93 protein-coding genes and 1 riboswitch (1 of these 94 running past the window's edge) are annotated in these 94,489 nt (G+C 43.6%); of the genes, 45 read left to right on the top strand and 48 right to left on the bottom strand.

All coding sequences use genetic code 11. The features are described 5' to 3' along the window. Nucleotides 1-569 precede the first annotated feature (569 nt). Entirely contained in the window at nt 570-1,268 is a 699-nt protein-coding gene (locus KIH41_RS14845; RefSeq protein ID WP_213944206.1) for a hypothetical protein, read from the bottom strand. Nucleotides 1,269-1,515: 247 nt separating this feature from the next. Here KIH41_RS14845 and KIH41_RS14840 point away from each other — a divergent pair, with 247 nt between their 5' ends. After that, nucleotides 1,516-2,205, top strand: a complete 690-nt coding sequence (locus KIH41_RS14840) for a DUF6089 family protein (RefSeq protein WP_214162884.1) — start codon at nt 1,516-1,518, stop codon at nt 2,203-2,205. Nucleotides 2,206-2,513: 308 nt separating this feature from the next. Then, nucleotides 2,514-3,188, top strand: a complete 675-nt coding sequence (locus KIH41_RS14835) for a hypothetical protein (RefSeq protein ID WP_214162883.1) — start codon at nt 2,514-2,516, stop codon at nt 3,186-3,188. Here the strand turns inward: KIH41_RS14835 and KIH41_RS14830 are convergent. The 7 genes from KIH41_RS14830 to KIH41_RS14800 all read right to left on the bottom strand — a co-directional run bounded on the left by KIH41_RS14830 (nt 3,182) and on the right by KIH41_RS14800 (nt 9,802). Then, nucleotides 3,182-3,877, bottom strand: coding sequence for a hypothetical protein (locus KIH41_RS14830; protein ID WP_214162882.1), 696 nt, complete (start codon nt 3,875-3,877; stop codon nt 3,182-3,184). The two genes, KIH41_RS14835 and KIH41_RS14830, sit on opposite strands and share 7 nt — an antisense overlap. A 110-nt stretch (nt 3,878-3,987) precedes the next feature. After that, nucleotides 3,988-4,683 carry a sugar transferase gene (locus KIH41_RS14825; RefSeq protein WP_214162881.1) on the bottom strand — a complete coding sequence of 232 codons (696 nt, stop codon included), beginning with the start codon at nt 4,681-4,683 and terminating at the stop codon, nt 3,988-3,990. A gap of 4 nt (nt 4,684-4,687) precedes the next feature. Continuing rightward, nucleotides 4,688-5,893 carry a polysaccharide biosynthesis protein gene (locus KIH41_RS14820; RefSeq protein WP_214162880.1) on the bottom strand — a complete coding sequence of 402 codons (1,206 nt, stop codon included), beginning with the start codon at nt 5,891-5,893 and terminating at the stop codon, nt 4,688-4,690. 110 nt (nt 5,894-6,003) lie between these two features. Further along, nucleotides 6,004-7,161, bottom strand: a complete 1,158-nt coding sequence (locus tag KIH41_RS14815) for an aminotransferase class I/II-fold pyridoxal phosphate-dependent enzyme (RefSeq protein ID WP_214162879.1) — start codon at nt 7,159-7,161, stop codon at nt 6,004-6,006. A 261-nt stretch (nt 7,162-7,422) separates the two neighbouring features. Beyond that, nucleotides 7,423-8,562, bottom strand: a complete 1,140-nt coding sequence (locus tag KIH41_RS14810) for a BamA/TamA family outer membrane protein (protein WP_214162878.1) — start codon at nt 8,560-8,562, stop codon at nt 7,423-7,425. A 230-nt stretch (nt 8,563-8,792) separates the two neighbouring features. Then, the gene (locus tag KIH41_RS14805) at nt 8,793-9,098 is read right to left on the bottom strand and encodes a GxxExxY protein (protein ID WP_317194961.1); all 306 of its coding nucleotides are present in this window, start codon (nt 9,096-9,098) and stop codon (nt 8,793-8,795) included. A 221-nt stretch (nt 9,099-9,319) separates the two neighbouring features. Beyond that, nucleotides 9,320-9,802: a GNAT family N-acetyltransferase gene (locus KIH41_RS14800; RefSeq protein WP_214162877.1), complete on the bottom strand. Its 483-nt coding sequence runs from the start codon at nt 9,800-9,802 to the stop codon at nt 9,320-9,322. Between the two features lie 78 nt (nt 9,803-9,880). Here KIH41_RS14800 and KIH41_RS14795 point away from each other — a divergent pair, with 78 nt between their 5' ends. Continuing rightward, nucleotides 9,881-10,654, top strand: coding sequence for a type III pantothenate kinase (locus KIH41_RS14795; RefSeq protein WP_214162876.1), 774 nt, complete (start codon nt 9,881-9,883; stop codon nt 10,652-10,654). A 136-nt stretch (nt 10,655-10,790) separates the two neighbouring features. On the opposite strand, the gene KIH41_RS14790 is transcribed toward KIH41_RS14795, so the two are convergent. After that, entirely contained in the window at nt 10,791-11,093 is a 303-nt protein-coding gene (locus KIH41_RS14790) for a DUF4286 family protein (RefSeq protein WP_214162875.1), read from the bottom strand. A gap of 91 nt (nt 11,094-11,184) precedes the next feature. Between KIH41_RS14790 and KIH41_RS14785 the strand changes: the two genes are divergently transcribed. The 9 genes from KIH41_RS14785 (at nt 11,185) to KIH41_RS14745 (ending at nt 19,721) form a co-directional block, all read left to right on the top strand. After that, nucleotides 11,185-11,850, top strand: coding sequence for a carotenoid biosynthesis protein (locus KIH41_RS14785; RefSeq protein ID WP_214162874.1), 666 nt, complete (start codon nt 11,185-11,187; stop codon nt 11,848-11,850). A 286-nt stretch (nt 11,851-12,136) separates the two neighbouring features. Then, a complete protein-coding gene (locus KIH41_RS14780) occupies nt 12,137-13,033 on the top strand; it encodes a MerR family transcriptional regulator (RefSeq protein ID WP_213944219.1) in 897 nt (298 codons plus the stop codon). Between the two features lie 216 nt (nt 13,034-13,249). Further along, nucleotides 13,250-13,762 (top strand): RNA polymerase sigma factor, encoded by a 513-nt coding sequence (locus KIH41_RS14775; RefSeq protein ID WP_213944220.1) that lies wholly within the window; start codon nt 13,250-13,252, stop codon nt 13,760-13,762. A gap of 1 nt (nt 13,763) precedes the next feature. Further along, nucleotides 13,764-15,260: a phytoene desaturase family protein gene (locus tag KIH41_RS14770; protein WP_214162873.1), complete on the top strand. Its 1,497-nt coding sequence runs from the start codon at nt 13,764-13,766 to the stop codon at nt 15,258-15,260. A gap of 3 nt (nt 15,261-15,263) precedes the next feature. Next, entirely contained in the window at nt 15,264-16,106 is an 843-nt protein-coding gene (locus KIH41_RS14765; RefSeq protein ID WP_214162872.1) for a phytoene/squalene synthase family protein, read from the top strand. Beyond that, nucleotides 16,106-16,831, top strand: a complete 726-nt coding sequence (locus tag KIH41_RS14760; RefSeq protein ID WP_214162871.1) for a lycopene cyclase domain-containing protein — start codon at nt 16,106-16,108, stop codon at nt 16,829-16,831. Before KIH41_RS14765 ends, KIH41_RS14760 begins: the two co-directional genes overlap by 1 nt. After that, nucleotides 16,818-17,663, top strand: a complete 846-nt coding sequence (locus KIH41_RS14755; RefSeq protein ID WP_213944224.1) for a 4-hydroxy-3-methylbut-2-enyl diphosphate reductase — start codon at nt 16,818-16,820, stop codon at nt 17,661-17,663. Before KIH41_RS14760 ends, KIH41_RS14755 begins: the two co-directional genes overlap by 14 nt. A gap of 2 nt (nt 17,664-17,665) precedes the next feature. Next, nucleotides 17,666-18,388 carry a fatty acid desaturase gene (locus KIH41_RS14750; RefSeq protein WP_214162870.1) on the top strand — a complete coding sequence of 241 codons (723 nt, stop codon included), beginning with the start codon at nt 17,666-17,668 and terminating at the stop codon, nt 18,386-18,388. A gap of 253 nt (nt 18,389-18,641) precedes the next feature. Beyond that, nucleotides 18,642-19,721: an ATP-binding protein gene (locus tag KIH41_RS14745; RefSeq protein ID WP_317194960.1), complete on the top strand. Its 1,080-nt coding sequence runs from the start codon at nt 18,642-18,644 to the stop codon at nt 19,719-19,721. A 109-nt stretch (nt 19,722-19,830) separates the two neighbouring features. On the opposite strand, the gene KIH41_RS14740 is transcribed toward KIH41_RS14745, so the two are convergent. The 3 genes from KIH41_RS14740 to KIH41_RS14730 form a co-directional block, all read right to left on the bottom strand. Further along, the gene (locus KIH41_RS14740) at nt 19,831-21,402 is read right to left on the bottom strand and encodes an Rne/Rng family ribonuclease (RefSeq protein ID WP_214162868.1); all 1,572 of its coding nucleotides are present in this window, start codon (nt 21,400-21,402) and stop codon (nt 19,831-19,833) included. Nucleotides 21,403-21,582: 180 nt separating this feature from the next. Beyond that, nucleotides 21,583-22,401 carry a tetratricopeptide repeat protein gene (locus tag KIH41_RS14735; RefSeq protein WP_214162867.1) on the bottom strand — a complete coding sequence of 273 codons (819 nt, stop codon included), beginning with the start codon at nt 22,399-22,401 and terminating at the stop codon, nt 21,583-21,585. Nucleotides 22,402-22,465: 64 nt separating this feature from the next. Further along, nucleotides 22,466-22,774: an HU family DNA-binding protein gene (locus tag KIH41_RS14730; RefSeq protein WP_213944229.1), complete on the bottom strand. Its 309-nt coding sequence runs from the start codon at nt 22,772-22,774 to the stop codon at nt 22,466-22,468. A gap of 125 nt (nt 22,775-22,899) precedes the next feature. Here KIH41_RS14730 and mutY point away from each other — a divergent pair, with 125 nt between their 5' ends. The 5 genes from mutY to KIH41_RS14705 all read left to right on the top strand — a co-directional run bounded on the left by mutY (nt 22,900) and on the right by KIH41_RS14705 (nt 32,098). Further along, on the top strand, nt 22,900-24,015 hold the full coding sequence (gene mutY / locus KIH41_RS14725) for an A/G-specific adenine glycosylase (protein ID WP_317194959.1): 1,116 nt from the start codon (nt 22,900-22,902) through the stop codon (nt 24,013-24,015). Between the two features lie 47 nt (nt 24,016-24,062). Continuing rightward, nucleotides 24,063-24,524, top strand: coding sequence for a single-stranded DNA-binding protein (locus KIH41_RS14720; RefSeq protein ID WP_213944231.1), 462 nt, complete (start codon nt 24,063-24,065; stop codon nt 24,522-24,524). 56 nt (nt 24,525-24,580) lie between these two features. Then, nucleotides 24,581-25,939, top strand: a complete 1,359-nt coding sequence (gldE, locus tag KIH41_RS14715) for a gliding motility-associated protein GldE (protein WP_213944232.1) — start codon at nt 24,581-24,583, stop codon at nt 25,937-25,939. 209 nt (nt 25,940-26,148) lie between these two features. Next, entirely contained in the window at nt 26,149-30,633 is a 4,485-nt protein-coding gene (gene gltB / locus KIH41_RS14710; protein WP_214162865.1) for a glutamate synthase large subunit, read from the top strand. Nucleotide 30,634: 1 nt separating this feature from the next. Beyond that, nucleotides 30,635-32,098 carry a glutamate synthase subunit beta gene (locus KIH41_RS14705; protein WP_214162864.1) on the top strand — a complete coding sequence of 488 codons (1,464 nt, stop codon included), beginning with the start codon at nt 30,635-30,637 and terminating at the stop codon, nt 32,096-32,098. A 139-nt stretch (nt 32,099-32,237) separates the two neighbouring features. On the opposite strand, the gene KIH41_RS14700 is transcribed toward KIH41_RS14705, so the two are convergent. After that, nucleotides 32,238-32,693 carry a DUF4890 domain-containing protein gene (locus KIH41_RS14700; protein ID WP_214162863.1) on the bottom strand — a complete coding sequence of 152 codons (456 nt, stop codon included), beginning with the start codon at nt 32,691-32,693 and terminating at the stop codon, nt 32,238-32,240. Between the two features lie 133 nt (nt 32,694-32,826). On the opposite strand from KIH41_RS14700, the gene KIH41_RS14695 reads away from it, so the two are divergent. Then, nucleotides 32,827-33,273, top strand: coding sequence for a gamma-glutamylcyclotransferase family protein (locus KIH41_RS14695; RefSeq protein WP_214162862.1), 447 nt, complete (start codon nt 32,827-32,829; stop codon nt 33,271-33,273). Here KIH41_RS14695 and KIH41_RS14690 read toward each other — a convergent pair. Beyond that, nucleotides 33,270-34,604 carry an NAD(P)/FAD-dependent oxidoreductase gene (locus tag KIH41_RS14690; protein WP_213944237.1) on the bottom strand — a complete coding sequence of 445 codons (1,335 nt, stop codon included), beginning with the start codon at nt 34,602-34,604 and terminating at the stop codon, nt 33,270-33,272. The two genes, KIH41_RS14695 and KIH41_RS14690, sit on opposite strands and share 4 nt — an antisense overlap. A 189-nt stretch (nt 34,605-34,793) precedes the next feature. On the opposite strand from KIH41_RS14690, the gene KIH41_RS14685 reads away from it, so the two are divergent. The 4 genes from KIH41_RS14685 (at nt 34,794) to KIH41_RS14670 (ending at nt 36,833) form a co-directional block, all read left to right on the top strand. After that, complete coding sequence (locus KIH41_RS14685) at nt 34,794-35,501, top strand: YebC/PmpR family DNA-binding transcriptional regulator (protein ID WP_214162861.1); 708 nt, start codon at nt 34,794-34,796, stop codon at nt 35,499-35,501. A 108-nt stretch (nt 35,502-35,609) separates the two neighbouring features. After that, complete coding sequence (gene yjjX, locus KIH41_RS14680) at nt 35,610-36,179, top strand: inosine/xanthosine triphosphatase (protein ID WP_213944239.1); 570 nt, start codon at nt 35,610-35,612, stop codon at nt 36,177-36,179. Between the two features lie 101 nt (nt 36,180-36,280). Next, nucleotides 36,281-36,595 carry a thioredoxin family protein gene (locus tag KIH41_RS14675; protein ID WP_213944240.1) on the top strand — a complete coding sequence of 105 codons (315 nt, stop codon included), beginning with the start codon at nt 36,281-36,283 and terminating at the stop codon, nt 36,593-36,595. Beyond that, nucleotides 36,576-36,833, top strand: a complete 258-nt coding sequence (locus KIH41_RS14670; protein ID WP_213944241.1) for a DUF6952 family protein — start codon at nt 36,576-36,578, stop codon at nt 36,831-36,833. Before KIH41_RS14675 ends, KIH41_RS14670 begins: the two co-directional genes overlap by 20 nt. A 75-nt stretch (nt 36,834-36,908) precedes the next feature. On the opposite strand, the gene KIH41_RS14665 is transcribed toward KIH41_RS14670, so the two are convergent. Further along, nucleotides 36,909-37,880 (bottom strand): NTPase, encoded by a 972-nt coding sequence (locus KIH41_RS14665; RefSeq protein WP_214162860.1) that lies wholly within the window; start codon nt 37,878-37,880, stop codon nt 36,909-36,911. Nucleotides 37,881-38,023: 143 nt separating this feature from the next. Between KIH41_RS14665 and KIH41_RS14660 the strand changes: the two genes are divergently transcribed. Beyond that, a complete protein-coding gene (locus KIH41_RS14660; RefSeq protein WP_213944243.1) occupies nt 38,024-38,935 on the top strand; it encodes a M28 family peptidase in 912 nt (303 codons plus the stop codon). Between the two features lie 57 nt (nt 38,936-38,992). On the opposite strand, the gene KIH41_RS14655 is transcribed toward KIH41_RS14660, so the two are convergent. After that, complete coding sequence (locus tag KIH41_RS14655) at nt 38,993-39,415, bottom strand: VOC family protein (RefSeq protein ID WP_214162859.1); 423 nt, start codon at nt 39,413-39,415, stop codon at nt 38,993-38,995. A 111-nt stretch (nt 39,416-39,526) separates the two neighbouring features. Here KIH41_RS14655 and KIH41_RS14650 point away from each other — a divergent pair, with 111 nt between their 5' ends. From KIH41_RS14650 to KIH41_RS14640, 3 genes are all read left to right on the top strand, one after another. Next, nucleotides 39,527-40,417 carry a patatin-like phospholipase family protein gene (locus tag KIH41_RS14650; protein WP_214162858.1) on the top strand — a complete coding sequence of 297 codons (891 nt, stop codon included), beginning with the start codon at nt 39,527-39,529 and terminating at the stop codon, nt 40,415-40,417. Then, a complete protein-coding gene (locus tag KIH41_RS14645) occupies nt 40,414-41,034 on the top strand; it encodes a class I SAM-dependent methyltransferase (protein ID WP_214162857.1) in 621 nt (206 codons plus the stop codon). The genes KIH41_RS14650 and KIH41_RS14645 overlap by 4 nt, the downstream gene beginning before the upstream one ends. A gap of 85 nt (nt 41,035-41,119) precedes the next feature. After that, nucleotides 41,120-41,722, top strand: coding sequence for a trimeric intracellular cation channel family protein (locus KIH41_RS14640; RefSeq protein WP_213944247.1), 603 nt, complete (start codon nt 41,120-41,122; stop codon nt 41,720-41,722). Between the two features lie 214 nt (nt 41,723-41,936). Here the strand turns inward: KIH41_RS14640 and KIH41_RS14635 are convergent, their stop codons facing one another. Then, nucleotides 41,937-43,052, bottom strand: a complete 1,116-nt coding sequence (locus tag KIH41_RS14635) for a DUF4221 family protein (protein WP_213944248.1) — start codon at nt 43,050-43,052, stop codon at nt 41,937-41,939. A 1-nt stretch (nt 43,053) separates the two neighbouring features. Next, on the bottom strand, nt 43,054-44,175 hold the full coding sequence (locus KIH41_RS14630; RefSeq protein ID WP_214162856.1) for a DUF4221 family protein: 1,122 nt from the start codon (nt 44,173-44,175) through the stop codon (nt 43,054-43,056). A gap of 192 nt (nt 44,176-44,367) precedes the next feature. Between KIH41_RS14630 and recG the strand changes: the two genes are divergently transcribed. The 6 genes from recG (at nt 44,368) to tenA (ending at nt 50,231) form a co-directional block, all read left to right on the top strand. Beyond that, entirely contained in the window at nt 44,368-46,461 is a 2,094-nt protein-coding gene (recG, locus tag KIH41_RS14625; protein WP_214162855.1) for an ATP-dependent DNA helicase RecG, read from the top strand. A gap of 165 nt (nt 46,462-46,626) precedes the next feature. Beyond that, nucleotides 46,627-47,088, top strand: a complete 462-nt coding sequence (locus tag KIH41_RS14620) for a GlcG/HbpS family heme-binding protein (protein ID WP_214162854.1) — start codon at nt 46,627-46,629, stop codon at nt 47,086-47,088. Between the two features lie 40 nt (nt 47,089-47,128). After that, nucleotides 47,129-47,220, top strand: a riboswitch (TPP riboswitch). A gap of 35 nt (nt 47,221-47,255) precedes the next feature. Further along, nucleotides 47,256-48,047 carry a hydroxyethylthiazole kinase gene (gene thiM / locus KIH41_RS14615; RefSeq protein ID WP_213944252.1) on the top strand — a complete coding sequence of 264 codons (792 nt, stop codon included), beginning with the start codon at nt 47,256-47,258 and terminating at the stop codon, nt 48,045-48,047. Further along, nucleotides 48,048-48,689, top strand: a complete 642-nt coding sequence (thiE, locus tag KIH41_RS14610) for a thiamine phosphate synthase (RefSeq protein ID WP_214162853.1) — start codon at nt 48,048-48,050, stop codon at nt 48,687-48,689. A 59-nt stretch (nt 48,690-48,748) separates the two neighbouring features. Continuing rightward, nucleotides 48,749-49,588, top strand: coding sequence for a bifunctional hydroxymethylpyrimidine kinase/phosphomethylpyrimidine kinase (gene thiD, locus KIH41_RS14605; protein WP_213944254.1), 840 nt, complete (start codon nt 48,749-48,751; stop codon nt 49,586-49,588). After that, on the top strand, nt 49,578-50,231 hold the full coding sequence (tenA, locus tag KIH41_RS14600; RefSeq protein ID WP_213944255.1) for a thiaminase II: 654 nt from the start codon (nt 49,578-49,580) through the stop codon (nt 50,229-50,231). Before thiD ends, tenA begins: the two co-directional genes overlap by 11 nt. A 204-nt stretch (nt 50,232-50,435) precedes the next feature. On the opposite strand, the gene KIH41_RS14595 is transcribed toward tenA, so the two are convergent. Beyond that, nucleotides 50,436-52,028 (bottom strand): ATP-dependent DNA helicase, encoded by a 1,593-nt coding sequence (locus KIH41_RS14595; protein WP_213944256.1) that lies wholly within the window; start codon nt 52,026-52,028, stop codon nt 50,436-50,438. Between the two features lie 48 nt (nt 52,029-52,076). Further along, nucleotides 52,077-53,459: an MATE family efflux transporter gene (locus KIH41_RS14590; RefSeq protein ID WP_213944257.1), complete on the bottom strand. Its 1,383-nt coding sequence runs from the start codon at nt 53,457-53,459 to the stop codon at nt 52,077-52,079. Nucleotides 53,460-53,995: 536 nt separating this feature from the next. On the opposite strand from KIH41_RS14590, the gene KIH41_RS14585 reads away from it, so the two are divergent. Beyond that, nucleotides 53,996-54,352 carry a DUF3127 domain-containing protein gene (locus KIH41_RS14585; protein ID WP_213944258.1) on the top strand — a complete coding sequence of 119 codons (357 nt, stop codon included), beginning with the start codon at nt 53,996-53,998 and terminating at the stop codon, nt 54,350-54,352. 66 nt (nt 54,353-54,418) lie between these two features. Here KIH41_RS14585 and KIH41_RS14580 read toward each other — a convergent pair whose 3' ends face one another. Then, nucleotides 54,419-54,568, bottom strand: coding sequence for a hypothetical protein (locus KIH41_RS14580; protein WP_213944259.1), 150 nt, complete (start codon nt 54,566-54,568; stop codon nt 54,419-54,421). 129 nt (nt 54,569-54,697) lie between these two features. On the opposite strand from KIH41_RS14580, the gene KIH41_RS14575 reads away from it, so the two are divergent. Further along, nucleotides 54,698-54,898: a DUF5652 family protein gene (locus tag KIH41_RS14575; RefSeq protein WP_213944260.1), complete on the top strand. Its 201-nt coding sequence runs from the start codon at nt 54,698-54,700 to the stop codon at nt 54,896-54,898. Between the two features lie 22 nt (nt 54,899-54,920). On the opposite strand, the gene KIH41_RS14570 is transcribed toward KIH41_RS14575, so the two are convergent. From KIH41_RS14570 to KIH41_RS14555, 4 genes are all read right to left on the bottom strand, one after another. Further along, entirely contained in the window at nt 54,921-55,523 is a 603-nt protein-coding gene (locus KIH41_RS14570) for a nitroreductase family protein (protein ID WP_213944261.1), read from the bottom strand. Between the two features lie 60 nt (nt 55,524-55,583). After that, the gene (locus tag KIH41_RS14565; RefSeq protein ID WP_214162852.1) at nt 55,584-57,845 is read right to left on the bottom strand and encodes a TonB-dependent receptor plug domain-containing protein; all 2,262 of its coding nucleotides are present in this window, start codon (nt 57,843-57,845) and stop codon (nt 55,584-55,586) included. Nucleotides 57,846-57,926: 81 nt separating this feature from the next. After that, the gene (locus tag KIH41_RS14560; RefSeq protein WP_214162851.1) at nt 57,927-58,439 is read right to left on the bottom strand and encodes an FKBP-type peptidyl-prolyl cis-trans isomerase; all 513 of its coding nucleotides are present in this window, start codon (nt 58,437-58,439) and stop codon (nt 57,927-57,929) included. Nucleotides 58,440-58,487: 48 nt separating this feature from the next. Beyond that, nucleotides 58,488-59,225, bottom strand: a complete 738-nt coding sequence (locus KIH41_RS14555) for a hypothetical protein (protein WP_213944264.1) — start codon at nt 59,223-59,225, stop codon at nt 58,488-58,490. 187 nt (nt 59,226-59,412) lie between these two features. Here KIH41_RS14555 and KIH41_RS14550 point away from each other — a divergent pair, with 187 nt between their 5' ends. Together KIH41_RS14550 and KIH41_RS14545 are read left to right on the top strand one after the other, a co-directional pair. Further along, nucleotides 59,413-60,015 (top strand): hypothetical protein, encoded by a 603-nt coding sequence (locus tag KIH41_RS14550; RefSeq protein ID WP_214162850.1) that lies wholly within the window; start codon nt 59,413-59,415, stop codon nt 60,013-60,015. Then, nucleotides 60,008-60,334 carry a Rieske (2Fe-2S) protein gene (locus tag KIH41_RS14545; protein WP_213944266.1) on the top strand — a complete coding sequence of 109 codons (327 nt, stop codon included), beginning with the start codon at nt 60,008-60,010 and terminating at the stop codon, nt 60,332-60,334. The genes KIH41_RS14550 and KIH41_RS14545 overlap by 8 nt, the downstream gene beginning before the upstream one ends. Here the strand turns inward: KIH41_RS14545 and KIH41_RS14540 are convergent. Continuing rightward, complete coding sequence (locus KIH41_RS14540) at nt 60,331-61,077, bottom strand: SDR family oxidoreductase (protein WP_214162849.1); 747 nt, start codon at nt 61,075-61,077, stop codon at nt 60,331-60,333. The two genes, KIH41_RS14545 and KIH41_RS14540, sit on opposite strands and share 4 nt — an antisense overlap. A gap of 144 nt (nt 61,078-61,221) precedes the next feature. On the opposite strand from KIH41_RS14540, the gene KIH41_RS14535 reads away from it, so the two are divergent. Together KIH41_RS14535 and KIH41_RS14530 are read left to right on the top strand one after the other, a co-directional pair. Further along, a complete protein-coding gene (locus KIH41_RS14535) occupies nt 61,222-61,740 on the top strand; it encodes a hypothetical protein (protein WP_214162848.1) in 519 nt (172 codons plus the stop codon). A gap of 67 nt (nt 61,741-61,807) precedes the next feature. Further along, nucleotides 61,808-62,410, top strand: coding sequence for a hypothetical protein (locus tag KIH41_RS14530; RefSeq protein ID WP_214162847.1), 603 nt, complete (start codon nt 61,808-61,810; stop codon nt 62,408-62,410). Nucleotides 62,411-62,428: 18 nt separating this feature from the next. On the opposite strand, the gene KIH41_RS14525 is transcribed toward KIH41_RS14530, so the two are convergent. From KIH41_RS14525 to KIH41_RS14510, 4 genes are all read right to left on the bottom strand, one after another. After that, nucleotides 62,429-63,268: a universal stress protein gene (locus KIH41_RS14525; RefSeq protein WP_214162846.1), complete on the bottom strand. Its 840-nt coding sequence runs from the start codon at nt 63,266-63,268 to the stop codon at nt 62,429-62,431. A gap of 138 nt (nt 63,269-63,406) precedes the next feature. Then, entirely contained in the window at nt 63,407-63,979 is a 573-nt protein-coding gene (locus KIH41_RS14520; RefSeq protein WP_214162845.1) for a hypothetical protein, read from the bottom strand. Continuing rightward, nucleotides 63,976-65,586: a hypothetical protein gene (locus KIH41_RS14515; RefSeq protein ID WP_214162844.1), complete on the bottom strand. Its 1,611-nt coding sequence runs from the start codon at nt 65,584-65,586 to the stop codon at nt 63,976-63,978. Before KIH41_RS14515 ends, KIH41_RS14520 begins: the two co-directional genes overlap by 4 nt. Before the next feature lie 86 nt (nt 65,587-65,672). Next, the gene (locus KIH41_RS14510) at nt 65,673-67,091 is read right to left on the bottom strand and encodes an SDR family oxidoreductase (RefSeq protein WP_214162843.1); all 1,419 of its coding nucleotides are present in this window, start codon (nt 67,089-67,091) and stop codon (nt 65,673-65,675) included. Nucleotides 67,092-67,170: 79 nt separating this feature from the next. Between KIH41_RS14510 and KIH41_RS14505 the strand changes: the two genes are divergently transcribed. After that, nucleotides 67,171-68,076 (top strand): mechanosensitive ion channel family protein, encoded by a 906-nt coding sequence (locus tag KIH41_RS14505; RefSeq protein ID WP_214162842.1) that lies wholly within the window; start codon nt 67,171-67,173, stop codon nt 68,074-68,076. Here KIH41_RS14505 and KIH41_RS14500 read toward each other — a convergent pair. Further along, a complete protein-coding gene (locus KIH41_RS14500) occupies nt 68,073-68,501 on the bottom strand; it encodes a GNAT family N-acetyltransferase (protein ID WP_214162841.1) in 429 nt (142 codons plus the stop codon). The two genes, KIH41_RS14505 and KIH41_RS14500, sit on opposite strands and share 4 nt — an antisense overlap. Nucleotides 68,502-68,684: 183 nt before the next feature. Here KIH41_RS14500 and sbnA point away from each other — a divergent pair, with 183 nt between their 5' ends. The 3 genes from sbnA to KIH41_RS14485 are packed head-to-tail and all read left to right on the top strand — an operon-like array spanning nt 68,685 to nt 72,952. Further along, a complete protein-coding gene (gene sbnA / locus KIH41_RS14495; RefSeq protein ID WP_214162840.1) occupies nt 68,685-69,668 on the top strand; it encodes a 2,3-diaminopropionate biosynthesis protein SbnA in 984 nt (327 codons plus the stop codon). 8 nt (nt 69,669-69,676) lie between these two features. Then, entirely contained in the window at nt 69,677-71,503 is a 1,827-nt protein-coding gene (locus KIH41_RS14490; protein WP_214162839.1) for an FAD/NAD(P)-binding protein, read from the top strand. Between the two features lie 33 nt (nt 71,504-71,536). Then, on the top strand, nt 71,537-72,952 hold the full coding sequence (locus tag KIH41_RS14485) for a type III PLP-dependent enzyme domain-containing protein (RefSeq protein WP_214162838.1): 1,416 nt from the start codon (nt 71,537-71,539) through the stop codon (nt 72,950-72,952). On the opposite strand, the gene KIH41_RS14480 is transcribed toward KIH41_RS14485, so the two are convergent. The 17 genes from KIH41_RS14480 to KIH41_RS14400 form a co-directional block, all read right to left on the bottom strand. Further along, entirely contained in the window at nt 72,949-73,527 is a 579-nt protein-coding gene (locus KIH41_RS14480) for a biliverdin-producing heme oxygenase (protein ID WP_213944279.1), read from the bottom strand. The genes KIH41_RS14485 and KIH41_RS14480 overlap by 4 nt on opposite strands. After that, nucleotides 73,517-73,882: a response regulator gene (locus tag KIH41_RS14475; RefSeq protein ID WP_213944280.1), complete on the bottom strand. Its 366-nt coding sequence runs from the start codon at nt 73,880-73,882 to the stop codon at nt 73,517-73,519. The genes KIH41_RS14480 and KIH41_RS14475 overlap by 11 nt, the downstream gene beginning before the upstream one ends. Nucleotides 73,883-73,904: 22 nt before the next feature. Beyond that, nucleotides 73,905-76,274, bottom strand: coding sequence for an ATP-binding protein (locus tag KIH41_RS14470; RefSeq protein WP_214162837.1), 2,370 nt, complete (start codon nt 76,272-76,274; stop codon nt 73,905-73,907). A 181-nt stretch (nt 76,275-76,455) separates the two neighbouring features. Then, nucleotides 76,456-78,252 (bottom strand): acyl-CoA dehydrogenase family protein, encoded by a 1,797-nt coding sequence (locus KIH41_RS14465; RefSeq protein WP_214162836.1) that lies wholly within the window; start codon nt 78,250-78,252, stop codon nt 76,456-76,458. Nucleotides 78,253-78,270: 18 nt separating this feature from the next. After that, on the bottom strand, nt 78,271-79,446 hold the full coding sequence (locus KIH41_RS14460) for a thiolase family protein (RefSeq protein WP_213944283.1): 1,176 nt from the start codon (nt 79,444-79,446) through the stop codon (nt 78,271-78,273). A gap of 69 nt (nt 79,447-79,515) precedes the next feature. After that, nucleotides 79,516-81,921 (bottom strand): 3-hydroxyacyl-CoA dehydrogenase/enoyl-CoA hydratase family protein, encoded by a 2,406-nt coding sequence (locus KIH41_RS14455; RefSeq protein WP_214162835.1) that lies wholly within the window; start codon nt 81,919-81,921, stop codon nt 79,516-79,518. 36 nt (nt 81,922-81,957) lie between these two features. After that, nucleotides 81,958-82,428: a MarR family winged helix-turn-helix transcriptional regulator gene (locus KIH41_RS14450; RefSeq protein WP_213944285.1), complete on the bottom strand. Its 471-nt coding sequence runs from the start codon at nt 82,426-82,428 to the stop codon at nt 81,958-81,960. 232 nt (nt 82,429-82,660) lie between these two features. Beyond that, nucleotides 82,661-83,371, bottom strand: coding sequence for a hypothetical protein (locus tag KIH41_RS14445; protein ID WP_214162834.1), 711 nt, complete (start codon nt 83,369-83,371; stop codon nt 82,661-82,663). Between the two features lie 32 nt (nt 83,372-83,403). Next, nucleotides 83,404-84,174, bottom strand: coding sequence for a hypothetical protein (locus tag KIH41_RS14440; RefSeq protein ID WP_213944287.1), 771 nt, complete (start codon nt 84,172-84,174; stop codon nt 83,404-83,406). A gap of 477 nt (nt 84,175-84,651) precedes the next feature. Continuing rightward, nucleotides 84,652-86,388: an Ig-like domain-containing protein gene (locus tag KIH41_RS14435; RefSeq protein ID WP_214162833.1), complete on the bottom strand. Its 1,737-nt coding sequence runs from the start codon at nt 86,386-86,388 to the stop codon at nt 84,652-84,654. Next, on the bottom strand, nt 86,385-87,287 hold the full coding sequence (locus tag KIH41_RS14430) for a class I SAM-dependent methyltransferase (RefSeq protein ID WP_317194958.1): 903 nt from the start codon (nt 87,285-87,287) through the stop codon (nt 86,385-86,387). Before KIH41_RS14430 ends, KIH41_RS14435 begins: the two co-directional genes overlap by 4 nt. Next, the gene (mnmG, locus tag KIH41_RS14425) at nt 87,277-89,142 is read right to left on the bottom strand and encodes a tRNA uridine-5-carboxymethylaminomethyl(34) synthesis enzyme MnmG (protein ID WP_214162832.1); all 1,866 of its coding nucleotides are present in this window, start codon (nt 89,140-89,142) and stop codon (nt 87,277-87,279) included. Before mnmG ends, KIH41_RS14430 begins: the two co-directional genes overlap by 11 nt. A 135-nt stretch (nt 89,143-89,277) precedes the next feature. Further along, nucleotides 89,278-89,694: an rRNA maturation RNase YbeY gene (gene ybeY / locus KIH41_RS14420; protein ID WP_214162831.1), complete on the bottom strand. Its 417-nt coding sequence runs from the start codon at nt 89,692-89,694 to the stop codon at nt 89,278-89,280. A 5-nt stretch (nt 89,695-89,699) separates the two neighbouring features. After that, nucleotides 89,700-90,101, bottom strand: a complete 402-nt coding sequence (locus KIH41_RS14415) for an ATP-binding protein (RefSeq protein WP_213944291.1) — start codon at nt 90,099-90,101, stop codon at nt 89,700-89,702. Nucleotides 90,102-90,163: 62 nt separating this feature from the next. Continuing rightward, nucleotides 90,164-90,925 (bottom strand): exodeoxyribonuclease III, encoded by a 762-nt coding sequence (locus KIH41_RS14410; protein ID WP_213944292.1) that lies wholly within the window; start codon nt 90,923-90,925, stop codon nt 90,164-90,166. Between the two features lie 18 nt (nt 90,926-90,943). Further along, nucleotides 90,944-91,306 carry a hypothetical protein gene (locus KIH41_RS14405; protein ID WP_213944293.1) on the bottom strand — a complete coding sequence of 121 codons (363 nt, stop codon included), beginning with the start codon at nt 91,304-91,306 and terminating at the stop codon, nt 90,944-90,946. Beyond that, a complete protein-coding gene (locus tag KIH41_RS14400; RefSeq protein WP_213944294.1) occupies nt 91,299-91,649 on the bottom strand; it encodes a carboxymuconolactone decarboxylase family protein in 351 nt (116 codons plus the stop codon). Before KIH41_RS14400 ends, KIH41_RS14405 begins: the two co-directional genes overlap by 8 nt. 77 nt (nt 91,650-91,726) lie before the next feature. On the opposite strand from KIH41_RS14400, the gene KIH41_RS14395 reads away from it, so the two are divergent. The 3 genes from KIH41_RS14395 to KIH41_RS14385 all read left to right on the top strand — a co-directional run. Next, nucleotides 91,727-92,422 carry a ComF family protein gene (locus tag KIH41_RS14395; RefSeq protein ID WP_317194957.1) on the top strand — a complete coding sequence of 232 codons (696 nt, stop codon included), beginning with the start codon at nt 91,727-91,729 and terminating at the stop codon, nt 92,420-92,422. 73 nt (nt 92,423-92,495) lie between these two features. Then, the gene (locus KIH41_RS14390; protein ID WP_214162830.1) at nt 92,496-93,254 is read left to right on the top strand and encodes an SDR family NAD(P)-dependent oxidoreductase; all 759 of its coding nucleotides are present in this window, start codon (nt 92,496-92,498) and stop codon (nt 93,252-93,254) included. A gap of 2 nt (nt 93,255-93,256) precedes the next feature. Beyond that, nucleotides 93,257-94,489, top strand: partial view of a pyridoxal phosphate-dependent decarboxylase family protein gene (locus KIH41_RS14385; RefSeq protein WP_214162829.1) — the 5' portion only. Its footprint extends 195 nt past the window's final position; the window shows 1,233 of its 1,428 coding nt (coding positions 1-1,233); its start codon is at nt 93,257-93,259; its stop codon lies beyond the right edge, outside the window.

The following is a 94,489-nucleotide window of genomic DNA, read 5'->3' as shown; positions in this document are numbered from 1 at the left end:
GTGCACTGAGCGCTGAGAGAGAATTCCGCAATTGATGTAGTGTTCACTTCAATGCTGCAATCCTGCCATCTTCCCACTACCCACTTTCATCCCGCGCAGTGCCCAGCGCTCAGAGCGCAGTTAACTAACTAGCGCTCAGTGCACTGAGCGCTGATAAAGGAATCCGCAATTGATGGACTGTTCACTTCAATGGTTTATTCCTGCCATCTTCCCACTACCCACTATCATCCCGCGCAGTGCCCAGCGCTCAGAGCGCAGTTAACTAACTAGCGCTCAGTGCACTGAGCGCTGATAAAGGAATCCGCAATTGATGGACTGTTCACTTCAATGGTTTATTCCTGCCATCTTCCCGTTACCCACTTTCATCCCGCGCAGTGCCCATCAGGAGGCTTAATAGTTTAACGTAAGATATTCAATCATTAATCCCATAATCAGTCCCAGAGGATATAGAGCGAAGCTATATCATCTGGGACATTCAACCCTTCAACCAATTTCCAATCTTGTCGTCGCATCGCGATTTCTAACCCCCTAACCTAGGCCGCAGGCCGGCTAACCTTCTAAACCACGAATTAATAATCAAACGAAAACATCTTCCTCACTTTGAACTGCACATTCATCGGATAATCATCAAAGCGGTTGTACCCGGTGTGTCCGTCAATATCATCCCTTAATGTAATCAAAACCGTGCCCTCTAAGGCAAAGTCTAACTGGGGACGGAAGCGGTAGGATATGCCTGCCCGGGCGGGGAAGGTGGCTATGACCATGTCGTTGTTGACATTTTGGGATTCACCGTTGACCATGATGTCATAATCTCCCATGATTCCCATCACACCCACACCAATACCACCATAGATATTCACCTGGCTACGGTTGATGTGGCGCGGTCCACCTACAAAATTGAAGACAGGCATGAAATCAAAGTAATAAATCTGCCCTTCAAAATGGTAGGCATTGCCCTGCTCTCCCATCCGGACTTTTCTGGCTTCATCAGCGTTGAAGTTCCCTTCCATCTGCTGAAAACCTATGGTCCCACGGAGGGATACAGCAGGGGAAATATTTCTAGCCAGAGAAACCGATGCAGCCGGATGTAGGGAAAATCCCGCTCTTCTAAAGGCACTGGAATTATCCGCATAGGTCCATCCAGGCCCCACGCCTACCTCCACAGCCCACGGCCTGTCAAGTGATTGGAAATTGAAGTTCTGGGCCAATACGGCCTGAAATCCCCCAATGAAAAATAGGAGGAATAGGGGTAAAAATCTTGCTTTCATATGATAATGGTCTAAAAGTAACTAGTAAAATGAATACAAAAAAAGAGCCATATTTGAATTGTTTAGAGGGTTATCTCCCGATAACCGCTTTGCGGATCGGGAGGGTTAGGATGTTAGAGAACCGTGGGAAGGTTGAACTTCTGATGGCGCTGGGTCCAAAAGGAAATTGGCAGCAGGCATCATTGCGGATAATTAAGAATTTATTATATTTACACCTATAACAATCAATAATTCAAACTTTTTGGTTATGAGAGCATTTTTTATAGTTTTTTTATGCTGCCTCTGCCACCTATCTTATGGACAGGCATTCAACAGGAATTTATCGTTAAGGGGCAACTCCACGGTTTCTATTGGTTCGGGACTCGGTGTGATGGCCGGTGACAATACCGGCGGGATCAGAAGGAATATCACCAATTTCCTTCCCCCAGTTTCGCTTTCTTATGCAAGACAGTTAAACTCCACCTTGGACCTCAGGGCCACCGTGGGCGGTCAAGTAATCGGTAGCAAACATGCTATTGTGTATGAAAACTTTTTCCCCAATTGGATAGAGAATGGCTATGCCCTTTCTTTCACCGGCAGGACATATTTTGCCGACATCATGCCAGTGGTATATCTATTTTCCAATTCCCCCTACGAAGCCATCAGGAGCGATATCAATGTGTATGCGGGAGCGGGATTTGGCTACCTTACCGTCTTCCGAAGCCAAAACATGGTAGGGGAAACCACAAGGGAAGATGTGCAAACCTCCACCCCATATATCCCTCTAAGGCTTGGAGTGAGCCGCCAGCTATCCCCATTTTGGAACATGAGCCTGGAAGGCAGTGCTTTTATAACCTTCTCCGACTACTTGGACGGCAATGCCGGTACCAACACCAGAAATGACCATTTTATCCAAGCCCAACTTATGCTTACCAGGTATTTATCCAGGTATAGATGAATTGGTTTAGAAGCCTGCCTGAGCAGACAGGTTTATGTCCGCTCTCGGCCTCCCCTGGGAGGTAAACTGCGCCTTGAGCGAGACGGTTTAGGGGCCTGCGGCAAAGGCAGGTTTAGTTGATGAAGACCTGCTAGATGGTACTATTAAGCCTCTTTCAGAATTACAAAGCTTTTCCCTTTAAGAGACACTTGCTGCTAACTATTGGAAAAGGGGAGCTCCAGTCTGTAGTAGCTATTGTCCCCTCGCGCTAAACCCCTAGACCAATTTGGTAGGAGGTTTGCAGAAGAAACAGTAAAAAAGAGATTCTGATGAAAAAAAATCTTTGGATATTGTTTTTTCTAACCTGCCTGAATTTGGATGGTTTAGCCCAGGGCTACAGCAATAAAACCCCTCGGCATAGCCTTTTTTTTGCCGCCGGCCCAGGCTTCATGTATGCGGATAACGGCGGAAGGCTCTCCATGCTGGACTTCAAAACAAGGCCGACCTTTGACGCGGGATACATTTATCATTTAACCCCAAAACTGGGCATACGGGCAACTCTCGGCACCCAATGGCTGCAGAGCAATACCCAAGTGCCGGATCGGACAATTGAGAAATGGGGGGAAAGAAACCAGGCTTTTGCCTTTTCCGGTAACGCTTACTATTTTGATATAATGCCTGAAATTACCATCGGAGACCCCTATAAAAAATCACCGAACCGCTTTTACGGGGGTGTCGGAATGGGAGTTTTGCAGGTGTATAGAACCCAGCAAACGCTCATCGCCGAAAATATCATAACAAAGGATGCCTTTACCCAAACGGCCTATTTCCCTATCAGGTTTGGTTACCTTAGGCAGCTCAACTTAAACTGGTCTGCTGGCGCCGAAGGGTCGTTTTTCTTCACACTTTCAGATGATTTGGACGGAAATGTGGGCTATAACACTTTTGGAAACGACTATCTGTTTCAATTCAAGCTCGCCATTCGAAGAACCCTTTATCAATAATCAAAGGAGAAAAGCTTTCTTAATTTAAATTTGAAGGTCAAAATATGGTCATCGATGCTGTTGTTATTGGTCCGCCCATCTATGTTGTTGGAAAAAGTGAATAACAGGCCGGCCTCCAGGGAGGCTTCATATAGTGGCAAAAACCTATACGACATCCCAGTTCGAAGTGGCAAAATTGGCGTCAAGAAATTGTTTTTGCGTTTTTGATTTCCTGAACCTGTCTGGATCTGATTGTCGGTCAACACCATCATGGCCCCAACCCCCAGACTTGTGTACATGTTGATATGGGATCGGCTATTGATGAAAGTGCGATTCAGGTATTTTATCTCAGGAGCAATATCCGCAAAAATCGTATACCCGTAAAATTGGTAAGCCTGATCGTTGAGCCCCATGGCCAGTCTTTCTTCCCTAGACACCAACGCCTCACCCAATACTTTTTGATAGCCTACTGTTCCCTTCAAACCCAGATTATTTCTGATGTTTCTGGTTAGACCAAGTGATCCCCCAAAGGTAGGTCTGAAAGTTAACTGGTCATCAAAAGGAAATGAATTGTCGGCCAGCACAAATGAGGCCCCTGCCCCAATTTCGGCAGCCCAAGGCCTATCGGGACTTTTGTAGTTGAAACTTTGTGCTTGAGCCTGGACAAGGCACAGACTGAAGAAAGACAGAAGAAGGAAAAAATGCTTCATAGTAATAATGGCTGGGTAATAAGTTCAGCGCAAAAAAAGTTAGCGCTCCTCTCATCTATTGCAAAAAACCTTCCAATAATTACTTTTTACCAGCAAAAAATTCCAATTATTTAGGCTGTTGCCATCATGTAAGCAGGCCGGGGAAGTGTCTTAAAGCTTTTATAAATCAGACTCTTATCCTCATTAAAAATAGAACACAGTGTCAGAAACAGAATCTTGTTGTCAGTTGAAAAAGAAACGTTTTTCTGATACCACATCTCCAATTCCCCTTTATAAGGATAAATCTGGTTGACATAAAATTCCCAAACATCCTCCCCCCGCTCCTTTACATCGGTAATGAGTTGCTCCTCATTGCTGAAAATGATCGAGCCGATCCCTGTCAAACCTGGAGGAAGATTGTAGATGACACTTTTTACTTCCTCAGGATATTGGTCAAAACTTTTCTTCATAACCGGTCTTGGGCCGACCAGACTCATTTGGCCTAATAGAATATTCAAAAGCTGGGGAATTTCATTGATTTTGGTAGACCTGAGAAAGGGCCCAAGGGGGGTCATGCGGGGATCTTTTGCTGTCGTAATGATGCCGCCTGCCATGTTTGGGCTGTCCTTCAGCATGGTAGCAAATTTGTAAATGAAAAATGGCCTGTTGAACTGCCCGATTCTTTCCTGTTTATAAAAAACATAGCCCTCGCCGGTGAGGCGTAGGGCAATGATGATCGGTACCAATAAGGGTAAAAACAAAAGGAGCGTCACCAGTGACACCGTGATATCAAAAGTTCTTTTCATAAACAGATCAAAGGATCCCATACAATTACATTTGCTGATCTAAGGATTTTCCGGTTTCCACATGGTTGAAATCCCCCATATGAAGGGCAAGAAGGTTTACCAAGTCCGCTTTCTCCGCATTGGTGCAGTCCAGAAGTTCGCGGATCTGGTTAAGAACATTGACGATTTTGCCCATTTCAACCTGGTTGTCATTTCTGATTATGCCCAGGCCTTTGAAAGCCGAATCGTTGATAATATCCAATGGCGAATAAAACTCCTCTACCAACTTTTCCCCCGTGGTGTGGGATGGAAAGAAGTAAACGGGATATTCGGAGCTTGAAGGCACATAATCTTTTGCTTCTGCCTCAGAATGACACGTTTTTATATTTAATCCAAGCTCTTTTATCAATGCTTCGGTGATGGATTTGAAGGAAACGAGCTGATTTTCGTTCAGTTTTGGGAAAAACACATCCCCGCTCTGTCCAAAAATTGTCGCCAAAAGACACAGCTGGCCACTTTCCTGCTGGGAAAGAAAATACCTTTTGATGTCTTCAGGACAGGACAAAGGCTGGTTGTTTTTAATTCTATAAATATAACCATCCAACAGGCTACCATTGCTGAAGGCAACATTGGCAAACCTTGCGGTGGTGATTTTAAATTCATGCTGGTAGGCCAACAGGATATTTTCCATCAGCTTTTTGCTGGCACCCATGATATTGATGGGGTTGGCGGCTTTGTCGGTGGACACGCAAAAGAAATGCTTTGGCGGTCTGAGGCTCAAGAGTTCCAAAAGTTTTTTGGTCTTAAACACATTGTTGTCCAGCATGGCCTCTATTGCAAAAATATCCTTTTCGCTTCTAACATGCTTGTGGGCGGCAAAATTGGCGATGATGTCAAACTTGCTTTCTCTCAGGTAAAGTTTCTGAAATGCCAAAGAGCCAAAGTCCATGGGGTAGGTCTTGTAGGCATCCGGCACATTCAAGCATGGCGTGCTGCGAAGATCCCGGGTGAGTTCGGTCAGCCCGTTTTCGTTGATGTCCACCACAAACAATCGGCTAGGGGAAAACTCCAATGCCGCCTTGATAAATGCTGAACCGATGGTACCTGCGCCACCGATGACTAGTATTGATTTGCCTTCAATTTCCTTACGGAGCAGCGGTCTCTTGCTTTCAAAATCCTCTGAGAAAAAACTCCGCTCTCTTTTTGTAATATGTTTGTCAATAAACTCCTCTACACGTAAAAATCCTACCATAACAATTCCATTGTATTAATAAATTCATTTGTGAGATAAAGAAGAATAAAAATTTAGATATTCAAAAGTAAAAGCGATTATTTTATTGAGAATTAAAATATAATTTCCAATCAGAAGTGATTCACTCCTAGAAATTCTTTTATTTTACCAATAACATGAATTATTTGACTCTCTGTAATGCCCACTGAACAGGGTAAACTCAGGGCTTTTTTATACAGAAGGTCGCTCTGATCTTTACCTGAAATATAATGCAGAGTGCTGTGCATAGGAAGCTGGTTCATCGGCACCCAAAGTTTCCGGGTTTGGATTCCCTGCTTCTGTAAAAAAGCCTGAAGGCCAGCAGGATTTTCTAATAGAATGGTAAAAAGCCAATCGTTGCTATCAACCTTTGGCGAGATTCTTTGGAAAGATATCTCTGTAACATCCTTCAAGCCAACCCTGTAGGCTTCCGCGATTTCTTTTTTCCTCGATAGGTGGGAGGAAAACTGTTCGGCCTGTGCCAGCCCAATGGCAGCAAGCACATTCACCATGCGGAAATTATAGCCTGTCTCATCATGGGTGTACTCTTCGGAATGGGACTTTGCTTGATTGATCAGATGCTTCAACTTTGCGGCATCTGCAGGGTTTTTGCAAACCACCATTCCCCCACCGCCGGTGCTGATTATTTTATTTCCGTTGAAACTAAAAACTCCAAAATCTCCAAATGTGCCTGCATGCTTTCCATCAAAAGTACTTCCCAAAGCCTCAGTACTGTCTTCCACTATTTTAAGATGGTGCTTTTTTGCAATCTGAAGCAACCTCTCCATATCCCCCATGTTACCCAGCACATGAACGGGCATGATGAAAGCAATTTTTCTCCTGGTTAGGTTGTAATAGATGCCAACCCCTGCTTCATCCTCAATTTTAAAGGTCTGAGTTTCCAAAAACTCTTCAAGAATATCCAAGTCAAGCTGCCAGCATTCTTGATCCACATCCATTAGAATGGGTTGTCCACCTGCATGGTGGACAGCATTGGCCGTAGCCACAAAAGTCAAATTGGGGATGATCACATGTTCTCTATCTTTCAGCCCGCCAACTTTCAATGCCAACTGCAGTCCTACTGTGCCGTTGACGCATGCGACCGTGTTGGGGTATCCTACAATTTGGCTAATCGCATTTTCAAATTTCCCTACAAAATCCCCAGCTGAAGATATCCAGCCAGTGTCCAGGCATTCCTTAACATATTCCAATTCATTGCCGGCAAGATATGGAGTTGAAAGTGGTATCATGGTTTAGGTTATTTAAACCACAGAGAACTAGAGGCTCAGAGCGTAGAAACGAATTCAAAATTAATTCTCTGCGTCCTGCGCGTCTCCGCGGTTATTTTAATTTTCTTTGTGTGTCTTAGCTTCTTTGCGGTTAATTTCAACACATTAGTTATGAACCCTCAAAGTACAAAATCCTTTCTCTGTAGTTCTCCGCGACTCCTCTGTGGTTTTATTATATTTATAATTTTTCTTTGCGAACCTTAGCTCTCTTTGCGGTTAATTCTAAATCACCTCATTCAATCCGAAATAGAAAGCTCTTTGGTCCCCATAGGCCAAGTCAAGCCGGATATTGAGGCCTTCGGAATTGAGGCGGTAGCGGAAGCCGACCCCGGCCCCGTAGCGCATTCGGGAAAAGCTATAGGTGGAAAACCTGTCGGCCACTTGCCCGGCACTGCCGAAAGCTACCATTCCTAGGTTTCTATACACTTTGAAGCGGTACTCGGCCTGCTGCACCATCGCCAAATTGTCCCGGTACCGCCCTTCAAAATACCCCCTCATCAGGTCACTGCCCCCTATCAAACTCACATGCTGAAAGGGAGGGCCTCCCGTAGTGAAACTCCACCAGCTCTGCAGGGCCAACACGTTTTGGTTTTTGAAGCCCACGTATTTTCTGAAATCTACATCAAATTGGTCAAATGTGAAATTACTTCCCAAAAATGGTTGAAAGGTCATGTAGGAAAACTGGTGAAAGCTGCCCCTAGTGGGCTGAAAGATATTGTTTCTGGAATCCCAGTTGACCTTCAAGCCCAATCCGGAAAGCCTTTGTCCAGCCGATCCGGGCACCAATCCCCGGTCCAAGATTCCCTCCTGCTCCTTTTCATAAATGTCGTCTGCCCTGAATTCATACCTTGGTCCAACATAAAGCCTAGGCAACACCTCCCTTTCGTAATTCAGATGCATGTAGAAATAGCGGGTAGCATAAAACTCCTCCTGTTCGGCAGGCAAGTCATTACCGATTCCATAAAACTTGAAGGGATAATCTGTTAGTTCTATTCGGGCATTCAGAAAGTCCCGGTTTTCGTTGAGCCAATAGTTAAGTTCTCCGGTGAGGATAATTTGGCGGTTAAGAGTATATAGAAAAGTAATGGGTAGCGTGCTGGGTCTTACAATCCCAGAAGTATCGCTTTGGTGCCGAAATACGCGGATGGCCCTTACGCCCAGTCCCAGGCTTGTTTCCGGGGAGTAGGTGACGGCCGGGATAAAGCTCCACTTTTCCCCGCTCACAAACCCCACCACGCCATCGGCCGCGTCAAAAAGCTTCTCAAACACCTTCCCCCTACTCTCCCTTCCCTCGACAGGTTCAGATTGGGCACAAACACTCAAAGGCACAAGAAAAAATGCCCACAACAAAAACTTCCTCATGCGCAAAAATAAAATTAATTACGTTGACGCAATAAGTTTTTCAATAAATCACAACGTCGCACAAAGTATTAAAAACAAGTCGCACAAAGTTTTATATATTATTCTTAACCCAAGAAGCGGTTTTAATAGAATGTCAAATGAATTTACAAATCCTCGAGATCTGTTTAAAGAACAAACCTTTTAATACCGTTTTTGAGGGACCTTTCATTGAAATTAATCAGCAGTCCAATTTAACACTGGATTAACCTTAAGTAGGTTAAAATCTGGGAGGTGTGGATATCTTTCAAGCTGTCTATAGATTTAATTTCTACAACAACTTTATTTTCAACTAGAAGGTCTAACCTGTAACCTGCTTTAATCTCTAAGTCAAAATAAAGAAAAGGCAAAATTTTCTGTTTTTCAACAGCTATACCCGCTTTTGAAAGCTCATAATACAAACATTCCTCGTATGCACTTTCAAATAACCCTGGCCCTAAATGCGTATGGACTTTATAAGCACAGTCTAATACTGCTTTGGCAACAATCTCTGTCTCCATAAAAAAATCAGTTGAGAAAAAACATCTATAATAAAAAAAACACCTACCTGAAGTGGTTGACTTCAACTAAATTAAGAAATTATTTTTTCATAATTATACATGCTTTTTAATATTTCCCAAAAGTTAAACTGTATGCGCCTTCATCGTAACTTTGTGCGACTTAGTGACCAACTTTGTGCGACTTAGTGGACAATTTACTAAAGTGCCCGTTGTGCCCCTTTCTAACTTTTCCTCAACAACTCTTCAATCTCCTCGGATTGCAGGTGGCAGTTGAACCAGCCGCCTTCCATGTAGGTGCTGTATTTTTCGTAGAAATTGATCGCGGGGGCGTTCCAGTCGAGGACCTGCCACATCATGCCGGTGCAGTTCTTCTCAAGGGATTTTTGGAGCACTGCTTCAAACAAGAGCTTGCCTGCGCCTTTTCCTCTTTCCTTTTCGGTCACAATGTAATCCTCAAGATAAAGTCTTTTGCCCTTCCAGGTGCTGTACCTATAATAATATATGGCCGTACCGATGATTTCGCTGGTCTCATCTTTGATGAGAACAAAAAACCCAAATACCGGGTTGTCACCAAAACCGTCCTTTTCCATCATTTCGACGGTGTTGGTCACTTGTTCAGGGGCCTTTTCGTAAAGGGCGAGTTCCTGAATAAGCTCAAACACCCTCGGCAAATCTTCTTTTTTTCCTTCTCTGATCGTATACATGGCGCTGAAGTTAATAAAAATGAAGAAAGATGCATGGGTTTTATATCTTTATGTCTTTGGATCTGAAAAATTAACTACATGTTTTTAGCAATTGATATAGGAAACTCGAACATCGTGTTCGGGTTTTACGATCAGGAAAATAGAAAATGGAAGGCTGAATTGAGGGTAGAAACCAGGCCCGGCCTTTTGGTTTCATCTCTACAGGAAAAAGTGCACCTCTATTTTTTAGAGAAAGATTTTCATGTAAGCGATATTGAGGAGATTGGTGTAAGTTCGGTGGTGCCGGAACTCAATGTCACCATCATAGAATTCTGCAAGTCTTTCTTGGGAAGGGAGCCCTATATCATTGCAGGAAAAAGTTACGACAACCTCAAGGTCAGCGTGGCCCGACCTGATGAAATCGGCACCGACCTCATGGCCAATGTCACCGCCGCATATGAAAAATACAAACAGGCCACTATCATTGTAGACTTTGGAACCGCCTTGACATTTACCATTGTTTCAGCTTCCGGCGAAGTGATGGGAGTCAACATTGTCCCAGGGATCAAAACAGCCATCAAGAGCCTTTTCAACAATACCGCAAAACTTCCCGAGGTCGACTTGGAGTGGCCGGAGTCGGTAATCGGAAAGGGAACCGTCCACTCCATTCAGGCCGGTATTTTATATGGATACACCGGTTTGGTAAAGGGAATGCTGGCTGATATTCAAAACGAACTCGCTGATATGGATTTCAAGATCGTCGCCACGGGAGGACTGTCGTCGATTTTGGTCAAACTTGAAAGTGAATTTGACGAGGTGGACAGGAATTTAACCTTGGAAGGGATCAGGTTGATTACAATGGGGAATAAGTAAAAATGGTACCAAGTACAAAGTACCAGGTACCAAATATTTGCGGCGGCAATGCTGGGCCACTGCGTGGGTTGTACCGGAAAGTAGTTCTAAAGCCTAGGTCCACAGATTTGAAGAACCGTAAGTTTTATGGGTATCCTTAAACAGATTCCAGCAAGGACCTAAATACTACATATTTGCCATCATATCTCTTCTTAACTTCTTCCTGAAGCTTTGTGGCAAATTCAGTTTGGTATTGCTGTATTCTGTCAATGCTTTCCGCAAAATATTGAACTGAATAATTAACACCACCATCCTCTGTTTCATGTAGCAGTCGGTAAAACTTATATTCCACAAACATTCCCGTGGCCATGACATCTGGAATGTGCTCACTTTTCATCCAGTCTAGCCATTCATTTTCAACATCCGTGTCAATATTTACAGTTACGCTATATAGTATCATAAATTATATATTTGATTCTAAATTTTAACTTTATAACAAAGATAGGGGAATTGGGTTATCCAATGAACCCTTTTTATCAGGTTTAAAAAATATGCCCCTTTCAGAAGTTAAGTTCACCAGCCGCCCAGTTTTGAAGAATTTGGGTCTTTGGAAAATCATTACCGTTTTACTTTATGGTGTTGGAATCATTGGAATGTCCATACCGGACCTTCGTCCGATATTCCAGTTCCTGACACCATTTCACCTGGCCATCAGCACATTTTCCCTCCTGCTTTTTCATGCCGGTTGGAACAAAAACTTTATCGTATTTGCTATCGGAACATTTTTGATCGGCTTTCTAGCAGAAGTGTTGGGCGTGCAGACAGGCATCCTGTTTGGCGAATATATTTACGGTCCGGTGCTGGGAATTCAACTCTGGGGAGTGCCCCTAATGATCGGGGTCAATTGGTTTTTATTGACCTATCTGACAGGAAATTTGGCTGAGCGCTACATTGCCAATGATTTTTTGGCAGCCTTAGGTGCAGCATTTATGATGGTGGGCTTGGATATTTTAATTGAGCCAGTGGCAGTGGCTTTGGATTTCTGGCAATGGGAAGGCGGTGTCATTCCTATCAGCAATTATCTTGGCTGGCTAGGTGTGGCATTTTTGTTACAGTTGTTTTACAAAAAGGCACAATTTCCTAAACAAAATCCCCTCGCTATGACTTTACTTTTAGCAATGACATTCTTTTTCGGAGTGTTAGCAATTATCCTGTAATGGAAACCTTACAGAATTTTACATGGTTTTATCATCGGACATAATAGCAATTTGGCCTAATAAAATAATATATCAGATGAAGCTTAGGTTAAGGCACTCAAACTTAAATACCTATAAGTGGTAATAAAAAAGTATTATTTCAAGTCTTGCTTAATAAAACAAGCAAGCTCAATAATTCTCATTTTTTTTTATAAAATTTATCTCTTCATTAATCTATTCTCTTCAAAGGTGAAGTCGGTAGTGGAAGGATCATAAAGGAAGGATCAATAATTTAATCAACATCATAGTGAGTACATATTCGATAAAAGATCTGGAACAGCTGTCGGGCATCAAAGCCCACACGCTCAGGATATGGGAGCAGCGGTACAACCTGCTTAGTCCTAAAAGGACGGACACCAATATTCGATTTTACGATGATGATGATCTAAAATTGATCCTCAATGTAGCCCTCCTCAATGAGAACGGCTATAAAATCAGCAAGATTGCCAAAATGAGCATGGAGGAAATGCGAGAGGAGGTATACAGCCTTACCAAACGTACCATCACCCATGAGGACCAGATCTACGCCCTTACCATCAGCATGGTGGAAATGGACGAGGAGCGGTTTGACAAAATTCTTTCGACCAATATTTTAAAGATCGGTTTTGAGCAAACCATGATCTACATCATCTACCCTTTTCTGGCCAAAATAGGCATCCTCTGGCAAACGGGGGCCATCAACCCCTCGCATGAGCATTTTATAAGCAATTTGGTCAGACAGAAACTAATCGTGGCGATAGATGGACAGATGTATAGGGACAGCGGAAAAAAATGGTTATTATTTCTGCCTGAGGGAGAACTACACGAAATTGGACTATTATTTGCGGCGTATATAATTAAGTCTAAGGGACACAAGGTCATTTACTTAGGCCAAAGTACACCAAATGATGATTTGTTGTCGGTTTATAACATTCATAAACCTGATTTTTTACTGACCATTGTCACCACATCACCGAGCAGTGAGTATGTCCAAGATTATGTTGAGGCATTGTGTGACAGGTTCCAAAAATCGCAAATCCTGCTTACTGGATTTCAAGTCTTGAATCAAGATTTAAAAATCCCGGAAAATGCCAAAGTGTTTAAGCACATCCGGCAGATTAAAGAGCTTTTAGAGGATCTTGAAACCGTCGGAGAGAATAAGTAACCGCTTACCATACACTTGACTTTGCAAGCAGGAATATTTCGTATTCCTGCTTTTTTTGTTTTATGCCCTAATGGCATTTATAAGGCATTTTTATTAGGAAACAACAGATTATCAAAAATTTTTCTGCAAATTTTCCTACTCACTATTGGATGTTTGTTTAAACTTTACTACCTTTACTTAAACAAAACCATTAAACACCACGTAAACTACTACACCATGACAACACTAGAATTCAGCTACTCACTACACAAGATGTCCAAATCACTGAAGCCTTTTGCCCTGAAGTTGACCAGAGATATGGATGATGCCAATGACCTGATGCAGGATACCATCGTCAAAGCGTTTACCAACAAGGATAAGTTTACGGATGGCACCAATCTGAAGGCATGGTTATATACCATCATGAAAAACACCTTCATCACCAATTACCAGCGCATGATCAGAAGGGGAACTTTCGTAGATACCACTGATAATCTTCATTACATCAACTCTGGGGACAGTCTGATTGAAAATGGGGCATATGGTGATTTTGCGATGGAGGACATTCAAAGCGCTATTGCTAAGCTAGATGATGTGTATAAAACACCATTTATGATGCATTTTAGAGGTTTTAAATACCACGAAATAGCAGATAAGTTATGTATACCAATTGGAACTGTTAAAAATAGAATCCATATTGCTAGGAAGATCCTAAAAGAAGAACTCAACGTATATAAGAATAAAAATTAGTATGGTAAAAAACCAAGTAGTAGTGATCGGAGCCGGTTTTGCCGGATTATCTGCCGCTACTCATTTAGCCCATCAGGGTTATCAGGTGACCTTGTTGGAAAAAAACGGAACCCCCGGCGGACGAGCTCGCAAGTTCGAGGCCGAGGGTTTTATTTTTGACATGGGGCCAAGCTGGTATTGGATGCCGGATGTGTTTGACAAGTATTTTTCATTCTTTGGAAAAAAAACGTCTGATTATTATGACCTCATCAGGTTAGACCCCTCTTATTCAGTTTTTTTCGGGGATAGGGACCGTATGGATGTACCTGCTTCTCTGGCTGAGCTAATGGAGATCTTCGAAAGCATAGAACCGGGAAGTGCCAAGCAACTTGAGCTATTTTTGGAGCAGGCTGCATACAAGTATCAGGTCGGCATACAGGACTTTGTCTACAGGCCTAGTAAGTCCATGATGGAATTTACCCAGGTATCTCTAGTTAAAGATCTAGTCAAACTGGACCTGTTCCAGTCCATGTCAAAACACCTCAGAAAATATTTCAAATCCCCCAGAATCCTCCAGTTGCTAGAGTTTCCAGTGCTTTTTCTTGGGCAAACTGCAGAAAAAATTCCAGCATTATATAGTTTGATGAACTATGCCGACATTAAGCTCGGCACATGGTATCCCATGGGTGGCATGCATGAAATCATCGCCGCCATGGTTTCACTTGCTGAGGAAAAGGGCGTAAACATCATTTATAACGCAGAAGTCGATTATATTGAAACCAAAAATGGTCAGGCAACTGCGGTAGTTTTAAAGGATGATTCCCGTCTTGAATTAGAGGTTCTCATTGGCGGAGCGGATTACCACCATGTGGATAGGCACCTTTTACCACCCAATTTAAGCAACTACCAGGCAAATTATTGGAATAAGCGCGTGATGGCGCCATCGAGTCTGATTTTCTATCTGGGAGTGGATAAAAAACTCAAAGGTCTGCACCACCACAACCTCTTCTTTGATGAGTCCCTGAGTGAGCACGCAGATGCTATCTATACCCGTCCACGTTGGCCAGAAAAGCCATTGTTTTATGTCTGTGCCCCGTCGGTCACGGACCCAAGCGTGGCACCGGAAGGCAAGGAAAACCTGTTTGTATTGATCCCATTAGCACCAGACCTTCAAGATGATGAGGAAACCAGGGAAAAATATTACCACATGGTAATGGAGAGGCTGGAAAAATATATTGATGAACCTGTTAGAAAACATATTGTCTATAAACGCAGTTATGCTCATACAGACTTCAGCAAGGACTATCACGCCTTTAAGGGCAATGCATATGGACTTGCTAACACACTGACCCAAACCGCCTTTTTAAAGCCTACTTTAAAGAACAAGAATTTAAACAACCTTTATTATACCGGACAGCTAACTGTTCCCGGCCCTGGGGTACCCCCTTCCTTGATATCAGGGGAAGTGGTGGCTAGGGAAGTAATGAAGGACTTTAAAAAAACACCAGTAACTATTTAGGCTATGGATGCGATCAAACTCTTTGACTCTACTTCTTTGGAGTGCAGCAAACTTATCACGCAGCGGTACAGTACTTCTTTTTCATTGGGCATCAAATCTCTGGACAAGATATTTCATGAGCCCATTTATGGCATATATGGTTTTGTCAGATTTGCTGATGAGATTGTGGACACCTTTCACGATAAAGATCGAAGAAAATTACTGGATACCTTTAAGGCTGAAACATACAAAGCAATTGAGGAAAAGATAAGCTTCAACCCAGTGCTGCATGCATTTCAGCTGGTCATCCACAAGTACGATATAGGGCTAGATTTGGTAGAGGCTTTCTTGAAGAGTATGGCCATGGACTTGGAAGATTTGGTGTATGACAAGGCCACCTACGAGGAATACATCTATGGCTCAGCAGAAGTTGTGGGTTTGATGTGCCTGAAGGTATTCTGCAAGGATGACCCGAAACAATACAAAGAACTAAAAGGCTATGCCTGCAAGTTGGGTGCAGCCTTCCAAAAGGTAAACTTCCTTCGGGACATGAAGAGCGATTTTGAGGAAAGAGGCCGCGTTTATTTTCCAGGTTTGGAATACAGCAAATTCAACGAACTCGCCAAAACCCAAATAGAAGAGGATATAGAAAAAGATTTTCAGGAAGCTTTGATCGGAATCAAAAAGCTACCTGAAGGAGCACGAACTGGGGTGTACCTGGCCTACAAATATTACCGCTCGCTCTTCAATAAAATCAGGGACTGCAGTCCGGAAACAATCTCCTCGATGCGGGTGAGAATTCCGAATTCCAGGAAATTGTCATTGTTAGTGGGAACCTACTTCGGTACAAAATTAGGCCTTGAGTGATGGAAAAGTATCTTTATCTTGCCATAAACCTTCTGACTATTTCGGTGCCTTTGATCCGCTCATTTGAGCCAAGGATTAATTATGCCAAAAAATGGAAAGCTTTATTTCCTGCCTTAATCCTGACTGGGGCAGTTTTCATCATATGGGATCATTTTTTCACTGAGATCGGGGTTTGGGGTTTCAATTCCACCTATTTGGTTGATTTGTTCGTCTTCTCTCTGCCAATAGAGGAATGGATGTTCTTTTTCACCGTTCCTTTTGCCTGCATATTTATATATGAAGTACTGAATTATTTTGTGCCTAAAGACTATTTCAAAAATTTCAGCCAGCCATTGACGCTGGTTTTGATTGCCGCATTTCTTATGATAGGATTGTGGAATTTGGACAAATGGTACACTAGCTTGAATTTTCTGTTTGCAGCTATGGTGCTGGGAGCACATTTGGCTTTCTTTGGAAACAAGCACTTGGGGAGATTTTATATGGCTTACCTTATCCATCTGATCCCTTTCTTAATAGTAAATAGCATATTGACCGGCACTTGGATAGAAAATCCGATAGTATGGTATAATAATGCCGAAAACCTGAGTATCCGACTGGGAACCATCCCCGTGGAGGACATCGTTTATTCTATGAGCCTTCTATTGATGAATATTTCCCTTTATGAGATGTTCTTAAAAAAAGTTGACCACCCTGTAATTACAGAGAAATTGTATGTTAAATCTTAAGGTAGACATAGACAAGCATTCAGGCTTTTGCTTTGGGGTGGTATACGCCATTGAAATGGCGGAGGCGATCTTGGAAGAGGAGGAGTATCTTTACTGCTTAGGTGACATTGTGCACAACGATGAAGAGGTACATAGGCTTGAAAAGAAGGGACTGAAGATCATCACCCATGAGCAACTCAAGGAGCTCCAAGGCGAAAAAGTTCTCATCAGAGCCCATGGGGAGCCACCCTCCACCTATCAACTTGCCCTTCACAACAATTTGACGTTGATAGACGCCAGCTGTCCAGTAGTGCTGAAGCTACAAAACAGGGTAAAAAATTCCTTCGACAAGTCTGAAAAGATTTACATCTATGGCAAGCCAGGCCATGCGGAGATTGAAGGGCTTTTGGGCCAGACCTCCAATGAGGCGGTTGTATTTCAGGATTTGGATGAGCTGGATATCGCCACACTTCCGAAAAGTATTACTTTATATAGCCAGACCACAAAAAGTACAGACAAGTTCTACGAGATCCACAAAATGCTGCAAGAGCGCGGCATTCAGGTCAATTTCAATGACACCATCTGCCGTCAGGTTTCCAACAGAGACAAAGAACTGCGTGAATATTCTAAAAAATTCGATCAGATCGTCTTCGTGAGTGGCACCAAATCTTCCAATGGTAAGGTCTTGTACCACGTCTGTAAAAACACCAACCCTAATACGCACTTTATTTCCAATATAGATCAACTCGACCCTTCATGGTTTTCAGACAACCAAAGTGTGGGTATCTGTGGGGCCACTTCTACGCCCATGTGGCTGATGGAAGATGTGAGGGAAAAGCTTCTTACCTTTTGATCATGAAAACTTATGAGCACAAAAGAGTTGACCCTACCGGTGTGATCATTGCCTTGTCCATAATCTTCTTATGGACCGGCTCTCTTGCGCTTTTGCTACAAGTCGAAATAAATTATGCTAACCCCTTAGTGTATTTGGCAATTTTGATTCAGATGCATTTATATACCGGGCTCTTTATTACTGCCCACGATGCCATGCATGGGGTGGTGAGCAGTAATAAAAAATTAAATCATGCCATCGGTTTCTTCTCTGCATTGCTTTTCAGCTTCAATTTTTACCACCGCCTTTACCCCAAACACCACGAACATCATAAGCATGTAGCCACTGATGATGATCCCGACTACCACCATTCTGGAAACTTTTGGCGCTGGTATTTATCATTTATCACGACCTATGTAAATATTTGGCAAATTCTGATGATGGCCATTACCTTCAATGTGCTCAAGCTGTTTTTTCCTGTTGAGAACCTGGTGTTATTCTGGATGCTTCCTGCCATCATTTCTACATTCCAATTATTCTACTTTGGAACCTACATTCCCCACAAGGGCGAGCACAACAACAAACACAAATCAGGCAGCATGAAGGGAAACCACGTGTGGGGTTTCTTGAGCTGCTATTTTTTTGGATACCACTACGAGCACCACGACAGCCCCGGCACCCCTTGGTGGAGGTTGTGGAGGTTGAAAGAAACCACAGAGGAGTCTCAGAGTCCTCAGAGAAATTGATTCAATTTTCTATTTTAATGTGAAGATTCTTCATCCCCTCGGAAAAGCAGGTTTATGACCTAATTCTAAAAATTAGGCCTAAATTTTAGAACGTAATCGAAATATTAGGCCTAATTTTTAGAACATAATCGAAATATTAGGCCTAAATTTAGGAATATGTGGTGAATGTTTTGTAAATTCACTTTTAAATCAATGAATTATGGTCCCTCGAAAGCTCAAAGAAAGAATAATCGCCTCTTGTTTTAAAAAGAAGGTGATTATATTATTAGGGGCAAGGCAAGTTGGTAAAACCACTTTGCTCCGAGAGGTAGTGAAGGAATTGGATGTACCTTACGCATGGTTAAATGCCGATGAGGCGGATGTTTTGGAAGCCTTTACTACTGCGGCAACCAGCTCACAGTTATTACAACTGATGGGTTCAACAAATAAACTGGTCATCATTGATGAGGCACAGCAGATTCCTGAAATCGGCAAAAAGCTCAAGCTGATTTTTGATACAAAACCTGACTTACAAATCATCGCAACGGGATCTTCAGCCTTCGAACTGCAGAATAACACGGCTGAACCTTTGACAGGGAGAAAAAAGACATTCCACTTGTTTCCCCTCAGTTACCAGGAAACCATAGAGGGTAGCTCCTTAATGGAAGCCAAAAGACTGCTGGATACACGACTGGTGTATGGGTTTTATCCGGACGTGGTCAATAATCCCGGAAGTGAAAAAGATATCCTCATTGAAATAGCCCAAAGCTATCTCTACAAAGATGTCTTGCAGCTTGAAAACATCAGAAAACCTAGCCACTTAGAGAAACTTTTGCGGGCCTTGGCTTTTCAGGTAGGCAGTGAGGTCAGTCATTATGAGTTGTCCCAAACTATAGGAAACATTGATACAGCCACTGTTGAAAAGTACTTGGACCTACTGGAAAAAGCCTTTGTAATCTACAAGCTTCCGGCATTCAGCAGAAATCTAAGAAATGAAATCAAGAAGGGCAGAAAATATTACTTCTATGATAATGGAATCAGGAATGTCTTGATCAGTAATTTTACTATACCAGAAATGAGGCAGGACAAAGGTGCGCTATGGGAGAATTTTCTGATTTCTGAGCGGTTAAAAAATAATTCCTACAATGGAAAGCATGTAAATTCTTACTTTTGGCGCACCCATGACAGGGCAGAAATTGACTACATCGAAGAGACGGATGGAGTCCTGAATGCATTTGAATTCAAATGGAAAGAGCAGAAGGCTAGATTCCCTGCCTCCTTTCTTCAAGCCTATCCCGACCATACAACTTCCCTAATAAACCGGGCGGGATTTGAAGATTTTATTGGGGTATGAAATTTAAAACGATGGATGCGGAAAAAATGCGCTCGATAAGAGCTCCGTTATTAAAAACTTCGCGCCTTCCCGCCTTTGTGGCTATTGAAAACATAAAAAAAGCGAGACCTTATTCGGCCTCGCTTTTTACTTGAAGTTCTATTGCATCTCCTGCTTCATCCAGGAATTTGTACTCCGTCACTGGTAGTGAGGAATCTTTGATCAATTTCACCCATTTGAAATACTTAAAAAACCACTTGACCCTCTTGGATACTATACCGTGGGTAAAGTATGCGTACAGATAAGGGTGCAAGCCTATTTTGATATCTGGATGGTTTTGGTTTGAAATCATGTAATCAAGGTCTTTTTCCAGTTTATCCGCCACCAAAATGGAGGCTTGGATTTTACCGGTGCCGTTACAAGATGGACAGGTTTCCTTGGTAACAATATTCATCTCAGGTCTCACCCGTTGTCGTGTGATCTGTAAAAGACCAAACTTGGTAAGGGGTAGGACGGTGTTTTTTGACCTGTCAGACTTCATTTCTTCCTTCATGGCTTCATAGATGGCCTTTTTGTGGTCGGCCCTTTTCATATCTATAAAGTCGATGACGATAATGCCTCCCATATCCCGGAGGCGAAGTTGTCTGGCAATTTCTTTGGCAGCTACCAGGTTGGTTTTAAATGCTGTTGTTTCCTGGTCACTTTCTTGATTGGACTTATTGCCACTATTGACGTCGATGACGTGCAGGGCCTCTGTATGTTCTATGATCACATAGCCCCCTTGGGGTAAACTTACAGATTGTCCGAAAAGACTTTTGATTTGCTTTTCAATTCCAAAACTTTCAAAGAGCTTAGCTTTTCCGTTGTAAAGCTTAACAATTTTTTCCTTTTCAGGGGCGATAGACTTAATATAAGATCTAATCTGATCATAAATTAACTCATCCTCCACCGTGATTGCGTCGAATGATTCGTTGAGCAGGTCCCTTATGATCGAGGATGCCATGCTCATTTCTCCTATTACCTTGTCCCTGGGCTTGGCTTTGGCCAGCTTGGCCATGCCTTCTTCCCAACTGGTGAGCAGGTTTCTCAAGTCCTTGTCCAATTCGGTAACCGATTGGCCTTCTGCCACAGTGCGGATGATTACTCCGAAATTGGCAGGTTTGATGGACGTGATCAATCTGGCTAGTCTTCTTCTTTCTTCTGCGCTTCGGATCTTTTTGGATACGTTGACGGAGTTGGAAAAAGGCACCAATACGAGATAGCGACCGGCTAAGGAGAGCTCACAGGATAGTCGCGGACCTTTCGTTGAGATCGGTTCCTTCACAACCTGAACTAAAATTTGATTGTTTTTAGAAAGGACTTGGGAAATTTTTCCCAGCTTTTCTATTTCAGGTTCTGGATCAAACCCTTTTAAATTGTAGCTGGTGTAATTATTATTCCGCACCATTTTGATGTACTTGCTCAGGCTCTTGACCTGTGGGCCAAGATCCTGGTAATGCAAGAAGGCATCTTTCTCGTATCCTACATCAATGAAGGCCGCATTTAGCCCACTGACGATTTTACGAACGGTGCCCAGATAAATATCACCAACCTTGAACTTGGAGTCGTCTTCTTCTGTGTGAAGCTCCACCAGGCTCTTGTTCTTTAAAAGAGCTATTCGACTACCGTTTTGAGCAGAATCGATTAATAATTCCGTACTCAAATCGTGTCTCCTTTCTTATGTTAATGAACGTTTGGTTTAAAAACTCAAAAAGAAGAAGTAGTTACTACTTCTTCTTATGTCTGTTTTTTCTAAGTCTTTTCTTACGCTTGTGCGTAGCGATCTTATGTCTCTTTCTTTTTTTACCGCAAGGCATAGTCTTGTTGATTTTAAGTGTAACAATTATATTCTATCCAAGTAGTTTTCCACACTGTTGAGGATCATAGAATCCTGGGTCATGCTTTTGACTAACTCAAATTGTTTTTTCGCTTTGTTTTTCTGCTTGGATTCAAAGTAGCTTACCCCTAAGTAAAACTGCCCCTGAATATGCTCAGGATGATAACTGACCAAATCCTCAAATCGTTCGGCTGCTCTTTTATACTGGCCCGACTGCATAGACAGCACGCCCATATTGAAGAGAGCAGATTCGTTTTGCGGATCCTGTTCCAAAATCTCCCTCAGCATGCCTATTGCCTGCATGGGGTTTTCCGATGTCACATAAGTCATCGCCACTTTGGTCTTCAGATCCAATCTTTCAGGATGTTGCTCCAATACCTTATTAAGGTAATCTTGCGTTTTGCCTGCAAGGGTGTTGATCTTCTCCTGGTTCATGGCAAAACCGTAGGCCTCATAATAGGCATTTCCGGCTTTTTCCCACCTAGCGGGTGCAGGAACTTTATCGGCAGCTTGGGCATAATAATATGCCGCACTATCGTATTTTCCCGAACTTGCATAAAGCGAGCCAATTGAATCTGCAAATATAGCAAAATTTTCTTTATTTTCCTCAACTTCCATTTTTGACCTCAATTCCGCTACCTGATCGTAATCTACGGCCTTGGCGTTGGGGTTGTGCATCTCTTCGGCAACTGGCGCTTCGGCGGCGGCGGTATTTTCTACCGACTGCCCTTCCTCGGCATTGTCTACCACTACTCTAGGCAGGGTATACAATCCGGCCACTAAGGCCACTCCGGCTGTCAAAACGATGATTTGCGATTTTTTCATGAATAGGGGGAGGATAAAGAATTGTGGCCATGGGTGAGATGGCCACAAGGCATTTTATGGCTTCCTACTCCTGAGGAGCCAATTCTTTTACTTTCTTGCTGTTTTTGATTTTGTCAATAAACACTTTAGATGGCTTGAAAGCCGGAACATAGTGCTCATCGATTACAATTGCCGTGTTTTTGGAGATATTACGGGCAATTTTTTTGGCTCTTTTCTTATTGATAAAGCTTCCAAAACCTCTGACATAAATGTTCTCTCCTTCTGACATGGAGTCTTTTACTACTTTGAAAAATGCCTCAATAGTTTGAGTCACATCGTCCTTCTGGATTCCGGTCTTATCCGAAATCTTTGTGATTACCTCTGCTTTAGTCACCTTCTGTTTAATTTAAATTAAGTATTATCTAATAAGCTAATAACCTATTAACCAACTCATTTTGGGATTGCAAATTTATACCAATGATTACAATATAAAAACAAATTCAGGAAAATTAGCGTCATTTGTTTAACGTAAAGTCATTCCCTAAATTTTCAAAAGTTTTGAATTTCAAGCATTTCACTAGGCAGCTTCTACATTGGTACCCCCAAAACATGCGCGATCTGCCTTGGCGCAACACCCAAAATCCATACATCATTTGGCTTTCCGAAATTATTCTTCAACAAACCCGTGTGGTTCAAGGCCTCCCCTATTTTGAAAGTTTTCTGGAAAAATACCCAACAGTTCAGGATTTGGCCAAGGCCCCACTCGACGATGTCCTACGCCTTTGGCAGGGATTGGGATACTATAGCCGCGCGCGAAACCTCCACCACTGTGCCATTCAGGTAAGTGATGAATTCAATGGCCAATTTCCCGATAATTATAAAGATCTGTTGAAACTCAAAGGTGTGGGAAGCTATACAGCCGCCGCCATCGCCTCTTTTGCCTACAGGGAAAAAGTCGCCGTGGTAGACGGGAATGTTTTCAGGGTACTGGCCCGCTACTTTGGAGTAAGCGAGGATATTTCTTCGCCCAAGGGCAAAAAAGAATTTGAACGCCTAGCCAATGAGCTGATTCCCGCAGACCAGCCTGATGAATTCAACCAGGCCATCATGGAATTTGGCGCCCTCCAATGCACCCCTAAAAACCCTGATTGCTCCAGTTGCCCTTTGCAGGAAAACTGCCTTGCATTCCAAAACGACCTGATTGGCGAGTTGCCCGTCAAAAAGGGGAAAGTGAAGGTACGAACCAGAAATTTTGTTTACTACGCCATATCCTGCGGGGAAAATCTGATGATGAAAAAAAGGGGCGGACAGGATATCTGGGAAGGACTCCACGATTTTCCTCTTGAGGAAATAGAGGAGCTGGATGATTTTGAACTGGCCAGCTCCAAATATTACCGGGAATTGGAAGCCATAAGCGCCTCAGTTCTCTACGAGCCCGAAATCAAATACCGTCATATTCTTTCCCATCAAAGAATTTTTTCAACCTTTGTGGAGATCAAAGTTCAAAAGGATTCCCTCTCCCAACTCGTAGAATTGGGGCAAAAACATGGCTGGAGGCTGCTTTCGGCCAAAGAGGTGGAGGAGCTGGGCAAACCCAAACTCATTGTAAACTATTTGAACGATCAGAATATTTGACTAAATTGAAGAAAAACTTTTTGTTCATCATTTAAACATACAAACTAATGGCAGGAGTAAACAAAGTCATCTTGGTAGGTAATTTGGGCGCAGACCCGGAGGTAAAGCACCTGGAAGGTGACAAGGTAGTCGCGAATCTGCGACTGGCCACTACCGAGTCTTATAAAGACAAAATGGGCAACCGAGTAGAGAACACCGAGTGGCATGACTTGGAGCTATGGGACGGGCAGGCAAAAATTGCCGAGCAATACTTAAGAAAGGGCAGCCAGATCTTTGTGGAAGGCAAAATCAAAAGCGATACCTGGCAGGATGACCAAGGGCAAAACCGAAAAAGAACCAAAATCCGGGTGCTGAGCTTTACCATGTTGGGAAGCAGGGGCGACAGCCAAGGCGGCGGTGCCCCAAGCCAAAATCCAAATACCATGCACCAACAACCAGCCCAATCGGCCTCCATGCCGAGCAATTCCGGTGGAATGGACGACAGTTCGGATGATGATCTACCATTCTAAGAATGGATTATTGATTTTTTAATCCTTAATTTTGTAAAAAAGATTAAAATAAATTAATGGACGACGACCCCTATCCGAGTATTTTATTGCTGGCTGAGGCCTTACAGGCTTCAGCCGGTTATATTGTGATAAACAGTTTCATTTTTATCCTTTTGCTGATTTTTTCCGCCCTCGTGTCGGGCTCTGAGGTGGCCTTCTTTTCCCTTTCCCACGATGATCTCAACCAGCTCAATGAGGAAAACGACGGCCAATCCCAGAAAGTGATCCAGTTGGTAGAGACCCCGCAAAAGCTTCTCAGCACCATCCTAATCCTAAATAACCTCATTAATATCGGTATAGTCATGCTGACTACCTTTATTACCTGGTCTATCATGGGTACTTCTGTGGCTTCAGCGGTGGTGATATTTGTGCAAACCGTAGGGGTGACTTTTGCGATCGTGTTCTTTGGGGAGATTGTACCTAAAGTGTATGCCAACAAGGCCAGAATCCCTTTCTCCAAAGCAATGGCCTCCACCATCGGCTTTTTCTCCACTTTACTAAAACCCCTTTCGGTAACGCTAATGGCCCTAAGCAATGTAATCGAAAACAGGATTGAAAAGAAGGGTTACACCCTCTCGGTGGATGAATTGCACAAAGCACTGGAGATTACCAGCCAAGACACCACCACGGAAGAAAAAGATTTTCTGAAAGGGATTGTAAATTTCAGTACCCTTTCCGTACGGCAGGTGATGCAGTCCAGAATGGACATCACGGCAGTGGATGTGGATATGGACTTCCACGAGCTCATGGACAAGATTAACAAAAGTGGGTATTCTAGGATCCCGGTTTATAAAGACACCATTGATAATATACAGGGCATCCTTTACATCAAGGACTTGCTGAATTTTATTGAAAAGGACGAGCATTTCAAATGGCAGGAATTGATCCGAAAGGGGATGTTTGTGCCGGAAAACAAAAAGGTGGATACCCTACTGAAAGACTTTCAGAAAAAGAGGGTTCACATGGCCATCGTGGTCGACGAATACGGGGGAACATCCGGTCTGGTGACTTTGGAAGACCTTATTGAGGAGATAATCGGGGAGATCAACGATGAATTTGACGACAAGGATGACATCTTTTTCCAGCAATTGGATGAGAATACTTTTGTTTTTGAGGGCAAAATCTCCCTCCACGATTTCTGTAAAAAACTAGACCTGGACGCTCAAATTTTTGACGAGGTAAAAGGCGACAGCGAATCCCTTGGCGGCCTTCTGCTGGAAATCAACTCCAAGCTTCCAAAAGGTGGAGCCAAAATCAAATATGACCGCTTCGTGTTCACCATCATGGCTGTAGACACCAAAAGGATCAAAAAAGTAAAAGTCCACATCCTTCCACAAAAAGAAGAAATAGACAACTACAATTCCCACGAAGACTAAAATACAAATCCGGTAGCCACAAGTTGCCGGATTTTTTTCACATCACTTTTTCAAACTTTACCCAAATTATTTTTCAAATTTTCAAATAAAACAATCTTTACATCAATTTTCTTTATATAAATAGCCTTTATATCATCTTAAATTTCAGAATATAGAATATATTTTGTAATTTTTATAATTCGATTCAAACCTATTTAGCTATTTTGACAATGAACCAAGGAATGTATGTGCCATCCATGGAGCACGATGCCTGTGGCATTGGCGCCGTGGTGAATATCCAGAATAAAAAAAGCCACGAAACCATCAGCGACGCCTTACTGATGCTATCAAACATGGAACACCGAGGCGGGCGGGGAAGCGATCCCAAAACAGGGGATGGGGCCGGAATCCTCATCCAGATCCCAGATGATTTTTTAAGGACTGTCTTACCCATTAGCCAAATCGAACTCCCTGAGGCTGGATATTATGGGTTGGGTATGGTCTTTTTTCCCAACAATCCACAGATCCACAAGAAGTCCAAAAGGCTGTTGAATAAAATCATCGGTGAGCTGGGCTTTGAGCTTCTGGGCTACCGTGAGGTACCGGTGGATATCACCGTGCCCGGTTCCGGGGCCCTAGAGGTGATGCCCACTATCGAACAGGTGTTTGTAAAGCATAAAGAAAACCTTCAAGGCATTGAGTTGGAAAGAAAACTTTATGTCCTTCGTAACTATGCCAGCCATCAAATCAACAAATTGGTCCCCGGGGTCAACAATGGTTTTTATATTGCCAGCTTCAGCTGCAGAACAGTAATATACAAAGGTCAGCTGAGAACCGACCAGGTACTTCCATTCTACAAGGACCTGCAGAATAAGAAAATCAGCTCGGCACTGGCGATAGTGCACTCCAGGTTTTCCACCAACACCTTCCCCAATTGGCGTTTGGCTCAGCCGTTCCGCTTTATTTCCCACAACGGTGAGATCAATACCATACGCGGAAACCTGAACAAGATGCGGTCCAAGGAATACCTGATGAAATCGGCCAATTTCACCGACCAGGAAATCAACATGCTCATGCCTGTGACTAGCAATTCCTACTCGGATTCAGCCAACTTAGATGCTATGGTGGAGCTGCTGACGCTTAGCGGGCGGGAACTCCCCCATGTTATGATGATGCTGGTACCTGAAGCCTGGCAGGACAATAAAACCATGGATAAGAAACGCAAGGACTTCTATAAATTCCACGCCTCACTGATGGAGCCTTGGGATGGTCCGGCGGCCTTGATCTTTTCTGATGGCAAATCCATGGGTGCCACCCTGGATCGTAATGGCCTTAGACCACTCCGGTATTTCATCACCGACGATTCCAGGATCATCTTTTCATCCGAAGCCGGCGCTTTGCCCATCCGCCCTTCCACAATCACCCAAACTGGCCGGGTAAGTCCAGGAAGGATGATTTGGGTGGACCTGGAGGAAAACAAGGTCAGGTTTGATGAAGAAATCAAAGGCCAAATAAGTTCGCAACAGCCTTACGGCAAATGGATCAGCAAGGAAAGGATCAAATTGCGCCTCCGCCCAAATCCGGAGCATTTGACATTTCCCTATAAGCTGGACAATCTCAAAACCCGTCAAAAGTTATTTGGCTATACCGAGGAGGATATCAAAATCCTGCTGGCCCCAATGGCTCAAAATGGCCAAGAGCCATTAGGCTCAATGGGCGCTGATACGCCTTTGGCAGTCCTATCCACCCAAAGCCAGCACATCAGCAATTATTTCAAGCAACTGTTTGCCCAAGTGAGCAACCCTCCTATTGACCCCATAAGGGAGAGATTGGTCATGTCACTTTTTACCCGCTTGGGAGAAAGTTATAACATCCTAGAAGAAAGTGCCGAACATACCAAACAGATCCATATCAGTCAGCCAGTGCTTCTCAATGAAGACCTGGAAAAAATCAAGAGCCTGGACGGATACAAAGCGGCCACTTTGCCTATTCTCTTTCCTGCCGACCACCAGCCAAACCGGCTTTTGAATGCTTTAGATGAAATCTGCAAAATGGCAGAAAAGGCCATCTTGGAAGACGGTTGCAACATTATCATCCTTTCAGACAGAGACGCCAACCCAACCGAAGCTCCGATTCCGTCTCTTATTGCCACAGGTGCCGTCCACCACTATTTGGTGGCCAAAAAAATCAGAACCAAAGCCGGTATTTTGGTAGAGGCAGCGGACATTTTGGAAACACACCACTTTGCCACCGTGATCGGCTACGGGGCCAGTGCGATCAACCCTTACTTGGCTCTGGAGTCCATCTTGGATCTACAAAACGCCGGTCTGGTGTCGCAGGACCTTTCCAGGGAAAAATTATTCGAAAATTACCAATACGCCATCGGCAAGGGCTTGCTTAAAATCCTTTCCAAAATGGGCATCAGCACCCTACAATCCTATCAGGGAGCGCAGATTTTTGAAGCTTTGGGACTTGGACCGGAAGTGATTGAGAAGTGTTTCAAAGGAACACTTAGCCGGATAAGTGGTATTTCCTTTGACCAGCTGGCTCAGGAGGTACTTATCAAGCATTCGGCCGCCTACCTCACCGATATGCCCGTGCTGGAAGCTGGCGGGGTCTATCAATGGAAAAGAAGGGGTGAAAAGCACCTTTTCAATCCTGAAACCATCCATTTGCTCCAAAAATCCACCCGTACAAACGACTACAAACTTTATAAAAAATTTGCCGAAAAAATCAACGACCAAAGTCGGGCAGCACTGACCTTACGAGGGCTATTTGAATTTAAGAAATGCCCCTCCATCCCCATTGAAGAGGTGGAGCCAGCTGAAAGCATATTCAAGCGTTTTGCCACCGGGGCCATGTCATTTGGCTCCATTAGCCATGAGGCACATTCTACTCTTTCCATTGCCATGAACCGCATCGGCGGCAAGAGCAACAGCGGCGAAGGCGGGGAAGATGAAATCAGGTTTGAGAGAAAAGAAAATGGGGACTGGGAGCGATCAGCCATCAAGCAGGTTGCTTCCGGCAGATTTGGCGTGACCAGTAATTATCTCACCAACGCCGAAGAATTGCAGATCAAAATGGCCCAAGGCGCCAAGCCGGGGGAAGGCGGACAGCTGCCTGGCCATAAAGTGGATGACTGGATTGGGCGTGTGAGGCATTCCACGCCCGGAGTGGGACTCATTTCCCCCCCACCCCATCACGATATTTATTCGATTGAGGATCTGGCACAACTAATCTATGACCTAAAAAATGCCAACCGAAAAGCCCGTATCAATGTCAAGCTGGTCGCACAAGCCGGTGTAGGCACCGTGGCGGCTGGGGTTTCCAAAGCCAATGCGGATGTGATCCTGATTTCCGGTGCTGATGGGGGAACAGGTGCTTCTCCACTCAGCTCCATTCGTCATGCAGGTTTGCCTTGGGAGCTTGGCTTGTCAGAAGCCCATCAAACTTTGGTAAAAAACAACCTTAGAAACCGAGTGGTGTTGCAAACAGATGGGCAAATCCGAACCGGCAGGGATTTGGCCATTGCCGCTCTGTTGGGTGCTGAAGAATGGGGGATTTCCACAGCAGCATTGGTAGTAGAAGGGTGCATCATGATGAGAAAATGCCACCTGAACACCTGCCCGGTAGGAATCGCCACCCAAAACCCAGAACTGAGAAAGCTCTTTACCGGCAACCCAGACCATGTGGTAAACTATTTCCGCTTTCTAGCCGAAGACCTAAGAGAGATCATGGCAGACTTGGGATTTAGAACGGTCGAGGAAATGGTTGGCCAAAGTAATATTTTGAAAGCTGCCCCAATTCACGGGCATTGGAAATGGGATACCGTGGATCTTAGCCCAATTTTCCACAAGGTGGTAGTTCCCGAACATGTGGGCATATTCAAGCAGATTGACCAAGATTTCAAGCTCAAAAAAGTGCTGGACCGAAAACTCATTGAGACTGCAAAATTGGCCTTGGAGCAGGGTGGCCGAGTTAAGGGGGAGTTTTCCATCAATAATATTGACCGGACTGTGGGTGCAATGCTGAGCAATGAGATTTCGAAAATCTATGGCAGCAAAGGCCTGGAGGAAGATACGATCGAGTTTGGATTCAGGGGTTCTGCAGGCCAGACTTTTGGTGGTTTTTTAACCAAAGGAGCTACATTCAAACTGGAAGGGGAGGCCAACGACTACTTTGGAAAAGGCCTTTCGGGAGGAAAACTCATCGTCTTCCCCGACCGTAACGCCACTTTTGCCCCGGAGGATAATATCATCATAGGTAATGTGGCATTTTATGGTGCCACTTCCGGCACCGCCTACATCAATGGCAAAGGTGGGGAGCGTTTCTGCGTGAGAAATTCGGGAGTTAAGGCCGTGGTGGAAGGCATTGGCGACCACGGTTGCGAATACATGACCGGAGGGCAAGTGCTTATCTTGGGAGAAATAGGACGAAATTTCGCCGCCGGTATGAGTGGAGGAGTTGCCTATATCTACAAGGATTTCAAAAAGCTGGTCAACCCTGAAATGGTGGACCTCGATCCCTTGGATGAGGATGACTGCCAAGAAATCCATCTCCAAATCACCAAACATGCTCAATTGACTGGCAGTGGTGTGGCCAATAAATTATTGGAGGATTGGGATGTGGTGAAAAGTCAATTTATCAAGGTGTTTCCAAGGGATTACAAGCGGGTACTTCAAAAACAGCGTGAAATCAAACAAACTGTAGCTTAAAATGGGAGAGAAAGAAGGATTTATCAAATATAAAAGAGAACTGCCGCAAACCAGACCGGTAGAAGAAAGGGTGGGCGATTATCAGGAAATCTACCAGCCTTTGGATGAAACGAAGCTTAACCAACAGGCTGCCAGATGCATGGATTGCGGGATTCCCTTTTGCCATCAAGGTTGCCCGCTGGGAAATGTGATTCCGGATTTTAACGAAGCGGTTTATCAGGAAAGGTGGGAAGAGGCTTTTGATATTTTAAAAAGCACCAACAATTTCCCCGAATTCACAGGCCGGATCTGTCCGGCGCCCTGCGAGTCCAGCTGTGTCCTAGGTATCAACAAAGATCCTGTGACCATAGAGTTGATCGAAAAGAGCATTGCCGAAAAAGCCTATGAATTGGGCTTGGCCAAACCCAACCCTCCTATCAAAAGAACAAGTAAGCACGTGGCGGTGATCGGTTCAGGACCAGCAGGATTGGCTGCTGCCGACCAGCTCAACAAAGCCGGCCATGAGGTAACTGTTTTTGAGAAAAACGCCAAGGTTGGTGGGCTATTGAGGTACGGCATTCCCGATTTTAAAATGGAAAAGTGGGTGATAGACCGCAGGATTTCCCTTATGCGTGAAGAAGGCATCACCTTTACCACCAATACTGAAGTAGGTTTTAACATTAAAGCAGAAAACATCCTCCAGAATTTCGACGCCGTGGTTTTATCCACCGGGGCCGAGGAGCCAAGAGTGTTGAAAATACCAGGTCATGAACTGGAAGGCGTGCATTTTGCCATGGATTTTTTGGGCAACCAAAATCGCGTGGTTGGCGGGGAAAGGGGAAATAATCCCATTTCTGCAAAAGGCAAACATGTGCTGGTGATTGGAGGGGGAGATACCGGTAGCGACTGCATAGGCACTTCCCGTAGGCATGGCGCAGCATCGGTGACCCAGCTGGAGCTTTTACCCAAGCCACCACAAAAGCGGACTGAAAGCAATCCTTGGCCTGAGTGGCCCATGACTTTGCGCACTTCAAGTTCACACGAAGAAGGGGCGGAAAGGGTATGGTCGGTGCTTACCAAGAGATTTTTGGAAGGAGAAAAAGGCAAAGTCAGCGGGCTCGAAGTGGTAGAGATTGAATGGAAGGAAAAGGGAGATGGCTCATTTGGTTTTGAAGAGGTGGAAGGCACCGATAAAGTGATTCCCTGTGATTTGGCTTTCATAGCTATTGGCTATTCAGGCCCCAAAAAGGATGGTTTGCTTGAATCTTTTGGGGTGGAATTTTTGGATAATGGCTTGCCTTATTCCAAAGATTACCAAAGCAGTGAGGAAAAAGTATTTTTGGCCGGTGACATGAGGAAAGGCCAATCCTTAGTAGTGTGGGCCATTTCGGAAGGACGAGAGGCAGCCTATCATGTGGATAAATTTCTTCAAGGAAAAAGCTCCCTACCCCAGAAAGATCACTCCTATTATGAATTTGGGAGTTAAATTAAAAGTCTTATGCGGAGTTTATCACTGAGCTTCATGGAGAAAAGTTGAAAAACTGGAAAAGTCAAGAAAAAAGGGATGGTTACCTAACCATCCCTTTTTAGTTTAACATAAACCTAATTTCACCCTACAAACACTATTATTTTCTCCAAGCGCCACCGCCTCTTTTGCCTCTTTGCTTTCTGACCTTTTCAGTATCATCATTGCCTCTGGCGTCACGGTATTTACGCATTTTCTCACGGTCTTCATTTCTGATTTCCTCCCACTTCTCTTTCTGCTCAGGAGTCAATACCTTCTCAATTTCAGCCTGCTGAGCTTTTCTTTCCTCCTGCATAGCTGCTCTTCTTTCTTCCTGTTGAGCTCTTCTGGTCTCCCGGGCTTCTTTTTGCTCTTCAGCCCTTTCCATATGAATTTGCTTCACCTGCTCTTTTTGCTCTTCAGTAAGTTCGAGCTGTTCAGCCATCCGATTGACTCTCATTTCTACCCTTTTTTCAGGGTCCATTCTTTCCTGTCCTCTACGCTCGCCTCTCTTTTGGGCATCAGCGGTAAATGACATTACAGTAAATATTGCGGCAAATAACATTAGCTTTTTCATATCCTTCTTTGTTTTGGTTTGTACTTCTTAGACCCAGACCATACCCCAAGGTTTAAGCGGGTTTATCCAATAAATTGTTAACAAATCTTAATGATGATTTGGGAGAGCCCACTGAAAGGCGTAAATTAATTGGATGAAAAAGATTCTATATTTTGCCTATGCGAGCAATTTGAAGCAGGAGCTCTTCGAAGAGAGGCTGGGTCGTACAGCCGAATACAAGGGCGTGGGAATTTTGCCCAAATATGGTTTTAGATTCAACCACCCCATGGAAGACGGCTCCGCCAGAGCAAACATTGTGAGCAGCCCCAATGAACATGTGTACGGCGCCATCTATGAAATCAGCGAAGAGGATTTGCAGCATTTTTTGAAAAGCGAGCCAGGGTATAAATATCAACAAGTGGACATTCATACCAACAAGGGAAAAATCCAAGCTGGCACCTTCCTCAGTCCCGAAAACCAGCCCAACATATTCCCTTCAGAAACCTATCTAGCCTCCATTATAGAGGGAGGAAAGCAATTTAAGCTCCCCAATGATTACCTTGAAAATATAGTCAACCGAAGTGGAGCCAGGATCTTTTAATCCTTATCCTCCACCAGTTCCTTGCTTTCATGGTCCTTGACCATCCTAGGCCTGATCAAAAGACGAAGGGACACATCAAAGGAAAAGTAATTCCACGCCCAATTGAGCAGAATAAACAGTTTGTTCCTGACGCCCAAAATGGCCATCAAATGGACAAAAAGCCAGGTCACCCAGGCAAAAAAGCCCTGGAATCTGATAAAAGGAAGGTCCACCACCGCCAGTTTTTTACCCACGGTAGCCATTGATCCTAGGTCTTTGTATTTGAAGGGCCGAAGGGGCTGATTTTTATGTAAGGAAACCAGATTTTTGGCCAAGTTGGTTGCCTGCTGAATGGCCACTTGGGCCACCTGGGGGTGACCGCGGGGATAATCTTCAGAGGCCATCAAACACTGGTCCCCCAAGGCAAAAATGTAATCCGCCCCAGCCAACTGGTTAAATTCATTGACCAGCAATCGGCCATTTCCTGCCACCTGATCAGCATGGATTCCGTCCACAGCGTTGGGTTTCACCCCGGCTGCCCACACCAGAGTGCGGCTATTGAAATTCGGGTAATTCTTCACCTTGACGGTAAGGCCGTCATAATCGGTCACGGCCGCCTTGAATATGACCTCCACCCCCAGGTTTTTCAGATATTTCAATGCGTGCGCACTGGCTTGAGGAGTCATCCCCGCAAGTAAGCTCTCTCCTGCCTCAGCCAGAATCACCTGCATCTGATGAAAATCCAGCTCTGGGTAGTCTTTAGGCAGAATCCTGTTTCTCAGTTCCGCCATCGCACCGGCAAGCTCCACCCCAGTAGGCCCACCGCCTACGATTACGATGTTCATCAAGGCCCTTTTCTCGTTTTCATCCTGCGTATTGATGGCCTTTTCATAATTGGCGATGATGCGATTTCGGATATAAAGGGCTTCCGAAACGGACTTCATGGGTGTGCTTTTCTGTTTGATGTTTTCGATCCCGAAATAATTGGTATCCGCCCCCATGGCCAAAACCAAATAATCAAAATCGACAAATCCCATTTTGGTAAAAACCCTTTTTTCATCGGGCGAGATGGACTCCACTTCTGTCATCCGGAAAGTCACATTTTTACTGTGATGGAAGATTTTCCTCAGGGGAAAAGAAATGGCACTGGGCTCCAAAGCGGAGGTGGCCACCTGGTAAAAGAGGGGTTGAAACTGATGGTAATTGTTTTTATCCAAAAGGACAACCTGATAGGGTTTGCCCGAAAGTTTTTTGGCAAGTTGGAGACCTGCAAAGCCTCCGCCCAGAATCACGACTCTTTTATGATTGCTCTGCGGGAGGTTGGGAAGTGGGTAAGCTGAGGAAAAAGTCATAAGGCTAGCGTTGATTCTTTAATAGTACGGTTTTAGGGGGTTTTCGTTCTTAAATCCCTGTACTATATTTCTTATAAGCCCAAGCATTAAAACTTCCTCGGGAGGAAATGAAAAGATTTGTTATTTTTACATTAAATTAAAGCTTAGAAACACAAACACAACCGAGGAAGACCCGAGAAATAAATCTATATGGGAAGAGCATTTGAGTTCAGGAAAGAGAGAAAATTCAAACGTTGGAACAAGATGTCCAAGGTCTTTACCCGATTGGGTAAAGAAATCGTGATGGCCGTGAAAATGGGCGGACCAGACCCGGACAACAATGCCAAGCTGCGTACGGTGATCCAAAACGCCAAAGGTGCATCCATGCCCAAGGACAGGATCGAAGCCGCCATCGCACGTGCAAGCAACAAAGATGAGAAGGATTACGAAGAAGTAGTATATGAAGGCTACGGACCTCACGGGATTGCCGTAATTGTGGAAACCTCCACAGACAATATCAACAGAACGGTGGCCAATGTGCGCCATTTCTTTTCCAAGGCAGGAGGCTCGTTGGGCACTTCTGGTTCGGTGAGCTTCATGTTTGAGCACAAAGCCGTTTTCCGTTTCCCAAAGGGAGACTGGGATTTGGAGGAATTAGAGCTTGAACTGATTGATTTTGGGCTTTCCGATATCGATGAGAATGAGGGTGAAATCTTCATTTATACCGAATTTGAGGACTTTGGCAACATGCAGAAAGCCCTTGAAGATAAGGGCATCGAAGTCACCAACGCTGATTTTCAAAGATTTCCAATGTCTACCAAAGAGCTCACTGAGGAGCAGGAAGAAGACATCCATAAGATGATCGAGCGCATGGAAGAAGACGACGATGTAAACAACGTTTATCATAACATGGCATAATTACTTCAGCCTTCGGGAACCAACCGAAGGCTGTTTATTTTTACCCCAGTGGGATACAATTGAACTGGACCTCTCCAAACATTTAGCGTCCAATCCTTTTAATTAAATATGAGCTTTCCAAAAAGAGAAAACCTTCAGAAAAAGAAAAGACAACTCCTGATTATCGTCGGAAGCCGAAATCCGGTCAAAATCAACAGCACCGATGCAGCCTTCCACCAGTGCTTTGAAGATAGTTTTATCGTACAGGGCATCAACGTGACCTCCGATGTGGCTGATCAGCCAGTGGGGGATGCTGAAACACTTCAGGGTGCATTGAATCGCGCGGAGAACGCCAAAAACGCCTTTCCGGAAGCAGACTTTTGGTTGGGCATTGAAGGCGGCGTGGATGAAGACAGGCATGGAATGAATGCTTTTGCCTGGGTGGTGGTGTTGGACAAAGCCGATAAAATCGGTAAGGCCAAAACGTCTACCTTTTATCTACCCGAAGTTATATCTAAATTAGTGAAAGGAGGAATGGAACTTGGAAAGGCCGATGACAGTTTTTTTAATCGGGAAAACTCTAAAGAGACGGATGGTGCTGTGGGCATTCTTACCAATGGGGCCGTCAATAGGAAGACCTATTACGAGCAGGCCATAATTCTAGCTTTAGTCCCATTTATGAATGCCAAGATATATTAATTGAGACACTCTATCTTGTATAGATATTTTCAATTGGACTTTTATTTTAATAGACAGTACCTTTGTGCTCAATTTTAGTCTTACAATCATAACTATTAGATATGCTACAAGAATTAGAAAACGACAACCTAAAGGAAATTATCACAGAAAAAAGTAAAGTTGTGGTACAATACGGTGCCAGCTGGTGCGGAAGTTGCAGAATTATGAAGCCAAAGATGAAAAGATTGGCCAAAGATTATGATTCGGTCACATTTTTGTACGTAGATGCAGAGAAACTTCCTGAATCAAGGAAACTAGCTGCGGTGACCAATCTTCCTACTTTTGCTACATTTAAGGACGGCTTATTAGTCAACCAAACACAGACAAACAAGGAAGAAAACCTAAAAGCACTTATAGATGAGATTGCCAATAATTAAGCATGTCCTGGGCTTCATTGAGGAAAACGATGAGGACTGGGTGAATGAAACCATTGAACTTTTGGAATCCATGACTGAAATTCCTTCGCTAAAAGATGAAGAAATAGAAGTTATGGGCGAATTGCTATCCAACTTATATGGTACTCTGGAGGTCCACAAGATGATCAAGGATGGCATGGATAAAAAAGAAGCCATGAATGCCTTTATGAAAAGGGTCATGGGCTCTATAGATAATTAATAGTAAGCTGAAAGTTGCATTGACCACCCAATTCGATAGCTTGAGGTGTACCTTCCTGGTACACCTTTTTGCTTTTTAGGGGTTGAGGTTTTGGAGAAAATTGGTCAAGGCCACCTGCCAGTTAGCATCCGCATCCCATTTGGGGCCAATGTAGAGCTCATCCCTCACCAAGAAGTGGATATAATATTTGACCACTACTTTTTCCGGGTTGGGACTCTGACCCGACACGCCCATGCTTTTCATCAAATCACCTTCTCTGCCTTCCACCCTTCTGAGGACAAACTGAACCCGGTCACGGATGAGCTCCTGGGAAGTTTTAGCCTCGGTCAGAAAGACCACTTGATGTGGATAGCTGGTTTCAAAGACCGCCTGAAGCTGCTCTTTTTCCCTTTCTTGGGATCGTGCCCTTTCCGCATCGCTTCTCCCTAGCAAGTCATAGCGAAAGGAAGTCAGGTGGCTGCCCTCCCCCCCTGCCCCGCTTAGGGGAATCCCCAATCTGAAAACATTCAAGTTTAAGGGATTGCGGCTAATGTAGCTACTCGAGCCGGATTGACTGCCTTGAGGAAACTCAGGTACCTCCAGCACCAACAGGTTTTTGGATTGGGTCACTTCACCGATTTTGATCAAAGATTCATTTAATTCTTTAATATTTGATCCCCTCATGCTCCAGGAAGATCCTGGGTTTACAATGTTTTTATTGTTGGAAAAAGGCGCCACGTTCATTTCAAAAGCACCATTGGGAAGGCGGGTTAGGATAACTATTCCGTTGATCAGCCTTTTGGCAAACAGGGAGGCGTATCCAGCTTGGATTTCTTCATTAAGCACTATCTCCTCAAGCTCAAAATACCCCACCGGATCCCCACCTGCCTCTACCAAGCCCTGGTGGACCTGGTGTGCGATTTCCTCAAATCCCATAACCGGTCGGGCCGATGGTGCGTTAGAAATTAGCACCACGGACTTGCCATCCAGAAAGAAATCAGGCACACCGCTTTGGGCAAATGAGTTTGAAATACAAAAAAAGATTAAAACGAGGAGTTTTGACTTCATAATACGTTATAATTGCCTCATAATAGACAAAGGAAAGAATTGTTCCTATTACCTACAAAACTTAAAAATAGGTCTCTTTATTGTGATAGACCAAATTGCTACAAATTTTGACAACTAGTATTAACACAATTTAATTATTTGAAGTGAAATACCAATTTAAATTTATTTGCCTCCTATTGATCCTGGGGGTAGCGCTGGATTTTGCGGCTGTTGCGCAAAACATTGATAAGGACAAGCTTATCGCGGATATTGAATACCTCTCTTCAGATGAGCTGGAAGGAAGAAAACCTCTTTCGGAAGGCAATATAAAAGCTCAAAAGCATATTAGGGAGAGGTTTGGAAGCTTGAATCTGACCAGCCAATATAGCGATTTTACCCAGTATTTTTCTTTCATGAATCCACGTGACAGCGTGCAATATGAGGGGGCTGCCAATATCGTGGGCTTCATTCCCGGCAGCGAGTCTGAATACCTGATCGTAATCACGGCCCACTTTGACCACCTTGGAGTGATCAACGGGCAAATTTTCAATGGGGCTGACGACAATGCCAGCGGTACCGCGGCACTTTTGGCCATGGCGGAATATTTCTCCGTCAACAGACCCAAACATTCCATCATGTTTGCCGCCGTGGATGCAGAGGAGATGGGCCATCAAGGAGCCAAAGCACTTGTGGCAGACTTCCCTTTTCCATTGGAACAGGTCAAACTCAACATCAACATGGACATGATTTCCAGAAATGAGAACAATGAGCTTTATGCTTCTGGCACTTTTCACAATCCCAAATTGAAGCCTGTATTGGAATCTCTGGAGCCTTTTGGGCAAGTCACCCTCAAGTTGGGCCATGATGATCCGGAAATGGGCAAGGATGATTGGACATTCAGCTCCGATCATGCGCAATTCCACTTGAAAGATATCCCGCATATCTATTTCGGCGTGGAAGACCATCCCGACTATCACAAACCAACCGACACCTTCGAAAACATCGATCAAGACTTCTACCACCAAGCCGCCGAAACGGTCCTGAGGGCCGTGAAAGCCTTTGACGAAAATTTGTAAAAGACGGAAGACGGAAGACGGAAACTGCGATCTCCGGTCTTCGGTCTTCTGTATCCACTACTTGGCGAAAATCTGTCCCCTATCTTGGAATGCCTTAAATTCAAGGGCATTTCCGCTGGGGTCTAGGAAGAACATGGTGGCCTGCTCCCCTACTTCACCCTTGAAGCGGATATAGGGTTCAATGATGAAGTCAATTTTATGAGCTTTCAGTTTGTCGGCTAATTCATGCCAGGCATCCCACTCCAAAATGGCTCCAAAATGCCTTACCGGTACATTCTTCCCGTCCACCTCATTGGATTTCGCTTGCTGCAGTTCTTCGGGTTTGACATGGGCAGAAAGCTGGTGGCCGAAGAAATTAAAGTCAATCCACTTGTCAGTGCTTCTTCCAATCTCGCAGCCAAGCAGCTCTTGATAAAATTTCCGGGTCTCCTCAATATCCCTGATCGGGAAAGCCAAATGAAAGGGGTTATACTGTGTCATTTTATTGTAAATTTAGGTTTCGGTTTAAAGCATTTGCTCAAATCGGAAAGAAAAACTTTGCGGACCTTCGCGTACTTTGTGGTTAATTAAAAACGAATTTAATTAAATACTATGGATCAAAAAACCGTTTCTTTAGTCCTTTCAAGCGGTGGCGCCAGGGGGTTGGCCCATATTGGCACCATTGAAGTGTTGGAGGAAAACGGTTTTCAGATCAGTTCCGTCGCCGGTTGCTCCATGGGGGCATTGATCGCCGGGGTATACGCCAAAGGCAACCTGCCCGAATTCAAGGAATGGATCAGCAATCTTGATAGGGTCGACGTGTTTTCCCTCATGGATTTCACGATTTCCACCTCCGGATTTATCAAGGGGGAAAAGGTCTTCCAAGTGATCCAGACCCTTTTGGGGGATTGCCTTATCGAAGATCTTCCTATTCCCTTCGCCTGCAATGCGGTAAATATTATCAGCGGACAGGAGAAAGTTTTCACCAAAGGCAGCCTTTTTTCTGCAATCAGGGCTTCGGCAGCCATCCCTACCGTAATCCAACCCGCCTTGATCGATAATATTTCCTACATTGACGGCGGTATCCTAAATCCAATTCCAGTTGAATTAATCAAAGACAACCAGGCTACATTGAGGATTGCCTCTGATGTAAACGGGCCACAACAATGTCTAGTAAGACAAAAAGTATTGGAAGAAGGTAGCAGCAGAATTGCCATCCCTGCCTGGGTCAATGAATACAAGGCAAAAGTCTCCAAATACCTGCCCAGAGAGAAAAAGGCACCTAAGGTCAAAACCCTGAGCTTTTTGGACCTGATGAACCTGTCCATGGACATGATGCAGGACAGAATATCCGATTACATCCTCGAGCAGCACCCTGTGGATGTACACGTGAAAATCAGCAGGAAACAATGCGGCACGTTTGAATTTTACCGAGCAAAGGAAATTATTGAAATCGGCCGGGAAATAACCACGGAGGCCTTGCGGGAAAAAAATCTAATATGAACATCGCCCAGCTCAACCAACTATTAGGCAATATTGACATCTACCTGCTGGATCAGATTTTGAAAGGCAGGTTTACCCCGGAAATGAAAATTCTGGACGCAGGATGCGGTGAAGGGAGAAACACCCATTATTTCATAAGGGAAGGATTCCAGATTTTTGGGGTGGACAACAATCCCATCGCCATCCAAATGGCCCGGATCTATGCCCAAACCATCCTACCGGAATATGATACCCAACGGTTTCAGACAGATTTGGTGGAGGACATGATCTTTCACAAAGGAGCCTTTGATGCGGTCATTTCCTCGGCTGTCATGCATTTTGCCAAAAATGAAGAGCACTTTGTCCAACTGTGGGATGAAATGATGCGTGTGTTGAAACCAGGAGGTATATTCTTTCTTCGATGCTGCACTGCCATGGGGGGAATAGTGGAGGAAAGCCAAAGAACCGAAGAAGGGCAGCATCTACTACCAGATGGCAATACACGGTTTCTGCTTTCTGAGAGCTTGCTGGACATACTAATGCACCGACACAATTTACAGCACCTGGAAGACCCAAAAACCGTATTGGTGCACCACAAGCGAACCATGGGGACTTTTGTAATGAAGAAATTAAAATAACCACAGAGGATCAGAGGGCCCAGAGAAACAAAAAAGCGAGAACATCCCGTCTCCGGTCCTCTTCCGTCTGCTAAATGATAAGCAAATGGACATTCAATACCCACTTGAATTAATCGGTACCTTCATGTTTGCCATATCCGGTGCCTTGGCCGTGCAGGATAGGGAGCATGATTTATTTGGGGCCGGCTTCACGGGCTTCATTACGGCAATCGGCGGTGGTAGCCTCAGGGATATTATACTAGGCAGTTACCCTTTGGTATGGGTGGGCGATGTCTGGTTCCTTTACGCCATATTCTTGGGTATCTTAACGGCTTTTCTTTTTCACCGGAGTTTGGGGAAGTTACGTCGAACTCTATTCCTGTTTGATACTTTTGGGATTGGGTTTTTCACTATTCTTGGAGTGGAAAAAGCATTGAGTCTAGGGGTACAGGTGGAAATAGCCGCCATCATGGGCATGTTTTCTGCCGTGATGGGAGGCGTGATCCGGGACACGCTGACCAATGAGGTCCCCATCCTCTTTAGAAGGGAAGTGTATGCCAGTGCCTGCCTAGCCGGTGCGATCATTTATTTGGTGCTCAACCATTTTGGCCTGGACAGAGATCCCAACATGCTCATTTCCATCGGCATCGTGATCATCATCAGGTTGGTAGCGGTTAAGTACAAGTTGAGCTTGCCGAGGTTGGAGTAGAGAAAAAAGGACACAGAGTTGCACCGAGTTTAAACAGGAGTTTCNGCATCGTGATCATCATCAGGTTGGTAGCGGTTAAGTACAAGTTGAGCTTGCCGAGGTTGGAGTAGAGAAAAAAGGACACAGAGTTGCACCGAGTTTAAACAGGAGTTTCGCAGAGTTTCTTTGCGGAGAAATCAAAATAAGTTTTTTTTTAGGGATTTCTTATATCTGATCAAACCTCAGTAATAGAAAGGACAATGAAGCCCAATTCATCGTTTATATTTTCATAAAGGTATAATTTGCCTTCCCTCACGAACGGCTTGAAATACTTTTTCTTCAAGGGTGTCACTCCCTCATACACCTGCTGAAATTCCTTGTCAAGAATGGTTAATACTGTTTTGAATTCTTTTTGTCCATCCACTTCCTTATCCAAAAGGTAGGTTAACCTGTAAAACCTTTCGGCGGTAGAATCAAATATCCATTGACTGAAAAATATATCATTTCGAAAAGAGTTGCCTATTTCCATTAATTCATCCTGCGTATCTACTTCTCTTCTCGCAAACTCCTTAGGCGTGTTGGCTGTCAGTTTAGCTTGGAAATCATGTTGAATAATACTATTCTCTTCAGGATCATATATTAAAAGCTGATTATCCACGGAATTGCTTATAAGTACTTTTTCCCCATATGAAGACAAATATTTACCTACCCAATTAATTTCTGTCTGCGTTTTATCATGAACTTTAACAGTAAACCTATCCAAGGCTGTTAATTGATCAACGGGTAACTTAATTGCTTCATTGGACTCCAAATCAAACTTTACAATTCCATCTGTTACTGCCCAACCTTTTGCATAAAAAGTTACATATGTTTTTCCATTTTTTAATAAAATACCCTCAGGTGAGACAATCTCACCCTTTTCCATGACCTCTTCTGATAGTGTAGAAAATTTATGGTATTCCTTTCTATGAGCTTTGTCTGTAAAAATACCTATTGAAGTAAAATTTGATATAAGATAATTCCCATTAGTCAAATCTTGAAATCTATATACTTGTCCGGTACCATGTGGCCCCTCCTTTTCAAAGGGGATTTTGTGAGAAAGCCTAAGATTATCCATATCAATCACCTCGAGCAGATTTTCATTGTCATTGAAATTATACAATGCTCTGCCATCAGAACTAAGCTCCGCACGATAGAGCCCACTTCTTAAATAAATAAAATCCTCCCCCGCATCCACCATCACGGTGTCCACTTCAAAAGTCAGGGTTAGTTGCTGAGCTCCTTCTTCGGAACCCTTGTCAGAGCAGGCGATGCCAAACATCAGAGATAGGGGCAATAAAAATCTTTTCATATTATGCTTCATTGATGGTAAGGACGATAAATGCAAGTTCGTCATTGATGTTTTCGAAGAGGTAAAGCTTTCCACCTCTTACAAACGGATTGAAGTAATTACTTTTCAATGGTGTGAGACCTTCATACAACTGCTGAAAATCCTTGTCAAAAACTGTCAGCACTACTTTATATTCCTCCTGGTCTTCCCCAACCTCCCTTTCAAATATATGGCTCAGTCTGTAAAATCTTTCAGATAGAGGATCAAAAAGCCATTTTCCAAAGTAGACCTCGTTACGGTAAGTCTCACCCACTTCTCCTATTTCTTCAAATGTATCAAAATCCCTCTTATTAGGCTCCTTAGAATAGTTAGGTGTCAATAGAGCTTCATAAGAATGTTGAGAAATGCTATTATGGTTAGGGTCAATAACCAAAAGTTGATTTTCTACTGAATTGCTGATGAGCAACTTTTCCTCATGCCACGAAAGATGGTTGGCCACCATACTTATTTCCATTTTATATTCATCATGGGATTTCATCGTATACCTATCCAAAGCTTTCAATTGATCTACAGGAAATCTTAAGATCTCACGGGTTTCAAGGTCTAGCTTGGCGATACCATGGGCACCTGCCCATCCTTTAGCATAAAATGACACAAAGTACTTTCCATCCTCTGATAAAATACCATCCGACGAAACGACTTCACCCTCTTCGAGAATACCTGAAGGAACCTTCGAAAAATCATATGAATCCTCCCTTTGGCCTTGCTCTGAAAAAATACCAATTGATGTAAAATTGGACAAAAGGTACCTCCCATCACTCAAATTTTGAACTCCATATACGTTTCCGGTACCATTTGGTCCTTCCTTCTCAAATGGGATTTTATGAGAGAGCCGAAGATTATCCAGATCAATGACCTCGAGAAGATTCTCATTGAAATCAAAATTATAAAATGTCGTTCCATCAGAACTCAAGTCCGATTGATGGAGTCCACCTGCCAAAAAAATAATATCATCCCCCGCATCCACCATCACGGTGTCAAGCTCAAAGTTGAGAGAAAGTGATTGGCTTTGGGAAAGATCCTTTGGGTTTTCTGAACAAGCAAAAAACAAAGCCGCTGCAAAAATTGGATAAAACTTTTTCATAACTTGGTTATAAATATGACTAAAAAATTAAAACTCTGCACTAATCATTAATAAATTTTAAGTTTTAAAAAGTCATAGATACGACAATTTATTAGTGCATTGAAGGCAAAGTAGGTTTTTGTACCTTCTTAGCCATCTTTTCCTGGATTTGTTTTAATTTGGGAAGTTTTTAAAACATACCCCTTTCAACCCGTGCCCGGCTACTTCGATACCAAAATAGAATTTCTGAAAGGCGTAGGCCCCCAAAAAGCTGAGTTGCTCAACAAAGAACTCAACATTTTTACTTTTGGGGAATTGCTGCAGCATTATCCTTTCCGGTATGAAGACCGCACCAAGTTTTACAAAATCCGACACCTCACCCCCGAACTTGATCACGTACAGATATTGGGCAGGTTGGTCAAAATAGAAACCATCGGTGACGGGAGAAGGAAGCGGCTGGTAGGCTACTTCAGAGACGAAACCGGGGAAATGGAACTGACCTGGTTTAAAGGGGTACAATGGGTGGTCAAAAAACTTACCGTTGGAGCGGTTTATATTGCTTTTGGAAAGCCCAATCAATACGGTCGCAAATTCAGCATCGCCCACCCCGAACTCGAAATCTATACAGCGGCAACAGAAAACCGAAATGCCTTTCAGCCGGTCTATTCCACTACCGAAAAACTACGGGCAAAATTTCTCGACAGCAAGGGCATTTCCAAAATCATGGAAATCCTGCTGCAAAATGCCCTACCTCAGATCCACGAAACTTTACCGACAAGCATTTTGGAGAGGTTCAACCTTCTGGCAAAAAAGCCTGCGATCAAAGAAATACACTTTCCCTCAAACCCTGAGGTTTTGAGAAAAGCCATTTATAGGCTAAAGTTTGAGGAGTTTTTTTATGTACAGCTCAGGTTGTTGAAACTTAAATTGACCCGAACGGAGAAATCCCAGGGGCAGATTCTTTCAGATACCAACCTGCTGACGGAATTTTATAAAAACCATATCCCGTTTGAACTTACCGGAGCGCAGAAAAGGGTGATCAAGGAGGCTTATAACGACATGCGATCGGGAAAGCAGATGAACCGGTTGATCCAAGGCGATGTAGGGAGCGGCAAAACCATGGTGGCTTTTATCTGCTGCCTGGTGGCCATAGGCTCATCGTCACAGGCTTGTCTGATGGCACCCACGGAGATTTTGGCCAACCAGCATCATGAGGGCTTGAAGGAATTTGCGGATATGATGGGGCTCAATATTGCCTTGCTGACAGGCAGCACCAAGAAGTCGGAACGGAAAAAGATCCATGCAGCTTTGTTGAGCGGAGAACTCCATATACTTATCGGCACCCATGCGCTTTTGGAAGATATCGTCCAGTTCAAGAATCTTGGCCTAGCCATCGTGGATGAGCAGCACAGATTCGGTGTGGCCCAGCGGGCAAAACTTTGGGCCAAAAACAAGCAGTTTGTTCCGCATGTACTGGTCATGACCGCCACGCCTATTCCCAGGACTTTGGCGATGACCCTTTACGGGGATCTCGACATTTCGGTCATTGATGAGCTACCGGCTGGCAGAAAACCTATCCAGACTGTACACCGCTATGACAAGGACAGGCTCAAGGTTTTTGGGTTTATCAAGAAAGAAATCGAATTGGGCAGGCAGGTTTATATAGTCTATCCGCTCATTGAGGAATCGGAAAAGATGGATTTAAAGAGCTTGATGGATGGATATGAAAGTATCGCCAGGGCCTTTCCGCAATATCCACTCAGCATCGTGCACGGAGCAATGAAGCCGGCTGACAAGGATTACGAGATGCAGCGGTTTGTCAAAGGAGAAACCAAGATCATGGTGGCCACCACCGTGATTGAGGTGGGTGTAAATGTGCCCAATGCCTCAGTCATGATCATTGAAAATGCAGAAAGGTTTGGCCTCTCCCAGCTCCACCAGCTCAGAGGGCGCGTGGGACGTGGCGCCGAGCAGTCCTATTGTGTGCTGATGAGCAAATATGAACTCTCAAAAGACAGCCGAATCCGCCTTAACACCATGGTCAGAACAAATAACGGTTTTGAGATTGCAGATGTAGATCTCAAACTGCGTGGCCCTGGTGACCTGATGGGCACACAGCAGAGTGGCATCATGGACCTGCTGATCGGTGACCTGAGCAAGGATGCCCCTATCTTGGCCATTGCAAGAGATGCCGCCCAGAATATCCTGGCCGAGGACCCTGATCTCAGCCACCCCAGCAATGCCCTGATCCTACGGCAGGTCCAAAGCCAAAGAAAACATCAGGTCAATTGGAGCCGGATAAGTTGAGGCGTAAAAGAAAAGGAAACAGAGTTTAAATGGGTTTTAAAAAAAAATAGTTTCACAGAGTTTTTTGCTGAAGCCTGACAAACACCTCCCCTTTAATAATTTTCAGCTTTTGGAAAATCTCAGCTAGGAAATCCGTAAATTTAATCTCCACTAATTTTCTTCACCATGGACATCAAAAAAAGACTTTTAATCGCTTTATTTTTCTTTTCCATCACCAACCTTGCCCTTTCCCAAACCCGTGCCCTTGACCTGGAGGCTGCACAGAAGATTTCAGATGCGGCTGAGGAGCGGGCCAGACAGGACAACTGGAACGTGGTCATTGCCATTTTGGATGAAGGTGGGCATTTGCTGGCCTTGAGGCGCATGGACGGCACCCAGGTGGGCAGCGTGGAAGTGGCCATTGCCAAAGCAAAAACTTCTGTCTATTTCAAGCGGTCTACCAAGGTTTTTGAAGATGGAGCCAAGAGCGGAAACAGCCATTTAATGAGTTTGCCGAATGTGGTAGCCGTGGAAGGTGGGTTGCCAATCAAAGATGGAGACCGCGTGATAGGAGCCATCGGAATCAGTGGGGTAACAAGCGAACAGGATGGAATCATCGCCGAAGCGGCTCTAAAAGCTTGGCCATAAATTGCCTTCGATGGCAGAATTTACTAACTTAGTTCCCATAATCAAACTTTAGGGGTGCCCAGTTGGGCTGAGATTATACCCTTTGAACCTGATGCAGTTCGCACTGCCGAAGGAAAAAGTTGCGTATTGACTTTTCAAAGGGACTCCTAACTAAACCCACAACTACCATGGAGTCTATTATCAAAAACCTACAGCTTGTAAGGCAAAAAAGCCCGCTGGTTCACAACATCACCAATTTTGTGGTGATGAACAATACGGCCAACGCCATATTGGCCATTGGGGCCTCCCCCATCATGGCACATGCCCACCCTGAGGTGGAAGATCTCATTGACTTGGTTGGCGCCTCGGTAATCAATATCGGCACATTGGACGAATATTGGGTAGACAGCATGATGCTCGCCGCCAAAAAGGCCAACTCCATTGGCAAACCCTGGATTTTGGATCCTGTAGGTGCTGGTGCCTCCAAATACCGCAATGATACCCTTGCCGAGCTTCTCCACCACAAACCGACCGTCATCCGAGGCAACGCCTCCGAGATCATGTCTTTGGCCAAAATCGACATCGCATCCAAAGGTGTGGACAGCGCCAACACCTCCGATGAGGCCGTTGAGGCTGGAAAAAACCTCTCCAATTCTACCGGTGCCGTGGTGTGCATTTCAGGGGAAAAGGACTATGTAATCCAAGGCGACAGGGTTTCGATGATAGAAAATGGCCACGAACTCATGGGCCAAATCACGGGAATGGGCTGCACAGCCTCGGCGTTGATAGGGGCATTTGCCGCTGTAATAGATGACCCATTTGATGCCACCGTATCGGCTATGGCGGTTTTGGGCATGGCAGGGCAGATGGCCTCTGAGATGGCATCCGGTCCTGGGACCATGCAACTCTATATTTACGACTGCCTCCACCAGATGGGCGACACCGATATCACCAACCTTGCCAAAATCAGCATGCTCTAAATGGATTTTGCAGATTTTCCATTCCGCCTGTATTTAGTAACTGACCAAAAAGCCTGTCTGGGAAGGGATTTCTTTTGGGTAATGGAAGAGGCAATCAAAGGCGGCGTGGAGATCATACAGCTACGTGAAAAGGATCTTGCCACACCTGCTTTCACCGAAAAAGCCCTTCGTCTAAAGGAAATTTGTTCGAAATACAACGTGCCGTTGATAATCAATGACAACGTGGAAGTGGCCAAATCAGTAGAGGCGACAGGACTTCATATCGGGCAGAAAGATGAAAGTCTGCAACAGGTAAAAAGCCTCTTGGGCAGCCACTACCCTGTGGGCCTTTCGCTGGAACAGGCCTCAGAATTGACAAAGGCAGGCAGCGAGTTTGCCTGGTATTATGGAGTAAGCCCAATTTTCACCACTCCCACCAAAGCTGACACCTACACGGAGTGGGGCTTGAATGGGCTGCAAAACCTGAGACAGATGACCAGCAAGCCCCTGGTGGCAATAGGCAATATCAAAGTGAGCAATGCGGAGTCGGTAATTCGGGCCGGAGCGGATTGCCTGGCGGTGGTCTCCGGCATCTGCAGTGACCCTAGCCCCGCCAAGGCTGCCGAGGAATTTCGAAATCAAATTGAAAAGAGTATAAGTTAAAACCTGCCAGATTGGATAAATTTCACGAATAACCTGGCAGGTTTTATAATAAGTCACCCATGAAAAACTATTTAAGAAATAAATATATTCCCGTCCTCACCATTGCCGGATCGGACAGTGGAGGGGGCGCGGGGATACAGGCCGACCTCAAGACCTTTTCCGCACTCGGTTGCTTTGGCACCTCTGCCATTACAGCAATCACGGTTCAAAACACCTTGGGTGTGACAGCAATTCACTCCATTCCTCCTGATATCATCAAAGGGCAAATTTTGGCCGTGATTGAGGACATCAAGCCCAAGGCCATCAAAATAGGCATGCTGGACAGGCCTGAAGTTGTGGATGTCATTGTAGAAACACTTAAGAGGTATCCGAAAATCCCGGTAGTGTTTGATCCCGTGATGGTGGCCACCAGCGGGGACAAGCTCATCCAGGATGAAACCGTGGAGGCACTCGCCAAAAAACTAATCCCCCTCTGCAAAGTAATTACCCCTAATCTGGATGAGGCGGAAATACTGACCGGGATGAAAATCACTGACAAGGACGAGATGGAGATTGCCGGGCTAAAACTGATTTCTAAAGGAGCAAAGGCGGTATTGCTCAAAGGAGGGCACTTGGCTGGGGAAACGGTATACGATGTGTTGGTAAAAGATGGCAATGCCCATTTGACCTTCGACAGCCCGAAGATCCACACCAGAAATGTACACGGCACAGGCTGCACGCTCTCCTCGGCGATTGCAGCAGAATTGGCCAAAGGCCATAACTTGGAGGATGCAGTGCACAATGCTCGTGAGTACATCTGGCAGGCCATAGATCAGGGCAAAGATGTGGTGACAGGATCCGGCAATGGACCTTTAAACCATTTTTATAATCCAAAAAAACAGATTAAGCATGAAATTTAGCCAACGCGCTTGGGAGCGGATCACGCCCCTGTATGAGAAAATTTTAGCCATGCCTTTCAATCAGGAGTTGATGGAAGGAACTTTGGAAATAGAAAAGTTTAAATTTTATATGGCCCAGGATGCCTACTATCTAGGTGAATTTGGCAAAACCCTCAGCACTTTGAGCGGTCGCCTGCATGACCTCAACCATGTGCTTGCCTTTTCGGAATTTGCCAGTGGCGCCATAGTGGTGGAAAGAGCCCTACATGAAAGTTATTTTAAAGAATTCGGCATACCGGATCTGGTTAACCCCTCCCCCACCTGCCTGCTTTATACCAATTACATTCTCAATCAAGCGGCCTATTCCAATGTGGAAGTGGGTGTGGCGGGTGTATTGCCCTGCTTTTGGATTTACAAAAAAGTGGGGGATTATATTTATGAAAACCATCACCACGAGGGCCATCGATACAAAAAATGGATCGAAACCTACGCAGGTGAGGAATTTGCACAATCGGTAAAACTCGCCATTGACATCACCGATGCCCTGGCCGAGAAAGCCAGCCCCGAAGCCCAGGAAAAGATGCTGGATGCCTTCGAAATGGCCAGCAAGCTGGAGTGGATGTTTTGGGATAGCGCTTATAAAATAGAGAAATGGGAGGTTTAATTTCAAAATTAACCGCTGAGGCCCAGAGGTACCAGAGATTAAAAATTAACTGCTGAGAAACGCAAAGTGAGTGAGAAGTAAAAAATGAAAGGTTTGAGGTTATTTCAAAAATCCACTTTTTACTTCTCACTTCTTACTAATTTTCTCCGAGCTCTCCGCGCCTCTGTGGTTTTTAAAAATTATTCCTATTTAAAGTCAAATTTTTCACTCGTTTTTCACGTAAGTCCGATTCTCGAGCCAGTCTTTTACTTGTAGGAATTGTTGCCATTTTAGGGTCTGGGTAATGTCGACTACCGATTGGATTTCGTCGAAAAGTTCTTGGGCAGCCCTGTAATTTCCCTCTTTAAAAGCTGCGAAAGCATACCTACAGGCCACAAATGCCCGTGCATATTCCAATTCCTGCTCAATGTAAATGGAGTCTGACTGTTGCTTGCTGAAATTTAGACTATCGGGACTGACTTTGACGCTATTTTCCCAAATTTTTCCTTTTAGCACCAAGCCCTCCAAATTGGTACATCTGCTCAATGCCACATATACCTGCCCCGCCTCAAAGCTTCTGCTGATATCCAGAATAGCCTTGTCAAAGGTTAGGCCTTGGCTTTTATGCACCGTGATTGCCCAGGCAAGTTTCAGGGGAAATTGGGACAGGGTACCTACTGTTTCTGAGTCCAAATGATCCTCTTTTTCATTGTACTTGTATTCGATATTTTCCCACAGCTCTCTTTTAACTTCATATATCCTCCCCCGGTCGTTCTGCACCTTGATTACATCCTGCTTCAACTCAAGCACTTTCCCGATCATACCATTGTAAAAGCCGGAATCCGGATTGTTTTTCATAAAAATCACTTGGGCACCAGCTTTTAAAACAAGTTCCAGGGGATCAAAGGGCTTTAGACTGGCTGGAAAATTTCCCGTTATCTCCGGAGAATATTTCCATTCCTTTCCCTTCAGCTCCTTTAATTTCATTTCATTTATCCCATTGATCGTATGATTATGGGTTCCCAAAAGGATATATCCCTCGTCTAGGAGTTTAAAGTCGTACTTGGAGGTGGTTTGGTTGAGAAGCTGTATGTCCTGATAGGTATGCTGGTTTTCCCTGACCCTATTCAACAGGTTTTTAAAATCTTCGTCTTTTTGCCTATATATTTTCTGGAGTTCTATATGAATGGGAGCGAGTTCCTGAAAGGCCCTTGAGCCAAAGAAAAAACGGGTTTGATAAAAAGGCTCCAAATGCTGCCACTCTTCATTTCTCACTACGGGCGGAAGCTGAAACGGATCCCCAATCAGGATCAGCTGCACCCCGCCAAAAGGCAAATGGTGTTTTTTTCTAAAAACCCTCAGAATTTTGTCAATTACATCCAGCATCTCCACTCTGACCATGGAAACCTCATCAATGACAAGCAAGTCCAGCTTTTTGAAAATATTGATCTTCTCTCTGGAATATTGGAATGTATTGTATATCGAAACTTTTTTATCGTGGGTTTTGGCGCTTAGCCTTGGATCGTCGGGCAAAAACAGCTGCCGAGGATCGATGCGGAAAAAGGAATGAAGGGTCTTTCCCTTGGCGTTAATCGCGGCCACGCCCGTTGGGGCCACCACGGCCATTCTCTTGTCTATGCCCAGGTGCTTGAGGGTATGCAAAAAGGTGGTCTTACCCGTTCCGGCTTTCCCTGTAAGGAAAAGCGACCTGTCCGAAAAAAGGGCAATCTCCATGGCCTGGATGAATTGATGGTTGTCAATATCCAGACCCTTTGAGACAAACTCCTTGTGAAAAAAGTCTTTAATACTAAATGCCATAGACCTTAAAGATACCCAAATTTAAGCTCATCCGGAAAAATTAAACGTTTAAACCGAATTGGAATGCCGGTAGCGGAAGACTCTCATTTTCCAGTATCCCATCTTGAAATACACGAATGCGACAATTGCAGCCACAAGATTGGAAGCAGGAAATGCCCACCAAATCCCCTCGTAGCCCAAGGGGGTTTTATAGGCCAAAACATAAGCCAATGGAAAACGGATCACCCAGAGGCTCAAAATGGAAATGAACATGGAGGCTTTGGTAAAGCCCGCCCCGTTGAACACCCCGTTCAATATTTGCTGCACACCCAATAGCCCAAAGCTTGGAGCCATGATTTTTATAAATAATGCACCGTCACGGATTACCGTGGGCTCATTGGGCACAAAAAAGGCCGTCAGGGGTTCTGCAAATATGAAAAGTAAGATCCCGATAAAGGTAAGTCCAAAAAAAGCGATGTTTGCACTGAGGTTTCCGACTTTCTCCGCTCTTTTGATTTTTCTTGCCCCTATATTTTGGCCTACCAGCGAGGTGGTGGCAATGGCGAATCCCAATGCCGGTATGATCACAAAACTGAGTATCCTGGCCCCGATTCCATAGGCAGCCACCACTTCACTCCCAAAACTAGTGACCAATATTATCATCATCACCATGGCCAAAGCGCGGGTAGATTGCTCCACACTGGAGGGTATCCCCAGATAAACCATTTTTTTGACCCAAGGAAAGTCAAAACGCATCATGGAAAGCTTGACCCTAATCCCAATTTTGCCTCTAAACAAGAGGTAAATTCCTGTGGCAGCCGAAAGCCCTTGGGTGATCACACTGGCCACCGCAGCTCCTGCCACACCGAAACCTGGAATGGGCCCAAAGCCAAATATGAATAACGGGTCAAGAACAAGATTTAGGAAAACCGTGACCAAGATGACATACACCGGCAACATGACATTTCCAATCCCACGCATGAGGGATTGAAAGACAAAAAACATGAACAGGAAAATAAAGCCGATGGAGGACACTTTGAAATAAGACACTGAGTCTTCCAAAATCTCCGGCCCCGCCCCTACCAAGGTCATCATGGGCCGAGCGGCAAAAAAACCGATTACCGATAGGACAAGTGAAACCCAGAAAATGACTATCACCGTTTGGCTGGAGCTATAATTCACCTGTTCTTGGTCTTCGGCTCCATGGTGTTGCGCCACCATCACGGTGCCAGCTAGGGTAAGCCCGCCACCGATTGCCAAGATGAGAAACAAGATCGGAAAGCTCAAACTCACGGCCGCCACAGCATTTGCACCCAACCTTCCCAGCCAAAAGGTGTCGATCAGTTGGTAAGCGGTCTGTAAAATATTTGCCAAAATGATGGGGCCAGCCAAGCTGACCAATGAACTCAGGATTTTCCCTTCAGTAAATTTTTTCCTTTTTCCTGATGCCATAAAAATTGTTTGAATCCATAAATAACCACCTGCCGGCCCGGATTAGTTTCTTCAAATCGAAATCTTATCCAAATCTGTTCCTCAAAGGATCTAATCGTTTAAAAAACGTAAATTGTATTTTGTAGATGGTAAAAAGTGAGTGTTAATTTTTTACATTTTTGCAGAAAACACAGTTGGAGTATCATTTCATCCAGTTAATTATTTATTACACCCATTTCACTAAGTAATTTGATTAATTGGTTGATAGAATGATTCGTTGGAAATGAAAAGCAAAAATGGCAATCTCAGAAACAAATTTCATAATATTTTGATATTGAAATAAATTAAAAAGGTTTTCCATATAAAATTTTTTCGCAAAATTGTGGCTTTTGAATTATCCTAAGTTGATACAGTTCAAATTCAATATTGACAATTGACAATTCATTTAAGCCATTTCATTAACTTTCCTTTAGGAAAAAGAGAATTGAAAGTGAAAAGGGTTAATCGCTCAAAAATGATTACCTTCGTGGTTCGGAAATAATTTAAAACAGATATATATGGAAATCAGCGGAAAAATTATTCAGGTACTTCCTGAGCAAGGCGGAACGGGTAGAAACGGTGCTTGGAGAAAGCAGGACTACATCCTTGAAACCACCGGACAGTATCCAAAGAAAGTTTGTATGACCGTGTGGGGAGACAAGATCGACCAGTTCGGCATGAAAGAAGGTATGGATGTGACGGCCGGGATCGAAGTGGAAAGCAGAGAATATAATGGCAGATGGTACACCGACGTGAAGGCTTGGAGAGTTGACGCTCAAGGCGGCCAAGGTGGCGGAAATGCAGCATCTCCAAACAAGATGCCTGAAGTAACCACATTCAACGAAGACAGCGGAGACGATGTACTCCCTTTCTAAAAATCTTAAAGCGGCTCTTAGCCGCTTTTTTTCTTGCTATTTCATGCAGACTTCCATCATTGATTTTTAAAACTGATTTTGCCCGAAGGTAAATCCCAGGTAGGCCCCACCAATCATCAGCAGCAACGTGATGCCACCAACGAGCAATAGCACACCCAAGGGCACCTCCCACAATTCGCCTCCTATTTTAAACCTTATGATTTTATTAAAGTCCATATTATTTCCTTTTCTGCAAAGTTAATTTTTTTAGATGAAAGTGCAGAACTCCAGAATTTCTGCGAAAGTTTAGTATATTCAGATTGACATTCATGGATCGCTTTACCAGTAATTTTTAACCCCTTTGTTATGACAGATTCTTCCTTGTTTGAACATACCTGGTTTATCATTTTTATACTCTTAGCGGCAGCGTGGGAACTGACATGGAAAGGAATCGCCATGTGGCGTGCTGCACAAGTCAGGCAAAAGGGCTGGTTTGTGGCCTTGCTGATTCTCAATACCGCAGGCATCTTGCCTATCATCTATCTATTGATAACCCCAAAAAAATAGCCGGCGTCAACCGGCTATTTTTCTATTTCACCCAATAGACTTTCTCTTCAATTGGTTTTCTTCTGGCGGCTGGCCAATGGTCTGAGGCAGGCTTTGCTATGTAGAAAAAACCCATTAGTCTGTCTTCCTCTTCAAGCCCTAGATGCTTTTTGGCTTCAGGGTAGAAAGTAACCCCACCTGTTCCCCAATAAGCCGCCAATCCATGTGCGGATGCCGTCAGATACATATTTTGAACGGCCATGGCTACTGCGGCAATCTCCTCCATCTCGGGCAGGTTGACTTTCAGGTCCCGCTTCATGCCAATCGCAATGATGTGGGAGGCCTTTAGCGGATTTTCCTGAAGCTTTTTGTAGGTAGCTTCATTAAATGTGCCTTCGCGATCGGCTTTTTCTTTATAAAGTTGGGATTGAAAATCGGCAAATTTCTGAAGTCCCTTACCAGCAAAAACCGTAAACCTCCACGGCTCGGTCAGTTTGTGGGTGGGCGCATAATTGGCATTTTCCAACATCTCCTCAATTATGCTCTCATCTACGGGGTCATTTTCCTTAAATTGAGCCACAAACATACTTCTCCTGTTCCGGATAATCTTATTTACTTCCTCAATATTAAAATCAGGTCTTTCCATAAAGTCATTATATTTTTCTATTCAGCAAAATATCAAATTTTCATTCGATCCAAAACTCTGTCAATATCTAAATCCAACTTTTAGACCGCCAAAATAATTCCTTCCCGGAGCAGGTTGGTAGTACCTGCCGGCAAAGGCATTCAAATCATTTCCCAAACTATACGATTCATCGAGCAAGTTTTCGCCACCAGCATAGACTTCCAGATCCCATCTATTGATGAAAGTTTTCCTCCATCCCAATCTGGCACTTACCAGATTGTAAGCCTCCTGAAAGACCGTGTTGCCATCATTCAATGGAATCTCATCCACGAAATGGTGGGTGAGATTCAAGTAGAATCCCAAACTGGTAGTCAAATCAAACTGGTTAACCAAACTATTTGGGGCAACCCCCGTCAGCTTATTTCCGGAAAAATCATTCCCCCCGCTTTCGTAGTTCCTGAATTCGAAATAATGACCAGTAAAGGCATGGGTAAATTTCAGGTTGGAAAGGAAAGCATTGGGATTTTGCACCAAGGTATAATCCAGCAGGGCCTCTATACCCCTTTGGTCAGTCGCACCGGCATTTCTAAACAACACCACCCCCTGCTCATTGGTAAAGGAAGTGATAGTCTGGTCCAGTCGGAAATAAAATAAGCTGGCATCCAGGTTTACCCTGCCTTGCCACCAACCGGCTCTATAACCTGCCTCATAATTTACCCCTCTTTCGGCATCGAGGTCCAAATTGATGGAGCCCTCGTTGGTCCGCACCTCGGCAATGGTAGGCGGGGAAAATCCTGAACTGACGCTGGCATGCACTGCAGCATTGTTTCCAATCCTCTTCACCACTGCAATTCTGGGAATGATCACCGGGTCAAATCTCCTTTCGGCACCCGATGGCACTCCGGTTTGTGCATCAATACTTCTGTTTATGTCATACCGGGAAAAATTTTCACTAAATGCCAACGTCAAAATCAAATCAGAGGGAAGCTCAAATTCCGCTTGCTGAAACAAGAAACCCTGTGTGGTAATCAGGTCATCAGCAAACCTCACCGTATCGGCCACCCCATCACGGTTGCCAAAGTTCTGGGCAGCTGTCTTGCCATATTGGTATTCCCCACCCGCTATCAACCTCAAGCCCACCGAGCCCAATTGGTCCTGAAAGACAAATTTGGTCCTTCCTCCGTAACTATGCTGCAATTCCCGCTTGTAATCCAATATGAAAGGGTTTTCAAATTCACTGGTCTGCACGTATGCACTGGTGACATTTTCCAGGTTTTCCAAAATCTGATAGGAATGCGTGACTCCTGCATAAAGGGATTTTTGGGCGATAGAGGAATTTTGCTCAACGGAACCCGGTCTGGCCATTTGCGGATTTTCCAAAAGCTGCCCCTCAGTCAGTGCACCAGGAATCTGATAATTTAGGTCACTGTAAAGAATGTTGGTAGAAATGGTTTGTTTGGCAGATGGGGAAAAATGCCCTCCCAATTGGAAAACCTTGCGGTCAACAGCACTGTGGTCTCGATAGCCATCAGATTGCTGGTGCACATAAGAAGCGCTGATCCCTCCATTTTCAGTGCGCTGATCTACGGCAAACCTATACCGAAGCATTCCAAAATCGCCAAAACCCAGCTCTGAGCTGATTTTGTTTTGATTGGGCTGTTGCAGGCTCTGTAGATTAATGACCCCACCATTTCCTGCTCCATAAATGCTTCCAGCTGGACCTTTGATGATTTCGGAATTTTGGATGTTCGAAAGATCCAGCAGATTCAGGGGCGTAGTGCCATCAGGAAAGGTAAAAGGCATGTCATTCCAATAGACCTTTACATTTCTTACTCCAAAAGGAGATCTCAAGGCACTCCCCCGGATAGAAATCCTATAACTTGCGGGCGCCCTTTCCTCTACTCTAATGCCTGGCTTGGTGTTGAAAGCCTGAACGATTGATCTTTCATTGAATCTATAAAGATCCGCTTCAGACACCCTGCTAATGGCCGCACCCTGTTCAAGCAGTGGCCTGTCTGTCTCAAATGCCGACACCACTACCTCACCTAAAGCGGTGCTTTTTCTTTCTAGCAGCACCTCCCTTGTCATCCCTGGCCTCAGCTGGAAGCTTTGGCTTTCGTAAGCCACATGACTCACCTTTACAAAGTAGTTCTGGGCGGGTGTAAAACTTATTAATCCATTATTATTCGAAACTTGGGTTTCCAGATTTTCGGCCTGCAAAGTTGCTCCGGGGAGTGTTTCACGTGTATCCTTATCTAAAATGACTAACTGGACTTCTTGGGCTAATAGCGTGATAGGCGCCAGAAAGAGCAAAAGGAAAAAAGTAATTTTGTAAAATTTCATATAATACTCAATATTAATTAAGCGAAAAGGTTTCGTGGGAGAAGCAAAAAAGACGGCCCTGAGCCGTCTTTTATAAATTTATCAATGTTGGTGACCTCCTGGGCCATGCACGTGTCCATGCTCGAGTTCCTCAGGTTCTGCATCACGGATAGCTACGATCTCACCTTTGAAATAAAGATCGTAACCCGCCAGCGGGGAATTAAAGTCCATATGGACACCTTTATAATCCACCTTTAAAATTTCCCCTCTCAGACGATTGCCCTTGTCATCTTTCATCGGGATCACATTTCCGACTTTCAGCAGGCCTTTATTTTTTTTGTTCTGTTCTTTAAAATTGGATTTCGGGATGATCACTTTTCTGGCCTCGTCATAGTCGCCATAGCCGTTTTCAAAATCAATAAAAACTTCAAAAGAATCTCCAACAGTTTTGCCGGAGATCGCTTCTTCAAGCTTTGGCAGAATATTGTCAGCTCCAAAAAGAAAAGGAAAAGGTTCTTCCTTAGTTACTTTTTCACGGAATTCTTTCCCGTTTTCGCCATCATCCACATGTAGCTCATAGGCCACACTCACTACTTTGTTGTTTTCAGCTATCATAAAGCAAATTTAAGCAGGCAGGTATCAAATAGTGAAACCCGGCAATACTTATTTTTTATACGCTTCTTTGTAGGGAGACCAGATTTCGTAAATAGGGTCACCTTTGGAGCTTTTGCCGCTGTGGTGCCATTCGCCATCTTTCACTTCATAATCAAACTCCAAACTGGCGCCCACTCGGCTATCATCTCTGGAGAAAAATTCAATGTTCTCCGTGTATTTGCCATTTTCAGCAGAATAAGTTCCTCCCCCTGTGCCCATAAACTGCTTGGTCTCTGAGTTGAAAGCAATCCATTGGAATCGACCCCCACCGAGGATTTTTACTGTTCTTCTAGCTCCAGGCGTAGATCGGCTCATTTCACCGTTGTTTTGACGGCCGGTGAAAACCCAGTTTCCGGTAAGGTCATCCCTGTCGTCACTGATTTTCTCCCAAATTTCAATTCTCTCCCTACCATCATCCTGGCCAGTGATCACCAACTTGCCTTCTACCCAGTCCACCTGATGGGAATTGGAGGTGCCAATGAGGCCTTCGTTGTCGGTATGGAAGTCAAAGGTTTCCGAATAGCTACTGCCATCAAGTTCAAACTCCCCGCCACCGGCACTGTGGAACTTGTCCCCTTCTTTTTCTTTTGCTCCAAAGGCAAAATACCCATCTTGGTAAATTTTGACGAATTCATGTTGAGGCATGTCCTGTCCATTTACATGAGTCAACCTCCACGCTCCTTCCAAATCCTGACCATATGCCAGTCCACTAATCATAAATAAAGCTATTAATAGTAATCTTGTCATGATATTAAAGGTTATTTGGTTAAAAATAATTGTTTCTTTGCAGCGTCAAATAAATCTTGGCAGGCTGACCTCTTATGGTGCGGAACTTGCACTTAGGCAAAATAGATTAAAAGCCTTACAGGCAACCTTATGCTAATTTACTTTGTTTCTCCAAGGATTAAAAATTGGAATTATTTTTAAAATGTTAATGGAACAGGAACTACGAGTTCATTCTCAAAAAGAGAAAAGAGCTTATTTAATTAAAAACATCATCAAAGGTCTCGCTATGTTTGCCCTGCTGATCGGGACATTCATCATCGCAGGCAAAACCATAGATGCCGAGCGCTTTGCTTGGTTACAGCCTTTTTTTGGAAGAGTCACTTTAATTATTTCTATTTTTATCGCCTCTGAAGGCTTATCCGGCCTGTTGCCACCAGAAATTTTCATAATTTGGGCATTGCAAGATGGTACATTTTTGCACTTTATGTTCAAGGTGCTATTTCTCTCCTTGATCTCCTATGCTGCAGGTTTTCTGCTTTACACGGTAGGTAGAAACTTGCGAAACAATCAGAAATTCAGAGCTATTAAGCTCAAATTTTTCTCCAAATACGACAAGCTATTCCGTGAATATGGAGGTTTTCTGATCATAGTGGCTGCCTTGAGCCCACTTCCTTTTGGGATAATCTGTCTAATGGGTGGTGCCTCAGCATATAACCGCAAAAAGTACCTGAGATACAGTCTATGGCGGGTGGCCAGATTTATAATTTACGGAGTGATCCTTTGGCACATAGACGAGCTCCGCTATGTCTAAGAAATTTACGTTGGGTACCGATAGGGCTTCCGCACTCAGCATGCTCCCCGAGCGGGCCATACGAAAAGTTCAACTGGGCAGTGATTTGGTTTGCCTGGCTAGAGTGGGGGAAAAAGTCTTTGCCTTTCAGCATTTGTGTCCCCATCAATCCGCATCTTTGGCTGATGGAAAGATTAACGGATTTGAGGAAGTCATTTGCCCCCTCCACCATTACCGCTTTGACCTGCATACAGGCGACCTCAGATCCGGGGGTAATTGCCCAGATCTGAAGGTCTTTTCTGCGGAATTGACAGACGAAGGAATAAATATTTTGATTTAAGCCTGATCTGTAGGTCTGACAATTATTTCATTTACATTGGCTCTCTTGCTGGCGCAAATGGCATATAAAACAGTGCCGGCCACATCTTCTGGGAGCAACATCCTCATCTCATCCATCCCGCTTATCTTTCGGTTTTCAATCACTTTAGGATCTTCTATCGTTGAGGAAATCTCGGAAATGGTCGCCCCTGGCATCACACAGGTTACCCTGATACCCTTGCTTGCCGATAGCTCGGCTCTTAGTCCTTCGGTAAATACATTTACAGCAGCTTTGGTGGCGGTGTACACCGACCCACCCGGAAAGGTTTTCAGGGCGGCATCTGAGGAAATGTTGATGATATGCCCATCACCTTGGTCCAAAAAAGCCGGCAGCACGGCGCCGCAGCCATAGATCACGCCTTTAAAATTGGTGTCCACCATGGCATCCCAGCCATCATGGTCCAAGCTTTCAAAATAGGATAATGGCATCACCCCGGCATTATTGATCATCACATCGATCCTACCGAACTTGTCCAGGGTGAATTTTACTATTCTTTCCAAATCTCCCCTAAAGGTCACATCGGTAGGAACATAGCAGGCATTGCCTCCACGCTGGTTGATTTTTTCACAGTTTTGCTCCAGTATATCTTCGCGCCTAGCACCCATCACCACAGTGGCACCTTCCTCGGCCAATTTGAAACAAATGGCCTCACCTATGCCGCTTGAGGCTCCCGTTACAATCACTACTTTCTTGTCCAATTTCATCCTAAAGAGGTTTTTCCAATAATTAAGGTTAGGCTTATTTACATATCAAAAAAGAATCCAAAAATATTTTTTCTCAGTTTTGGCATTTTGGATTGATTTTAAAGGATAATAAACTGTACATTGATATGAGATTACCATTGACGTATGAATAAGAATTTTATCACCGGGCTGATTTTGGCGGTCATGATTGGCTGCCAGGCCCCGCAAACCAGCTCTGAGGCTCCCATGCCGTCCAACGAACCAATGGATACGGTAACCAATGGCGGAGAGGAGCGCACGGTTTCAGAGATTAAGCCCAAGTTGGAACAGATGCTATCGGCCGCCCATTCGGCTTTGGATGCCAAGGAGCAGGAAAAACAGGATTCACTGGGACAGCAAGAATTATTGGTATTACGGTCAGACGGAGAAAGCTGGCCAGTAGTAATGGAGGTAGACCGGCCTGAAGGCAAGTTTGTCTATTATTTCCAAAATCAGCAGTTATTGGCCGTGGATAACCCTCGGGGCCATTTCATCATCGAGGATAACAAGATGAAGGTTTGGGCTGATAAAAATTGGAAACCTCTTACCGACAAAAGTACCGAAGAATGGATTGACCAAGAAAACCAAATTCTACTGGAAACGAAAAACTACTTGGCCTCCTTTGATATTAATTATGAATATTGAGCGTTGGGAAGTATAATTACATCATACTATGCGTATGTGTAGATAATTATAGGCTAACTTGATTTTTATGAAGTGGATTTGGGTGTTGATGGGTATATTTTTTTTCCAAGGAGCTGATACCTGGGCGCAGAGCTATGGCACATCTGCCGGCCTAAGGCTGGGAAGCAACAAAAACCACCGGACTATCGGCCTTAGTGTGCAGCAGCGGGTATTTGACAATTTCACCCTTGAAGGTATAGCCCAAACGGATTTTAACAACAACACTACCTTTCACGCTTTGGTACAAAAGCATTCCCGGATAATTTCCAGGAGGTTTAATTATTATTATGGCACCGGGGTAGGCTTTGGCTGGGAAGAAAGCACCCACCGGAATCCGGAAACACGGGAAATCGTAACCACCTATGGTAATAACACCCTGAATGCTGAATTAATCTTAGGAGTCGAAATGACCCTGCTGCGAACCAATATTAGCCTGGATTATAAGCCCAATGTTAACATCGTGGGGTCCAGAACACCTTGGTACAGCGGCCAAGTAGGCATTTCGGCCCGACATGTCATTGTGAAAAGTAAAGAGCAGAAAAAGAAGCAACGCCAGAGACAGCGGATGAAGAAACGCAACCAGAGAGGTAACGTTTGGGAAAACCTGAGGGAAAAAGTAAGGGGATATTAAATCCCCTTACTTTTTCCCTCATTGGATTTTACTTAAGTTAAGCGTCAATATCGGATTGTCAAGGTGGTTGATCAGGCTTTCTGTCAAGCTCGGTGAAAAAAGCTGTTTGATGCTCGACTTACCTTCTGTCGCAATCGCCAGCACATCCATCCCTTTGTTGGTCATAAAATTACTGATGCCCCGCTCTTCATTGAAGGCATTATAAATATGCTTTTGGAAATTGTTGTTGGGAAAGCCTTCAGCAAAGCTATTCAACATATACTCCATATCTTCCGTCTCCTTGAAGTAATAAGGGGTATTGATATAAAGAAGGTGTATGGGAGCGGCAAGATTTTCTCCTAGCTCAATGATCTTCTGAAAGCTAGCTATATGCCCATCTTGGTAGGTGGATGCAAAAACTATGTTTCTGAAAGTGTATTCATCCGGCGGGGTTTTCACTACCAGCACTGGCACGGCGCTGTTTCGGATTACCTTTTGCGCATTTGACCCAATCATGAATTCCCTGATGCCTCTTGCGCCATGCGAACCCATTACCACCAAGTCAAATTCACCCTTAATGATGTGCTCTTCGATGGCCTCCCGGCTTTTGTTGAATTGGAGGCTAGTCTCTACTGCCACCCCCTTAGCATGGGCATTATTTTCCAACTCTTGCAAAGCCCGTTTCGCATTGGCTATTTCCGCTTTTGTCTCGGGATAGAGTTTTTCTTTTTCAAGGGGCAGGTTGACCCAGTCTAGCGGGGTGACTACAATGTGGAGAAAAACGATGGAGGTGTTGCACATTTCGGCAATGGCCAAGGCATATTCCGTTGCGATTTTGGAACCTTGGGAGAAATCGGTGGGGACAAGGATTTTTTTCATAATACTCAGGAAAAGTGGATGTTAAAACTTGCTACATAAAAGTGCGCAGGAAAAAATTGGCACTTTACCGGACTGCACCAAAACACATGAATAAATATACTTAAATTCTGCCATAAGGTAAATTTTCACGGGTAAAAATTATTCTTTTATCATGACCCCAAACCCTTCTGGAGCAGAGAGTTGATTGAGGTCCAATTGTGGTGGGATGCCTGCCGGAAAACGGGAAAACTTCATAAAACTCAGCCTATCATCCTCAAAAGTATGGTAATTCTTAAACTCATTTTCAATCCCCATGGCGGGAAGCGCGCCAAGCATGTTAAATCCGGAGGCAACGAGCGTAAAAAGCAAGGGTGCCCCTCCATATTCGGCAATATGCACCAAGGGCAATAGTGTGGGGATGGAAGAATAAAGCCAAATATTTATAAAATTGTACGGCTGAAAATAAATAACCTTGCCACTCGCAATATTTTCCATGGGAAGTAGATGGAGCTGGCTGTTTATAATTACCAAAGTATCGTTTCTGCTACCAATCAACTCACCATAAAATACCTGGTTATCTCGGTCGTAAATTACAGTATACCCCCCATAGGGAGATTTATCAATTTTTGTCCTCATGGGCACACTGTTTTTGGGAGCCTTATTAAATTTATTGCTGCAGTTGGTAAAACCAAGCAGCAATAAAATCAGCAGGATACAGAAAAACAGTTTCATGGGTTGGTATATCTGCTGCTCCAAAACGCCTCTTCCATCTCAGGTTCTATTTCTTTAAAAACAGGGGCCATCGCTCTCAAATACCAAGAAGGCCACATGATTACCTTTTTTGCCATACGGATATTCGCATCCTTCATCCACTCCTCCCTCAGCCACTCCAAGTAGTAGCCCTTGCTTTCAATAAAATATTCCGTGTTTTCAGTGATTGTGGACGGATATAGCACGGTAAATTCATCTCCAGGAAATGTCACCACATATTCATCGGAGTGCAATTTGGCCAGCAGCTCATCTGCTGCCTTGCCATTTACCACTACATTGGCAGGATGCAGCTTTTCGGGCGTTATTTCCCCCACAATCGTCCCCAAACTTAATTCATTTATCCTCCAGAGCCCTTCAGTGAGCCTCAACCTGATTTGGATTTTATCTTGAGCAGGGCTACTTGGCAGGGGCACAAAGTGGGAGTCTGTCACAATTGGGCCTGCTTCGCGCAGGTTGGTACATTTCTCCCACTTCCCTCTATCATTCCGTATTTCCACCTCTATACCCCCCAATAACCCATACATTTTTTCGATCCGCTTTTTGAGGTAAGGTTTGTTTAATTCCATTTCCGAAATGTAATAGCCGGTCGTTTGCCCCATCAGGGATATTAAGTTATAGAATAAAAAAGTGGTCATCAGAGATTGCCGCTTGTCAATAATGAGTCCAACAGGCTCCCCAGTCTGCTCAAATTCCAAATAAATCTCCTCTTTGGTATTTAAATTCTTATCATTAGCCAGGCTAAACCATTCCAGCTCATCCTTTTCCTCCACATAGGACAAAATGGACTTGCCCTTGTTTGTAGCCAAAGAAGGTTGCCTAATTCCTGATACTTCATAAAACCTGCCTTCATTGCTATAATATATCTTGTTTCCCGCACTACTTTGAGCCTGATAGATATTCAGCTTCCTTATCATATGCGTCTCCAAGGCCTCATTTTTGACCGTCAGGGAAACCGGTGAACCCAATATCATTTTAGCATCGATTCTATCCACATCTGTATCTTCCAGAGACCTGCTTATGCTGGAGGAAAAACCTTCCCCCACAAGCTGAAGCCCATCTTCAGTGGGTACAAAGAATGTTGGGCAGGAGCCAAAGCAGGATTTGGGATTTACGAGGCAATTGACGGAAATAATCATGGTGGTCAGCCCGGTAATGGCCAAGGTTGCCACCCCGGCATTGAAGCCACGGGAATTTGTTTCCACCATCAAAATCTGATCATAGGGAATGAAAAAGGGAACTACACTGGATCTTCTACTCTCTTGGGATTCCTTGGGAAGCTTGCTTTGGATCAGCTGCCTGTTGGGATCGAGGTAGCGTCCATAGCCGGAGACATATTTGTGATCCAAATCATATCGCCAGTCCTGCAAGATATAGAGGTGCCCATCCAGAAGATGAACTTTCAAATATTGCCTTTGGGCTTCCTTATTAAGGTTTTGGATTTCTTCTACGTGTCGGAGTTCCCTTTTCACTTTGGTCGATGAGGCACATTGGAAAAAAAGCATTGCCAGGGGGATGAAAAGTAAATTGATCCCTCCAAATCTATTAGCCAATTGCATCAGGGTGCCCATAAAACAATGATAAAAGTATATAAATATACTAAAAATCAATGTTTTTTAAAAATATTATTTATGTAAATTAAAATATTATAAAATCATCATTTAGCCAATTCATTTATCATCCTTCTGAAAATTATCCCATGAAAAGGCAATACGGAATACCAATATGCCCTTCCGGCAACACCAAGTGGCCGGAAGGTGGCCGTCTGCACGATTTTGTTGTCTTTGATCTCAAATTCTAGCCATGCTTCCCCGGGAAGTTTCATTTCTGCATAAAGCAGAAGGCGTTTTTCTTCCCTATTGGCATATAGGACCCGCCAAAAATCAAGCGAATCTCCGGCAAATATCGCAGACTTATGCTTTCTCCCCCTACGCAGCCCTACTCCACCAAAAAGCTTGTCCAAAAAGCCCCTGAACCTCCAAAGCCAATCCGAGGTATACCAACCCGTATCCCCACCTATAGTCCAGATTTTCATCAGCGTATCCTCTACACTGCGGACTTCTTTTTCCCGTTTGTCTACAAAGCAACCGTAGGTGGGCACTTGGGATAGCTGGGATATCCCACCTGCCAGCACATTTCTGGCCTGGGCATCTATCCAGCTCGACACTACCTCCTCATTTTGGATCTTGTCAAAGGCCACCCTTATGGCCTCCTCATAGGTCAAAAGTTTAATATCCAGCCACTTTGCCAGATCATTTTCCTCCACCACCACTTCCACACTCATGCTGCTGACCAAATTGACGGCCAATGAATAGGAAACAGAGGTAACAAAATACAGCCAATAGGAACTCAGCTTCGGTGTCATGACCGGAACAGTAATGATTTTGCGTTTGAGGTTTCTCACTTGGGCAAAGCGAAGAAGCATTTCTTTATAGGTCAGGATTTCGGGGCCGCCAATGTCAAAATGCTGATTATAGGTTTTTTCCAATCCTACCACGCCTTTCAAAAATTGGATGACATTCCGAATGGCGATGGGCTGTGATTTGGTATTGAGCCATTTTGGCGCCACCATCACGGGCAATTTTTCGACTAAATCCCGGATAATCTCAAAAGAAGCGCTTCCGGACCCCAGAATAATCCCCGCCCTCAAAGTGGTCAAGGCAAACTTTCCCTTGCCCAAAGTATCCTCCACCAGCTTTCTGGAGCGGAGATGCTTGGAAAGTTGTTTGTCATTGACAATACCGCCTAGGTAAATTACCTGCATTACATGGGTTTTTTCCATGGCTTTCACAAAATTCTTAGCCGACTTTTCCTCCAGGGATTCAAAATCTCCTTTACTGCTTGACATGCTATGGATTAGGTAAAATGCCACATCAATATCCTCGGGTACAGAATCCAGAGTGTCCTCTTTCAGGAAGTCAATCTCAACTATGGATAGGTTTTTTTGCTCATACTTACTGGCGTCAAACCGCTGCTTGTCCCGTGTGCAACAGGCAACCTGATGGCCATCAGCTAACAGTGCTGGGAGCAGTCTTTGCCCAATATATCCGGTAGTTCCGGTAAGAAGGATCTTCATGCAGATTAGAATTTTGTGTGTAGTGACAACAATCACCTATTTGATTTGTTGAAATAGTGACCAAATCAATTTTTAGCAAATGGATATCAGAGACGCATCAGATTTAATATTTACCAAACTAGAAGATTGGGCAACTACGATAATAGCCATGTTGCCAAATTTTGTATTGGCGGTGATCGTGGTGTTCATCGGTGCGATCATTGCCAAGGTGGCCAGAAACCTAATTTATAAGGCCCTACGAAAAGTCACCAGGCATGAGTCTTTGCTATCTTTGATCACGACCACTATCCATGTAGCCATCATTTTGGTGGCCTGCTTCATCGCACTGGGTGTGCTGGATCTTACCAGGACGGTCACCACCCTTTTGGCTGGTGCCGGTATCATCGGTCTGGCCCTGGGCTTTGCTTTTCAGGATATCATGGCAAATTTCATGTCGGGGGTGATCATGGCTATCCGCAGGCCATTTGAAGAAGGTGACCTGATCGAAACGCAGGGCTCAAAAGGCATCGTGCAGCGGCTCAATCTCCGCTCCACCATCATCCGCTCCCTGCAGGGTCAAATTCACATTGTGCCAAACAAGGAAGTTTTTGAAAACACCATAATCAACTACAACACCCATGGCAAGCGGAGAATAGACTTGGAATGTGGCGTATCGTATGGAGACGATCTCCAAAAAGTAAAAGAGGTCACTTTAAAAGCGGTAAAGTCAGTGAACAACGTGCTTTCAAATGAAGACATTTCCCTTTATTTCACGGAGTTTGGCGACAGCTCCATAAATTATGTGGTGCGTTTTTGGGTAAAATTTAAAAAACAACCCGACTTTCTACAGGCTCGCAGTGAGGCAATCATGGCCATTAAGCAACAGTATGATGAAAATGACATCATGATCCCTTTCCCCATCAGAACCTTGGATTTTGGAATCAAGGGTGGGGAAAAGCTTCATGAGGTATGGCCAAAAGAAAACCACAACAACTCGGAAAATTAGTCAAAAACCATATGGACAAGTGGATAACCCAATCCCCAGTGGTCCTTTTCTATTTTGTTGACTATTCTGAATCCCTGATGCTCATAAAAGGCCAAAGCGGAGCGGTTTTGCTCGTTCACCTCCACCGCATCAATTTTTTCAAATTCCCGGGCATGTTGCAGCAAAGCCTTGCCGTAGCCCTGGCCAATATAATTGGGAAGCACATAGAGCATCTCGAGCTTGCTTGATCGGGTGCCATAAAACCCAATCAGCCCCCCCTTGTACAGGCCCACCAGGTTGAGGGACTGCAAGTAGGTGTTTATTAGCATGGGTTTCATAAGGGAAATATCTTCCTCTTTCAAAAAATCGTGAGAAAAGCGGACCGAGGCCTCCCAGAGTTGGATTACTTCAGGAAAATTTTCTGCAGTGAGTTTTTCAAATTCCATTACCATTCAGCTTTAATGAGGGTTTTGCCCATTGTTATGAATTATTGGCGCAGGCTTTGCACATTTTTATAGTAATACTATTTATTAAAATTATTCAGTTATAAATTCAAAATTATGATTTTGAATTGAGATTCCTAAAAAAATCACAAAAGAATAATTTTGTAAACTACTGACCACTACCATATGAACATTCAAACTGAAGCCTTGGCATCGGGAATTCTAGCCACCATAGGCCATACTCCGCTTGTTCCCCTCACTAAACTCTTTCCTGGAGAGCAGGTGTTTGGCAAACTTGAGGCATTCAATCCGGCAGGATCCATCAAGGACCGCACGGCTCTAAATATAATACAACGGGGCATAGCGGAGGGCAAAATAAACTCCACAACCAGAATTGTAGAAAGCACATCGGGCAATATGGGGATTGGGTTGGCACAAATCTGCCTTTGCCATAGCATTCCCCTGACTCTGGTAGTTGACCCTTACATCAATCCGCAAACGGTGAAGATCTTAAAAACCTACGGGGCCAAAGTGGAAAAAGTCACCCAACCCGATGACACTGGGGGTTATCTAAAGGCCCGGCTGAAAAAAGTAGAACAGCTGCTGGACAGCATCCCCAATTCCTTTTGGCCCAATCAATACGCCAATCCGGCTAACCCCGAGGCCCACCACCAAACTGTGGATGAGATATTGGACGAACTGTACGGGAACTTGGATTATCTATTTGTGGCCACCAGCACCTGTGGCACTATTATGGGCTGTGCGGACCGTATTCACATGAAAGGCGCCAAAACGAAAGTTGTCCCTGTGGATTCCAAAGGAAGCATCATTTTTGGCGACAGTCCTGCCAAAAGAGTTATTCCGGGTATTGGGGCTGGCCGAAAAAGCCAATTCCTCAATGAATCCCTGGTCGAACAGGCCATCCTTATGAGCGAGCAGGATAGCATAAGAGGGTGCCGGGAACTGTTAAAAAAGGAAGCCATCTTAGCTGGAGGGTCTTCTGGAGCCATCGTGAGTGCTATCCAATATGCTCTTCCCCATCTACCAAAAGGAAGTACGGTTGCCGGCATCATCTGCGACCGAGGGGAAAGGTATCTAGACACGGTGTATAACAACCGATGGGTGAAAGATCATTTTGGTGAGGAATTTGAAAAATCATTAAAATTTTAAACTTACGCATGATCTGGAAGACAAATCACATCTATACCAAACGAATTGAAGAAAACCATCAGGTCATTGATCAATTTATCCTTCCTGCCACTGGATTAGCTTTAACTCGGGATATCCCCAGGGTTGCTATTATTGGCGGCGGACCAAAGGGTTTTTATGCATTGGAGAGACTGGTGGCCTATATGCATGATGCTACGCATGCCCTTATAGTGGACTGGTTTAATGAAACCCCTCATTTTGCTGCTGGTAACAATTACCGTGTGGACCAGCCGGAATATTTGCTGATTAACTATAATATCGGCAACATCAATATTTGGATCGATGAACCGGATCAGATCTCCTGTGAAAAGTTGAGCCTGTGGCAATGGGTAGAAAGAATGAATCTCACCGACTGCCCAGCTAAGTTTACCGATTATGCCAGCAGATCGCTGGTGGGGGCATACTTGCAGGATGGGCTGAGGAAAGTCCTTGAAAACTTACCAGCAAACATGCAGGTAAATCTTATCGCTGCGCCTGTTCAAGATATAGAGATTGAAGCCGGAAATTACTACTTAACCACAAATTCAGAAACTCATTTGGGTGGTTATGAAAAAATCCTGATTGCATCTGGGCATTCCCAGAACTTTGATACAGAATTGGAAAAAAATCTTAAGGATTATGCTTCCAAACACGCCACATTTAAATTCATACCTAAAGCTTATCCTGTAGCCCCACAACTAACCGAGCTGCCAGCAAAAGAGGTAGTAGCCATCAAAGGTGTGGGGCTCACATTTATTGATGCTGCCTTGGCGCTTACGGAGGGCAGAGGTGGGACATTTATGCAGATAGAGGATAAATTGACGTATTTTCCATCGGGTAAAGAGCCGAATAAAATTTATTGTTTTTCCAGAAGCAGTCTACCCATGCTTCCTCGAGGACCAATTCCGGAGGGTAAGAAATATGAATTGAAACATCTCACAGAGCCATATTTTGATGATTTAATCAAGCATTCAGCTGAAAATCAAATTGACTTCCAAAAATCCATTTTTCCTTTGTTGAAAAAGGAGGTTGAGGAGGCCTATTATTCCACAGTGAAAAATACAGACAATGATGGTTTTATATTTGAAAGCTTTTTGGATCCCTTCCACAACAAAAAAATTGAATCACATGATGAGTTTCATTCATCAGTTCGGGATTATATCGCCCAATCCATAGAAGAAACCAAATTGGGAGAACTTGAAAGCCCACTTATGGCCGCAGTTGCGGTATGGCGGGAGGTAACGGTTCATTTGGGCAGGATCTATAATTTTGGCGGTTTTTCATCCGATTCACAAAGGGCTTTGGACAAATTGAACGGCAGCCTGTGTCGGGTCACCTATGGTCCCCCTGTGGCCAATATGGAGAAAATATTAGCCCTTGTGGATGCAGGGATCATATCTTTTGAATTGGGCCCTTCTCCAAATTTTGAAATTGATAAAACCCGACCAAAACCAATGCTTTCAGGTTCAAAATTTCCATTTTCGATTGAAGTGGATACGCTAATCGATGCGAGAATGGCCCGACCGGATTTCAGGCAGGGTCTTAACCCACTTATGAAAAAGCTATACACTGAAGGATTGCTCAAGCCATTTTACAACGGCGAGTATGCACCCGGGTGCTTCGAAATTTCCAAAGAAGGTGCGGCAATTGATTCCACTGGCATTCCTAATCCCAGCCTCCATCTGGCCGGCACCCCAACGGAGGGTATTACTTTTGACAATGACACCCTGTCTCGATACAGAAACAATCTAACGAGTAGTTGGGCGAAAAGCGTCATTTCTATCCTGCAAAACGAAAAAATAAAGCCGATTGCTTAATTTAATTGTAAAGTCAAATCATTTTACCTTCATATGAGCTTACCAAAATTGACTCCCATCATCCACGAATGGATATCTGAATTTTTGAAGAACAAAAAGAAGTTGGCCGAGCTGGTGGATAAACACCACTCCCCTATCAATGTGCACAATCCACAGCCGTTTAAAGAGAATTTTGAAGAGTTTAGCCAGGTTTTCAAAAAATACAATATCAAACATAGAATATACTTTGCCAGAAAGGCCAATAAAAGCCGGTCCATGGTAAAGGAAGCCAAAAAACTGGGGTTTGGGGTCGATACGGCCAGCTACAGGGAACTTGAACAGTGCATACATGAAGGGCTTGACCCAGAAAATATTGCCATTACCGCAGCTGTCAAAAATAGACGCTTGATAGATCTTGCCATTCAAAACCAAGTGCCAATTGTATTGGACAACCTGGATGAATGTGAACTTGCAAATGCGACAGCCATACAGTTGGGCAAAAAGATAAATATCGGGATAAGACTGGGAGGTTTTGAGCATGAAGGGGAAATCCTGTATACCCGTTTCGGATTCACCTTTTCCCAAGCCTTCCACCTTATTACAGAAGGTTTTAAAGATCAATTTCAAAACCTTAACTTTACCGGATTCCATTTCCACCTCAACGGTTATTCTCCAGAACAAAGGGCAAATGCCCTGTTTCAAACACTTAATATGGTGGACCTTTTGGCAGAGAAGGAAATTAAAACCCAATTTATCGATATCGGAGGTGGATTCCTGATGAATTATCTGCATGATAAAAATGAGTGGGAAGACTTCCATCAGTCATTAAAAAATGCCGTTTTAGGGAAAAGATCCCCTATCACTTTTGCCAACGATCCCTTGGGGATGACATTAGTGGATGGCAAGCTTCACGGAGAGCCCAAAGTTTATCCCTACTACAACACCACTCCCCGGGCGGTATTCTTAGAGCAAATTTTGACTTTCGAAAATGCGGAAGGTATTGCCCTTTATGAGGTTTTGAATAAGCATGCTGAGATAGAGATCAGAATTGAGCCGGGAAGGTCACTTTTGGATCAGGTGGGGATTACAGTAGCCCGGGTGGCATTTAGAAAGCAGGATATGAACGGTGATTGGCTAGTAGGTTTGGAAATGAACCGCACGCAGATGTTCAGCTCAAGTGCTGACTTTCTTTTAGATCCCATCATCATTTCAATGAAAACAAAACAGACTCAGCAACCGGTAGAGGGGTTTTTGGTTGGTGCGTATTGCCTTGAGCAGGAATTGATCCTGAAACGCAAACTGGCTTTTGAAAACCTGCCTGAGATCGGTGACCTCATCTGCTTCCCCAATACAGCGGGGTATATGATGCACTTTTATGAATCGCAGGCACACCTTTTCGAGCTGGCTACCAATTTGGTGGCTACAAAGGATAACGGAGAATTTAAAGTGGCCAAGGATGAGGAATATTAAGCTTTGGAAAATTCTTCACTTACTTCAATAAAAGTAGTAAAAGCTTTTTCGGCGCCTATTACCATTTGTTTTTCCTTATCGGGTGAAATAGGCAGGGCGTTGAGCTCTTGTGTAAAAAGCTTCCAGTTTTCCATCACCTCCTCATGCTCAAATCCATAAAACTCCAAGGAGGTTTTTTCCCAGTTTTGGGATACTTTATGTAGATGTTTGTAAATGAATTTTCCGCCCAATGTTGATCCTTTGAGCACATAGAGTGCACCCAAGGCCTGATTGGTGTTTTCCAAATCAAACACGACATTGGAATTTGAGGGAATATCAGCAGAAAGGTTTTGCAGATCCTTTTCAAGCAAACCTTTGCGCATCAGGTAATGCCTTTGCATTAAGTCTGCAAATTCGGGGTTTTCCTGCTCCATGAGCTTTTTTTCAATGAGCTCATGGGCAAGATAAAGATTTTTTAAAATGTGGATGTAGGCTTCTAAATCAAACGATTCCTGGAAAATCTGTTTGGAGTTTAGCGCTTTTTCGGTGAGAGAATGGTGTTTTTTGGTGGATTCCTTAAGGGTTTCAGTTACCATTATAATTTTCAAGAATGATGTTGGGATCCAAGGGCTTGTTGAAATAGCCATCGAAACCTGCCTCTATACACTTCTTTTCCCATTCATCGCCGGCATAAGAAGTCAAGGCAAATAGTTTTGAGGAGCTGCATTTTTGGCAATAGCCATTTTCCCTCAAGGATTTCAATACATCAAACCCGTCCATTTTGGGATCATTAAGGTTCAAATCGATGACAATCATTTCATAGCAGTCTTTGGCAGCCATCTCTAGGCCGGCGGGACCATTTTCTGCACAAGCAATGTCAGCTCTCGGAGACAGAAGCGTCTCGAATATCATCCTGTTAATATTATTATCCTCGATATACAGAATTTTCATATACTCTTGATTAAAACCTTTTTTAAGCTTTGACGACTGGTATCTGAACAAGAAACATGCTCCCTACCCCTTTTTCGCTTTCCACGCGGATTTTTCCGTTGAGATATTCGGAGTATTTCTTTACCAAGAACAAACCTAAACCAGAACTGTTATCCGAATGTTTGGTAATTTCTCCCTCTTTAAAGAATGGTTCGAAGATTCTTTCTAAATTTTCTTCCCAAATTCCTATACCGTTATCTTCAACCGCAATTTCTAAAATTTCTTTCAAATTTTTACTAACCAATTTGATATTTAATTGTATCACTCCCTTCTCGGGTGTAAACTTTATCGCATTGGTTATCAAATTAGAAATAATTTGTTCCAGCAAGATCTGATCGGATATTATGTGCATTTCCTCCTCATGGTTGATCAAAAGGAGCTTTTGCCTCTTTTTTGATGCCGTCTCTTTTAGGGGCTTCACAGTCTCGTTGAGAAAATTATTTAAATCAAATGCATCCAGGATAGGTTTAGTTCCATCGCTTTGAATTTTTGCCAGTTCCAAAACCCTATTCAAGGTTTTGGTCATCCTTTTGGTCGTCTCAATTTGCATGCTGGCAAATTCCTTCAGTTCCGGGGAAACAGATTTCTCCTGAATCATCAGCGATAGCCCCATGATTCCATTTAGAGGTGTCCGCATTTCGTGGCTCAAGGTGGATGGAAATTCCGTCTGCATTTTGTTCATTTGCTCAGCGGCTTCCTTGGCAATTCGAAGGTTGTTCTGTGATTTCGTTTTCTCCTCCAGTTCCTTTTTAAGCAATGAATTGAGCCTGTTCAGCTCCTTATTCCGCTCAAATAGAAGGTTTCTGTAGTGCTCTGTGGCTTCTTCCACTTCAGTGCCAGTGGAATAAACCTGCTTGAGGTGTTCTATCTCAAAAGTGATAAAGGCATCCCTAAGGATATTGGCATATTCTACATCCTGCGCACTCCAGTCTTCGGATTGCCCTTCTACCAGCTGTTCCCATTTGGAAAACGATTTGCGGGGGGTAAGGCCTTCTTGCCCATTTTCCTCTACCAGTACTGGCTTATTGGGGTTGCCCGCCCAATTTATTTTCTTTTTCTTCTCCTTTCGAAAAAGGTATACAAATTCTTTATTCTCCTCGCTAATTGTGAGCCTCAAAAATCCAGAATAAGGAAACAAACCCTCTGTATTGTTCATACCCTCGTTTGAAAGGGAATTACTGGTGTACACCAGATCTTGGTTATATTCCATGGCTGAGTCCAGCACTTCAATCTGCTTTTCACTGATTTGCTCACCTGACTGATAGGTGCCAAGCGGTGACTGGAGAAAATAACCGTCACATTTGATCAAATCGCCTATTTCCTGCCAATGCGTTTGGATAGCCACCCCAAGATCATCATGGGTGGTAAACTTCAGTGAATTTACGATGGTATTTAGCTTTTCGAACTCCTCATTCTTTTTGTTGGAATTAATTAAGGCTATCCTGTTGGACATCAAGTCCCCAAAGAATTGGGTAGTCAAGCGCTGCTCAATCGATAAAAATTTTGATTTGGTATGGTCGTGGCAAAGTAGCATACCCCACAGCTTTTTATTGATAATAAGTGAAACCCCATGGGTGGACTTTACTCCCATGTTGTTCAAATATTGAAGGTGAATTGGACTCACACTACGGAACACCGAATAACTAAGATCCAGCCTTTCTTCTGCATGGGACCCATCTAGGCTAAAAATGTCCTTTCCTTCATCCTCCACATCATAGATCGCACGCACTTTGTTTTTCAAATAGAGCAATCTTGCCTGCTTTGGAATGTCACTAGCGGGATAATGAAGCCCCAAAAAAGGTTCAAGGCCAAATTTTTTATCCTCGGCAATGACCTTTCCGTCACCATTATCATTGAATTTGTAAACCATCACTCTATCATAACCGGTATAGGTTCTCAAAAGAGAGGCGGCATTGATCGCCAATTTGGTTTCATCATTGATATTTTCAAAGACCTGACTGGCTTCGTCAATGAAACTCAGGCCTTCATTAGCATAGGCATTGTATTTTTGAAGATTGGTGACATCTTCCAGTTCAATCAAGAGGTATCCGTTGGATTTGGATAGAATTGCTTTAAAGAAAGAGTTCCCTTTTATAATCAGGTCTTTTACAATTTGATAATTCTTGGACGTGGTTGCGTACTTCTTCACTTCATCGAGAAACCACGGCCCAAAGGTGTTACCAATATCCATTTTAAAAATTTCCTCCACAGACATGTTGAGAGACTCATCTAAGCCCTCACTCACAAATGCGACTTTAAGAGAATCCACCTCCACTGCTATCAGATGCCCGTTACGCTGTAACTTGCCAAGAAGGTGAATTGGCTCTTTATCACAATTATTTAGATTTATCATATATCTGGGAATTTATATTGAACCTTAAAGTTATATAATAAGATTCATAAAAAAGAAATAAACGGCACTTATTTGTAAATGTAGAGTAAGTATCACCTAGAAGGAATCTTTTATCGATACTTATTGGGTATTTAATGAGGTAAAAAATAAAAGCCCTCATTTTGAGGGCTTTTATTTACTTTTAAGAGAAAGGATATTTCCCTTTTTCAATCATATAATCAGCAATTTCCCTCCGCAGGGTTTTGGTATCCACCAGATCCATCTTGGTAAATCGCTTCAGTCCCATGAGCATTACTTTCTGTTCATCACCTGAAGTAAAGGAACCGATTGCCTCCTTGGCTGCTGCGTTAATTTTATCGGCTGCCTGCGACATATATACCTTTGTCATGGCGATTTGATGTTTGCAGTTTTCCTCACCTTTTTGGCTTACCAATTTCTCGGTTCTCAAAATGGTGGATTCTACAGCGTAAATTTCAATCATCACATCCGCAAGATTCATCATGATCTCCTGTTCCGTCTCGATCTTATCCTGAAGCACCATGGCAGCTTTTCCGCCAACCATAAGAAAAACTTTTTTCAGTTTTTTCAATACTTCTTTCTCTGCCGCAAAAAGCTCGGAAGTATCCACTCTGTCAAATGATGGTACAGAGGTCAACTCTTTACTTACAGCCATTGCCGGCTCGTAAATATTAACCTCGCCTTTCATGGCCCTTTTAAGAACCATACCCACCATTAGCATACGGTTGATCTCATTGGTACCTTCATAGATTCTTGAGATTCTAGCATCACGGTAGGCTCTTTCCATGGGAGCATCCGCCGAATAGCCCATGCCACCGTACACCTGTACACCTTGGTCCACCACATAATCCAACACCTCAGATCCATGAACCTTCGAGATGGCGCATTCGATTGCAAATTGCTCCACACCTTTCAGCTTAGCCTGGCTATCTTCCATGCCTTCTGAGATCAAAGAGCTAATTCTATCCTCTATATCCTGTCCAACTCTGTAAGAAAGCGATTCACTGGCGTATGTTCTCACCGCCATTTCTGCCAATTTATGCTTTATGGCTCCAAACGTATTGATAGAGGTACCAAATTGCTTACGCTCAGTGGAATATTTAATGGATTGGGAAATAACAGTTCTACAACCGCCTAACACACCTGCTCCAAGTTTTACCCTACCGATGTTAAGAATGTTCACGGCGATCTTAAAGCCATTACCTCTTTCGGAAAGCATATTCTCAACCGGTACTTTGCAATCATTGAAGAAAACCTGACGGGTGGAAGATCCCTTGATACCCATCTTTTTCTCTTCCTCATTCATAGTGATGCCTCCAAAATCCTTTTCCACAATAAATGCGGTCAGGTTTTTATCGTCCTCAATCTTGGCAAACACAATGAATATATCCGCAAATCCTGCATTGGAAATCCACATCTTTTGTCCGTTCAGCAAGTAATGCTTTCCGTCTCCGGTCAGGTCCGCTTTGGTTTTACCGCTGTTGGCATCTGATCCAGCATCTGGTTCTGTCAAGCAATAGCACGCAGCCCATTCCCCACTTGCCAATTTTGGCAGATACTTCTGCTTTTGCTCCTCCGTACCGTAGTACAGTATCGGCAAGGTACCGATACCGGTATGTGCTCCATAAGTGGTGGAAAACGATCCCGCCGCACCTATGATATCAGCAATCAACATGGAGGTGTTAAAACTCATTCCCATACCTCCAAACTCCTCAGGTACCGAAATACCCAAAAGTCCAAGTTCTCCGGCTTTTCTAAAAATACTAGGAACAAGCTCAGGATCCTTCATGCTGTCGATTTCTTCGGCCTTTGGAGTAATCTCCGTTTCGATAAAATCCTGACAGGCCTGAGCCATCATCCTTTGCTCTTCGGTAAATTCCTCTGGTATAAAAATGTCCTGTGCAGGTGTGTCCTTAACCAAGAACTCTCCTCCATTAATAGATTTTTTTATGGTTTCCATGATAATATAGTTCAATTTTTATTTCAACAATTCAATAACACCGGCAACACCTTGTCCACCGCCCACACAGGCAGTTACCAAGCCGTATTTGCCATTTCGGCGGCGGAGCTCGTTAATGATCTGCACAGAAAGTTTCGCTCCTGTGCATCCCAGTGGGTGGCCCAAGGCCACAGCGCCACCATTCACATTTACGATATCCGGATTCATGTCCAGCGATTTGATCACTGCCAATGCCTGAGCGGCAAAAGCCTCATTTAGCTCTACCAAGTTGATATCATTCATGGTGATACCAGCTTGCTTCAAAGCTTTTGGAACAGCCTCCTTAGGACCTATACCCATGATTCTAGGCTCAACACCGGCCACGCTATAAGAAACAAGTCTGGCCACTGGCTCTAAATTCAGTTCTTTCACCATTCTCTCCGACATCACCATTACAAAGGCAGCCCCGTCTGAAGTCTGGGAGCTGTTCCCTGCCGTCACTTGGCCCCCTTGTTTGAAAGCGGGCTTCAGATTGCTCAGTACGTCCATGCTCGTACCCTTCCTAGGTCCCTCATCAGTATCTACGGTAAATTTGCGAGTTTTACGTTTGCCTTTTTCATCCACGTAAGTTTCCTCAACTTCCACAGGCACGATTTCATCTTTGAATTTACCGCTCTCAATAGCGGCTAGGGCCTTTTCGTGGGATTTGACCGAAAACTGATCCGAATCCTCACGCGTGATGTCATAATCCTTGGCAAGTTCCTCAGCTGTCAAACCCATGCTTAGGTAATAATCCGGGTTCTGGGAAGCAATTTTCCAGTTCAAAGCAGTCTTGTATCCCATCATTGGCAACAGGGACATGGATTCTGTCCCGCCAGCAATGATACAATCCGCCATTCCGGATTTGATTTTGGCAGTGGCCAAGGCTATAGCTTCTAATCCTGACCCGCAATAACGGTTGATAATAAATCCTGGTACCTCCTGAGGCAGAGCCAATAGGGAGATCATTCTTCCCATCTGCATGCCCTGCTCAGCCTCAGGAATGGCGTTTCCTACGATAAGGTCATCTACCCTTTTTGGGTCCAATCCCGGAATCTCACTGACTAAATGTGTGATTACATCCGCTGCGAGGTCATCAGGTCTATAAAACCTAAAACCTCCTTTTTTGGCCTTTCCTACGGCCGATCTATATCCATTTACAATATATGCTTCCATTATTTCTGATTATAAGTGATTGTTTTTTAATTAAATCGTATCAATTTTCTAGTCTTGATAGCTTTTCAATTAATTTCTAAGTGGTTTGCCCTTGAACAAGATGCTATGGATTCTCTCCAGAGTTTTCTTTTCACCCGTCAGGCTCAAAAAGGCTTCCCTTTCCAAATCCAACAGATAGCGTTCGCTTACCTCAGTTGGCTGCGAAAGGTCCCCACCACTCATCACATAGGCCAGTTTGCGGGCAATTTTTGCATCGTGCTCCGAGATATATTTTCCGTATCTCATGCCCGTAATACCAGCCTCAAACAAGGCTAAGGAGGTTTTTCCCAACACTCTTATATTGGTTTTCTGAACCGGTTGGGTATAACCTGCATGGTGCAAAGCCAAAACTTTCTGCTTGGCATCGGCCAATAGCCTTTTCCTGTTCAAAGTGATACTGTCTTTGGTTTGAAGAAATCCGAGACCTCTTGCTTCCTCAGCAGAGGTGGACACTTTTGCCATGGCAATATTCATGAAGGTATCCTGAAGCCTGTTGAGTTCCACATCCCCATCTTTGATGCTTTCTGAAAATCTTAGCGTCATTTCCTTGGTTCCGCCACCTGCAGGAATCAAGCCTACCCCCACTTCGACTAATCCCATGTAAAGTTCAGCATGCGCCTGTACGGCATCCGCATGAAGGGAAAGCTCGCAACCGCCACCCAAGCCCATGTTGTGCGGAGCTACCACTACCGGCACAGATGAATATCTGGCGCGCATCATGGTGTTTTGGAACTGGGCAATCATCAGGTTGATCTCATCAAAATCCTGGTCGCCGGCAAACATGAACAGCATGGCTAAGTTAGCACCTGCCGAGAAATTTGGTCCTTCGTTTCCGATCACCAGACCTTTGTATTGCTTTTCGGCCATTGAAATTGCCGTGTTGATACCTTCTATCACTTCGGCACCCAGAGAGTTCATCTTTGTGTGGAACTCCAGGCCAATCACATCGTCACCCATGTCATATATGGTCGATCCGGCATTGCCCCAAAGTTTCTTATTGGCCGATTTGAGGGTATCCAAGAGGATGAATTCATCCATTCCAGGTACGGCTTTGTAAGACTTGCTCGGGATGTCGTAGTATTTCTTCACACCGTTTTCTACTTTGTAGAAAGACTCGTGGCCCGCAGCAAGCATTTCGTCCACCCAATCGGCAGGTGTCTCGCCAGCTTCCTTCATCTTGGCCACGGTTTCTTTAACGCCAAGGATGTCCCAATTTTCAAATGGTCCATACTCCCAGCCAAACCCTGCCGTCACCGCCTGGTCAATTCTGTACAATTCGTCAGCGATCTCAGGAATTCTGTTGCTGCAATAGCGGAAAAGATCATAAAAAGTCGCTCTGTAAAACTCCCCGGCCCTATCGTCAAAGTTTACCAAGAATTTGATCCTCTTTTTCAGATCGTCAATCTCCTTCGAGCCTTCCAGCGCCTTGAACTTCGGCTTTTCTACATCTTTGTATTCAAAAGTTTCAAAATCGATTTCCTTCAGCTCCTTGGAGCCATCCTTATGACGGATCATGTTGAAATAACCCTTGCCCGTCTTGTCTCCCCACCATTTTTTCTCATAGAGTACTTCCATGATTTTGGGCAGTTTAAACTTCTCCCTTGATTCATCGTGCTCAAGAGTTTTGTAAAGGTTGTTGGCCACATTCACGGTGGTGTCCAAACCAACTACGTCCATGGTTCTGAAAGTCGCGGATTTGGCCCGACCTATCACCGTTCCAGTGAGTTTATCTACTTCAGATACGCCCATGCCCATTTTTTCGACAGTATGCATGCCACTGATAATGGCATATACACCAATTCTATTGGCAATAAAGGCTGGAGTATCCTTACAAAGCACAGTTTCCTTGCCCAAATACCTATCACCATAATCCATCAAGAAGTCAATGATGGTCGGATCGGTTTCTGGTGCAGGAATGATTTCCAATAAGCGCAGGTAACGCGGAGGGTTGAAAAAGTGAGTCCCTGCAAAGTTTTTCTTAAAGTCCTCGCTTCTTCCCTCACACATCATGTGCATTGGAATTCCCGAGGTATTCGAGGTAATTAGCGTACCAGGTTTGCGGTGCAGCTCTACCTTTTCGAAAAGCGACTGTTTTATATCCAGCCTTTCCACTACCACTTCCATTACCCAGTCATAATCTTTGATCTTGGGGAGATCATCGTCAAAATTCCCGGTTGTGATCCGGCTAGCAAAATCCTTGTTGTAAATTGGCGATGGCTTGGATTTTAACGCCGTTTGAAGGGCATCATTTACAATACGGTTCCGGACCTGCTTGTCTTCCAAGGAAAGGCCTTTCTTTTGTTCATCTTCATTAAGCTCCCTGGATACGATATCCAAAAGTAACACTTCCACGCCGATATTGGCAAAATGGCTGGCTATCCTGGATCCCATGACACCGGAACCTAAAATGGCGATTTTTTTAATTGTTCGTTTCATATTGTTTTAGTGATTTCTGAAAAAAGGTCTAATAATCTAATCCCTAATTTCAATCGTTGTTTGAGGGTTTATAGTTGACGACTGTATTTTTTCTACTACTTGGTTGATCTTGTCAAATACCTTGAAAAACCTGTCCAGTTCTTCTTTTCCCACGGCCTTTTGGACCTCCTCGTTAAATTCTTTGATCGTTTTGACGCTGATCTCTTTTTTCTTCTTTCCTTCTGGAGTCAAAAATATCCTAACCGACCTTTTGTCCTGCAGATCAGGCCTGCGGATGATCAGCCCTTTCTCCTCCATCGTTTTGAGCATCCGGGTAAGGCTTCTTGCCTCCAGCCCCATCAGCGGGGCGATCTTGGTGGCCGGCGTCCCTTCTTTGGAATTGATGTTTATCAAAACAAATCCAATGGATGTTGTAAAATCATCCTGCACAGCCCGCTGGTTATACATCCGATTGATGGCGTGCCAGGCAGATTTGATATGATAATCCACTGTTTCTTCTCTCTTCATTATGCTTTATGCTCTAGCGGGTTTAAGAATTACCTAAGTTAAGAAAAATAAAGTATGCATGCATACTATTTATTCAAAAATTTCAACTGCTTTCAATAATTAAAAGAGGTAAACAACCACTTATTCCTGATTATATTTTAAAATATAGTAAAAAAGGGCTTTCAAATAAAAATAAATACTTAAAAAACTGAAAATACAGAATTAAGTTTCTTATAAAAATATTTATTTTTTTTCATTGACTAATGACATTTATCCGCGCTTTAAAATACACGCTGGTCAGGTTAAGGTCAGGGTGATCTGCAAGATTTGGCTGCATACCAAATTGGTGAAGTAACAAGTTAGATCCAATTTCAAGGGAAAAGAAATCAAACACCCCTTTTGTAGGCTCAGGATGGAAATGATTGGGGCTGATCAGGACATTGACATTCAAACCAACACTGCTTTGGCTCAATCTCAACTCATTAAAATTCCTTTGACCCAAAAAACCGTCGAAACTCCCCAATTCATCCGTGGACTTTACAGTATAGCGTCCATTGGCAAACAAAAGGCCTAAGCCAGGCTCCAAGCGAAACAAATGCGTGCCTGGAAGCACATTGTATGCCCCTCCTATTCTGGCGTTGGAATAAAAAACATTTTCCTTTAACCCTTCTACGTCTCCAATATCATTACTGTTGGCAAATCCAAAATCCACTTGAAAAACAGTCCATTTTTCTTTTTGAATATTAAATCCCAAGCCATTTACAAAATTTCTATCAGGAAATGGAGTCAAACCATTACTCTCCAATCTTTCGGAAAATTGCTGCAAAGAAAATAAACTCTCCAAGCCCATTGAGAAAAAGAAGTTCATTGAAGATGGAGGGGATTCACTTTTTTCCTGATGCAATTTTTCAAGAAAATCAGCTGGCACTTCCTCCTGGGCAAAAATCAAACAAGGAAAAATCAAAAATAGAATAGTGAAAAAAACTTGGCGCATAATCAATAATCGGCTTCTTTTTCAGATTTAATGGTCCTTTTAAATTTGCCCAAACCAATATTGGCTTTGATGTAAAAAGCACTTGGATCAAATGTGGGTGAATTTCTAATGGCAAAATCATCCCGAATATCTGGATTGAAATTCCTTCTGAGTTTTGTCCTGCTGTTTAGCACATTCCAAATATAACCCGCCTGAAGGGAAAAACGGCTATAAATTCCAACTTGGGTGGTTGGCTTTATAAAAGCGCCGATAATTTTATCCGCATTTAAACTGAAATTCAAGCCATAATTTCTCTGATAAAGAAAGCTTGAATTCATGGCGCCAGTAATATTATCATCAAAATCCCTATTAAGGTTATTTGCTAACAGATCCAATGAAGTGGTTCCGTAAAACAGCCCAAGTCGGGGATAAAAATTCCATTGGGAAAAGCCTCTTTCTGGAAATAATCGATATTGCACACCGGCAGTGACATGTAGCGGTAAATACCTATAATTAACCTCGTCATTGGACGATCTCTTTTTATGAAGGGTTAGTTCGCTTTCAGCAAATAAACCCCACCTTGAGCTGTTAAAATGATTGATACCTATACCTACGATTCCGGCATGCTCTCCGAAATCTTGATAGCCGGCATTTTGCAATCTTTGATTTAAGGCTTTATAGGGTTGGTTGCGATATCCGCCCGAGACGTAAAAATCAGTAAAATGTAAAAACTCTTGGGCCGCCAAGTCATGGCCCAACGTCACAAGAAAAACCAGCCATAAAATCCTTTTCATTGATTGAGCATTTAAAGAGCCTTTATAATTTTCTAAAAAACTCCGAAGCCTGTAACATGTTCACTTTTTCAGTTATCCACCTCTCTATATATATACTATTTTATTTAATTAAATAAAAACTATTAAAGTTATTAAGGTGTGGATTTGTGGACAATTAACTGGCAAAAACTTTCCCACAAGCTTATAATCATTTATCCCCTTGCTATTCACGTCTCATTCACATTTTATCCACTTGTAAGTTGTTAAGGATCAATGAGCAATGGACTTATGCCCATTATGGTGTACAATATACGCCAAAGTTGAATGTGTATGAATAGCTGTGGGGGAAAATGTGGATTAAGGTGCAGAATATTGTGGTTATCCATAGGCCTCAAAAAAATCCCCCAATGAAAAATATCACTGGGGGATAACTCTGCTTTTATCCATAAGTTGTCGACACTTATTCACACTTTCTAGGCAAGTTATCGACAGCGGTTGCTATAGTTCTTCCGGGATGATAAATTCCGGTATTTCTATCTCAAAATCCATGCCTTCTTCCTCTTGATCAGTCGTTTGTGTTAAACCTGTTTCAGGAATAGCGGCAATATTAAGGTCCACATTAGACCAATTGGGCCTAATAGTGAATTCTCGGGTTCCATTAGCCGGATTTACATAATAGTAGACCGGTTCGGGTTGGCTGAGGTCGTTATAGTTGCCAGGGTCCCATCTGCGGTTGCTGTTCCTGTCTATTATTGCCCGTAATCTATATTCTCCAGCCTCTATATTGGTTATTCTAAACCTGTTTGATTCTGTCAGATAAGTGGTATAAACAATCTCATTTCGCTTGTTGAGCAGTTGCAAAATGATTGGCAATTCATCACTTTCGATTACTCCTGAAATTTCATCCGAAAGGTTATCAGACTTGATTTTTCTATAATTGGCCTCTACTTCATTTTCATTCCATAGCCCTTCCACATCCTGGAAGGTGGAATCTGCTGCAAATAAAGTATAGGTGCCAGCTGGCAAAGTATCCGGTAAGGCTACCCTGACAATGTACTTTGTATAATTGCTGCTATCCAGTAAACTCAAGTTTTCACGCGTAATAGGTATAAAGCTCGCCGTATCATACCGAACCATCAAAGAATCGTAATTGATGTTTACCACAGGTTTGTTGAAGTCCAACTGTGCGGTGAGATTGCGTATAAAGCCTTTGCCGCTATCCACCGTTAGTTCGAGCTTTTGCTTGTTTCTCGTACTCTCTTCAAAGGTTGCATACAGCGCAGTATCAATGCTGAAGCCCACAGTGTCCTTGAGCGATAATCTGACCTCTGTGCTGTCCTCCCGCATCTCAGTATGGTAAAGTCTGATTGTCCTTTCTGATAGCCTATAAAATAGCTTATCATTCAAATCTGGGTGGTCCAAATTGATTTCAGCCGGTGCCTTGCTCAGTACAATGTCATAATTGGTTGCAGTAGGGCTTGAACGGTTGATGGAAAATGCCGATAAATCAGCCCTGAAAAGGTTGAAATGGGCGCCATCTATATTTTCATCAATCACTACAGAATCGGAGAAATAAGCATAAGGTTCCACTTTAGACTCCACTTTCAATGTATTGTTTTCATCCTGCCAGGCTACTGCTCTATAGGTTCCAGCTTTGATATTAGTGATTTCAAACCTTCCGCTTGTATCAGCCTGGGCTATATAATATGGAGGATCATTGAATAAATCTGTGGTGTCGGCTATGTCATACAAGCCGACCAGCACATCCTTGATAACCTTTTCCTTTTGTGGAAATACAAATCTTACCCTTCCTGAAAATTTCAAGCTGTCGATTTCATTACCTGTCGAGAAAACCAGTTTAAGATTTTCTGCTGGATTGTTTTCGGTAATATCCTTAATGCTTTGTTGAAAGTTGAAAACATAAGTAGTACTGTCCTCCAGTTCCTGATTAAGTTTTATCCTCACTCGGTTTCTAAGGGCCACCACTTCCATTTCCTGGGTATTGATCCTAGGGGTGATGATGATCTGCTTGTTTGGATTTTCTACCTTGATAAACTCGCTAAACTCCAAATTAATCTCTTCAGGTCTTACATTTAAGGATTCATAAGCTGGATCGGATTTGAGTAGCTTGGGAGGCTCTTCATCCTTTGGGCCTCCCATTGGGGCGCTTTCCCTTGCGCAGGCAAGCAGGGCAAGAATTGCTATAAATAATAACAGCAGGTTATTTACTTTCATTTTTTCTTCAAAATATATAGCAAGCTAGAATAATTCTGGTTGTTCTTTTTTGCATAATTGTTGGATTTAAATCCATTCCTTAATGCATTTATAAAATTTTTCTTTTGATTTTTATGACTCTCTGATAAAAGTGAGACATAAAAACTATCGAATTTCATAGGGATGGTCTCTTTTATTTTTAGATTGAAGGTTTCTGCCAAAGATGTCATGGTCCCTTGTGTGAAATGGTACAAGTGGCGAGGCACATCCAATGCCGCCCAATTTTCACCGTATTCCTTGCTGTCCCATGAGGAGTAATTTGGGACGGCCAGCAGGAGCACTCCCCGCTTCTTCAATTTGTCCAAAAGAACCTCCATGGTTTCCTGCAGATCATGTACATGCTCCAATACGTGGAATAACGTAATAACATCGAATTTCTTCTCTATTTGTAGGTCTTCCCGATCCGAGTAAACAGTCAGACCATTTCTATCTTTGGCAATTTTGGCTGCTGTTGGATTTGGCTCTAATCCTATAGTCTCCCATCCATCTTCTTTAGCCTTGTTAAGAAAATATCCTGTACCGCAACCGAAATCGAGGACTCTCCCCTTCTTATTCGAAAACCTGTTGATCCAGGATACTTTTTGCCTTAAAGTATAGGAGCGAACCAATTTATAGATCAGATTGGTGATATTGGTAGCTGAATCGTTATGTGAAATGTAATCCTCAGATTCGTAATACTTCTGTATACTTTTTACGTCCGGTCGGGGATTGGTAAAAAGCAGCTCACATTTTTTGCATTTACATATTGTAAATGACTCTTGAGATACGCTGTGATCCTTTACGATTAAGGTATTATTAAAATGCCCACTTTTGCAAAGCGGGCATTTGGTCAATCTTTCGTACATACGTTTATCTTCCAAGATATACAGTTAATATAGACATGTCAGCAGGCGACACACCGCTGATTCTTGAAGCCTGTCCCATTGTTTCAGGTCTGATTTTATTAAGCTTTTGCTTTGCCTCAGCGGAAAGGGCTGGAATGGATAAATAATCAAAACTATCTGGTATCCTGAAATTCTCCATGCTGTTCAATTTATCTACCATGGCCTGCTCTTTTTCCAGGTAGCTGTCGTATTTAATCTGGATCTCCGCTTGTTCCAATACTTCCTTATCGTAGGAATCCAGAAACGCATCGAAATCAGCATCCATTCCTTTTAATTGATCCAATCCCAATTGAGGTCTTTTGATCAGCTTTTCAATGGTAGCCTTTTCCTTGATAGTAGCCGTCTGTTGCTTTTCCAATCCCTCATTGATCACTTCGGGGGAAAGCTTTCTTTCCTTCAGTTCTTTTATAAGCTGCTTAGTAGCATTCTTTTTATCGAGCATATTTTCCAATCGCTCATCAGACGCCAACCCTATCTTATGGCCAAGTTCCGTGAGTCTAAGATCTGCGTTGTCCTGTCGAAGCAGCAACCTGAACTCAGCCCTGGATGTAAACATCCTATAAGGTTCCTCAGTGCCTTTATTGATCAAATCATCAATCAATACTGATATATAGGCATCTGATCGCTTCAGTAAGAATGGTTCATCCTCTTTGACTTTATTGTGAGCATTTATTCCTGCGATTAGTCCCTGACAGGCCGCTTCTTCGTATCCTGTAGTCCCGTTGATTTGTCCTGCAAAGTATAGGTTCTCGATCAGCTGCGTCTCCAGTGTCAACTTCAATTGTGTCGGTGGAAAATAATCGTACTCTATGGCATAACCAGGTCTGAACATCTTGGCGTTTTCAAATCCCGCTATTTTCCTGATTGCTTTATATTGCACGTCTTCGGGAAGAGAAGTTGAAAATCCATTCACATAGATTTCCACAGTATTCCATCCTTCAGGTTCTACAAATATCTGGTGGCGTTCCCTTTCGGCGAAACGGTTGATTTTATCCTCTATAGAGGGACAATATCTAGGACCCAATCCCTGTATTCTCCCATTGAACATTGGTGATCTATCGAATCCTGTTTCCAGTGTTTCATGTACCTCTTTATTGGTATAGGTGATCCAACAGGTATGTTGTTTCTCCAAAGGTTTGGTTTCATTGGAATAGGAGAATTTTTCCGGAGACTCATCTCCATGTTGGACTTCCATTTTGGTATAGTCCAAACTTCTGCCATCTACTCTTGGAGGCGTGCCTGTTTTCATTCTGCCCGCTTCGAAGCCCAGTTCCACAAGTTGCTCAGTGATGCCTTTTGCTGCAGCTTCACCGGTTCTTCCCCCTCCAAATTTCTTTTCTCCGATATGAATGATCCCATTTAGAAATGTTCCATTTGTCAAAACCACGGATCTTGCCTCAATATCTAGCCCCATTCCCGTCCTCACACCTACTACCCTTTTGTCTTTAACTACGAGTCCTGTGATCATTTCCTGCCAAAAATCTAAGTTTTGCGTAGCTTCCAGTGCCAGTCTCCACTCTTCCGCAAAGCGCATCCGGTCGTTTTGTGATCTGGGCGACCACATAGCCGGACCTTTGGAGCGGTTGAGCATCCTGAACTGGATCATGGATTTATCCGAAATGATACCCGACATCCCGCCTAAGGCATCAATTTCCCTTACTATCTGGCCTTTTGCCACCCCGCCCATTGCCGGGTTGCAGGACATTTGCGCAATAGTGTTCATGTTCATGGTACAAAGCAGAACCTTGGAACCCATCTTTGCAGCAGCATGTGCGGCTTCACAACCCGCATGCCCTGCCCCTACTACTATTACGTCATATACTGGAAACATACTCGTCTGTAATTATAATGTTCCACGTGGAACGTTGATTTAATTATTGAAAATTCTCCCAGTGTTCCACGTGGAACACTTGTGTTGTTAAATGATAAGGATAAGATGAGAAGACACTGTTTCACGTGGAACAGTTTAGAATTTACCAATAGCCTGGTTTTCTTTTTCTCTCATTAATCTCTCCTCTTCCTCTGTTTTGTCCTTGTATCCCATAAGGTGTAACAAGCCGTGACTGACCACTCTTTTTAATTCTTCCGTTTCATCTGTCCCTTGGGTTTTGGCATTGTCCCTGACTCTATCGATACTGATGAAAATATCTCCTTCAATAATGTCTTCATCTTCGGAGTTGTCAAAGGTGATAATGTCCGTATAGGTGTCATGATTGAGGTATTCCAGGTTAATGGAATACAAGTACTCGTCTGAACAGAATATATAGCTCAATTCACCTATCTTAAAACCCTCCTCGCCCGCAATTTCTCTCAGCCACTTCTTGTAGCTGTTTTTTGGTTTGAGATCAAAGGGTATATCTTCACTGAAGAAATTTATCGCCATTTCAATTAACTCATGTAAAATGTCAGGATAGTCTTACGTCCGTCATCTTCGAAGGCTACCTCATCACTGAGGTGCTTCATGATGAATACTCCCCTTCCTCCGTATTTTTCAATATTTTCGGGGGAGGTCGGATCTACCAATGCATTCTGGTCAAAGCCATTGCCTTCATCTTCCACGATGAACTTCAACTCGCTATCCAAGAATTTTAGTTCCAGATTTACCGTTTTTTTGGGATCATTACCATTGCCGTGGATAATGGCATTGCTTACACACTCTGTGACCGAAATCATAATGTTTCCATATATGTCATCGTTGATATGGAATTTTTCCTTTGCATTATCTATGAAACTTTCGACAATTTTAATATTGTCTATCAGAGAAGGTATTGAAATTTTGATAGATTTCATTAAGTTTCTGTTCAGATTTATATTTTATTTAATCTTTTATTAGTATAATTCAGTCACGCAAATTATTCGATTTCCAGTACAATTGGGCAGTGGTCGCTATGTTTTGCTTCACTCAAAATTTCTACCTTTCTCAACCGGTCCTTAATGGATTTTGTGGTCATGTGATAATCGATCCGCCATCCCAAATTCTTTGCCCGAGCATTGGCCCTGTAGCTCCACCAGGTGTAATTATGCGGGTCAGGGTTGAATAACCTGAAACTGTCATCAAAGCCCGATTCGGTAAACTTGTCCATCCATGCCCTCTCCTCTGGTAAAAACCCAGACGAATTTTTGTTGCTAACTGGATTGTGGATATCAATCGCCTTATGGCAAATATTATAATCCCCGCTAAAGATCAGGTTAGGTATTTTTTGGATCAAATCCTGGCTATATCCATAGATGTCATCCAAAAACTGGTATTTGAAATCCTGCCTGATGTCCCCTGTGGTTCCTGATGGAAAATATGCGCTAATGAAAGATACATCATCAAAATCAGCTCTGATCATCCTTCCTTCATCATCATAAGTGCTTACACCCATGCCATATTCCACAAAATTTGGCTTCACTTTACTGAGTATGGCCACTCCACTGTATCCTTTTTTCACAGCTGGATACCAGAAAACATGGTATCCAAGGTCTTCGAAAATACTTATATCAACTTGGTCAGGCATGGCTTTTACCTCTTGAAGACCGATCACGTCGGCGTCTGTATCTTTAAGCCACTCTGCAAAACCTTTATTTAATGCTGCTCTAATGCCATTGACATTATAGGATACGAATTTCATTCTCTTGTGGTGAATTAATTATTTGATTTCTATATCAAATTCGATTTCAAAATATTCAATTACGTGGATCTTCAACAACTTTTCTTGATCCAATATGTCAAAGTGGGGCAATTTATTGACCAATTTCCAATGTGGCCAACCGTCTTGATCGATATAATCCAATTCATAAAAGCCGCCCAAGCTTAATACCTTGCATATGCCTATATGTATCAGATCCTGTTTTTGCTCCTTGGAAAAGGTTCTCAGACCCTGTCCCAATTCCTGTACTCCTATCAAAAACAGTACTCCATTGAGATCGGCGGGCTTTTTCCCAATCAGATCTTTCAATCCGTTTAGCAATTTGCCCCACCTTACTTCAAGGTCATAATCCTTTTTAATCATTTGTCTGGTTTTCTAGCTCCTCCCAAAATTCAACTGCCCTTCTCAAATGAGGGATCACGATAGATCCGCCAACGATCATGGAAACCGAAAAGACCTCAAATACCTGTGCTTTGGTCACTCCTGCGTCAAAACATTTTTCCAAATGATACTTTATGCAGTCATCACATCTGAGCACCATGGAACTGGAAAGGCCTAGCATTTCCTTGGTTTTTACATCCAAGGCACCTTCCGCATAGGCATTGGTGTCCAGATTGAAAAAACGCTTGATGACTTTGTTGTCCTCAGCCAAGATTTTTTCATTCATCTTGGTTCTATAAGCATTGAATTCTTCTCTTAAATTCATTAATTTCCTTAACTTTTAGATTAACCGGTAAATATAACAGGTATTTTCCTGTCATTCAGAACAAACAAGCCTTTTTCATGATGCGTTTCAATTTTTTGGAGGATTTTTTGGCCCTGGTGTTTCCCCATACCTGTTGTGGCTGTAAAACAAGCCTGTATGCTTTCGAATTTCAGCTTTGCCGAAAATGCGAAGCTTCCCTTCCCATCACCTCTTACCACCTGCGGCCGAAAGAAAATGACCTGACAGTCAAATTGCTTGGTCTTACCAAGGCGGATAGGGTTCTTGCCTTCCTTAGATTTTCCAAAAACGGCTTAAGTCAAAAGCTTCTCCACCAGCTCAAATACAAGAATAAACCACAATTGGGAGTGGTTTTGGGAAAATTGTATGGGCAGAAGCTGATTCAGGCTGAGTTTGATGTCAATTGGGATTTCATTATCGCTGTGCCTCTGCACCCAGCTAAGTTGCGCAGGCGGGGATATAACCAAAGTGCCAAATTCGCCATGGGGATTTCTGCTGCTTTGGCAGTGCCCGTACATGAGGGATTGCAAAGGACCAAATTCACTCAAACACAAACTAAGAAATCCAGGATGGAACGGTGGGAAAATGTTAAGGATGTTTTTCAATTTGATGGTAAAGAGCTAGAAGGCAAATACGTATTGTTGGTCGATGATGTGATGACCACCGGGGCCACACTCGCCGCTTGTGCCAATGCACTCTTGGCTGCCGGAGTTAAAAAAGTTGATCTGGCCGTGATAGCAGCGGGAACTGTCTAAACTTTATACCGTCGGCATGGCTTTATTTCCCAAGGCTTTTTAAATTGCTTACTTAACTTGAATTGATTCAATTATGCATATAAACCTTTCAGGCCATAGAATTCTCGTCACGGGGGCTTCCCGGGGAATTGGGAAGGCTATAGCCCAACAATTATCGGCATCTGGTGCGGAAGTACTTCTGCATTATAATAATAGTGAGAAGGATGTTTTGGAGTTGCAGAAAAGCCTTCCAAACCCCTCCCACCCCGTAGCTTGTGATCTTTCGGATCTGGATGCAGTAATGGGTTGGATACCGGTTTTGGTGGAAACCTACGGAAAGATTGATGCGGTGGTTAACAATGCGGGCATTGCCATTTCTACGCCTGACAATGCCCCAGCCATCGATTGGACCAGCTCATGGCTCAAAACCATGGATGTCAATATCAATGCACTGGCAATTATCAGTAAGGAGTTTGTCGAGCATGCCAGAAATAACAAGAATGGGCGTATTGTAAACATTTCCTCCAGGGCTGCATTTAGGGGTGACACCCCTGATTATTTGGCCTATGCCGCTTCCAAAGCCGCTATTGTAAGTTTTACACGATCTCTTGCCCGATATTACGGAAAAGAAGGAATCAAGGCTTTCATTATAGCCCCTGGCTTTACCAAAACCGATATGGCTCAGGATTTTATGGATCAATATGGTGAGGATTTCGCTTTAAACGATATTGCTCTGTCACAACTCACTGAACCTAAGGATATTGCACCGATGGTAACCTTGCTTTGTTCTGGATTAGCTGACCATTCTACAGGCTGTACTATCGATATGAATGCCGGATCTTACGTACATTGAATATGGATAAAGAGGAATTCAGAAAGCGAGCCCATGAGATGGTTGATTGGATGGCGGATTATTTGGAAAACAAAGGAAAGTATCCAGTTACACCTAAAATAGAGCCTGGTGAAATTTTAAAGCAATTGCCTTCCTCCGCTCCAGAGGAGGGTGAAGATTTTGACCGCATATTTGCTGATTTCAAAGATGTCATCCTGCCGGGTATGACTCATTGGCAACATCCATCCTTTTTCGGCTACTTTCCGGCCAACAATTCCGAGCCGTCGATATTGGCCGAAATGCTGATGTCTACTTTGGGTGCCCAGTGTATGTCTTGGCTCACCTCCCCTGCCGCAACTGAATTAGAGGAGCGGGTTTTAGATTGGTTGAGGGATGCAAAAGGCATATGTTCCACGTGGAAAGGTGTGATTCATGACACGGCCAGTACTGCCACGCTTAGTGCGATTCTTGCTGCCAGAGAGAGGGTTACCGGCTATAGAATCAACCAATTAGGTTTTGAAGGTTTTGCAAAATTCAGGGTTTATAGCTCAGAACATGTTCATTCCTCAATTGATAAAGCATTAAGGATTGCCGGGATCGGTCAGGTCAATCTGATTAGAATAAGGGTGGATGATAATTATGCTTTAATACCGGAGCTTTTGGAAAAAGCCATTCAAGCCGATGTTGAGAAGGGTTACATCCCTCTCTGCGTGGTTTCTGCTTTAGGGACTACCAGTTCCACAGCCATTGATCCGATCGATAAAATTGGTGAGATATGCCAAAAATACAGTATTTGGCACCATATAGACGCGGCTTTTGCAGGTACAGCCTTGCTTTTACCTGAATTTCGATGGATGAATGAAGGGCATGAAAAAGCTGATAGTTATGTCTTTAACCCTCATAAATGGATGTTCACCAACTTTGACTGCTCTGTTCTTTTTCTAAAAGAGCCCCAACACCTGATCAAAACCTTCAGCCTCACTCCCGAATATCTACGGACACAACTGGATGAGCAGGTCAACAATTACCGGGATTGGGGTATTCAACTGGGAAGAAGGTTTCGGGCGCTGAAACTTTGGTTTGTCATCCGCCATTATGGGTTAAATGGCCTGAGGAAAAAGTTGCGCCACCATCTTAAGCTTACCAAGAAGGCCGTAGAATGGATTGAAAGGCATCCAAACCTTGAAATTTTGGCACCTGTACCTTTAAATACCATTTGCTTTAGGTTTGTGGAAACTGGTTTGTCAACTGAAAAA

This window comes from Litoribacter ruber (genome assembly GCF_018500185.1).
Classification (GTDB): Bacteria; Bacteroidota; Bacteroidia; order Cytophagales; family Cyclobacteriaceae; genus Litoribacter; species Litoribacter ruber.
Note: the sequence above shows the minus strand (reverse complement) of the source record. Positions and strands in the feature narration are given on the sequence as shown.

Coding starts and splice junctions, on each gene's coding strand:
- KIH41_RS14490 (WP_214162839.1), top strand. CDS start 69,677: ATGATCTGGAAGACAAATCACATCTATACCAAACGAATTGAAGAAAAC.
- KIH41_RS14760 (WP_214162871.1), top strand. CDS start 16,106: ATGGAAAAGTATCTTTATCTTGCCATAAACCTTCTGACTATTTCGGTG.
- KIH41_RS14575 (WP_213944260.1), top strand. CDS start 54,698: ATGACAGATTCTTCCTTGTTTGAACATACCTGGTTTATCATTTTTATA.
- KIH41_RS14630 (WP_214162856.1), bottom strand. CDS start 44,175: ATGAAAAAGTTTTATCCAATTTTTGCAGCGGCTTTGTTTTTTGCTTGT.
- sbnA (WP_214162840.1), top strand. CDS start 68,685: ATGAACATTCAAACTGAAGCCTTGGCATCGGGAATTCTAGCCACCATA.
- KIH41_RS14765 (WP_214162872.1), top strand. CDS start 15,264: ATGGATGCGATCAAACTCTTTGACTCTACTTCTTTGGAGTGCAGCAAA.
- KIH41_RS14550 (WP_214162850.1), top strand. CDS start 59,413: ATGGAACAGGAACTACGAGTTCATTCTCAAAAAGAGAAAAGAGCTTAT.
- KIH41_RS14700 (WP_214162863.1), bottom strand. CDS start 32,693: ATGAAAAAGCTAATGTTATTTGCCGCAATATTTACTGTAATGTCATTT.
- KIH41_RS14620 (WP_214162854.1), top strand. CDS start 46,627: ATGGACATCAAAAAAAGACTTTTAATCGCTTTATTTTTCTTTTCCATC.
- KIH41_RS14690 (WP_213944237.1), bottom strand. CDS start 34,604: ATGACTTTTTCCTCAGCTTACCCACTTCCCAACCTCCCGCAGAGCAAT.
- KIH41_RS14525 (WP_214162846.1), bottom strand. CDS start 63,268: ATGAAAAAAATCCTTGTCCCCACCGATTTCTCCCAAGGTTCCAAAATC.
- KIH41_RS14815 (WP_214162879.1), bottom strand. CDS start 7,161: ATGATACCACTTTCAACTCCATATCTTGCCGGCAATGAATTGGAATAT.
- KIH41_RS14530 (WP_214162847.1), top strand. CDS start 61,808: ATGAAGTGGATTTGGGTGTTGATGGGTATATTTTTTTTCCAAGGAGCT.
- KIH41_RS14775 (WP_213944220.1), top strand. CDS start 13,250: ATGACAACACTAGAATTCAGCTACTCACTACACAAGATGTCCAAATCA.
- KIH41_RS14705 (WP_214162864.1), top strand. CDS start 30,635: ATGGGAGAGAAAGAAGGATTTATCAAATATAAAAGAGAACTGCCGCAA.
- KIH41_RS14435 (WP_214162833.1), bottom strand. CDS start 86,388: ATGAAAGTAAATAACCTGCTGTTATTATTTATAGCAATTCTTGCCCTG.
- KIH41_RS14655 (WP_214162859.1), bottom strand. CDS start 39,415: ATGACACAGTATAACCCCTTTCATTTGGCTTTCCCGATCAGGGATATT.
- KIH41_RS14520 (WP_214162845.1), bottom strand. CDS start 63,979: ATGAAACTGTTTTTCTGTATCCTGCTGATTTTATTGCTGCTTGGTTTT.
- KIH41_RS14820 (WP_214162880.1), bottom strand. CDS start 5,893: ATGGTAGGATTTTTACGTGTAGAGGAGTTTATTGACAAACATATTACA.
- KIH41_RS14635 (WP_213944248.1), bottom strand. CDS start 43,052: ATGAAAAGATTTTTATTGCCCCTATCTCTGATGTTTGGCATCGCCTGC.
- KIH41_RS14750 (WP_214162870.1), top strand. CDS start 17,666: ATGAAAACTTATGAGCACAAAAGAGTTGACCCTACCGGTGTGATCATT.
- KIH41_RS14840 (WP_214162884.1), top strand. CDS start 1,516: ATGAGAGCATTTTTTATAGTTTTTTTATGCTGCCTCTGCCACCTATCT.
- tenA (WP_213944255.1), top strand. CDS start 49,578: ATGAAATTTAGCCAACGCGCTTGGGAGCGGATCACGCCCCTGTATGAG.
- gltB (WP_214162865.1), top strand. CDS start 26,149: ATGAACCAAGGAATGTATGTGCCATCCATGGAGCACGATGCCTGTGGC.
- KIH41_RS14835 (WP_214162883.1), top strand. CDS start 2,514: ATGAAAAAAAATCTTTGGATATTGTTTTTTCTAACCTGCCTGAATTTG.
- KIH41_RS14415 (WP_213944291.1), bottom strand. CDS start 90,101: ATGAAATCTATCAAAATTTCAATACCTTCTCTGATAGACAATATTAAA.
- mnmG (WP_214162832.1), bottom strand. CDS start 89,142: ATGTTTCCAGTATATGACGTAATAGTAGTAGGGGCAGGGCATGCGGGT.
- KIH41_RS14460 (WP_213944283.1), bottom strand. CDS start 79,446: ATGGAAGCATATATTGTAAATGGATATAGATCGGCCGTAGGAAAGGCC.
- KIH41_RS14645 (WP_214162857.1), top strand. CDS start 40,414: ATGAACATCGCCCAGCTCAACCAACTATTAGGCAATATTGACATCTAC.
- KIH41_RS14795 (WP_214162876.1), top strand. CDS start 9,881: ATGTTTTTAGCAATTGATATAGGAAACTCGAACATCGTGTTCGGGTTT.
- KIH41_RS14440 (WP_213944287.1), bottom strand. CDS start 84,174: ATGAAAAGGATTTTATGGCTGGTTTTTCTTGTGACGTTGGGCCATGAC.
- KIH41_RS14770 (WP_214162873.1), top strand. CDS start 13,764: ATGGTAAAAAACCAAGTAGTAGTGATCGGAGCCGGTTTTGCCGGATTA.
- yjjX (WP_213944239.1), top strand. CDS start 35,610: ATGAGCTTTCCAAAAAGAGAAAACCTTCAGAAAAAGAAAAGACAACTC.
- KIH41_RS14405 (WP_213944293.1), bottom strand. CDS start 91,306: ATGATTAAAAAGGATTATGACCTTGAAGTAAGGTGGGGCAAATTGCTA.
- KIH41_RS14485 (WP_214162838.1), top strand. CDS start 71,537: ATGAGCTTACCAAAATTGACTCCCATCATCCACGAATGGATATCTGAA.
- KIH41_RS14515 (WP_214162844.1), bottom strand. CDS start 65,586: ATGGGCACCCTGATGCAATTGGCTAATAGATTTGGAGGGATCAATTTA.
- KIH41_RS14785 (WP_214162874.1), top strand. CDS start 11,185: ATGCCCCTTTCAGAAGTTAAGTTCACCAGCCGCCCAGTTTTGAAGAAT.
- KIH41_RS14470 (WP_214162837.1), bottom strand. CDS start 76,274: ATGATAAATCTAAATAATTGTGATAAAGAGCCAATTCACCTTCTTGGC.
- ybeY (WP_214162831.1), bottom strand. CDS start 89,694: ATGGCGATAAATTTCTTCAGTGAAGATATACCCTTTGATCTCAAACCA.
- KIH41_RS14790 (WP_214162875.1), bottom strand. CDS start 11,093: ATGATACTATATAGCGTAACTGTAAATATTGACACGGATGTTGAAAAT.
- KIH41_RS14560 (WP_214162851.1), bottom strand. CDS start 58,439: ATGATAGCTGAAAACAACAAAGTAGTGAGTGTGGCCTATGAGCTACAT.
- KIH41_RS14565 (WP_214162852.1), bottom strand. CDS start 57,845: ATGAAATTTTACAAAATTACTTTTTTCCTTTTGCTCTTTCTGGCGCCT.
- KIH41_RS14595 (WP_213944256.1), bottom strand. CDS start 52,028: ATGGCATTTAGTATTAAAGACTTTTTTCACAAGGAGTTTGTCTCAAAG.
- KIH41_RS14670 (WP_213944241.1), top strand. CDS start 36,576: ATGAGATTGCCAATAATTAAGCATGTCCTGGGCTTCATTGAGGAAAAC.
- thiD (WP_213944254.1), top strand. CDS start 48,749: ATGAAAAACTATTTAAGAAATAAATATATTCCCGTCCTCACCATTGCC.
- KIH41_RS14510 (WP_214162843.1), bottom strand. CDS start 67,091: ATGAAGATCCTTCTTACCGGAACTACCGGATATATTGGGCAAAGACTG.
- KIH41_RS14535 (WP_214162848.1), top strand. CDS start 61,222: ATGAATAAGAATTTTATCACCGGGCTGATTTTGGCGGTCATGATTGGC.
- KIH41_RS14695 (WP_214162862.1), top strand. CDS start 32,827: ATGAAAAAGATTCTATATTTTGCCTATGCGAGCAATTTGAAGCAGGAG.
- KIH41_RS14665 (WP_214162860.1), bottom strand. CDS start 37,880: ATGAAGTCAAAACTCCTCGTTTTAATCTTTTTTTGTATTTCAAACTCA.
- KIH41_RS14465 (WP_214162836.1), bottom strand. CDS start 78,252: ATGGAAACCATAAAAAAATCTATTAATGGAGGAGAGTTCTTGGTTAAG.
- KIH41_RS14675 (WP_213944240.1), top strand. CDS start 36,281: ATGCTACAAGAATTAGAAAACGACAACCTAAAGGAAATTATCACAGAA.
- KIH41_RS14720 (WP_213944231.1), top strand. CDS start 24,063: ATGGCAGGAGTAAACAAAGTCATCTTGGTAGGTAATTTGGGCGCAGAC.
- KIH41_RS14585 (WP_213944258.1), top strand. CDS start 53,996: ATGGAAATCAGCGGAAAAATTATTCAGGTACTTCCTGAGCAAGGCGGA.
- KIH41_RS14825 (WP_214162881.1), bottom strand. CDS start 4,683: ATGGGATCCTTTGATCTGTTTATGAAAAGAACTTTTGATATCACGGTG.
- gldE (WP_213944232.1), top strand. CDS start 24,581: ATGGACGACGACCCCTATCCGAGTATTTTATTGCTGGCTGAGGCCTTA.
- KIH41_RS14830 (WP_214162882.1), bottom strand. CDS start 3,877: ATGAAGCATTTTTTCCTTCTTCTGTCTTTCTTCAGTCTGTGCCTTGTC.
- KIH41_RS14650 (WP_214162858.1), top strand. CDS start 39,527: ATGGATCAAAAAACCGTTTCTTTAGTCCTTTCAAGCGGTGGCGCCAGG.
- KIH41_RS14845 (WP_213944206.1), bottom strand. CDS start 1,268: ATGAAAGCAAGATTTTTACCCCTATTCCTCCTATTTTTCATTGGGGGA.
- KIH41_RS14505 (WP_214162842.1), top strand. CDS start 67,171: ATGGATATCAGAGACGCATCAGATTTAATATTTACCAAACTAGAAGAT.
- KIH41_RS14500 (WP_214162841.1), bottom strand. CDS start 68,501: ATGGAATTTGAAAAACTCACTGCAGAAAATTTTCCTGAAGTAATCCAA.
- thiE (WP_214162853.1), top strand. CDS start 48,048: ATGGATTTTGCAGATTTTCCATTCCGCCTGTATTTAGTAACTGACCAA.
- KIH41_RS14450 (WP_213944285.1), bottom strand. CDS start 82,428: ATGAAGAGAGAAGAAACAGTGGATTATCATATCAAATCTGCCTGGCAC.
- KIH41_RS14755 (WP_213944224.1), top strand. CDS start 16,818: ATGTTAAATCTTAAGGTAGACATAGACAAGCATTCAGGCTTTTGCTTT.
- KIH41_RS14475 (WP_213944280.1), bottom strand. CDS start 73,882: ATGAAAATTCTGTATATCGAGGATAATAATATTAACAGGATGATATTC.
- KIH41_RS14540 (WP_214162849.1), bottom strand. CDS start 61,077: ATGAAATTGGACAAGAAAGTAGTGATTGTAACGGGAGCCTCAAGCGGC.
- thiM (WP_213944252.1), top strand. CDS start 47,256: ATGGAGTCTATTATCAAAAACCTACAGCTTGTAAGGCAAAAAAGCCCG.
- KIH41_RS14810 (WP_214162878.1), bottom strand. CDS start 8,562: ATGAGGAAGTTTTTGTTGTGGGCATTTTTTCTTGTGCCTTTGAGTGTT.
- KIH41_RS14735 (WP_214162867.1), bottom strand. CDS start 22,401: ATGAAAAAATCGCAAATCATCGTTTTGACAGCCGGAGTGGCCTTAGTG.
- KIH41_RS14455 (WP_214162835.1), bottom strand. CDS start 81,921: ATGAAACGAACAATTAAAAAAATCGCCATTTTAGGTTCCGGTGTCATG.
- KIH41_RS14410 (WP_213944292.1), bottom strand. CDS start 90,925: ATGAAATTCGTATCCTATAATGTCAATGGCATTAGAGCAGCATTAAAT.
- KIH41_RS14685 (WP_214162861.1), top strand. CDS start 34,794: ATGGGAAGAGCATTTGAGTTCAGGAAAGAGAGAAAATTCAAACGTTGG.
- KIH41_RS14590 (WP_213944257.1), bottom strand. CDS start 53,459: ATGGCATCAGGAAAAAGGAAAAAATTTACTGAAGGGAAAATCCTGAGT.
- KIH41_RS14400 (WP_213944294.1), bottom strand. CDS start 91,649: ATGAATTTAAGAGAAGAATTCAATGCTTATAGAACCAAGATGAATGAA.
- KIH41_RS14580 (WP_213944259.1), bottom strand. CDS start 54,568: ATGGACTTTAATAAAATCATAAGGTTTAAAATAGGAGGCGAATTGTGG.
- KIH41_RS14390 (WP_214162830.1), top strand. CDS start 92,496: ATGCATATAAACCTTTCAGGCCATAGAATTCTCGTCACGGGGGCTTCC.
- KIH41_RS14805 (WP_317194961.1), bottom strand. CDS start 9,098: ATGGAGACAGAGATTGTTGCCAAAGCAGTATTAGACTGTGCTTATAAA.
- KIH41_RS14480 (WP_213944279.1), bottom strand. CDS start 73,527: ATGGTAACTGAAACCCTTAAGGAATCCACCAAAAAACACCATTCTCTC.
- KIH41_RS14570 (WP_213944261.1), bottom strand. CDS start 55,523: ATGGAAAGACCTGATTTTAATATTGAGGAAGTAAATAAGATTATCCGG.
- KIH41_RS14545 (WP_213944266.1), top strand. CDS start 60,008: ATGTCTAAGAAATTTACGTTGGGTACCGATAGGGCTTCCGCACTCAGC.
- KIH41_RS14640 (WP_213944247.1), top strand. CDS start 41,120: ATGGACATTCAATACCCACTTGAATTAATCGGTACCTTCATGTTTGCC.
- KIH41_RS14395 (WP_317194957.1), top strand. CDS start 91,727: ATGATGCGTTTCAATTTTTTGGAGGATTTTTTGGCCCTGGTGTTTCCC.
- KIH41_RS14800 (WP_214162877.1), bottom strand. CDS start 9,802: ATGTATACGATCAGAGAAGGAAAAAAAGAAGATTTGCCGAGGGTGTTT.
- KIH41_RS14555 (WP_213944264.1), bottom strand. CDS start 59,225: ATGACAAGATTACTATTAATAGCTTTATTTATGATTAGTGGACTGGCA.